Below are 113,023 nucleotides of genomic sequence, written 5' to 3'. Positions count from 1 at the left end.
GGCGGTCGTCCCTGTCGTCGGCATCGACCGTGAGTATCTGAGTACCAACGACGACAGGGACGAAGGCATGAGCGAGGTCATGGGTGACGAGATGAGCGGAACCCGGCCGCCGGTGGTCGTCCGGCGCCAGGAGCAGCCGTACGTGGCCATCGGCAGGTCCGTCCGGATGGGCGGCCTCGCGGAGGTCGCGCACCAGCTGCCGAAGGTCATCGGCTGGCTGCGCGACCAGGGCCTGGAACCGGCGGGGCCGGTGTTCTTCCGCTACCGGACCGTCGACATGGCGGCGGAGCTGGAGGTGGAGGCCGGCGTGCCGGTCGCCGTACTGCCCGAGCCGGACGGCGAGATCACCGCCGGCACCCTGCCCGCCGGCCACTACGCGACGCTGACCCACATCGGGTCGCCCGACGGGCTGGTGGGGGCGACCGGGCGGCTGCTGGACTGGGCAGCGGGCGAGGGCCTGGAGTGGGACATGACGGAGGAGGCCGGCGCGCAGCGCTGGGGCTGCCGGATGGAGTCGTACCTGACGGACCCGGCGGACGAGCCGGACACGGCCAAGTGGGAGACGGAGCTGGCGTTCCGGCTGGCGGACCTCGACCGGATCGGCGTCAACTGACGTACGGCGGCGCCGCCGCGCGGCGCTGTGTGCGAACGAACGGGCCCCCGATCCGCGTCCCGGCGGATCGGGGGCCCTGTCATGCGGGTGGTCGTCCCTCAGGTGCGGTTGCGACTACCAGCCGACGGCGACTTCGAGCCACTGCGGGTCGCCGTGCGAGACGAAGGACGACTGGCCGGCGTAGTCGTCGTACGGGAAGCCGTACGCGAGGTTGTTGATGGAGTGGTCGTGCCAGAACTTGGCGTAGTAGTTCGCCGGGGCGTCCTGGTAGTACAGCCCGGGCGTCGACCAGTCCGACTGGGGCAGCTGCGCGACATGGCGGTTGAGCGCCGAGCACATACCGGGGTCGTTGGCGAGCACGCCGGCGCAGCCGGTGATGTCGGAGGTCGGCGCGTTCACGCCGACCGACTGGGCGTAGCTGGTGAAGTAGTCGGCGTACTGGCCGCCGGCCCGGAAGTCGGGGGCGCTGCCGGGCGCGGGGATGCGGTACGGCGCCTCGACATCGGCAAGCCCCTTGAACTCGGTGGGCACCTCGTCCTTGAACTGCTGGAAGGTGGCTTCCCTCGACTGCTGGAAGGTCTGGTAGTCCTCGCCGACCTGGACGTCGTACCCGTCGCTGGCGTGCAGCCGCATGGCGAGCTTGAGCGCGAACGCGTCGACGCGGGTGGTGTTGCCGTTGAACACGTCGTCGCCGACGGTGAATTCGATGAAGTCGGAGTACTTGCTGTCGGGCGCGCCGAGGAAGAAGTACATCCGGCCGGCCGAGTTGGCCGGCATGTCGATGTAGGGCTGCTCGGCGATGGAGTGCACCTGGCCGTTGAAGCTCCAGTACACCTGGTCGTCCGGGTACTGGCCGTTGGTCTTGTTGAGGACCTTGACGGTGAGGACGTTCTGGGCCGGCGGGATGGTGCTGGTGTCGCCCCAGAACGAGTCCGGCGGCGGGTCACCCGCGGCCACACTCGCCTCGGCGGACCCGCCGGCGGACGCGCTGACCGCGTGCGCGGACGGGGCTGAGGTGGCGAAGGCGCACATCGCGAGGAGCGCCATGGCGATGGCGGCGATCAGATAGGTGGAGCGTCGGCGTGAATACGCGGACGTTGCTGTGGGGGGCATGTGTCCTCCCTGGCACGGATGGACGGCTGCGGACACTACGGGCCGCCGGCCAGGTGGCGACCACGTCCGACCTCGGGGAAGCACGTCACGCCCAGCCGGTGTGTGGGGACCGGACCCGGAACGTGAGAGCGCTCTCTTCGAGACTCACGCGTGTTACATGTCCTTGTCAATACACGCGCGCCGACCGATCCCCCGCAGGGGCACAACACGACGACGGCCCCCGCTCCGCGTCTCCGCGAACCGGGGGCCGTCGTTTTCCGTGTGGCGGCGCCAGGATTCGAACCTGGGAAGGCTAAGCCGGCGGATTTACAGTCCGCTCCCATTGGCCACTCGGGCACACCGCCATGGGATTTGCTGCCGGTTGGAGCGGCCCGCGTGGGCGGTGCTCCGTGGCAACGACGTAAACGATACCCGATGCCCGGGGGTGCTCCGCCACCCGATTGATCAGCGGTCGCAGGCCGCTCGGTTGACTAGGCTTGACGGCGGCGGCCGGCGGCGGCCGGCTCGTCGTTGGAGCACAGGACGATCACCCCACAAGCACCCGATACAAGGAGCCACAGGACATGGCCGACTCCAGTTTCGACATCGTCTCGAAGGTCGAGCGGCAGGAGGTCGACAACGCCCTCAACCAGGCCGCGAAGGAAATCCAGCAGCGCTACGACTTCAAGAACGTCGGAGCCTCGATCGGCTGGTCCGGCGACAAGATCCTGATGGAGGCGAACGGCGAGGAGCGGGTCAAGGCGATCCTCGACGTCTTCCAGTCCAAGCTGATCAAGCGCGGGATCTCGCTGAAGTCGCTCGACGTCGGTGAACCGCAGCTGTCCGGCAAGGAGTACAAGATCTTCGCCTCGATCGAGGAGGGCATCTCTCAGGACAACGCCAAGAAGGTCGCGAAGATCATCCGCGACGAGGGCCCGAAGGGGATCAAGGCGCAGGTGCAGGGCGACGAGCTGCGGGTCAGCTCGAAGAGCCGGGACGACCTGCAGACCGTGATCTCACTGCTCAAGGGCCAGGACTTCGACTTCGCGCTGCAGTTCGTCAACTACCGCTGACCGGTGCCTGAGCGCGGCACAGCGGGGGCGCAGCGCCGGGAAGTGACTTCTCGGTGGCCCTCGTTGTGCGGCTTCGGGCGGTTGGGCGGGGCTGAGGGGAGCCGGGTGTGAACGGGGAGCTTTTTCCTCGGCCTCGGGCCGTTCCCGCGCCCGGCGCCGTGCATGTGCCCGGGTGGCTGTCCGAGGCGCGGCAGCGGGAGTTGGTGGTGGCCTGCCGGGACTGGGCGCGTGGGCCCGTGCCGATCCGGCACACCGTGCTGCCGGGTGGCGGCGTCATGTCCGTACAGACCGTGTGTCTGGGCTGGCACTGGCAGCCGTACCGGTACACCCGCACGGCGGGGGACGTGAACGGTGCGCGGGTGGCTGAGCTGCCCGGGTGGCTCGTGGAGCTGGGCCGGGCCGCGCTGGCCGACGCGTACGGGGACCCCAAGGGCGAAGGTCCGCCCGCCGGCGCCTCGTACGACTCCGTCTACACGCCCGACACCGCCCTGATCAACTTCTACGAGGGCGGCGCCGCCATGGGGCTGCATCAGGACAAGGACGAGAAGTGCGGGGCGCCCGTGGTGTCGCTGAGCATCGGTGACAGCTGTGTCTTCCGCTTCGGCAACCCGGAGACCCGCGGGCGGCCCTACACGGACGTGGAGCTGGCGTCCGGGGACCTCTTCGTCTTCGGCGGGCCTTCGCGCTTCGCCTACCACGGCGTGCCGAAGGTCTACCCGGGGACGACGGGTCCCGGGACGGGTATGGCCGGCGGGCGGCTGAACATCACCCTGCGCGAGACGGGCCTCAGCGACGCGACGTCGAGTTCCCGAACAGCAGCCGGTAGATGATCAGCAGGACGAGCGCCCCGCCTATCGCGGCGAGCCAGGTCGGGCCGTCGAAGAAGTCCTTGCTGATCGGGTGGTCGAGCCACTTGGCCGAGATCCAGCCACCGACGAAGGCACCCAGGATGCCGACGACGATCGTGCCGAGCAGACCGCCCGGGTCCTTGCCCGGAAGCAGGATCTTGGCGATGGCCCCGGCGAGCAGTCCGAGGATGATCCAGCCGACAATGCCCATGGCATGACCTCATCTTTCGTCGCGTACTGATCGATGCGTCTTCCTGCTGCCCACAGAGACGTAGTTGAGTCATGCATCGGTTGCGTCTTCATCGTGGACCACGCCACTGACAACCGGCCCCGGTATCGCTCGGGCCCTGGTCGGCCTGATACTGGCTGTGAGCGGCGACGACGGATGTCATACACGGAAGGCGCGCGATCATGAAGCTCTTGGAGCTGATCCTCAATGTCCTGTGGCTGATCTTCTGCGGGATCTGGATGGCGATCGGATACGTGATCGCGGCGGTCATCTGCTTCGTGCTGATCGTGACGATCCCGTTCGGCATCGCGTCGCTGCGCATCGCGGGCTACGTGCTGTGGCCGTTCGGCCGCACCACCGTGGAGCGTCCCGACGCGGGCGACGCTTCGTTCATCGGGAACGTGATCTGGGTGGTCTTCGCCGGCTGGTGGCTGGCCCTCGGCCATCTGCTCACCAGCATCCCGCTCTTCATCTCGATCATCGGGATCCCGTTCGGCTGGGCGAACCTGAAGCTGATCCCGATCTCGCTGATGCCGCTGGGCCGCGAGGTCGTCCCGTCGGACGAGCGGTTCGCGGCCACCAGGACGACATCGGGCTGGTAGAAGCAGGTCAGCGCCGGTCCGGTCAGGGCCGGCCGCCCGCCATCTTTTCCAGCCGGGCGATACGTTCCGCCATGGGCGGGTGCGTGGAGAACAGCTTCGAAAAGCCCTGCCCCGGACGGAACGGGTTGGCGATCATCATGTGGCTCGCCGCCTCGATCCTCGGCTCCGGCGGCAGCGGCAGCTGCTTCGTACCCGCGTCGAGCTTGCGCAGGGCGCTGGCGAGCGCCAGCGGGTCGCCGGTGATCTGCGCGCCCGACGCGTCGGCCTCGTACTCGCGGGAGCGGCTGACGGCCAGCTGGATGACCGAGGCGGCGAGCGGGCCGAGGAGCATGACCAGCAGGAAGCCGAAGATGCCGGGGCCCTCGTCGTCGTCCGAGCGGCCGAAGGGGATCAGCCAGGCGAAGTTCACCAGGAACATCACGACCGAGGCGAGCGCTCCGGCGATCGACGAGATCAGGATGTCCCGGTTGTAGACATGGCTCAGCTCATGGCCGAGCACACCGCGCAGTTCGCGCTCGGTGAGGATCTGCAGGATGCCGTCCGTGCAGCAGACCGCCGCGTTCCGCGGGTTACGTCCCGTCGCGAACGCGTTCGGCGCCTGGGTCGGCGAGATGTACAGCCGGGGCATGGGCTGGCGCGCGGCCGTGGAGAGCTCGCGGACGATCCGGTAGAGGTCCGGCGCCTCGAACTCGCTGACGGGGCGGGCGCGCATGGCGCGCAGCGCGATCTTGTCGCTGTTCCAGTACGCGTACGCGTTCGTACCGAGCGCCACGACGACGGCGACGATCAGTCCTGTCCTGCCGAAGAGACCGCCGATGACGACGATCAGCGCGGACAGTCCGACGAGAAGTACGGCTGTTCTCAGCCCGTTGTGCCGGCGGTGCACGGTACGCCCTCCAATCTGCGGCAGGGGAACCCTTGCTCGGTGCTCCTCCACTCTTCAGTGGACCCTTCCGTACTGGTCAACGCCAGGCGGCGGGTACGGGTTCCCCTGCCCCCCGGCGGCCGTCGTACGCCGTACGGGTGGTGGGGAGCGCGGCCCGACTCTCAGAAAAGGCTGGTGTCGGCGAAGCGCAGGACGAGCTGGGGCGCACCGGACAGGGCGACGGCCACGGCCGCCGTCAGGGCGATGGTGGCCGTGACGGCCGCCGGGGCGCGCAGGACCGCCGACTGGAGGACCGCCTGCGGTCCTTCGGCGCCTGCGGCGGCCCCGCCCTCGCCCGGTACGGCCCCGCTCCCGCCCGGTACGGCCCCGCTCTCCTGCTCGGCCGCCGGGCGGAACAGGGTCGCCGTCCACCGGAGGTAGTAGTACAGCGCGACGACGACATTGACCGCCATGACGACGGCGAGCCAGCCGAGGCCCGCGTCGACCGCTGCGGCGAAGACCGTGACCTTGGCGAAGAGACCGATGATGCCCGGGGGCAGGCCGGCCAGGCAGAGCAGGAAGAAGCCCATGGCGACGGCGACGACGGGACGGCGGGCGTACAGGCCCTGGTAGTCGGCGATGCGGTTCAGCGGCTTCGTACGGGCCACCAGGGCCACGACCGCGAACGCGCCGAGGTTCACCACGGCGTACATCAGGGCGTACGCGACGGTGGAGCCGATCCGCCGCTCGCCCGCGTATCCGGCGGCGGCGATCGGGACGAGCAGATACCCGGCCTGGGCCACCGACGACCACGCCAGCAGCCGGACCGCGCTCCACGCGCGCGTGGCCGACTGGCGCAGCGCGGCGACGTTCCCGACGGTCATGGTGAGCGCGGCCAGTACGGCCAGTACGGGGCCCCACTCGTCGGCGTACGAGGGGAAGGCGACGACGGTCACCAGGATGAGCCCGGAGAAGCCGACGGCCTTGCTGACGACCGACAGATAGGCGGCGATGGGCAGCGGCGCGCCGACGTAGGTGTCGGGAACCCAGAAGTGGAAGGGCGCTGCGGCCGTCTTGAAGGCGAAGCCGACGAGGGTGAGGGCGACGCCGGCCTGGGCGAGGGTCTGGAACTGGGCGGGTACGTGGTCCAGTTCGGCGGCGATCCGGGTGAGGTGCAGGGAGCCGGTCGTGACGTAGACGAAGCTGACGCCGAGCAGCATCACGGCCGTCGCGGCGACCGACGAGAGGAAGAACTTGAGCGCCGCCTCGGCCGAGCGCCCGTCGCCGCGCTTGATGCCGACGAGCGCGAAGGCGGGCAGTGAGGCCACTTCGAGGGCGACGACGAGCGTCGCGAGGTCACGCGCGGCGGGCAGCAGCGCGGCGCCCGCGGCCGACGACAGCAGCAGGAACCAGTACTCGCCCAGCGGCGGCTTTCCGGCGAGGTCGGGATCGGCCGGGTCGGTGGAGTCGGTGAGCGAGAGCAGCGCGGTGAGCAGCGCCCCGCCCAGGACGAGCAGCTGGATGACGAGGGCGAAGTGGTCGGCGGTGTAGCTGCAGGTGTGGGCGTCGTCGGCGAGGCAGAAGGTGGAGCGGTCGCCGGCGCGCAGCGGCAGCAGCATGACGAGCGCGGCGACGAGCCCGGCGACGGTGATGCCGCCGAGGAGCCGCTTGCGGTGTTCGGGGACGAACAGGTCGGCGACGAGGACGATCAGCGCGGCCAGCGCGGCGATGGTGGGTGGCGCGACGGCCAGCCAGTCGACGGACTGGACGAGCCCGGCGGCCTGGGTGAGCCCGGCGGCGCTCCCTGCGGTCTCTGCGGCCACGGTCACGACTTGCCTCCTGCGAGGAGCTTCTGCACGGCCGGATCGGTGAGGCCGAGGAGGACCGCGGGCCACAGACCGCCGAGGACGGTGAGGGCGACGAGCGGGGTCCAGGCGGCGAACTCGTAGCCGCGTACGTCGGGGAGGTGCGGCACCTGCGGGGCGCGCTGGGATTGCGCGCCCTGCGCGGTCGCTCCGGGGGCGGCGCCCATGCACACGCGCCGTACGACGACCAGCAGGTACGCGGCGGTGAGCAGGGTGCCGATCCCCGCGACGGCCATGAAGGTGAGGAAGGCGGGGCGGCTGAGCCCGTCTGCGGGGTCGAAGGCGCCGAACATGGTGAGCATCTCGCCCCAGAATCCGGCGAGTCCCGGCAGTCCGAGGGACGCGACGGCGGCGAAGGCGAGGAGGCCGCCGAGCCGGGGGGCCCGGCCGTAGAGGGCCGCGCCGGTGGCGCCGGCGAGCGTGTCGAGGTCGGCGGTGCCGTAGCGGTCCTTGAGCGCACCGACGAGGAAGAACAGCAGGCCGGTGATGAGGCCGTGGGCGATGTTCGCGAAGAGCGCGCCGTTGACCCCGGTGGGGGTCATGGTCGCGATGCCGAGCAGGACGAAGCCCATGTGGCCGACGGAGGAGTACGCGATCAGCCGCTTGAGGTCGCCGCCCGCGCCCTGCCGGGCGAGGGCGAGGCAGGCGAGGGACCCGTAGATGATGCCGGCGACGGCGAGCGCGGCGAGATACGGCGCGAAGGTGTGCATCCCGTGCGGGGCGACGGGCAGGACGATCCGGACGAATCCGTACGTGCCCATCTTGAGCAGGACCCCGGCGAGGAGGACCGAGCCGACGGTCGGGGCGGCGGTGTGGGCGTCCGGGAGCCAGCTGTGCAGCGGCCACATCGGGGTCTTGACCGCGAGCCCGATCCCGATCGCGAGAACGGCGATGACCTGCACGGATGTGCTCAGCCCACGGCCGTTGTCAGTGGCGAGTGCCACCATGTCGAAGGTGCCGGCCTTGATCCCGATCAGGAGCAGGCCGAGCAGCATGACCACGGAACCGAGCAGCGTGTAGAGGATGAATTTCCAGGCAGCGGCCTCCCGGCCGCCCGCCACGCCTTCCGAGCCGCCCCAGCGGGCGATGAGGAAGTACATCGGGACGAGCACCATCTCGAACGCCAGGAAGAACAGGATCAGGTCGAGGACGGCGAAGGTCGCCAGCGTGCCGGATTCGAGGAGGAGCAGCAGGGCGACGAACGCCTTGGGCGAGGGGCCCTGCGGCATTTTGAAGTAGCTGTAGAGCGCGCAGAGGAAGGTCAGCAGCGCGGTCAGGACGAGGAGGGGGAGCGAAATGCCGTCGATGCCGAGATGGATCCGCACGTCCAGTGCCGCGATCCAGCTGATGTCCGTGGTGGCCTGCATCTTCGACGCGTGGCCGTGGCCGCGGTCGAAGCCCAGGGCCAGCACGATCGCGGCGGCGAGGATCACGCCGGTGACGACGACGCCGTGCCGGAGCACGGCCTGGTCGGGGCTCTTGCCGCGCAGCCCGGGGGGTGCGGGGAGCAGGGCGGCGAGTGCGCCGACGAGCGGCCCGGCGACGATCAACGCCAGAAGGGCCTGCATCACGGACTCACTGATATCGATCACGGCTCACGCTCCGGCGGCGACGAGTACGGCGGCGATCGCCAGGACGAGCGAGCCGGCGAGCAGGGCGCTCAGGTAGGACTGCACGTTGCCGGTCTGCGCCCGGCGTACGGCGGCACCGAGCCAGCGGGTGCCGGTGCCCGCTCCGCGTACGTACGTGTCGACGACCTCGCGGTCGAGGAAGCGGACCAGCCGGGCCGCCGCGAGGACGGGGCGTACGAAGAGGGCGCCGTACAGGGCGTCGAGGTGGAAGCCCGCCGCCGCGTGCCGGTGCAGCCGTCCCAGCAGCAGCCGGCCGGGGTCGGCGGGGTCGTACGAGCCGGCGATGTCGCCGTAGACGGCCCGGTGGCTCTCGATGGCCTCTTCCTCGGAGAGCGCCGGCTCGGCGTCGGGGTGGGCGGAGACCGCGCCCATCGGACTGCTCGCCGCCAGGGCCGAGGTGTGCTTCCAACTGCCGTAGGTGGTCAGCCCGCCGACGAGCGCGACTCCCGTGCCCAGGACGGAGGTGGTGAGGGTGGGGGCGAGGCTGTGTCCGTCGAACCAGTCCGTGAGGTAACCGATCGTCAGGCCGAGCCCGACGGTGGGGATCGCGAGCACCCACAGGACGGCGCTCATGGCGACGGGCTGTCTGCCGTGGGCCACGGCCTCGGGGCCGTGGCCGTGGAAGGCCAGCAGCCACAGCCGGGTGGCGTAGGCGGCGGTGAGCAGGGCGGTGACCAGACCGGCGACGAGCACGGTCCAGCCCGCCGCCCCGGGGGCGAGCGCGGAGTCGCCGAGGGCGGCGTGTTCGGCGGCGCCGAGCACGGACTCCTTGGAGAAGAAGCCGGCGAAGGGAGGGATCGCGGCGAGCGCGAGCAGGGCGACGGTCATCGTCCAGTACGCGTCGGGGATGCGTTTGGCCAGACCGCCCATGCGGGACATGGCGGCGAGCGAGTTGGTGCCGGCGGCGTGGATGACCACACCGGCGCCGAGGAAGAGCAGGGCCTTGAAAGCGCCGTGCGCGAGGAGGTGGAAGACGGCGGCGCCGCGGTCGCCGACGGCCAGCGCGCCGGTCATGTAGCCGAGTTGGCCGAGGGTCGAGTAGGCGAGGACGCGTTTGATGTCGTCCTGGGCGAGCGCGGCGAGCGCCGAGCCGACCATCGTCACCGCGGCCATGACGGCGAGGACGACCAGGGCCGCCCGTGAGGCGGCGAAGACGGGGAGGAGCCGGGCGACGAAGTAGACACCGGCGGCGACCATGGTCGCCGCGTGGATCAGCGCGGAGACGGGCGTGGGGCCCGCCATCGCGTCCGGCAGCCAGGTGTGCAGCGGGAACTGCGCCGACTTGCCCGCGACACCGGCGAGCAGCAGCAGCGCGATCAGCGTCGGATGGTCGAGTTCGCCGTTGCCGACGGCCGTCAGCACGCCGGTGACGCGGAACGTCCCGGTGTCGGCGGCGAGCGCGAACAGACCGATCAGGAAGGGGACATCGCCGAGCTTGGTGACCAGGAACGCCTTGAGGGAGGCGGCGCGCGCCTCGGGCGTCTCCCAGTAGTGGCCGACGAGGAAGTACGAGCAGATGCCCATGATCTCCCAGCCGACCAGCAGCACCATCAGGTCGCCCGAGTAGACGACGAGCAGCATCGCGGCGGTGAACAGCGAGACCAGGGCGGCGTAGGAGGGGTAGCGGGCGTCGTCGCGCAGATAGGCCGTCGAGTAGATCTGCACGCACGAGGCGACGACGGCGACGAGGACGGCGACGAGCGCGGCGAAGCCGTCGATGTGCAGGGCCAGGTCGACGGGGACCGAGCCGGTCGGGGTGAGCTGGGTCGCCGCGTCCAGCGGTGCCTTGCCGCCACCGGCTCCGCCGCCCTGCCGTACGGCCACGAGCACGGCCAGCACGGCGGAGACGAGCGGCGGCAGGACGGCCAGCGGGCGGACGAATTCGGGTGCGGTACGGCCGAGCAGCAGCCCGGCCGCCGCGCCCAGGAACGGAAGGAGCGGGACGAGCACGGCGAGGGTCGTGGTGTTCACGCGCTGGCCTCGGCATTCTCGGCGGGTCCGTCGGGCGTGCCCGCCTCGGCGGTGTCCCGGAGCCGGTCGATGTCCGAGGTGCCGCGGTTGCGGTACACGGCGAGGACGATCGCCAGGCCGATGCCGATCTCGGCGGCTGCGACGGCGATGACGAACAGGGTGAGCGCCTGGCCGGCGTGCAGGGTGTCGCGGAGCCAGGCGTCGAAGGCGACCAGATTGAGGTTGACGGCGTTGAGCATCAGCTCGACCGACATCAGCACGAGGATCGAGTTGCGGCGCGCGAGCAGCCCGTAGACGCCCGTGCAGAAGAGGAGGGCCGCCAGCACGGCGGGATAGACGAGATGCATCAGCGCTGCTGCTCCTCACCGCTGGCGGCACGGCTCTTCTTGCGGGACAGGACGATCGCGCCGACGAGCGCGGCCAGCAGCAGCACGGACAGCGCCTCGAACGGCAGCACCCAGTGCCGGAACAGGATCTGCCCCGACACCTTCGTGGAGCCCTGCGCCGGTCCGTCCAGATCGATCCAGGTCGTGCGGAACGCGTCGACGACGACCCAGACCAGGGCCGCCGCTGCGAGGACGGCGACCGCGAGGGCCGCGGCCCTGTTGCCCGAATCGGCGTCCGGCGAGCGGCCGATGGGGGCTCTGGTGAGCATCAGACCGAAGAGCAGGAGGACCACCACGGAACCGACGTAGATCAGGACCTGCACCCAGGCGATGAACTCCGCCGTCAGCAGCAGGTATTCGACGGCCAGGCCGCCGAGCGCCACGATCAGCCAGAGCGCGGCGTGCACGAGCTGCTTGGTGGTGACGGTGACGAGCGCGGCGCCGAAGGTGACCAGGCCCACCAGCAGGAAGGTGATCTCGACGCCCGTCGGGGACAGGAAGCCGGGTCCGGTGGTGGCAGCCGCTGCGGTCGCGGTCGCGGCGAGGGTCACTCGCCCGCCCCCGCTTCCCGCTGCTCTCCCGGCTGCTCGTCCCGCTGCTCCGCCAACTGCCGGGCGGCCTCGGCCTTGTCGACGGCCTTGCGCGCGGCGCCGATCTCCTTGGGCTCCTCGGCGCCGGGGTCGAGCGCGGGCGGCGCGGGGACCGTCCACATCCATTCGCGGAGCTTGTCGCGTTCATGGGTCAGCTCGTGGATGTCGGTCTCCGCGTACTCGAACTCCGGTGACCAGAACAGCGCGTCGAAAGGACAGACCTCGATGCAGATACCGCAGTACATGCAGAGCGCGAAGTCGATGGCGAACCGGTCGAGGACGTTACGGCTGCGCTCACGCCCGCCGGGGGCGGCGGCCGGGACCGTCTCCTTGTGGGAGTCGATGTAGATGCACCAGTCGGGGCACTCCCTGGCGCAGAGCATGCAGACCGTGCAGTTCTCCTCGAACAGGCCGATCACCCCACGGCTGCGGGGCGGGAGTTCGGGCTGGGCTTCCGGGTACTGCGCGGTGACGGTCTTCTTCGTCATCGTGCGCAGGGTGACGGCCAGGCCCTTGGCGAGGCCGCTGCCGGGGATCGGAGGAGCCACTAGGTGATCACCACCTTGACGATGCCGGTGAGGGCGATCTGAGCGAGGGCGAGCGGGATGAGGACGGTCCAGGCGAGCTTCTGCAACTGGTCCTCGCGCAGCCGCGGATAGCTCACCCGCAGCCAGATGACGACGAAGGCGAGCACGGCGGTCTTGAGCAGGGTCCAGACCCAGCCGAGCCCTTCGGCGCCGAAGGGACCGTGCCAGCCGCCCAGGAACAGGACGGCGGTCAGCCCGGACAGGACGACGATGCCCGCGTACTCGGCGAGCAGGAAGAGGGCGAAGCGCAGCCCGGTGTACTCGGTGTAGGCACCGAAGATGATCTCGGAGTCGGCGACCGGCATGTCGAAGGGCGGGCGCTGGAGTTCGGCGAGCCCGGCGACGAAGAAGACGACACCGCCGACGATCTGCCACGGCACCCACCACCACGCGAAGGCGTCGAGGATGCCGGGCAGCGAGACCGTGCCGGCGGCCATCGCGACGGAGGCGGCGGCGAGCAGCATCGGCAGCTCGTAGGCGAGCAGTTGGGCGGCGGTGCGCAGCCCGCCGAGGAGGGAGAACTTGTTGGCCGAGGCCCAGCCCGCCATGAGCGAGCCGAGCACCCCGACGCCGAGTACGGCGAGGACGAAGAAGATGCCCGCGTCGACGGCCTGGCCGACGGCGCTCCCGGACGGTCCGACGGGGATCGCGATCAGCACGATCAGATACGGCAGCAGGGCCACGGCGGGGGCGAGTTGGAAGACGCGGCGGTCGGCGGCAGCGGGGACGATGTCCTCCTTCTGCGCGAACTTCACCCCGTCGGCGACGAGCTGGGCCCAGCCGTGGAAGCCGCCCGCGTGCATAGGGCCGAGCCGGCCCTGCATATGGGCCATCACCTTGTGCTCGGTCTGCCCGACGACAAGGGGGAGGACCAGGAACGCGACGAAGACGACGACCAGCCGCAGGACGACGTCGAGCACGTCATTCACGCGTCTCCTCCGGGGCGGTCGGTCTCGGGGCGGTCCGTGTCCGGGCGGTCGGTGTCCGGGCGGTCGGTGTCCGGGCGGTCGGTGTCCGGGCGGTCACCGGATTCCGGCTTCGGCTCCGGCTTGGATTCCGGCTTCGGCTCCGCCTTCGGCTCGCGCCACGGTGCGTCGGCGGCCGGGGCCTGCTGGCTCGCCGAGCCCTCCGACACGCTGCGGGCGCGGCGTACGGGCCGCTCGGGCCGTTCCCCCGTCGCGGTGTCGGCCGCACCGGCCGCGCGGCCGGTGCGGGCGCCGCGTGCGGGCCGCGCGGGGGCCGGCGGGAGCTGGCCCTTCAGCGGGCCCCATTCGTTCGGGTCGGGCACGCCGGGCGGCAGCATCTGCCGCCTGCGCGGGCCGCCGCCCTCGGACTCCCCCGGTTCCTTAGCCCCCGGCCACGCCTTGGCGACCCGGGCCGCGAGGACGAAGTCCTTGCGCAGCGGGTGGCCTTCGAAGGTCTCGGGGAGCAGCAGGTGGACGAGGTTCGGGTGGTCGGTGAAGGAGACGCCGAACATCTCGTACGTCTCCCGCTCGTGCCAGCCGGCGCCCGCGTACACGCCGAGCGCGGTCGGCAGGACGGGCGCCTCGTGCGGGACGGTCGTACGGAGCAGCAGTTTGCGGACCGTGCCGCCGCCCAGCGCGACGACATGCGCGCAGACACGGAAGCCGGTGCCCGGTTCGTCCACGGCGCTGAGCCAGTCGAAGAAGCCGCAGCCCAACTGGTCGCGTGCCGCTTCGAGTGCGCTGATCCAGGAGGCCGCCGGGACATCGACGGTGAGGAGTTCGTACGCCCGCTCCGCCGTCGCGCCCTCGCCGAAGACCTCGGCCACGGCCGCCGGGTCGGGCAGCCGGTCGTACGCGTTCACGACGCTCCCTCACCAGGGGCAGCAGGAGCGGCAGGCGTGGCACCCGGCGCCGGAGGTGCGACCAGATCGCTGCGCAGCGCGGCGGTCGACGGCCTGGCCGCCGACGCGTACCGGTCGCCGAGCGTCTCGCGGGCGATCTTCTCCTGGAGTTTGAGGATGCCCTGGAGGAGCGCCTCGGGCCGGGGCGGACAGCCCGGTACGTACACGTCGACGGGGATGATCTGGTCGACGCCCTTCGTGACCGAGTACGAGTCCCAGTACGGGCCGCCGCAGTTGGAGCAGGCGCCGAAGGAGATCACGTACTTGGGCTCGGGCATCTGCTCGTACAGCCGCTTCACGGCGGGTGCCATCTTGTCCGTGACCGTGCCGGACACCACCATCAGGTCGGCCTGGCGCGGCCCGGGGGCGAAGGGGATCACTCCGAGCCGGATGAAGTCGTGCCTGGCCATCGAGGCGGCGATGAACTCGATGGCGCAGCAGGCGAGTCCGAAGTTGAAGACCCACAGGCTGTAGCGGCGGCCCCAGTTGAGGACGACCTTCATCGGTTCGGGTGCCAGCCGCGAGAGCACGCCGAGACGCCTCGGCTCGGGCAGCAGCTCGGGCTCGGGAGGCAGCGCGGGCTCGGCGGCAGGGGCGGGGGTCACGTCCATTCCAGGACGCCCTTCTTCCATGCGTAGAGCAGTCCCACGGCCAGGAAGCCGAGGAAGACGAACATCTCGACCAGCGTCGTGGCGCCGTAGCCCGGGGCGGCGAAGACCGTGGCCCACGGGAACAGGAAGACCGAGTCGACGGCGAAGATCACATAGAGGAACGCGTAGACGTAGTAACGGACCTGGGTGTGTGCCCAGCCCTCGCCCACCGGGTCGACGCCGCACTCGTAGGTGAGCATCTTCTCCTGGGTGGGGACCACGGGGCGCAGCAGCTGTCCCGCCCCGAAGGCCACCGCGACGAACAGCACACCGATGACGGCGAGCAGCCCGACCACCGTGTAGCCGTGGAAGTAGTCCCCCGCGAGAACGGTCGGTTCCGACACGTCCGCCCCTCGCTCCCTGACCTCGTAGCAGCCTCTTCGACGATCTGTACGGACGGGAGTCTAGGCCCTGTTAAAGATTGGGTAAGCAGCCGCGTCCGGCAAGGGTGGGGTTATCCCCAGTTCCCTCCTCCCAGCTTCCCCATGGCGCCGGCGACTCCGGCCCGGCAGGCTGGGGGGTTATGACCGCCAGTGCCAGCCCCGCCTCGTCCGATCTGCCGCCGCCCGCGCGCTTCGCCTACAACCGGCACACGTGGAAGGAGATCTCCTACCTCCTGGCGAACCTGCCCGTTTCCGTGGTCGCGTTCGTGCTCATCGTGTTCGCCATCACCACCGGTGTGGGTCTGTCCGTGACGGTGATCGGTCTGCCGTGGCTGGCGCTCGGCCTCGCCGGTGCGCGGCTGTACGGCAAGGGCGAACGGGCCCGCGCGCGGGGGCTGCTGGGGCTGCGGATCGACGAGCCGAGTCCGCTGTTCCGCAAGGGCAGGCGCGAGCCGGGCACGGACGGCTTCTTCGGCCGGCTCTGGACGGGGCTCAAGGACACGGTGGCCTGGCGGACGGCGCTGTACGCGTTCATCCGGCTGCCCTGGGGCGTTCTGACGTTCGCCGTGACGCTCGTCGGGCTCATCGTGCTGTGGCCGGTGCTGCCGTTCGTGGTGCGCGGGCTGACCAACGTCGACCGGGCGATGGTGCGGGGCCTGCTGTCGCCGTCCGACGGCCTTGAGCGGCGGATCGCCGAGCTGGAGTCGGACCGGGGCGTGGTCGTGGACACGGCAGCCGCCGACCTGCGCCGGATCGAGCGCGATCTGCACGACGGGGCACAGGCCCGGCTCGTCGCCCTCGCCATGGGGCTCGGTCTGGCGAAGGAGAAGCTGCTCGAAGATCCCGACGCGGCGGCCGTGATGGTCGACGAGGCGCACGGCGAGGTGAAGCTGGCGCTCCAGGAACTGCGGGACCTGGCGCGCGGCATCCACCCCGCCGTCCTCACCGACCGGGGCCTGGACGCCGCGCTGTCCTCCGTCGCCTCCCGCTGCACGGTCCCGGTGAAGGTGACCGTCGATCTGGCCGACCGGCCGGCGCAGGCCATCGAGGGCATCGCGTACTTCACCGTCTCGGAGCTGCTGCAGAACGTCAGCAAGCACAGCGGGGCGCGGATGGCCTCCGTCGACCTGTGGCGTGCCGAGGACCGGCTGCTCATCCAGGTCGGCGACGACGGCCACGGCGGTGCGCGGCTCGACGGCGGTACGGGGATGGCGGGGCTCGCCGAGCGGCTCGGCGCCGTGGACGGGCTGCTCGTCCTCGACTCGCCCGAGGGCGGTCCGACGACGATCACGGCCGAGCTGCCCTGGTGGGAGCGCGGCACGGCCTGACCACCGCCGCCCGGCCGGCGAAGAGGGTGGGGAAAACCCCCGGTCAAGTAGGAGACGGACCTCATGGTGCGCAGGACTCGGCCCGGGGAGCATGGAGTACATGGAGACCTACATCAACAGCGGCTCGCAGCCCCGGCGCCATGTCCTGCCCCCGGTGCTGCGCGCTCCGGTCGAGGCCCGCACCTGGCGCGAGTTCGGCTATCTGCTGCTCAGTTTCCCGATCAGTGTGACCGCGTTCTGCTTCGCGCTCACGATGACGGTGCTCGGCTCGGGGCTGCTGATCACCTTCCTCGGGGTGCCGGTGCTGGCTGCCGCGCTGGCGGCCTGCCGTGGCCTCGGTGTGCTGGAGCGGGCCAGGGCCAGGACCCTGCTGCGGGTGGAGGTGGCGAACCCGGAGCCGGTGCGGAGCAAGAAGGGCGGACCGCTGGCCTGGATGGGGGCGGTGCTGAAGAGCGGGGTGTCCTGGCGGCATCTGCTCTACGCGCTGCTGCACTTCCCGTGGGCGACGTTCGCCTTCACGGTCTCCCTGACCTTCTGGACGACGGCCTGGGCGCTGTTCACCTATCCGCTGTGGCAGTGGATCTCCCCCGACTCCGGTGACGCGCGCATCCAGCTGTTCAGCGACGCGCAGGGCAACGTGGTGGTGCTGGACAGTCCGTTCGAGATCGCGGCGGTCAGCGCGGTCGGTCTGGTGCTCGTGCTCGCCTCCCCCTGGCTGATCCGGGGGCTCACCAGCGTGGACCGGCTGTGGATAACGGGTCTGCTCGGTCCGTCCAGGCTCGCGACCCGCGTCACGGAGCTGGAGTCGGACCGGGGCGTGGTCGTGGACACGGCAGCCGCCGACCTGCGCCGGATCGAGCGTGACCTGCACGACGGGGCACAGGCCCGGCTCGTCGCCCTGGCGATGGATCTGGGGCTGGCGAAGGAGAAGCTGACGGAGGACCCGCAGGCCGCGGCGCGCATGGTCGGTGAGGCGCACGGCGAGGTGAAGACGGCGCTCCAGGAGCTGCGGGACCTGGCGCGCGGCATCCACCCGGCGGTCCTCACCGACCGGGGCCTGGACGCGGCGCTCTCCTCCGTGGCCTCGCGCTGCACCGCGCCCGTGGAGGTCACGGTCGATCTGCCCGCCAGGCCGGCCGCGGCCATCGAGGGCATCGCGTACTTCACCGTCTCGGAGCTGCTGCAGAACGTCAGCAAGCACGCCAGGGCCCGGCGCGCCACGGTCGACGTGTGGCGTACGGCGGACCGGCTGATGCTCCAGGTGACGGACGACGGGCAGGGCGGCGCCGACATGACGGCGGGCAGCGGTCTCGCGGGGCTCACGGAGCGCCTCGGCGCCGTGGACGGCATCCTCGTCGTGGACTCCCCCGCCGGTGGTCCCACGGTGGTGACGGCCGAGCTGCCCTGGCGCGGCTGACCCGTCTCTTCCCCGCCCGCTGTTCGTCCGTTCCTCCGCCGGCCCCCGGATCTCCCTAGATTCGCCGCAGGTGCGGGCGGAGCGATCGGAACCCTGGGATGCTGGGGGCACCTGGATTTTCACGGGTGCGGACGGAAAAGCGACATGGGGGCTGCGGGGACGTGGAGGACAGAGTGCGGGTGGTCATCGCCGAGGACTCGGTGCTGCTTCGGGAGGGCCTGACCCGCCTGTTGACCGACCGCGGGCACGACGTGGTCGCGGGCGTCGGGGACGCGGAAGCACTGATCAAGACGGTGGGGGACCTCGCGGCGCAGGACACGCTGCCGGACGTGGTCGTCGCGGACGTACGGATGCCGCCGACGCACACCGACGAAGGCGTACGGGCCGCCGTGCGGCTGCGCAAGGACTACCCCGGCATCGGGGTGCTGGTCCTGTCGCAGTACGTCGAGGAGCAGTACGCGACCGAGCTGCTGGCCGGATCCAGCCGGGGTGTGGGCTATCTGCTCAAGGACCGGGTGGCTGAGGTCAGGGAGTTCGTGGACGCGGTGGTCCGGGTGGCGCGGGGCGGTACGGCCCTCGACCCGGAGGTGGTGGCCCAGTTGCTGGGCCGCAGCCGTAAGCAGGACGTGCTGGCCGGGCTGACCCCCCGGGAGCGCGAAGTGCTCGGTCTGATGGCCGAGGGACGGACGAATTCGGCCATCGCCAAGGCCCTGGTGGTGAGCGACGGAGCGGTGGAGAAGCACGTCAGCAACATCTTCCTGAAGCTCGGCCTCTCCCCCAGTGACGGAGATCACCGGCGGGTCCTCGCCGTCCTCACCTACCTGAAGACATGAGCCGCTCAGGACACGATCCGCCGGACCGGGCGTGGCGGCGGCCGCCGCCGCCGCGCCGCCGCTGTGCCGTAGCTCCGCCGGATGGTCCTGCGGGACCTAGACCCAAAGGATGAGTACGGCTCAGCCGGTACCGAAGCCCCCCAATGTGGGGCACATCACCCCAAAACATGGTGGGGAGATGTCTCACCATGCGACCCAGCACGCAAGCGGTCCAAGGTAGGCCACCCTTACCGACGTAGGGTGGCTTCCGGGACTGCCGGGTGGCCGGCCGGTCCCGAGCCGCCGCCTCGAGGGAGGTCCAGTTCAGTGACCAGCCAGGTCAGTAGCCCAGCCGATGAGGCCAACGACGCCGATGAGGCAGTCGTCGGGGAACAGCGTGCCCATCTGTCCGGACAGGGGGGTGCGGGCGAGAAAGAGGTCCGCCGTCTCGACCGGGTGATCATCCGGTTCGCGGGTGACTCCGGGGACGGTATGCAGCTGACGGGTGACCGGTTCACTTCGGAGACGGCGTCGTTCGGCAACGACCTGTCGACGCTGCCGAACTTCCCGGCCGAGATCAGGGCGCCTGCCGGGACCCTGCCGGGTGTCTCCTCGTTCCAGCTGCACTTCGCGGACCACGACATCCTGACCCCCGGTGACGCGCCGAACGTGCTGGTCGCGATGAACCCGGCGGCGCTGAAGGCGAACATCGCCGACGTACCGCGCGGTGCGGAGATCATCGTCAACACGGACGAGTTCACGAAGCGTCCGATGGCGAAGGTCGGCTACGACGTCTCGCCGCTGGAGGACGGGTCGCTGGAGGGCTACCAGGTCCACCCGGTGCCCCTGACGACGCTGACGATCGAGGCGCTCAAGGAGTTCGGTCTCTCCCGCAAGGAGGCCGAGCGCAGCAAGAACATGTTCGCGCTGGGTCTGCTGTCGTGGATGTACCACCGCCCGACGGAGAACACCGAGAAGTTCCTGCGGACGAAGTTCGCGAAGAAGCCGCAGATCGCCGAGGCGAACGTGGCCGCCTTCCGGGCCGGCTGGAACTTCGGCGAGACGACGGAGGACTTCGCGGTCTCCTACGAGGTCGCCCCGGCCGACGCCGCTTTCCCCACCGGCACCTACCGCAACATCTCCGGGAACCTGGCCCTGTCGTACGGGCTGATCGCCGCCGCCGAGCAGGCCCAACTGCCGCTGTACCTCGGGTCGTACCCGATCACCCCGGCCTCCGACATCCTGCACGAGCTGTCCCGGCACAAGAACTTCGGCGTACGCACCTTCCAGGCGGAGGACGAGATCGCGGCGATCGGCGCCGCGCTGGGCGCCGCGTTCGGCGGGTCCCTCGCCGTGACCACGACATCGGGCCCCGGCGTCGCGCTGAAGTCCGAGACGATCGGGCTCGCGGTCTCCCTGGAACTGCCGCTGCTGGTGGTGGCGATCCAGCGCGGCGGCCCCTCGACGGGGCTGCCGACCAAGACGGAGCAGGCAGACCTGCTGCAGGCCATGTACGGCCGCAACGGCGAGGCCCCCGTCCCGGTGGTCGCGGCCCGCACCCCCGCCGACTGCTTCGACGCCGCCCTGGAGGCGGCGCGGATCGCGGTCACCTACCGCACCCCCGTCTTCCTGCTCTCCGACGGCTACCTCGCCAACGGCTCCGAGCCGTGGCGGATCCCGGAGATCGACGAACTGCCCGATCTGCGCGTCCAGTTCGCCAGTGGCCCGAACCACGAGCTGGCCGACGGCACCGAGGTGTTCTGGCCGTACAAGCGCGACCCGCAGACGCTGGCCCGCCCCTGGGCCGTGCCGGGTACGCCGGGGCTCGAACACCGGATCGGCGGGATCGAGAAGCAGGACGGCACGGGCAACATCTCGTACGACCCGGCCAACCACGACTTCATGGTCCGCACCCGGCAGGCCAAGATCGACGGCATCACCGTGCCCGACCTGCACGTGGACGACCCGGACCACGCCCGCACCCTCGTCCTCGGCTGGGGCTCCACGTACGGCCCGATCACTGCGGCGGTACGCCGGCTGCGCAAGGACAGCGTGCCCATCGCGCAGGCCCATCTGACCCACCTCAACCCCTTCCCCGCCAACCTCGGGGACGTGCTGAGGTCGTACGACAAGGTCGTGGTGCCGGAGATGAACCTCGGCCAGCTCGCCACCCTGATCCGCGCCAAGTACCTGATCGACGCGCACAGTTACAACCAGGTCAACGGGATGCCGTTCAAGGCCGAACAGCTCGCCACGGCCCTCAAGGAGGCCATCGATGTCTGAGATCACCAACGAGCTGCTGACGCTGGTACCCAAGGCCGAAGCCAAGCAGTCGATGAAGGACTTCAAGTCGGACCAGGAGGTGCGCTGGTGCCCCGGCTGCGGCGACTACGCCGTCCTGGCCGCCGTGCAGGGCTTCATGCCCGAACTCGGCCTGGCGAAGGAGAACATCGTCTTCGTCTCCGGCATCGGCTGCTCCTCCCGCTTCCCGTACTACATGAACACGTACGGGATGCACTCGATCCACGGCCGCGCCCCGGCCATCGCCACCGGTCTGGCCACCTCGCGCCGTGACCTGTCGGTCTGGGTCGTCACCGGTGACGGCGACGCCCTGTCCATCGGCGGCAACCACCTCATCCACGCGCTGCGCCGCAATGTGAATCTGAAGATCCTGCTGTTCAACAACCGGATCTACGGGCTCACCAAGGGCCAGTACTCACCGACCTCCGAGCTGGGGAAGATCACCAAGTCCACCCCGATGGGCTCCCTGGACTCCCCGTTCAACCCGGTGTCGCTGGCCATCGGCGCCGAGGCCTCGTTCGTCGCGCGCACCGTCGACTCCGACCGCAAGCACCTCACCCAGGTGCTGCGCGAGGCGGCCGAGCACCCGGGCACTGCGCTGGTGGAGATCTACCAGAACTGCAACATCTTCAACGACGGCGCCTTCGAGGTCCTGAAGGACAAGGACCAGGCGCAGGAGGCGGTGATCCGGCTGGAGCACGGGCAGCCCATCCGCTTCGGCGCCCCGCTGGAGAACGGCCTGGGCAGCAAGGGGGTCGTGCGCGACCTGGCCACGGGCGATCTGGAGGTCGTCGCCGTGACGCCCGAGAACGAGTCGCGGGTCCTGACCCACGACGCGCACTCGGCCTCGCCGACCAACGCGTTCGCGCTGTCCCGGCTCGCCGACGCCGACACCCTGCACCACACCCCCATCGGGGTCTTCCGCAGCGTCGACCGGCCCGTCTACGACACCCTCATGTCCGACCAGCTCGACACGGCCGTCGAGAAGCAGGGCAAGGGCGACCTCGCGGGCATGCTCGCGGGCAACGACACCTGGACCGTCGCGGGCTGACGCTCAGCCGCGTACGCGCGCGGCCACGTACGCGCGCTCAGGCACGCACACGCGGGGCCCGGATCTCCTCGGTGGAGGTCCGGGCCTCGTCGTACTCCTCGCGCGCCGTCAGCACGGCCGCCACCCGGCTCTCGGTCCAGCGGGCGAGCGCCCAGACCTGCTCGGCCGCCTCGCGCCCCAGCTCGGTCAGCGCGTAGTCGACGCGCGGCGGGATGACGGGCTTGGCGTCGCGGTCCACGAATCCGTCCCGCTCCAGCGTCTGGAGCGTCTGCGCCAGCATCTTCTCGCTGACCCCGCCGATCAGCCGCCGCAGCTCGCTGAAGCGGTACGAGCGCTCCAGCAGCGCCGCCAGGACGAGGACGCCCCAGCGGCTGGTCACATGCTCAAGGATCAGCCGGGATTCGCACATCGGCTGATTGACGTCCGGCCGCGCGAGCTGCGGATACACCTCACTTACCGTCATGTCTGTACCTTACTTCAAGGTGGGTACTTACTGATAGTTAGTGCGCGCCGTAGGGTGGTGAGCGAGCAATACGAACCAGACAAATTTGGAGATATGGCATGAGCGTCGTCGTCACAGGAGCCACCGGCCACCTCGGCAAGCTCGTCATCGCGTCCCTGCTGGACTCGGGGGTGCCGGCCGCCGGTATCGCCGCCGTCGCCCGCAGCAAGGAGAAGGCCGCCGAGTTCGAGGCGCGCGGTGTCGAGGTGCGGATCGCGGACTACGACGACCCGCAGAGCCTGGCCGCCGCGTTCCGGCCGGGCGACCGGGTCGTGCTGATCTCGGGGAGCGAGGTCGGCCGCCGCGTACCGCAGCACGGCGCGGTCGTCGATGCGGCCAAGGCGGCGGGGGTGGCGCAGCTCGCGTACACCGGTGCGCTGGGCGGGCCCGAAGCGGACTTCGCGCTGGCCGACGAGCACAAGGTGACCGAGCAGCTGATCCTCGACTCGGGGCTGCCGTACACGTTCCTGCGCAACGGCTGGTACTCCGAGGTCTACACGGAGAATCTGGCTCCGGTGCTGGCGTCGGGCGAGGTCGTCACCAACGCGGGCGACGGCCGGGTGTCCTCGGCCGCCCGCGCCGACTACGCGGCGGCCGTCGCCGCCGTACTGACCGGCGAGGGCCATCTGAACACGGTGTACGAGCTGAGCGGCGACTCGGCGTGGTCCTTCGACGAGTACGCGGCCGAGCTGTCCCGGCAGACCGGCTCCACCATCGTCCACCGGTCCGTCAGCGAGGCCGAGCACACCGCCATCTTCGTCGGGATCGGGCTGCCCCAGCCGTTCGCCGAGATCCTGGCCGGCGTCGACACCGCGATCAGCCGTGGCCTCATCGCGGGCACGAGCGGCGACCTGGCGCGGCTGATCGGCCGGCCGACGACCCCGCTGGCCGACTCGATCGCCGCGGCGCTCGCGTCCTGACGTCAGCCCTCCGGTCATGACCGTATTCCGATACGCACATGACATCCCTGCCCGTGCCGCACTACCTTTCCTCGGGAGGCTCCGCCAGGACGGCGGGGGACGGCGGCGCGGGGCGGGGAGGGCCAGTGAAGGCAGAGGGTGAACAGCGGGCCGGACTCGAACAGCGGGCCGGACTGCTGTACGGAATCGCCGCGTACGGAATGTGGGGCCTCGTCCCGCTCTTCTGGCCGCTGCTCAAGCCCACCGGGGCGATGGAGATCCTCGCCCACCGGATGGTCTGGTCGCTCGCCTTCGTCGGCGTCGCCCTGCTGGCGCTGCGCCGCTGGGGCTGGATCAAGGACCTGGTCCGGCAGCCGGCCAAGCTCGGACTGCTGGTCGTCGCCGCGGCCGTGATCACCGTCAACTGGGGTGTCTACATCTGGGCGGTCAACGCCGACCATGTCGTCGAGGCGTCCCTGGGCTACTTCATCAACCCGCTCGTCACGATCACGATGGGCGTCCTGCTGCTGAAGGAGCGGCTGCGGCCGGCGCAGTGGACGGCGGTCCTGATCGGCTTCGTCGCCGTGCTCGTGCTCGCGATCGGCTACGGGCAGCCGCCGTGGATCTCGCTGGTCCTGGCCTTCTCGTTCGGCACGTACGGGCTGGTCAAGAAGAAGATCAACCTCGGCGGAATCGAATCGCTCGCCGCCGAGACCGCGATCCAGTTCCTGCCCGCCCTCGGCTACCTGCTGTGGCTCGGCGCCTCCGGCGACGGGACGTTCACCACCCACGGCCCCGGGCATGCCGCGCTCCTCGCCTCGACCGGCATCGTCACCGCCGTACCGCTCGTCTGCTTCGGCGCGGCCGCGATCCGGGTGCCGCTGTCGGTCCTCGGCCTGCTCCAGTACCTGGCGCCGGTCTTCCAGCTCATCCTGGGGGTCACCTACTTCCACGAGGAGATGCCGCCCGAGCGGCTGGCGGGCTTCGCGCTGGTGTGGGTCGCGCTGGCCGTACTGACCTGGGACGCGCTGCGGACGGCGCACCGTACGAAGGCGCGTGCGCAACGGCTGGCGGCGGAGCTGGAAAGCCGCCAGGACCCGCCGCCCGCCGCCGCACCCGCGCCCCGGCCGACCGACGACCGGGACGGCCGGCAGGCCGAGGCGCCCCGGCTCCCGCAGGCGCCCTGACCGACCGCCGTCACCGCACCGGTTCGGCGCTGCGCGCCGCAGGCAGCGCGTCAGCTGTCCGGCCGGACTTCCCGCCGGGCTTCCGGCCGAGCAGCCCCGACACCGTGATCAGCGCACCCAGCACCACCATCACGAGCGGCACCGTCAGCGCCGTACGGAACGCGGCCATCCGCGCCTCGGCCGAGCCGTCCGTACCGCTGACGGCGATGCCGTACACCGCGGCGACGGCGGAGATACCGACCGCCGAGCCGAACTGGATCGCGGTGTTCAGCAGCCCGCCCGCCAGGCCCTGTTCCTCCGCCGCCACCCCGTCCGTCGCCGCGATGGTCAGCGGCCCGTACGCCAGCGCGAACGCGACACCGGTCAGGATCAGGGTCGGGAACATCGCCGCGTACGACCAGTCGAGGCCGACCGGCAGGAACAGCCCGTACGAGACGATCCCGAGCAGGAAACCGCCGAGTATCACCCGGGCGTTGCCGAAGCGGTTCACCAGACGCGGCGTCAGGGTCGGGGCGAGGACCGCGTCACAGCCCATGATCACCAGGGCGAGCGCGGTCTCCAGGGACGACCAGCCGCGCAGTTCCTGGAGGTAGAGCGTCACGACGAACTGGAAGCCGAAGAACGAGCCGACGAAGAGCAGCGCTCCGAGATCGGCCCTGACCATCGCCGCCCTGCGGAAGATCCCGAGCCGTACGAGCGGGGCGGCGGCGCGGCGCTCGATCACGACGAAGAGCCCGAGCAGCAGCAGCCCCGCGGCGAAGACACCGGCGGTGCGGAGCCAGTCCTCCGTGCCGTGCTCCAGCCGCACGATCCCGTACGCCAGCAGCAGCATCGCCCCGGCCGCAGCGGTGGCGCCGGGCAGATCGAAGCCGCGCTTCCCGGTCTCCTCCCCCGTGGGCGCCGGGGGCTCCTCGCGTGGCAGTACGCGGAAGGCCGCGACGAGCAGCGCGCCCGCCAGCAGTACCGGGGCGAAGAAGACCCAGCGCCAGCCGAGTTCGGTCAACAGCCCGCCGATGACGAGGCCGAGCGAGAACCCGCCGGCGCCCGTGCCCGCGAAGACCAGCAGGGCCTTGTTGCGCTGCGGTCCCTCCGCGTAGGAGGTGGTGATGATCGACAGCGCCGCCGGGGTCATGAAGGCGGCGGCGACACCGGTGGCGAAGCGGGCGACGACCAGCATCCAGCCCTCGCCCGCGAAGCCGCCGAGGCCCGAGAAGAGCAGGAAGACCGTCAGCGCGACGAGGAACGTCCGGCGCCGGCCGAGCAGATCGGCGGTACGGCCGCCGAGCAGGGTGAACCCGGCGTAGCCGAGCACGTACCCGCTCATCACCCAGGCGGCCGTGTCGGTCGTCAGGGCCAGGTCGGACCTGATCGAGGGGATCGCCACGGCGAGCATCGCGATGTCGATGCCCTCCAGGAAGATCGTCCCGCAGAGGACGAGTAACAGCGCCCAGGCACGTGCGGACATGACGGGCGGCGCTGCGGACACGGACGGCATGGCGGTCTCCTCGCAGGCGGTTACCGGACCGACTGTCGGTTCCTTCTTGTAACCACTGGAATCCTGCGGCACCATGACGTGTCATGGAAGAAGGCACTTTGAAGTCACCGAGTAACTGCGCGAGCACCGCCCAGTCCGACGGCTACGGAGACACCGATCCCTTCCAGTGGGACGCCCGGGAGGACTGCGAGGTACGGCAGATCCTGGACCGGGTGGCCGACAAGTGGTCGCTGTTGGTCATCGCGCTGCTCGAACACCGGAGGCTGCGCTTCACCGAGCTGCGGCGGGAGATCGACGGCATCAGCCAGCGCATGCTGACCGTCACCCTGCGCCAGCTGGAGCGCGACGGCCTGGTCGAGCGGACGGTCCACCCGGTGGTGCCGCCGCGGGTGGAGTACGAGCTGACGGCGCTCGGCGGGACGCTGCACACGACCATCCGCGCGCTGGTCAGCTGGACCGAGGAGCACCAGTCGGAGATCGCGGCGGCGCGGGCCGCCTACGACACGCGGGCGGCCGAGGCCGCGGCCGAAGCCGCCGCCCCGGCGCGCACCACGCCCTGACTACGCGGTCGGGGCCGCGAAGTAGTGCCCCTTGTCGAGGTCGGCGATGAGCCCGGGCCGCGTCGGCTGCCAGCCGAGCAGTTCCCGGGTCAGCTCGTTCGACGCCGGGCTGTCGAGCCCGACGAAGCCGGCCATCCAGCTGAAGTGCCCGGCCGCGTCCTCGTCGGAGACCTGGGCCACCGGCAGGTCGAGGTGGCGGCCGATGACCTCGGCGATGTCGCGCATCCGCACGCCCTCGTCGGCCGCTCCGTGCAGCGCGGACCCGGCGGGGGCCTTCTCCAGCGCCAGCCGGAAGAGCACCGCTGCGTCGAGCCTCGGCACCGCTGACCAGCGGCTGGATCCGTCGCCGAGGTAACCGGCGACGCCCTTGTCGCGCGCGATGCCGATCAGGCTCGGCAGGAAGCCGTTGTCGCCCTCGCCGTGCACCGTCGGGGACAGCCGTACGACGGACGAGCGGACGCCCCGTGCGGCGAGACCCCGGGTGAGCTGCGCGTTGGCCGAACGGCCCGACGTGGGGGACGAGTCGACGACCGGCTCGTCCCGCTCGGTCGCCACCCGGCCGGGTGCGAGACCGAGGAGCCCGCCGGCGATGACGAAGGGCTTGTCGGAACCCTCCAGCGCGTCGCCGAACGTCTCGATGGCGGCGCGGTCCGCGTCGGTGGCGCCCTTGAAGTCGCCGGTGAAGGCGATGTCGTGCTTGAACGCGAGGTGGATCACGCCGTCGGAAGCGGCGGCCCCGTCGCGCAGGACGTCGAGATCGTCGATGGTGCCGCGGCGCACCTCGGCGCCGGCGGCGGCGAGAGCGTCGGCCGAGGCGTCCGAGCGGGCGAGCCCGACGACCTGATGGCCGGCGCCGATGAGTTCGGGTACGACGGCGGAACCGATCCAGCCGGACGCGCCGGTGACGAAAACACGCATGGGAAACCTCCAGATAGCTCGGCCGCCTTGCCGTGAGGCTCACGCCAGGACCACCGATGTCAGTCGCTGTCATCAACCGTAACACCCGATGTCAGTGACTGCCATCGCGTAGGATCAACACATGAGTCGATGGGAGCCCAACGCGAGCAAGCGGCTCGGGGAAGCCGCGATGGAGCTCTACAGCGAGCGCGGATTCGAGCAGACCACCGTGGCCGAGATCGCCAAGCGGGCCGGTCTCACGGAGCGGACGTTCTTCCGGTACTTCGCCGACAAGCGCGAGGTGCTGTTCGCGGGCGCCGGAGAGCTGCAGGACCTGTTCGTCAGCACGCTCGCGGGCGCACCGGACACCGCGACGCCCGTCGAGGCGATGACCGAGGCGCTCGAAGCGGCCGGTGCGCGGTTCCAGGACCACCGGCCGTTCTCCCAGCAGCGCCAGGCGATCGTCGCCGCCAACGCGGAACTCCAGGAACGCGAGCTGATCAAGCTCGCCCGGCTGTCCAGGGCGCTCGCCGACACCTACCGCGCACGCGGCCTCGCCGAACCGGAGGCGAGCCTGGCGGCGGAAGCGTGCGTCGCCGTCTTCAAGATCGCCTTCGAACGCTGGGTCGACGAGACCAACGAGCGTGGTCTGACGGAGCTGATGCGGGAGTCGCTCGACGCGCTGAAGGCCGTCACATCGGCCGCGGACTCGCCCGCATCGCCCGTGACGCCCGTGACGTCGGCGAACTGACCGTATGTCCGTTGAGCGAACAGGCGTGACCGGTTTGCGCTCTTGACGGTCGTGGGGGCCGTCATCGACCATTCAGCACGCACAACCCGCTCACAGCTCACGCACAGCGCAGCACCAACTCCAGCGCCTCACGCCGCAAACGGTGTGGGGCGCCTCGCACGTTCCGTTCCCATCCCCCGTTCGGAATCCGGAGCCCCCACATGAAGCGTTCCGTGCGCAACAGCGCCGTGGCAGCGGCGGCAGCCCTCGCCGGGCTGCTCGCCTTCACCGTCCCCGCAGCCTCCGCCGCCCCCGTCGCGGCACCCGCCCCCGTCGTACTGGCCGCCCCCGACATACCCCTGGCCAACGTCAAGGCGCACCTCTCCCAGTTCCAGTCGATCGCCACCGCCAACGGCGGCAACCGCGCCCATGGCCGCGCCGGTTACCAGGCCTCCGTCACCTACGTGCAGGGCAAGCTGAACGCGGCCGGATTCACCACGTCCGTCCAGCAGTTCACCTCGGGCGGCGCCACCGGCTACAACCTGATAGCCGACTGGCCGGGCGGCGACACGAATCAGGTTGTCATGGCCGGGTCACACCTCGACTCCGTGGCCGCGGGACCCGGCATCAACGACAACGGTTCCGGCTCCGCCGCCGTGCTGGAGACCGCGCTCGCCGTCTCCCGGGCGCAGCTCCAGCCCACAAAACATCTGAGATTCGCCTGGTGGGGCGCCGAGGAGCTGGGGCTCGTCGGGTCGCAGTACTACGTCAGCCATCTCGCCGCCGCCGACCGGACGAAGATCAGCGGCTATCTGAACTTCGACATGATCGGCTCGCCCAACCCGGGCTATTTCGTCTACGACGACGACCCCGTCATCGAGCAGACCTTCAAGGACTACTACGCGGGTCTCGGCATAGCGACGGAGATCGAGACCGAGGGGGACGGCCGCTCCGACCACTCGCCGTTCAAGAACGCGGGCGTCCCGGTCGGCGGCCTGTTCAGCGGCGCCGACTACATCAAGACGGCGGCGCAGACGCAGAAGTGGGGCGGTACGACGGGCCGGGCCTTCGACGCCTGCTACCACCGCTCGTGCGACACCCTGACGAACGTGGACGACACGGCGCTCGACCGCAACAGCGACGCCATCGCCTACGCGGTCTGGACGCTCTCGGCCGGCGGCACCGTCCCCTCGGGCACCGTCTTCGAGAACCTGGCCGACGTCACCGTGCCGGACAACGGTGCGGCCGTCACGTCGTCGGTCACCGTCTCGGGCCGTACGGGCAACGCGCCCTCCGCGCTCAAGGTGGGCGTCGACATCAAGCACACCTTCCGGGGCGACCTGGTGGTGGACCTGGTCGCACCCGACGGGACCGCCTACCGGCTGAAGAGTTCCAGCAGCAGCGACTCGGCGGACAACGTCACCACCACGTACACGGTGAACGCGTCGAGCGAGGTCGCCAACGGCGTCTGGAAGCTGCGGGTCCAGGATGTCGCGGCGCAGGACACGGGCTACATCAACAGCTGGCGGCTCACCTTCTGAGCGAGCGTTGACGCGTCGAGGACATCACGGCCCGGCCAGGGTCTCGGCCAGGCCTCAGGCCGTGATGTCCTTCGTCGTGAAGCGGGCCCAGGCCGCCGAGCCGAAGACCGCCGCGTACACCGCCTGGATGCCGAGGTTCTTGCCGATGTCGGTCCAGTAGACCGGCTCGCGCAGCACGTCCGAGAACGACAGCCAGTAGTGCGAGAAGAGATACGGCTGGATCCCGTGCAGCTGCGGGATGGTGTCGAGGATCTGGACGGTGATGACCAGGCCGACCGTCGTGGCCATCGCAGCGATACCGCTGTTGGTGACGGTCGAGACGAACAGGCCGAGCGCCGCGAGCCCGATCAGCGAGGCGGTGACCAGCACGGCGATGAACAGGGCGCGGGCCAGCCCTTCGCCGAAGGAGATCCGGGTGCCCGAGATCGTGGTGACCTCGCCCAGCGGGAACAGCAGCGCCCCGACCACCAGGGCGGAGACCGCCACGATCAGGGTCGCCACCAGACAGAACGTCAGCGTCGTGGCGTACTTGGCGAGCAGCAGTCTGGTGCGGCCCGCGGGGGCGACCAGCAGGTAGCGCAGGGTGCCCGCGCTCGCCTCGCCCGCGATCGAGTCACCCGCCACCACCCCGATCGTCATGGGCAGGAAGACCGGCAGGGTCACCGCGAGCGCGGCGAAGACCAGGAACAGCCCGTTGTTGGTGATCTGGGTGAGGAAGGCGGGCCCGTCACCACCGCCGCCCGCCGTGCCGCCGTCGTCCGTCTGGATCTTCACGGCGATCCCGATGAGGACCGGTACGGCGCCCAGCACCGCCAGCAGCGCGAGCGTGCGCCAGCGCCGGAAGGTCGTGGTCAGCTCGGAGCGGAACAGCCCCAGGGTCCAGCGCAGCCGGGGCGCACCGCCCGCAGGACGCGCGGCAGGTACGTCCTTGTCAGCCACGTCCGCTCCGGACACGTCCGTACCGACCGTCTCAGCCCGCGACATCGAAGCCCTCCCCGGTCAGCGCCATGAAGGCGTCCTCGAGCGAGGCCCGTTCGACGCCGAACGACCTGACCCGCACCCCGGCCCGTACGAGCGCGGCGTTGAGGTCCGCCAGCTCCACATCGGCCGGGGGCAGTTCGCCGGTCACCCGGTCGTCCGTCACCGTGACATCGGTGACGCCCTGCTCCTTGAGCAGCCGCGCCGCGTCGGCGGGGTCGGGCGTACTCACGACGAGCCGGCCGCGCGTGCCTGCCGCGAGGTCGGCCACCGGGCCCTGGGTGATCAGCCGCCCCTGCGCCATCACGGCCGCGTGCGTGCAGACCTGCTCGATCTCGTCCAGCAGGTGCGAGGAGAGGAAGACGGTCGTGCTGTCGGCCGCCAGCTCCCGTACCAATGTCCTGATCTCGCGCATGCCCTGCGGGTCGAGACCGTTCGTCGGTTCGTCCAGGACGAGCAGCCTGCGCGGCTGGAGCAGGGCGGCGGCGATACCGAGCCGCTGCTTCATGCCCAGCGAGTACGCCTTGGCCTTCTTGGCCGCGGCGGCCGTCAGCCCGACCCGGTCCAGCGCCGCGTCGACCCGGGCACGCCGGGTGCGGGGGTCGGCGGTCGGGTCGGCCGAGTCGTACCGTACGAGATTGTCGCGGCCGCTCAGGAAGCCGTACGGGGCGGGGCCCTCGATCAGCGCGCCCACCTGCGGCAGGACGCCACGGGCGGCGCGCGGCATGGGGCGGCCGAGCAGCGTCGCCGAGCCCGCTGTCGGCTCGATCAGGCCGAGCAGCATCCGGATGGTGGTGGTCTTGCCCGAGCCGTTGGGGCCGAGGAAGCCGAAGACGCTGCCCGCGGGGACCGCCAGGTCGAGCTGGTCGACGGCGAGCTGGCCGCCGCGGTAGCGCTTGGTGAGCCCGCTCGTCTCGATGACGGATGCCATCTCGCTCCCCCGTTCTGTCGGTCGGCGGACGCGGGGTGGGGTGCCGGGTCCCGCGCAGGGTGCCGATTCAGGAACGGACGCGGGCCGCTCAGCGTTCCGCCCCGCCGTAGGACCACTACGGCGGGGCGGCGCCACTGTCCTGCTACTTGGCGCTGTCGGCCGCCTTGACCAGCGCGTCCTTCGTCACCGCTCCGACGTAGACCCTGCCGTCTTCCGTCATCAGCGCGTTGACGACGCGGGTGTGGAACACGGTGCCGGAACCGAACTTCCCCGACACCTTGTCGCCCAGCGAGTCCAGGAAGCCCTGGGCTTCCTTGGGCAGGTCCTTCGAGCCCGCCGCCGGAGCGCCCTCGCCCGCCGGCAGCTTCAGCTCGGCGATCGACGTCCAGCCCTTGCCGATGACCTTCACGCCACCACCCGAGGGGACCCCGGGCACGGCCGGCTTCGGCTGGTCCTTGCGCGGACCGCTCTCCGTCACCTTCGCGCCCTTCGGCGCCTTGAAGTCGAACGTCGAAGCGGCCGGCTTGCCGAAGTCGACCTTCGTGAAGCCGACGTCGAGGACGGCCTTGCCGCCGCCGCTCGGGGCGAGCGTGAACTTGAGCGGGGTGCCGGTCTTCGCGTCGACGGCGACCTTCACCGAATCGACCGTGGAACCGGCCTGCTTGGGCTTGATGACCAGCGTGTACGCGTCGCGCCCCGCGATCTGCGCCGTGTCCCCGACACTGACCGACGTCGTGCCGGCCGACGCCTTGAGCGCCTGCTCGGCGAACTCCTTCGGCGTCGTCGGCAGCTCGGTGCCCTTCGGCAGCTGCGGCGCCTTGCCCTTGGGGGCGTCGCCCTTCGGCGCCTGCCTGGTGGCGTGGAACGCCTGGTTGGTCGCGCTGTCGTAGCCCCACACCTGGTCGCCGTTGTGGATCAGGCTGTACTCGGCGGCGTTCTCCAGGATCGAGACGCGCTGCTTGTCGGGGCCGTCGGCGGCGACCCGCAGGGTGTGGGTGCCGGAGCTGAGCTCCAGCGCCTTGGTGCTCGGGTCGGCCGACGAGCCCTTGGCGTCGTCACCGCCGCCCCTGGGGGCCAACGCCCCGCCCGCCGCACCACCGAGGCCGGCCAGTGACGGCAGACCCAGATCCGTGGTGATCTTCACCGAGCCCGAGAGCTGCTGGGTGTCGGATGCGGCGATCTTCTCGATGAGTTCCTGAGCGGTGGTCTTCGGCAGATCCGGACTGCCGTTGGCCGCGAGAGCCGGGACCAGTCCGATGGTCGCGGCAGCCACGCCGGCGACCGCGACCGGAACCACGTACCGCACCGTCTTGCTCCGGCGGTGCGAGACGAAGGCTCCGGCCTCGTCGGTGGTCTGTGCGCTGTCGTTCGGTGCCATGTGTTGCCCTACCTCCGTGGTCGGCGGCCTTCCGTGCACTGCACTCGTCCACTCCCCGCCGCCATTCTCACCCGAATTGGTCAGGAGTGCTGTTGTTCATCTGACCAAATCGGCCACGGTGAAGCGTCAGACCGCAGGCGCAACTTCCCGTACCCCGCTGGGATGAGACAGGGACATGACGGGGCCCCCGTCCAGTAGGGGACGGGGTGCGGGACGCTGCCAAGGAATCCACCGGGAGAGTGAGGCGGATCACAGGATTCCGCCGACCGGGCGAAGCCGGCCGCCGGCCGGCCCGACGGAGCGTCAGCCGGCCCGACAGGTCGTCAGCCTGCGCGGTGGACGACCACGTCGCACAGCTCGACGAGCGCCGACTTGGCGTACCCCTCGGGCAGCGGGGCGAGCGCACCGCGGGCCGCCTCCGCGTACCGGACGGTGTCCCGGCGCGCCTGTTCCAGGGCGGGGTGGGCACGCAGCCTGCGCAGCGCCTCTGCGAGGCCCGCGTCGTCCGACAGATCGCCGTCGAGCAGCCGGACCAGCTCCAGGTCGGCGGGCCTGCCGTGCTTCTCGGCCTCGGCGCGCAGCAGCAGGACGGGCAGCGTCGGGATGCCCTCGCGCAGGTCCGTGCCCGGGGTCTTGCCGGACTCGTGGCTGTCGCTGGCGATGTCGAGGACGTCGTCGGCGAGCTGGAAGGCGACACCGAGCCGCTCGCCGTACTGGGTGAGGATGTCGACCACGGTCTCGTCGGCGCCCGACATCAGCGCGCCGAACCGCCCGGAGACGGCGAACAGCGCGCCGGTCTTGCCCGAGAGCACGTCCAGGTAGTGGCCGACCGGGTCGCGCCCGTCGCGCGGTCCCGCCGTCTCCAGGATCTGTCCGGTGACCAGCCGCTCGAACGCCTCGGCCTGGATCCGGACGGCCTCGGGGCCGAGGTCGGCCAGGATGTGCGAGGCGCGGGCGAAGAGGAAGTCGCCGGTCAGCACGGCGACGGAGTTGCCCCAGCGGGTGTTGGCGCTGTCCACGCCGCGCCGCACGTCGGCCTCGTCCATCACGTCGTCGTGGTACAGCGTCGCGAGGTGGGTCAGCTCGACGACGACGGCTGACGGCACGACACCCGGCGCGTAGGGGTCGCCGAACTGCGCGGCGAGCATCACCAGCAACGGCCGGAATCGTTTGCCGCCGGCCCGCACCAGGTGCTGGGCCGCCTCGGTGATGAAGGGCACCTCGCTCTTGGTGGCATCGAGCAGCCCCGCCTCGACGGCCGACAATCCGGTCTGGACATCGGCCTCAAGAGCCTGGTCCCGCACGCTCAGCCCGAACGGCCCGACGACGGTCACGAGGGGTACTCCTGTCTGCTGACGATCAAACGAAATGTCGATGTGTCGGTGTCTTCACTCAAGTCAGCGTATCCGGTCGCCTTTCGATCACCATGGGCGGCTTCCCGGCGCCCCCCGGATGCTCGTGATCAGTCGTACGACGCGAAGTAGCTCTTTTGTCCGTAGCTCTTTTGTCCGAAGCCATGGCCTACACCGAAGGGTACGGAGAAAAGCCGCCCCCACGCGACGATCATGCCCTCTCCGGCCGCCCAGGAGAACTCCTGACGCAGCCGGACCCCGCCGGGGCCGCCGCGCGCTTTGCCCGCCGCTCCAGGAAGGTGAGCGGTATGTCCCCCACGATCCGCACCGACTTCCCGTACGACACGGTCCACGAGGACGTGCGTGTCCCGCTGCCCGACGGCACACGGCTGTACGCGCGGATCTGGCGTCCGGTCACCGAGCGGCCCGTGCCCGCGCTGCTGGAGTACCTGCCCTGCCGGCTGAGCGACTGGACGGCGCCGGTCGACCGGCAGCGGCACCCCTGGTACGCGGGCCACGGCTACGCGTCCGTACGCGTCGACGTACGCGGGCACGGCAACAGTGAGGGGATGCCGGGCGACGAGTACGACGCGACGGAGCTGGCCGACGGGGTCGCGGTCGTCAACTGGCTCGCCGCCCAGGACTGGTGCACCGGACGGGTCGGCATGTTCGGGATCTCCTGGGGCGGCTTCAACTCGCTCCAGCTCGCCGCCCTCGCGCCCGAGCCGCTGAAGGCCGTCGTCACGGTCTGCTCGTCCGACGACCGCTACGACAACGACGTCCACTACCTGGGCGGCTCGGTCCTCGCCGTCGACATGCACGCCTGGGCGGCGACGACGCTGGCCTTCGTCTGCCGGCCGCCGGACCCGGCCGGGGCGGGCGACGACTGGCGGGAGATGTGGCTCAAACGCCTCGAAGCCGTCGAGCCGGGCGTCCACACCTGGCTGGCCCACCAGACCAGGGACAGCTACTGGAAGCACGGCAGCGTCTGCGAGGACTACGGCGCCGTCGAGGCGGCCGTGCTCGCCGTCGGCGGCTGGCACGACCCGTACCGGGACACCGTGCTGCGGCTGGTCGAGCACCTCGACCAGGACCGGGTACGGGGCATCATCGGACCCTGGTCGCACCAGTACCCGGACCAGGGGCTGCCGCCGGGGCCGGCGATCGGCTTCCTCCAGGAGACGCTGCGCTGGTGGGACCACCATCTGAAGGGCGTCGACAACGGGGTCATGGCCGAGCCGCTGCTGCGCACCTGGATCAGCGCCTCGCACCCGCCGGCGACGCTCTACCCCGAGCTGCCGGGGTACTGGGCCGCCGAGACCAGCTGGCCGTCGCCGAACGTCGTGCCGGTGCCGTACGCCTTCCAGGGCGAGCCCGTCGTGGTGGACTCCCCGCACCAGACGGGCCTGGACGCCGGGCGCTTCGCCCCTTCGGGCAACGACGCCGACCTGCCGCCGGACCAACGCGACGAGGACGCCAAGTCGGCCTGCTTCGAGTTCCCCGTCACCGGCGGCTCCATCGAGGTGCTGGGCAGGCCGCGCGCGACGCTGCGGCTGCGGATGGACGCCCCGGCGGGCCAGGCCGTCGCCCGGCTCTGCGACGTCGCGCCGGACGGCTCGTCCACCCTGGTCACCCGGGGCGCCCTCAACCTCTCCGCCAGGCACGGCAGGGACCGGGTCGAACCGTGGCCGGAGGGCGCCACCGAGGACGTCACCTTCGAACTGGGCGGCATCGGCCACACCTTCCCGCCGGGCCACCGCATCCGGCTCGCCGTCTCGTCCGCGTACTGGCCGTGGATCTGGCCGCAGGCGAACTCGGCGGGCTTCACCCTCGATCCGGTGGGCTCCTCGCTCCACCTGCCCGTACGCAGGCCGGCACCGCAGGACCCGGTCAGCTTCGAACCGGCCGAGCAGGCCGAGCCGCTCGGCGTCGTGCGTCCGGTCACGCTCGACGAACAGCGCCCGGAACGGCTGGTGATCAGGGACGTGGCCCAGGGCACCTGGCGGCTGGAGACGGACCCGCGCCCCGGCGGCACCCGGGTCTACCCCGACGGCCTGGAGCTCACCGAGGAGGCGCTGGAGACGTACACGATCCAGGAGAGCGACCCGCTGTCCGCACATGCCGAGTCCGAGTGGACGGTACGGCTGCACCGGCCCGACATCGGCTGGGACGCGCTGGTCGAGACGCACTCCGAGATCAGCTGCGACGCCGACGACTTCATCACGTCGGACGAGGTGATCTGCCGCGACGGTGACGAGATCGTCTTCCACCGCACCTGGGAGAAACGCGTCCCGCGCACTGCGGGCTGACCGAACGGGCAGCGCCGCAGCAGCCGCCACTTTCCGGTCATTACGGGCACGTATTTCGCTGCCGCCGCGCGTCGGCGGACACGTAACGTGTCCTGCATCGACAGGAAGCGAGGCGGCACCATGCCCGAGCACAGCCCGCTCGAACCTGCCGAAGGCGATCCCTTCGGCCCGCACAATCTGCCGTACGGCGTGTTCTCCACCCCCGACGACCCGGGCCACCGCCGGGTCGGGGTCCGTATCGGCGATGCGGTGCTCGACGCGGGAGCCGCCGCTCAGGCCCTGGGCTCCCCGTACGCCGCGCTGCTCGCGAGGCCCAGCCTCAACCCGCTGATGGCGGCGGGGCGTACGGCCTGGCGCGACGTCCGCAGGGCCCTCACCGCGTGGGTGACGGTCCCCGCGCACCGCCCCGACATAGAGCCGCTGCTGCACCCGCTCGGCTCGGTGACGCTGCACCTGCCGTACGAGGTCGCCGACTACGTCGACTTCTACGCCAGCGAGGAGCACGCCACCAACGTCGGCAAGATCTTCCGCCCGGACGGGCTCGCGCTGCCGGTCAACTGGAAGCACCTGCCGATCGGTTACCACGGCAGGGCCGGCACGGTCGTCGTCTCGGGCACCGACGTGAAGCGGCCCTCCGGCCAGCGCAAGGCGCCCGCCGACCCGGCGCCGGTCTTCGGGCCCTCCGTGAAGCTGGACATCGAGGCGGAGGTCGCCTTCGTCGTCGGCGTGCCGTCCGAGCAGGGCGGCCCGGTCGATCTCGCCTCCTTCCGCGACCATGTCTTCGGGCTCTCGCTCCTCAACGACTGGTCGGCGCGCGACATCCAGGCGTGGGAGTACGTACCGCTCGGCCCGTTCCTCGGGAAGTCGTTCGCGACCTCCGTCTCCGCGTGGGTGACGCCGCTGGAGGCCCTCGACGCGGCCCGGGTGGCGCCCGCGCCCCGTACGGAGCCGCTGCTGCCGTATCTCGACGACACGGACGAGGAGGAGCCGGGCGGCTTCGACCTGCGGATGTCCGTGGCGCTCAACGGGCAGCTGATCTCCGAGCCGCCGTTCTCCGCCATGTACTGGACGGCGGCGCAGCAGTTGGCGCATATGACGGTCAACGGCGCCTCGCTGCGCACCGGCGACGTCTTCGCCTCGGGCACGGTCAGCGGCAGCGGCCGTGCGCAGCGCGGCTCGCTGCTGGAGCTGACCTGGAACGGCGGTGAGCCGCTCGAACTGCCCGGCGGCAGGCGCACGTTCCTGGAGGACGGCGACGAGGTCACGATCACGGCCTGGGCGCCGGGACCCGACGGGACACGGGTGGGTCTGGGCGAGGTGACCGGACGGATCGTCTGAGCGCCCCCGTTCGTCCGCACACCCCTGTACGGACATGACGAAGGCCCGGCTCCCCCAGGGCGAATTCCAGGGGGCGCCGGGCCTTCGACGTACGCGCCGCGAGGCGCGCTGTGCGGCGCTACCGCACGAACGTCCCCGCCTGGCCGGCCAGATCCAGGAAGTACTGCGGTGCGATGCCCAGTACGACCGTGACGGCGACGCCGAACGCGATCGTGGTCATCGTCAGCGGTGAGGGAACGGCGACCGTCGGGCCGTCGGCCTTCGGCTCGCTGAAGAACATCACCACGATGACCCGGATGTAGAAGAACGCGGCGATCGCCGAGGAGATCACACCGACCACGACGAGGCCGGAGGCCCCGCCGTCGGCCGCCGCCTTGAACACCGCGAACTTCCCCGAGAACCCGGAGGTCAGCGGGATACCGGCGAAGGCCAGCAGGAAGACGGCGAAGACCGCGGCCACCAGGGGTGAACGCCTGCCGAGCCCGGCCCACTTCGACAGATGCGTCGCCTCGCCCCCCGCGTCCCGTACGAGCGTCACGACGGCGAAAGCGCCGACCGTCACGAACGAGTAGGCGCCGAGGTAGAAGAGGACCGACGAGACACCGTCGGGCGTCGAGGCGATCACACCGGCCAGGATGAAGCCGGCGTGCGCGATCGAGGAGTACGCCAGCAGCCGCTTGATGTCGGTCTGGGTGATGGCGACGATCGCACCGCCCAGCATCGTGACGATGGCGATGGCCCACATGACCGGGCGCCAGTCCCAGCGCAGCCCCGGCAGGACCACGTAGAGCAGCCGCAGCAGCGCGCCGAAGGCGGCCACCTTGGTCGCGGCGGCCATGAAGCCGGTGACCGGCGTCGGGGCGCCCTGGTAGACGTCGGGGGTCCACATGTGGAACGGGACGGCGCCGACCTTGAAGAGCAGCCCCATCAGGATCATCGCGCCGCCGATGAGCAGCAGCGCGTCGTTGCCCATCGTGCTCGCCAGCGCCGGGTCGACGTTGGTGACCGTGCCGTCCACGACCTCCGCGATGCGGGAGTACGAGACGGAGCCCGCGTACCCGTACAGCAGGGCGATGCCGAACAGCAGGAACGCCGAGGAGAAGGCGCCCAGCAGGAAGTACTTGACGGCCGCTTCCTGCGACATCAGCCGCTTGCGGCGGGCCAGGGCGCAGAGCAGGTACAGCGGGAGGGAGAAGACCTCCAGCGCGACGAAGAGCGTCAGCAGGTCGTTGGCCGCGGGGAAGACCAGCATGCCGGCCACGGCGAACAGGACCAGCGGGAACACCTCGGTGGTGGTGAACCCGGCCTTGACCGCGGCCTTCTCGCTGTCGCTGCCCGGGGTCGAGGCGGCCTGGGCGACGAAGGAGTCGGTGCGGTTGCCGTGCGCCTCGGGGTCGAGCTTGCGCTCGGCGAAGGTGAACACGGCGGCGATGGCCGTCAGCAGGATCGTGCCCTGCAGGAACAGCGCCGGGCCGTCCACGGCGATGGCGCCCATGGCCGCGATGTGCGCCTTCGTCGTGCCGTAATGGCCGGCCGCGAGCGCGACCACGGCGGCGAAGGCGGCCGCCAGGGCGACCACGGTGAGGAAGACCTGCGCGTAGTAGCGCGCCTTCCGCGGCAGGAACGCCTCGAAGAGGATGCCCACCAGCGCGGCGCCCAGGACGATCAGCACCGGGGTCAGCTGCGTGTACTCAATGGTCGGGGCCGGGATCTTGTCGATCGAGTCGGCCGCCGTCGTTGTCCACAGGCTGTGGACAGCTGTCGCACTCACGGAGCGGCCTCCACCTCGGGCTTGGGATCGGTCTTGTGAACGTCGGACATGGTGTGGTTCACCGCCGGGTTGATGATCTCGGTCAGCGGCTTCGGGTAGACGCCCAGGAAGAGCAGCAGGGCGATCAGCGGGGTCACCACGACGAGTTCGCGGATCTTCAGGTCCGCCATGCCCTGGACCGACGCCTTCACCGGGCCCGTCATCGTGCGCTGGTAGAGCACGAGCACGTAGAGCGCGGCGAGCACGATGCCGATGGTGGCGATGATGCCGATCACCGGATACCTGCTGAACGTGCCGACCAGGACCAGGAATTCACTGACGAACGGGGAGAGCCCCGGCAGCGAGAGGGTGGCGAGACCGCCGATCAGGAAGGTGCCGGCCAGGACCGGGGCGACCTTCTGCACCCCCCCGTAGTCCGCGATGAGCCGCGAGCCGCGCCGCGAGATCAGGAAGCCGGCCACCAGCATCAGCGCGGCCGTCGAGATCCCGTGGTTGACCATGTAGAGCGTGGCGCCCGACTGGCCCTGACTGGTCATCGCGAAGATGCCCATGATGATGAAGCCGAAGTGCGAGATCGAGGCGTAGGCGATCAGCCGCTTGATGTCCCGCTGGCCGACGGCGAGCAGCGCGCCGTAGACGATGCTGATCAGCGCGAGCACCAGGATCACCGGGGTCGCCCACTTGGACGCCTCGGGGAACAGCCCCAGGCAGTAGCGCAGCATCGCGAACGTGCCGACCTTGTCGACCACGGCGGTGATCAGGACGGCGACGGGCGCCGTCGACTCCCCCATGGCGTTGGGCAGCCAGGTGTGCAGCGGCCACAGCGGCGCCTTCACGGCGAAGGCGAAGAAGAAGCCGAGGAACAGCCAGCGCTCGGTGCTGGTCGCCATGGACAGACTGCCGTTGGCCCGCGCCTCGACGATCTCGGAGAGCGAGAACGTACCGGCGACGACGTAGACGCCGATGACGGCGGCCAGCATGAGCAGCCCGCCGACCAGGTTGTAGAGGAGGAACTTCACTGCCGCGTACGACCGCTGGGTCGCCGCCGCCTCGTCCCCGCCCGCGTGCGCCCGGTCGCCGAAGCCCCCGATGAGGAAGTACATCGGGATGAGCATCGCTTCGAAGAGGATGTAGAAGAGGAAGACGTCGGTGGCCTCGAAGGAGAGGATCACCATCGCCTCGACCATCAGGATCAGCGCGAAGAAGCCCTGGGTGGGTCGCCAGCGGCGGTTGGGCGCCGCGTCCTCCAGCGGGTCGGCGTCATGCCAGCCGGCCAGTATCACGAACGGGATCAGCAGCGCGGTGAGCGCCATGAGCGCCACCCCGATGCCGTCCACGCCCAGTTCGTACCGGACGCCGAAGTCCTTGATCCAGGCGTGCGACTCGACCAGCTGGTAGCGGTCGCCGCCCGGCTCGAACCGGACGAGCACGACGGCCGCCAGGGCGAGCGTGGCGAGCGAGAAGAGCAGCGCCAGCCACTTGGCCGCGGTGCGCCGGGCGGCCGGGACGGCTGCCGTGGCGATGGCGCCGACCGCGGGAAGCGCGGCCGTCACCGTGAGAAAGGGGAACGACATGTCCGTCACACCGCCCTCATCAGCAGGGTCGCGGCGATGATCACTGCCGTACCTCCGAACATCGAGACCGCATAGGAGCGGGCGTAGCCGTTCTGCAGCTTGCGCAGCCGGCCGGAGAGCCCGCCGAACGACGCCGCGGTGCCGTTGACCACCCCGTCGACCAGCGTGTGGTCGACGTACACCAGCGAGCGGGTGAGGTGCTCGCCGCCGCGGACCAGGACCACATGGTTGAAGTCGTCCTGGAGGAGATCGCGGCGGGCGGCGCGGGTGACGAGCGAGCCGCGCGGCGCGAGCGCCGGTACGGGCCTGCGCCCGTACATCAGCCAGGCGATACCGGCGCCGACGACCAGCAGCACGAGCGTCGCCGTGGTGACGGCGGCCGCGCTGACCGGGGAGTCGCCCTCGCTGTGCCCGGTGACGGGCTCCAGCCAGTGCAGGAACCGGCTGCCGATGGAGAAGAAGGCACCGGCGCCGACCGAGCCGATCGCGAGGACGATCATGGGGATCGTCATCGACCTGGGCGACTCGTGCGGGTGCGGCTCGTGGCCCTCGGCGTCGGGCTGCCAGCGCTTCTCGCCGAAGAACGTCATCAGCATCACGCGCGTCATGTAGAAGGCGGTGATCCCGGCGCCCAGCAGGGTGACGGCGCCGAGGATCCAGCCCTCGGTGCCACCCTTGGCGAAGGCCGCTTCGATGATCTTGTCCTTGGAGAAGAAGCCGGAGAGTCCGGGGAAGCCGATGATCGCCAGATAGCCGAGGCCGAAGGTGACGAAGGTGATCGGCATCTTGCGCCACAGGCCCCCGTACTTCCTCATGTCGACCTCGTCGTTCATGCCGTGCATGACCGATCCGGCGCCGAGGAAGAGTCCGGCCTTGAAGAAGCCGTGCGTCACCAGGTGCATGATCGCGAAGACGTAGCCGATCGGGCCGAGCCCGGCCGCCAGGATCATGTAGCCGATCTGCGACATCGTCGAACCCGCGAGGGCCTTCTTGATGTCGTCCTTCGCGCAACCGACGATCGCACCGAAGAGGAGCGTCACGGCGCCGACGACCACGACCACCACCTGGGCGTTCGGGGCCGCGTTGAAGATGACTCCGGAGCGGGTGATCAGGTAGACGCCCGCCGTCACCATCGTCGCCGCGTGGATCAGGGCCGAGACCGGGGTCGGGCCCTCCATCGCGTCACCGAGCCAGGACTGCAGCGGCACCTGGGCCGACTTGCCGCAGGCGGCCAGCAGCAGCATCAGGCCGATCGCCGTCAGCTTGCCCTCGGTCGCGTTGTCGGCGGCGGCGAAGACCGGGCCGAAGGCGAAGGTGCCGAAGGTGGTGAACATCAGCATGATCGCGATCGACAGGCCCATGTCGCCGACCCTGTTGACCAGGAACGCCTTCTTGGCCGCCGTGGCCGCGCTGGGCTTGTGCTGCCAGAAACCGATCAGCAGGTACGAGGCGAGACCGACGCCCTCCCAGCCGACGTACAGCAGCAGGAAGTTGTCCGCGAGGACGAGGATCAGCATCGCCGCGAGGAACAGGTTCAGATAGCCGAAGAAGCGGCGGCGCCGCTCGTCGTGCTCCATGTACCCGACGGAGTAGATGTGGATCAGGGTGCCCACACCCGTGATCAGCAGCACGAACGTCATCGACAGCTGGTCGAGCTGGAAGCCGACGTCCGCCTGGAAGCCGTCGACCGGGATCCAGCTGAACAGGTGCTGGTGCAGGGCCCGGTCGTCCGCGTTCTTGCCGAGCATGTCCGTGAACAGCACGGCGCCGATCACGAAGGAGGCGGCTGCCAGCACCGTACCGAGCCAGTGGCCAAGACGGTCGAACCGGCGGCCGCCGACCAGCAGGACGGCAGCTCCGAGCAGGGGCGCCGCGACGAGCAGCGCAATCAAGTTCTCCACGATTCAGCGACCCCTCAGAGCTTCATCAGGCTGGCGTCGTCGACCGAGGCCGAGTGGCGGGAACGGAACAGCGACACGATGATCGCGAGCCCGACCACGACCTCCGCGGCGGCGACGACCATCGTGAAGAAGGCGATGATCTGGCCGTCCAGATTGCCGTGCAGCCGGGAGAACGCGACGAACGCGAGGTTGCAGGCGTTGAGCATCAGCTCCACGCACATGAACACCACGATCGCGTTCCGCCGGATCAGCACACCCGCCGCACCGATGGTGAACAACAGGGACGCGAGATAGAGGTAGTAGACCGGACTCATCGCGTGACCTCCTCCTCGTCGTGGTTGTCACGGCCGAGCCGCTCCTTCGAGCGCTGCTCCAGCGCCTTCAGGTCGGCGATGGCCTCGTTGGACACGTCGCGGATCTGGCCGCGGCCCCTGAGCGTCTTGTTGACGGTCAGCTCGGACGGTGTGCCGTCTGGCAGCAGCCCGGCGATGTCCACCGCGTTGTGCCGGGCGTAGACACCGGGCGCCGGCAGCGGCGGGAGCTGCTTGCTGCGGATGCGGTCCTCGGACATCTCCCGCTGCGTCTTGGCCCGTTCGGTGCGCTCCTTGTGCGTGAGCACCATCGCGCCGACGGCCGCGGTGATCAGCAGCGCGCCGGTGATCTCGAAGGCGAAGACGTACTTGGTGAAGATCAGCCGGGCCAGCCCCTGCACGTTCCCGCCGGCGTTCGCGCCGCCGGTGCCCGCCCAGGTCTTCAGCGAGGCGTTGGCGATGCCGACGATCAGCAGGATGCCGAAACCGAGCCCGCAGACCACGGCCCACACGCGCTGGCCCTTGATGGTCTCGGTCAGCGAGTCGGCCGCTGTCACACCGACCAGCATCACGACGAAGAGGAACAGCATCATGATCGCGCCGGTGTAGACGACGATCTGCACGATGCCGAGGAAGTAAGCCCCGTTGGCCATGTAGAAGACCGCGAGGATGATCATCGTCCCCGCCAGGCACAGCGCGCTGTGCACGGCCTTGCGCATCAGCACCGTACAGAGCGCGCCGATCACGGCGACGATGCCGAGGATCCAGAACTGGACCGCCTCGCCGGTCGAGGTGGTGGAGGCGGCAGCGGCGATGGTGGCGTTCATGAGCGGGCCTCCTCACCGGAAGCCGACTCGCCCTTGCTCACGGCGACCTGACGGACCGTGTCGGGCGCGGCCTCCGTCACCAGACCCCGGTAGTAGTCCTGCTCGTCGGTGCCGGGGAAGATCGAGTGCGGCGACTCGACCATGCCCTCCTCAAGACCCGAGAGCAGCTGCTCCTTGGTGTAGATCAGGTTCTCGCGCGAACTGTCGGCCAGCTCGAACTCGTTGGTCATCGTGAGCGCCCGGGTGGGGCACGCCTCGATGCACAGCCCGCAGAGAATGCAGCGCGCGTAGTTGATCTGGTAGACGCGGCCGTACCGCTCGCCCGGGGAGTAGCGCTCCTCCTCGGTGTTGTCGGCGCCCTCCACATAGATCGCGTCCGCCGGGCACGCCCAGGCGCACAGCTCACAGCCGATGCACTTCTCCAGGCCGTCCGGATGCCGGTTGAGCTGGTGACGGCCGTGGAAGCGCGGCGCTGTCACCTTCTGCTGCTCGGGATACTGCTCCGTCAGCCGCTTCTTGAACATGGCCTTGAAGGTCACGCCGAAGCCGGCCACAGGATTCCGGGGGGCGCTCGGGGTCCCCCCCTGCGAAGACTCGTCAGACACCGCCATCCTCCTTTCCGTCACTCTCAGTTCCGTCACTCACAGTATTGGCCCCGCCACTGACAATCAGCTCGCGCTCACGGCGCGGGGTCCTGCGCGGCACGGGCGGCAGCGCCTGTCCCGGCAGCGGTGGCACGGGGAAACCGCCGGCCATCGGGTCGAAGGCGGGAGCTTCGGGCTCTCTCGCCGCCGCCTCCTTCTCCTGTTTGTTGCGGAACATGTCCACGACGAAGGAGAGCAGCAGGATCACGATGATCGCGCCCGCGACGTACAACAGGATCGAGGTGAAGCCGTAGTTCTCGTTACGCAGCGCACGCACCGTCGCGACGAGCATCAGCCAGACCACCGAGACCGGGATCAGGACCTTCCAGCCGAGCTTCATCAACTGGTCGTAGCGCACGCGTGGCAGCGTGCCGCGCAGCCAGATGAAGCCGAACAGCAGCAGCTGCACCTTGAGGACGAACCAGAGGATCGGCCACCAGCCGTGGTTGGCCCCCTCCCAGAAGGTGGAGATCGGCCACGGCGCGCGCCAGCCGCCCAGGAAGAGCGTGGCGGAGACGGCCGAGACGGTGATCATGTTGACGTACTCGGCGAGCATGAACATCGCGAACTTGATGGACGAGTACTCGGTGTTGAAGCCGCCGACCAGGTCGCCCTCGGACTCCGGCATGTCGAACGGGGCGCGGTTGGTCTCGCCCACCATCGTGATGATGTAGATGATGAAGGAGACCGGCAGCAGCAGGATGTACCAGCGGTCCTGCTGGGCGTCCACGATCGCCGAGGTCGACATCGACCCGGAGTAGAGGAACACCGAGGCGAAGGCCGCGCCCATCGCGATCTCGTACGAGATCATCTGCGCGCAGGAGCGGAGTCCGCCGAGCAGCGGGTACGTCGAGCCCGACGACCAGCCGGCCAGGACGATGCCGTAGATACCGACCGAGGCGACGGCGAGGATGTACAGCATCGCGATCGGCAGGTCGGTGAGCTGCATCGTCGTGCGGTGGCCGAAGATCGAGACCTCGTTGCCCGAAGGGCCGAACGGGATCACGGCGATCGCCATGAAGGCCGGGATCGCGGCGATGACCGGCGCGATGATGTAGACGACCTTGTCGGCGCGCTTGACGATGATGTCTTCCTTGAACATCAGCTTGGCGCCGTCGGCGAGCGACTGGAGCATGCCCCAGGGGCCGTGCCGGTTCGGGCCGATGCGCAGCTGCATCCAGGCGACGACCTTGCGCTCCCAGACGATGGCGAACAGCACGTTCACCATCAGGAAGGCGAAGCAGAAGACGGCCTTGACGACGACGAGCCACCACGGGTCGCGGCCGAACAGCGACAGGTCCTCCGCGGCGAGCACGGTCTGCGGTGCCGTCGCGAGTTGGGCGAAGGCGGTCATGCGCGCACCTCCGGTGCGGGGGTGGCCGCTTCCTGCGCGGCCGGGCCGATACGGACCAGCGTTCCCGGGCGGGACCCGGTGTCGGCGAGGACACCGCCGCCCGTGGAGTTCAGCGGCAGCCAGACGACCCGGTCGGGCATCGCGGTCACCCGCAGCGGCAGCGTCACGGCGCCGGCCGGGCCGGTCACCGTCAGCGCGTCGCCGTCCTTGACGCCGGTCTCGGCGGCCGTCGTCGCGGAGAGCCGCGCGACCGCCTCGTGCCGGGTGCCGGCCAGGGCCTCGTCGCCCTCCTGGAGCTTGCCCTGGTCGAGCAGCAGCCGGTGGCCGGCGAGGACCGCCTCGCCGTCGCCGGGGCGCGGCACGGGAACGGCCGACTCGACCGGCGTACCGGCCCGGGGTCCTTCCCAGCCGCCCAGCCGGTCCAGCTCGGCCCGTACGGACCGCAGGTCGGGCAGGGCGAAGTGCACGTCGAGGGTGTCGGCGAGCATGTGCAGCACCCGCGCGTCGCTCGGCGCGAGCTGCCTGGTCATCTGCTCGGGCTTGAGCGCCGCCTCGAACAGCCGCGCCCTGCCTTCCCAGTTGAGGAACGTGCCGGGCTTCTCCGGTACGGCCGCGACGGGGAAGACGACGTCGGCGCGGTCGGTGACCTCGCTGGGCCGCAGTTCGAGCGAGACGAGGAATCCGACGGCGTCCAGCGCGGCCAGCGCGCCCGCCGGGTCCGGCAGGTCGGCCACCTCGACGCCCGCGACGACCAGCGCGCCGAGTTCGCCGGTCCTGGCGGCCTCGACGATCTGGCCGGTGTCGCGGCCGTAGCTGTGCGGCAGTTCGCGTACGCCCCAGACGGCCGCGGTCTCCTCGCGGGCCCGCGGGTCGGTGGCGGGACGGCCGCCGGGCAGCAGCGACGGCAGCGCGCCCGCCTCAACGGCGCCACGCTCACCGGCCCTGCGCGGGATCCAGACGAGATAGGCGCCGGCCGCCGTCGCCGCCTTGGCGGCTGCGGTCAGACCGCCGGGTACCGCGGCCAGCCGCTCGCCGACGACGATCACGGCGCCGGGCGCGCGCAGCGCCTCGGACGCCGTCGCGCCGTCGCCGTCCAGCCCGGTGCCGGAGGCGAGCGCGTCCAGCCACTCGGTCTCGGTGCCGGGGGCGGCGGGCAGCAGCGTGCCGCCCGCCTTCGCCAGGCCGGGCGTCGCGTGCGTGGCGAGCGAGAAGGTGCGCTGGCCGTGCTTGCGGTACGCCTTGCGCAGCCGCAGGAAGACGCCGGGCGCCTCCTCCTCGGACTCGAACCCGACGAGCAGGACGGCCGGGGCCTTCTCCAGCTTGGCGTTGGTGACGCCCGTGCCGTCCAGGTCGTGGCCGTGGCCCGCGACCTGGGACGCCAGGAAGTCGGCCTCCTCGCTGCTGTGCACGCGCGCGCGGAAGTCGATGTCGTTGGTTTCGAGGGCGACCCGCGCGAACTTCGCGTACGCGTAGGCGTCCTCGACGGTGAGCCGGCCGCCGGTCAGCACCCCGGCCCTGCCGCGCGCCGCCGCGAGGCCGCGGGCGGCGGCCTCCAGCGCCTCGGGCCAGCTGGCGGGTGCCAGGATGCCGTCGTCGCCGCGTACCAGCGGGGTGGTGAGCCGGTCGGGCTTCTGCGCGTAACGGAAGCCGAACCGCCCCTTGTCGCAGATCCACTCCTCGTTGACCTCGGGGTCGTCGGCGGCCAGCCGCCGCATGACCTTGCCGCGCCGGTGGTCGGTACGGGTCGCGCAACCGCCCGCGCAGTGCTCGCAGACGCTCGGCGACGACACCAGGTCGAAGGGGCGGGAGCGGAACCGGTACGCCGCCGAGGTCAGCGCGCCGACCGGGCAGATCTGGATGGTGTTGCCGGAGAAGTACGAGGCGAACGGGTCGCCCTCGCCGGTGCCGACCTGCTCCAGCGCGCCGCGCTCGATCAGCTCGATCATCGGGTCGCCGGCGACCTGGTTGGAGAACCGGGTGCAGCGGGCGCACAGCACGCAGCGCTCACGGTCGAGCAGCACCTGGGTCGAGATCGGGACCGGCTTCTCGTAGGTGCGCTTGCGGCCTTCGAACCGGGTGTCCGGGTCGCCGACCTGCATGGCCTGGTTCTGCAGCGGGCACTCGCCGCCCTTGTCGCAGACCGGGCAGTCCAGCGGGTGGTTGATGAGCAGCAGCTCCATCACCCCGCGCTGGGCCTTCTCGGCGACGGGCGACGACAGCTGCGACTTGACGACCATGCCGTCGGTGCAGGTGATCGTGCAGGAGGCCATCGGCTTGCGCTGGCCCTCGACCTCCACGATGCACTGCCGGCAGGCGCCGACCGGGTCGAGCAGCGGATGGTCGCAGAAGCGCGGGATCTCGATGCCGAGCAGTTCGGCGGCGCGGATCACCAGGGTCCCCTTGGGGACGGAGATCTCGATGCCGTCGATCGTCAGCGAGACGAGATCTTCCGGCGGGACCGCCGCCTCGCCGCCGCCGGAGGGAGCGGACGTGGTGACTGTCATGCGTTCACCTCCAGGTGCGGGTTGTGCTGGTCTGCCCACACGGTGGACTTCGCGGGGTCGAGGGGGCAGCCCTTGCCCGTGATGTGCTGCTCGTACTCCTCGCGGAAGTACTTGAGCGAGGAGAAGATCGGGGCGGCGGCGCCGTCGCCGAGCGCGCAGAACGACTTGCCGTTGATCGTGTCGGCGATGTCGTTCAGCTTGTCCAGGTCGGACATCTGGCCCTTGCCCGCCTCGATGTCGCGCAGCAACTGGACGAGCCAGTAGGTGCCTTCACGGCACGGCGTGCACTTGCCGCAGGACTCGTGGGCGTAGAACTCGGTCCAGCGGGTGACGGCCCGTACGACACAGGTCGTCTCGTCGAAGCACTGGAGCGCCTTGGTGCCGAGCATGGAGCCGGCCGCGCCGACGCCCTCGTAGTCCAGGGCGACGTCGAGGTGCTCCTCGGTGAACATCGGCGTCGAAGAGCCGCCGGGCGTCCAGAACTTGAGCCGGTGGCCCGCCCTGATGCCGCCGCCCATGTCGAGCAGCTGGCGCAGGGTGAGCCCGAGCGGGCCCTCGTACTGGCCGGGGTTGGCGACGTGGCCGCTGAGCGAGTAGAGCGTGAAGCCCGGGGACTTCTCGCTGCCCATCGATTTGAACCAGTCCTTGCCGCGCTGCAGGATCGCGGGAACGGACGCGATGGACTCCACGTTGTTCACCACAGTGGGGCATGCGTAGAGCCCCGCGACCGCGGGGAAGGGAGGACGCAGCCTGGGCTGTCCGCGACGGCCCTCCAGGGAGTCGAGCAGCGCGGTTTCCTCACCGCAGATGTACGCGCCGGCGCCCGCGTGCACGACGATGTCGAGGTCGAGTCCGCTGCCCAGGATGTCCTTGCCGAGGTAGCCGGCCTCGTACGCCTCGCGCACGGCTTCGTGCAGCCTGCGCAGGACCGGCACGACCTCGCCGCGTACGTAGATGAAGGCGAGCGAGGAGCGGATCGCGTAACAGGCGATCACGATGCCCTCGATGAGGGAGTGCGGGTTGGCGAAGAGGAGCGGCATGTCCTTGCAGGTGCCGGGCTCCGACTCGTCGGCGTTGACGACGAGATAGTGCGGCTTGCCGTCGCCCTGCGGGATGAACTGCCACTTCATCCCGGTCGGGAAGCCGGCGCCGCCACGGCCGCGCAGACCCGCGTCCTTGACGTAAGCGATGAGGTCGTCGGGCGACATCGCGAGGGCCTTCTTCAGTCCCTCGTAGCCGTCGTGCCGCTGGTAGGTGTCCAGCGTCCAGGACTCCGGCTGGTCCCAGAACGCGGACAGGACCGGTGCCAGGAGTTTCTCCGGGCTGGTGCCGTGCTCGTCGACTTCGGTCGGCATGGTCGTCATCACTCCCCCTCCTCGGCTGCGGGCCCGGCGGGGTGCGCGGGGTCGGAGGCCGAGGTGTCCTGCGGTGCGTCGTGCGAGCTGAGGTGCTGGGAGCCGGGCTGCGGTGCGTCCTTGGGAGCGGCCGCGTCGTCCCCGCCGCGCGGCGACACCACACGCTGGGTGCTCTCGCCCCTGGCGAGCCGCAGACCGATCAGCGAGGCGGGTCCCGCGCCGCCGGTCGCCTCGACGGCACCGGGGCGCTCGTCGGGGAACCCGGCGAGGATCCTGGCCGTCTCCTTGTACGTGCACAGCGGTGCGCCACGGGTGGGCGCGACGGGACGGCCCTCCCGCAGGTCGTCGACGAGCTGCTTGGCGCTGTCCGGCGTCTGGTTGTCGAAGAACTCCCAGTTGACCATCACCACGGGGGCGAAGTCGCAGGCCGCGTTGCACTCGATGTGTTCGAGGGTGACCTTGCCGTCCTCGGTGGTCTCGTCGTTGCCGACCCCGAGGTGCTGCTTCAGTTCGTCGAAGATGGCGTCGCCGCCCATCACCGCGCAGAGCGTGTTGGTGCAGACGCCGACCTGGTAGTCACCGCTCGGCTTGCGCCGGTACATGGTGTAGAAGGTCGCGACGGCCGTGACCTCGGCGGTCGTCAGGCCGAGTTGGTCGGCGCAGAACGCCATGCCCGTACGGGAGACGTAGCCCTCCTCCGACTGCACGAGGTGCAGCAGCGGCAGCAGCGCCGACCTGGAGCCCGGGTAGCGCGCGATGATCTCCTTCGCGTCGGTCTCCAGCCTGGCCCGCACATCGGCCGGGAAGTCCGGGGCGGGCAGCTGGGGCATCCCCAGGCTGACCTCGGAGTTGGCGGGTGTGGTCGTCACCGGTCGACGCCTCCCATCACGGGGTCGATGGACGCGACAGCGACGATGACGTCGGCGACCTGGCCGCCCTCACACATCGCGGCCATGGCCTGGAGATTGGTGAAGGACGGGTCCCTGAAGTGGACCCGGTACGGGCGCGTGCCCCCGTCGGAGACGACGTGCGCGCCGAGTTCGCCCTTGGGCGACTCGACCGCCGCGTACGCCTGTCCCGCCGGGACGCGGAAGCCCTCCGTCACCAGTTTGAAGTGATGGATCAGAGCCTCCATGGACGTGCCCATGATGTTCTTGATGTGGTCGAGCGAGTTGCCGAGTCCGTCCGGGCCGAGCGCGAGCTGCGCGGGCCAGGCGATCTTCTTGTCCGCGACCATGACCGGGCCGGGTTCGAGCCGGTCCAGGATCTGCTCGACGATCCGCAGCGACTGCCGCATCTCCTCAAGCCGGATCAGGAAGCGGCCGTAGGAGTCGCAGGTCTCCGCGGTCGGGATCTCGAAGTCGTAGTTCTCGTAGCCGCAGTACGGGTCGGACTTGCGCAGGTCGTGCGGGAGTCCGGCGGCCCGCAGGATCGGCCCCGTAGCGCCGAGCGCCATGCAGCCCGCCAGGTCGAGGTAACCGACGTCCTGCATACGGGCCTTGAAGATGGGGTTGCCGGTGGCGAGCTTGTCGTACTCCGGCAGGTTCTTGCGGAGCGTCTTGAGCATCCCGCGCAGATGGTCGACGGCGCCGGCCGGCAGGTCCTGGGCGAGGCCGCCGGGGCGGATGAACGCGTGGTTCATGCGCAGCCCGGTGATCAGCTCGTAGGCGTCGAGAATCAGTTCACGATCGCGGAAGCCGTAGATCATGATCGTGGTCGCGCCGAGCTCCATACCGCCGGTGGCGATGGCGACCAGGTGCGAGGAGAGCCGGTTCAGCTCCATCAGCAGGACGCGGATGGCGGTGGCCCGGTCCGGGATCTGGTCCTCGATGCCGAGCAGCTTCTCCACGCCGAGGCAGTACGCCGTCTCGTTGAAGAACGACGTCAGGTAGTCCATGCGCGTGACGAACGTGGTGCCCTGCGTCCACGTGCGGTATTCGAGGTTCTTCTCGATGCCGGTGTGCAGGTAACCGATGCCGCAGCGGGCCTCGGTGACGGTCTCGCCGTCGATCTCCAGGATCAGCCGCAGCACGCCGTGCGTGGACGGGTGCTGCGGGCCCATGTTGACGACGATGCGCTCGTCGTCGCTCTTGACCGCCGATTCGACGACCTCGTCCCAGTCGCCGCCGGTGACCGTGTAGACGGTGCCCTCGGTCGTGGCGCGGGGAGTCGCGTGCGGGGCTTGGGGAGTTGACATCAGGAGTACGACCTCCGCTGGTCCGGAGCCGGGATCTGGGCGCCCTTGTACTCGACGGCGATACCGCCGAGCGGATAGTCCTTGCGCTGCGGGAAGCCCTGCCAGTCGTCCGGCATCATGATCCGGGTCAGGGCCGGGTGACCGTCGAAGATCAGGCCGAAGAAGTCGTACGTCTCGCGCTCGTGCCAGTCGTTGGTCGGATAGATCTCGACCAGGGACGGCACGTGCGGGTCGGCGTCGGGGGCCGACACCTCCAGGCGGATCAGCCGGCTGTGGGTGATCGAGCGCAGGTGGTAGACGGCGTGCAGCTCGCGGCCCTTGTCACCGAGGTAGTGGACGCCCGACACCCCCGTACACAGCTCGAAGCGCAGCGCCGGGTCGTCACGCAGGGTGCGCGCGACCTGGACCAGATGCTCACGGGCGATGTGGAAGGTCATCTCGCCGCGGTCGACGACCGTCTTCTCGATCGCGTTCTCGGGCAGGAGTCCCTGCTCGTCGAGGGCGCCTTCGAGTTCGTCGGCGATCTCGTCGAAGACGCCGTCCCGGCCGCCGTACGGACGTGACGAGGCGCCCGGGAGGGCCACGGGCCTGACGAGTCCGCCGTAGCCGGAGGTGTCGCCGCCGTTCTCGGCGCCGAACATCCCCCGCTTGACCCGGATGACCTCGGCGGCCTGGTTCCGCTCGGAGGGAACGTTCTTGCCGGATCCGTTCTGCCCGGACCCGTTCGCCGCTTCGGCGGATCGCTGCTCGTCGGTCACCGCAGCAGCCCCTTCATCTCGATGGTGGGGAGCGCCTTGAGGGCCGCTTCCTCCGCCTCGCGGGCGGCTTCCTCCGCGTTGACGCCGAGCTTGCCGTCCTTGATCTTCGCGTGGAGCTTGAGGATCGCGTCCATCAGCATCTCGGGCCGCGGCGGGCAGCCGGGCAGATAGATGTCGACGGGGACGACGTGGTCGACACCCTGGACGATGGCGTAGTTGTTGAACATCCCGCCCGACGAGGCGCAGACCCCCATGGAGATCACCCACTTGGGGTTGGGCATCTGGTCGTAGACCTGCCGCAGCACGGGCGCCATCTTCTGGCTCACCCGGCCTGCGACGATCATCAGGTCGGCCTGGCGCGGTGAACCGCGGAAGACCTCCATCCCGAACCGTGCCAGGTCGTACCGTCCGGCACCCGTCGTCATCATCTCGATGGCACAGCAGGCAAGGCCGAAGGTCGCGGGGAACATGGACGAACTCCGCACCCAGCCCTGCGCCTGTTCGACGGTGGTCAGCAGGAAACCGCTCGGCAGCTTCTCTTCGAGTCCCATTGGTGGCCCCTCAGCCCCTCTAGTCCCATTCCAGACCGCCCCGCCGCCACACATACGCGTAGGCGACGAAGACGGTGAGCACGAAGAGCAGCATCTCCACGAGCCCGAAAATCCCCAGGGAGTCGAAAGTGACCGCCCAGGGGTAAAGGAAGACGATCTCGATGTCGAAGACGATGAAGAGCATCGCCGTCAGGTAGTACTTGATGGGGAAGCGACCGCCCCCGGCGGGTGTCGGCGTCGGTTCGATCCCGCACTCGTACGCTTCAAGTTTCGCCCTGTTGTACCGTTTTGGGCCGATAAGCGTGGCCATCACCACGGAGAAGATCGCAAACCCAGCTCCGAGGGCGCCGAGCACGAGGATGGGCGCGTAGGCATTCACGCTCCTCAGCTCCTTCCAGTCGTCCTTGACCGATGGACCGCAGCGGGCTTTTCGCTCGCCACCCCACGAAGATCGCTTACATGTGAGGCAGTTCACAAGCCCGGCTGCCCCGCATCCTATGCCTGGTGGTCTGTGATCTGCGACACGGGGTGCGACAAGGGCTTTGTGATCTCCACCACCCGGCCGAGGATCATGAAGTCGGATGAGCGGAAGCCGTCCCACGTGAGGCGCCCGAACGGTCACCCGACGTCACAACGGCGGGCGTTGCCGCTGGTCGTGGCCGCCCGCCTCTATCAAGCGGTGCTCGATACAGGCAAATTGGCGATGGACGGCTTTTGGGTGATAAGGCGCTCGCGCTCACCCGGTCGAGGGGGTCGCGCGGAGCGAGGTGGACACGTGCGCGCATTCACGAGCGACGGGTCCGGACAATTCCCACCCGCGCGTGCCGACGGTGTGACCTGTGCCACGTCGCGAAGATGGCGGAAAAGCGGGGCTTGGCCAACCGTGTGAAGGGATGGTAGGCGGCGGGCAATTCGGGCGTTTAGCTGAAAGGCCGTGATCATGCCCGTGATCGCGACTGCCCGTTTTGCCCGTTACGGCGTCAATAAAGGCCCCGAATAAGCGGATTCACAGATTCCGAACGTAACTGTGGCGCAACACACCTTGCTTGACGGCAACCCGGGAACCCCTGATACGGGTTGTCCCATGTCCCACACCGCTCTCATACGAAGCCACCGGAAGCCCCGCCAGAGTGCGTCGAGAACCGCGCTCCGTGCCGGAGTTGCCGGTGGCGTCCTCAGCACCATCGCGGTGGCAGGTGCTGCCGGCCCGGCGAACGCCGAGCCGGTGACCCAGACCATCGAGATCCCCACGCTCACCACCGGGTTGGCGGGCAGCGCGGCACAGTCCGCCGAAGCCACCCAGCAGATCGCGCTCACCCTGGAACTTCAGGCCCAGGAAGACGCGGCAGCCACCAAGGCGGCACACGCCGCCAAGAAGGCGCACGCCGAGGCCGAGCGCAAGGCCGAAGCGAAGAAGAAGGCGGAGAGGGCGGAGAAGGCCGCCCGCGCGAAGGCCGCCGAGCGCGCCTCTCGCACCACGGAACGCACCACCCTCACCGCGACCACCACCGCGGCCTCCACGTCCGACTCGGGCTCGTACAGCGCCTCCACAGCCTCCGGCTCGGCCGGCGCCGTGGTCGCCTTCGCGAAGGCGCAGCTCGGCGACGCGTACGTGATGGGCTCCACGGGCCCCAACGCCTGGGACTGCTCGGGCCTGGTCCAGGCGGCCTACCGCTCGGTCGGCGTCGACCTCCCCCGGGTCTCCGGCTCGCAGTCGACGGCCGGCACCCAGGTCTCCCTGAGCAACCTCCAGCCGGGCGACATCCTCTACTGGGGCGGCGCGGGCAGCGCGTACCACACGGGGATCTACGTGGGCGACGGCCAGTTCGTCGGCGCGCAGAACCCGAGCACGGGAGTGGTGGAGAAGTCCCTGGACTGGGACCCGCCGTCGGGCGCGGTCCGCGTCCTCTGACGCACCACACACCGGACACACGCGAAAGGCCCGCACCCGACGGGGGGTGCGGGCCTTTCGCGTACGACGTCAGGCCTTCGGGGCTACCTTTGTCAGGCCGTTGATGATGCGGTCCATCGCGTCGCCGCCCGTCGGGTCCGTCAGGTTCGCCAGCATCTTCAGGGTGAAGCGCATCAGCATCGGGTGGGTCAGGCCGCGTTGGGCCGCGATCTTCATGATCTTGGGGTTGCCGATGAGCTTCACGAAGGCGCGGCCCAGGGTGTAGTAGCCGCCGTAGGTGTCCTTGAGGACCTTCGGGTAGCGCTGGAGGGCCAGTTCGCGCTGGGCCGGGGTCGCGCGGGAGACCGCCTGGACCATCACGTCGGCGGCGATCTGGCCCGACTCCATCGCGTAGGCGATGCCCTCGCCGTTGAACGGGTTGATCAGGCCGCCCGCGTCGCCGACGAGCAACAGGCCCTTCGTGTAGTGCGGCTGGCGGTTGAAGGCCATCGGGAGGGCGGCGCCGCGGATCGGCATCGTCATGTTCTCCGGGACGTAGCCCCAGTCCGCCGGCATCGAGGCGCACCAGGCCTTCAGCACCTCGCGCCAGTCCAGCTCGCGGAAGGCGGCGGAGGAGTCGAGGATGCCGAGGCCCACGTTGGACGTGCCGTCGCCCATGCCGAAGATCCAGCCGTAGCCGGGCAGCAGCCGGTCCTGCGGGCCGCGCCTGTCCCACAGCTCCAGCCAGGACTCCAGGTAGTCGTCGTCGTGGCGCGGCGAGGTGAAGTACGTGCGGACGGCGACGCCCATCGGGCGGTCCTCGCGGCGGTGCAGGCCCATCGCGAGCGACAGCCGGGTGGAGTTGCCGTCGGCGGCGACCACGAGCGGCGCGTGGAAGGTGACCGGGGTCTTCTCCTCACCGAGCTTCGCGTTGACGCCGGTGATGTGGCCCGTGCGCTCGTCGAGGATCGGCGCGCCCACGTTGCAGCGCTCGTACAGCCGGGCGCCGGCCTTCTGCGCCTGCCGGGCCAGCTGCTCGTCGAAGTCGTCGCGCTTGCGGACGAGTCCGTAGTCCGGGTACGTGGCGAGGTCCGGCCAGTCGAGCTGGAGCCGCACACCGCCGCCGATGATCCGCAGGCCCTTGTTGCGCAGCCAGCCCGCCTCTTCGGAGATGTCGATGCCCATGGACACCAACTGCTTCGTGGCGCGCGGGGTGAGCCCGTCGCCACAGACCTTCTCGCGCGGGAACGCCGTCTTCTCCAGCAGCAGGACGTCGAGTCCCGCCTTGGCGAGGTAGTACGCGGTGGTCGAGCCGGCCGGGCCCGCACCGACGACGATCACATCTGCGGTGTTCTCGGAGAGGGGCTCGGTCACAGCGGGTTCTCCCGAAGACTGGAAATGACGTACCGGACGGCACTGGACGTGTGCAGTCTATGGGTGCGTACTGATCCAACAGTTGAAGGGCCGCCATCGTGAACGACATGACAGGACAGGTGCCCGCCGTACGGCTGCGCGTCCCCACCGAGGAGGACGCCCTCGTCTGGCACCGGATCTTCGCCGACCCCGACGTGATGGAGTTCCACGGCGGCGCCCCCGCCGAGCTGTCGGTGTACGAGGAGCTCACGGCGCGCCAGCGGCGGCACGACGCCGAACGCGGCTTCTGCCTCTGGAGCGTGCTGGACGACAGCGGTGAGGTGATCGGCTTCACCGGCGCCCAGCCGTGGCCGCACGAGACCCAGGGCCCGGTCGGCGAGATCGAGATCGGCTGGCGGCTGGCCAGGGCCGCCTGGGGCCACGGCTACGTCACGGCCGCCGCCCGGCAGACCCTGGACCGGGTACGGGCCGCCGGGGTCGGCGAGGTCGTGGCGATGGTCAACTCCCGCAACGAGCGCTCCATAGCGGTGACCCGGCGGCTGGGGATGGACCTCGCCGAGACCTACCCGTTCAGCAGGGAGCGGCAGGGCGGCGGGACCGAGGAGCTGCTGGCGCTGTGTTTCCGGCTGAAGCTGTGAGGCACCGGCCGGGTCAGACGCGTACGCCCCTGTGCAGTGCCACCACTCCGCCCGTCAGGTTCCGCCACGCCACCTTCGACCAGCCGGCCCGCTGGAGCTTCGCCGCCAGCGCCGGCTGGTCGGGCCAGTCGCGGATCGACTCGGCGAGATAGACGTACGCGTCGGGGTTGGAGGACACGGCGCGCGCCGTCGGCGGCAGCGCGCGCATCAGGTACTCCTCGTAGACGGTCCTGAACGGCGCCCACGTCGGATGGGAGAACTCACAGATGACGACACGGCCGCCGGGCTTCGTCACCCGGAACAGCTCGCTCAGCGCCCGATCCGTGTCCTGGACGTTGCGCAGTCCGAAGGAGATCGTCACCGCGTCGAAGACCTCGTCGGCGAAGGGCAGTTTTGTCGCGTCCCCGGCCGTGAACGGCATCCAGGGGTGGCGGTTCTTGCCCTCGCGCAGCATGCCCTGCGAGAAGTCGCACGGCACCACGTAGGCGCCGGTCGCGGCGAAGGGCTGCGAGGAGGTGGCGGTGCCCGCGGCCAGGTCGAGGACCTTCTCGGCGGGGCGCGCGTCGACCGCCTTCGCGACCTCCTTGCGCCACAGCCGGGCCTGGCCGAGCGAGAGCACGTCGTTGGTGAGGTCGTACTTGGCCGCCACGTCGTCGAACATCGAGGCGACTTCGTGCGGCTGCTTGTCCAGGGATGCTCGGGTCACCCGCCCATTCAAGCAGCCCCGGCCCCACGCGCACGGCGCGCCCTAGGCGCGGCGGAACACCAGCCGGCCGCCGAGTGCCGTCACCAGACAGCCGCCGTCGTCGGCGAGGACCGCGAAGTCGGCGTCGACGTCGACGGCCAGCGGCCTGGCGGCGGCGCGCAGGCCGGAGCGTTCCACCGCCGTGCGGACCGAGGCGCGGGCGAACGGGCCCGCGAGCGCCGTCACCCCGCGCGCCAGCAGCCGCTGCACGCCACGGCGCGCGCTCGCGCCCCAGCGGGTGTCCGTCAGGTCCAGCGCGGCGAGCGCGGCGCCGGTCAGCGGCTCCGTGCCGAGGTCGGCCGCCTCGCGCGGGTCGGGCCAGTAGGCCGCCTCCAGCAGGGCGGCGCCGTCGGGCTCGTACCGCCCGGGGCCGAGCACGCCGTGCCACTCACGGACCCGGGCCCGCTCCCCGTACCGGGCGAGCAGTTCTTCGTACGGCCCGAGCGCCGCGACGCGTCCGCCGTCGACGGCGACCGCCTGTCCCGGGGTGACGGGCCCGTCCCACTCGGCACGCAGCCCGCCCCACGGGTGATGGATCGTCAGCACGCCCGGCTCAGTTGGCGCTGAGCAGCTTCAGCTCGGGGTGCGCCGTACCGCCCTCGATCGCCGTGGACGAGATGTGCGAGACCACCCGGGCGTCGACCGGGTCGTTCGCCGGGTCGTCGTGCACGACGATGTGCTCGTACGTCGTGGCGCGCTGCGCCGGCACCCGGCCCGCCTTGCGGATCAGGTCGATGATCTCCAGACGGTTGGAGCGGTGCTTGGCGCCCGCCGACGAGACGACGTTCTCCTCCAGCATGATCGAGCCGAGGTCGTCGGCACCGTAGTGCAGGGAGAGCTGGCCGACCTCCTTGCCCGTGGTCAGCCAGGAGCCCTGGATATGGGCCACGTTGTCGAGGAAGATCCGGGCGATGGCGATCATCCGCAGGTACTCGAAGAGCGTGGCCTGCGTCTGGCCCTTCAGGTGGTTGTTCTCGGGCTGGTAGGTGTACGGGATGAAGGCGCGGAAGCCGCCCGTCCGGTCCTGCACGTCGCGGATCATCCGCAGGTGCTCGATCCGCTCGGCGTTGGTCTCGCCCGTGCCCATCAGCATCGTGGACGTCGACTCGACACCGAGACCGTGCGCGGTCTCCATGATCTCCAGCCAGCGCTCGCCGGACTCCTTGAGCGGCGCGATCGCCGTGCGAGGCCGCGCGGGCAGCAGCTCGGCGCCGGCGCCCGCGAAGGAGTCGAGGCCGGCCGCGTGGATCCGGCTGATCGCCTCTTCGGCGGAGACACCCGAGATGCGGGCCATGTGCTCGATCTCGGAGGCGCCGAGGGAGTGGATGACCAGCTGCGGGAACGCCTTCTTGATCGCGGAGAAGTGCTCCTCGTAGTACTCGACACCGAAGTCCGGGTGGTGGCCGCCCTGGAACATGATCTGCGTGCCGCCGAGTTCGACGGTCTCCGCGCAGCGGCGCAGGATGTCGTCGAGGTCGCGGGTCCAGCCCTTCTCGGTGTCCTTGGGCGCGGCGTAGAACGCGCAGAACTTGCACGCCGTCACACACAGGTTGGTGTAGTTGATGTTGCGCTCGATGATGTACGTCGCGATGTGCTCCGTACCGGCGTAGCGGCGGCGGCGCACGGCGTCGGCGGCCGAGCCCAGCGCGTGCAGCGGGGCCGAGCGGTAGAGGTCGAGCGCTTCCTCGGGGGTGATGCGCCCGCCTGCGGCGGCGCGGTCGAGGACTCCAGTGACTTCCACGGGCGTGAGGGCGGCCTTCTCGGTCACTGGCGCGGGTCCTTCCCAAGGGGGGTTGCGAGGTCCGATCCAGCGTACGCCAGGGTGCCCCGGCGGCCGGGGCACGGGGCTCACTGCCTGGTCAACGTGCCGGTCGGGTCGCCCGCCGCGTCCTCCTGCGACTCGTAGCGCAGGCTGTCGGCGCGGGTGAGGGTGAAGGTGAGCGGGGCGGCGTCCGAGCTGGTGCACAGGTCGGCGGTGCCGGGACGGTCCGGGTCGGGGCGCTCGTCGACCCGCAGCCGCTTGTCGGTCGCGGAGACGAGCCTGCCGATGCCGTAGCAGTGCACGGTCGTGCCGAGCAGGGAGAAGCTGCTGGTCGTGCGGACCACATCCGTACCGACGGCTCCCTTGCTGAACTCGACGAGGTAGTCGCCGTGCGGCAGTCCGCCGCTTTCGACGGTGGGGCCCGACCAGGTGCCGACGAACGACTTGGGCAGTTCGGACAGGGCCGAGGGCGCGGGCGGGCCGCCCGGATCAGGTGTGCCGCCCGGCTCGGGTGTGCCGGTCGGGTCGGGGGAGGTCGACGGGCCGGAGGACGCCGAAGGGGCCGAGCCGCCCGGCGTGGCCGCCGGGTCCGACGTCTTCGGTGTGCCGCCGACGCTGCCGTGGTCCGCCGTGGTGTCCCGGTCGTCGCCCTGGCCCGGCATGAGCCCGGCCAGGTAACCGCCGCCGATCATGACCGCGGCCAGCGCGCCCGCGACGGCGAGCGCCACCGTGCAACTGACCTTGCGGCGGGGCCCGGCGGTACCCGCGGCGGTCGAAGCGCCCTGCGGGCCGTGGCCGTTGAGGCGGGTGCCCGCCCCGGCACCGGCCTCGAAGGAGAACGACACCGCCCGGTCGGGCCGCCGCGGATCCGGCACCGGCTCGACGGGGTCACCGAACACCCCGAGCGGCGGCGCCGTACCGAGCGGCCCCGCCCCGTTGCCCGTTCCGTTCCCCGTTCCGTTGCCCGTTCCCTGGCCGGGGCCCTGGAGCGAGTCGTTGGTGAACGGTACGAGCCCGGTCGGCGCTGGCGCCGACGGCTCCAGGTCCAGCAGTTGGACGACCGCGCGGCTGACCTCCTCGACCAGCGGCCCCGGCAGCCAGCCGGCCGCCACGGCGCCCGCCGCGCCCTGCGGGGCCAGCAGCGCCGCGACCTCCTGGGGCGCCGGGCGGGCCGCCGGGTCCTTGGCGAGGCAGCGTGCGACGGTCTCCCGCAGTCCGGCCAGTTCGTCGCCGGCCAGACCGCTCAGATCCGGCTCCTCGTGGACCACCCGGTACAGCAGCGCCGCCGACGAGTCGCCGGGGAACGGGCTCGCGCCCGTCGCCCCGTACGCGAGCACGGCGCCCAGCGAGAACACGTCGGCCGCTCCGGTGACGCCCTTGCCGAGTATCTGCTCGGGCGACATGTAGCCGGGTGAGCCGACGGAGACGCCGGTCGAGGTGAGCGAAGCGGTGCCGTCGGTGGCGCGCGCGATGCCGAAGTCGATCAGCCGGGGGCCGTCGAGGGCGAGCAGGACGTTCGAGGGTTTGACGTCCCGGTGCACCAGGCCCAGCGCGTGGACGGCGGCCAGGGCCTCGGCGAGCCCGGCGCCGAGGGCCCGTACGGTACGGCCCGGCAGCGGCCCGTGACCCTGCACGGCCTGGGTCAGCGAGGGACCTGCGACATAGCCGGTGGCCACCCACGGCACGGCGGCCTCCGGGTCGGCGTCGAGCACCGGCGCCGACCAGCGGTGGCCACCGGGGCCCGTACCGACCCGGCGCGCGGAGTCCACCTCGCGCCGGAAGCGGGCGCGGAACTCCTCGTCCGTCGCGAAGTGCGGATGGACGACCTTCACCGCGACCGTGCGGCCCCCCTCGGAGCGCGCCAGATAGACGCGTCCCATCCCGCCGGCCCCGAGCCTGCCGAGCAGCCGGTAGGGACCGATGGTCCGTGGCTCGCCCGCATCCAACGGCTGCATGGCCCCCGACCCCCCGGTGTCACCGCGATACTGCGTCCACGCAGCAGCCTAACGGGCTCGTCGTGACACGGAGGGGTTCATTCAGGGTCTGTGCGGAGTCCTGTGCCGGCTCCGGCCGGTGTCCCGCTCAGCCTCCGAGCAGTTCGATGTGCACGTCGGACGGGTAACCCGTCGTCGCTCCCGTCCTGCGGGCGAACTCCCGTACGCCCGCGAGCTGGTCGGCGCCGAAGCGGAAGTCCAGCGTCCGGAAGTACCGCTCCAGCAGCTCCGCGTCGAACGCCTCCCAGCGCGCCGCCTGCTTGGCCACCTGGTCGACCTCCCGCAGGGAGACGTCACGCGAGTTGAGGAACGCCTCGTGCACCTGCCGCGTGACCCTGGGCTCGCGGGCCAGGAAGTCCTTGCGCGCGGCCCACACGGCGAAGACGAACGGCAGTCCCGTCCAGTCCTTCCACATCTGCCCGAGGTCATGGACCTGCAGGCCGAGCCGCGGGGCGTCGTGCAGGGACGCCCGCAGCGCCGCGTCGCCGATCAGCACGGCGGCCTCGGCCTCCTGCATCATCAGGCCCAGGTCCGGCGGGCACCGGTAGTAGTCGGGGGTCACGTGGTGCTGCTCGGCGAGCAGCAGCTGGGCGAGGCGTACGGCCGTACGGGACGTGGAGCCGAGCGCGACCCGGGAGCCGTCGAGCTGGTCGAGCGGCACCTGCGAGACGATCACGCAGGACATCACGGGGCCGTCGCAGCCGACCGCCACATCGGGGAAAGCGACGAGGTCGTCCGCATTGCGGAGGAATTCCACAAGGCTGATCGGCGAGATATCGAGGTCGCCGCGTACGAGCTGGTCGTTGAGCTTCTCAGGGGTGTCCTTCGTCAGCTCCAGATCAAGAAGGGTTCCGGTCCTGGCAAGCCCCCAATAGATGGGCATGCAGTTCAGGAACTGGATATGACCGACACGCGGCCGGTTTCGACTGTGGTCGGCTCCGGCGGTCCCGACGGCTTCCGGCGCTGCTTGTGACGCCGCTTCTCCTGCTGCGTTTTCTACTGGACTGTCCACATCGTGAGGCTAAACCCGCGACCGGGCGCGGGCAGCCCCGGGGGGCGGTTCGTGAGCACGTCAGGAGCGCGTCAAACCTCCGGGTGACACCTCGCGGAGAGGTGATCTTTCCCTCTACCGCTGTGCGTGGAGTGCGTGCTAGGCTCGCCGCAAGTTGCAGTTTGGTTTCCCTTGCAGTACAGAGCCTGCGGAGCATGTAACCGCAGGCTTTTGTAGTATTCAGACTTCTTTGCAGGTTCTGGAGCAGGGCAACCCTTTGGCCCAAGGAGGGCTTATGGCTACCGGAACCGTCAAGTGGTTCAACGCTGAAAAGGGCTTCGGCTTCATCGCCCAGGACGGCGGCGGCCCGGATGTCTTCGTCCACTACTCCGCGATCAACGCGACCGGCTTCCGCTCCCTCGAGGAGAACCAGGTCGTGAACTTCGACGTCACACAGGGCCCGAAGGGCCCCCAGGCGGAGAACGTCACCCCGGCCTAGGTGCCCGGGTCGGCGATCGCAGATCACTGAGCAGTACCCAAGGGGCCCTGTTTCCTCCACTCGGGTGGGGAAGCGGGGCCCCTGCCTTGTGGCCGCGCCCGTCCTACGGCTCGTACAGGGCCTTGATGTCCGACGCGAAGTCCGTCTCGATCTGGGCGCGCCTGAGTTTGAGCGAAGGCGTCAGATGCCCGCTCTCCTCGGTGAAGTCGACGGTCAGGATGCGGAAGCGGCGGATCGACTCCGCCCTGGACACCAGCCGGTTGGCCTCCACCACCGCGCGCTGGAGGATGCCGCGCAGTTCGTCGTCGTCGGCCAGCACCTCGCGTGAGATGTTCGGCTTGCGCGTCATCTGGCCCCAGTGGGCGAGCCCTTCGGGCTCCAGCGTGACCAGCGCCGTCACGAAGGGGCGGTTGTCGCCCACCACCAGACACTGACTGATCAGCGGATGCGCGCGCAGCCAGTCCTCCAGCGGGGCGGGCGCCACGGTCTTGCCGCCGAGGGTGATGATGACGTCCTTCTTGCGGCCGGTGATCGTCAGATAGCCGTCGGGGTCCAGCGCGCCCAGGTCACCCGTCGCGAACCAGGACCGTCCGTTCTCGTCCCGCTCCGTCGCGGGCACGGCCTCGCCCAGTTCGGCGTCCCAGTAGCCGGCGAACAGGTTGCCGCCGCTCAGCAGTACTTCGCCGTCGTCGGCGATCCGTACGGCGGTGCCCGGCAGCGGCCAGCCGACGGTGCCCATCCGGGGGTTGCGCGGCGGGGTGACGGTCGCGGCGGCCGTGGTCTCCGTGAGCCCGTAGCCCTCGAAGATCTCGATGCCGACGCCCGCGTAGAACGAGGCGAGCCGGCGGCCGAGCGGGGAGCCGCCGCAGATCGCGTACTTCACCTTGCCGCCGAGCGCAGCGCGGATCCGCCGGTACACCAGCGGGTCGTACAGCGTGCGGGCCGCGCGCAGGGCGGTCGAGGGGCCGGGGCCCGTGCCGTTCTCCGCCGCCTCCAGGTCCTCGCCGTAGCGCCGTGCGATGCGCGCCGCGCGGTCGAAGGACGAGGCGCGGCCCATCCGTTCCGCCGTGGCGCGTGCGGTGTTGTAGACCTTCTCCAGCACGTACGGGATGGCCAGCAGGAAGGTCGGCCGGAAACCGGCCAGGTCGGCGAGCAGGTCGTCGGACTTGATGGACGGCGCGTGGCCGAGCCGTACCCGGGCCCGCAGACAGCCGATCGAGACCATCCGCCCGAAGACGTGCGAGAGCGGCAGGAACAGCAGGATCGACGCGGGCTCCTTGCTGACCGTCTTGAAGACGGGGTGCAGCAGCTCGATGGCGTTGTCCACCTCGGCGAAGAAGTTGCCGTGGGTCAGGGCGCAGCCCTTGGGGCGGCCCGTGGTCCCCGAGGTGTAGCTGAGGGTGGCGACGGACGACGGGCTCAGCGCGGCGCGGCGTTCGGTGACGGCCTCGTCCGGCAGGTGCGCGCCGGCCTGGCGCAGGGTCTCGACGGCGCCGGTGTCCAGCTGCCACCAGTGCTTGAGCCGGGCTATCTGCTGGCCCTCCTGGCGGATCAGCCAGGCCTGCTGGCCGTCCTCGACGACGCAGCCCGCGGCTCCGGAGTCCTGGAGGATCCAGCGGGCCTGGAAGGCGGACGCGGTCGGGTAGATGGGTACGGTGACCAGCCCTGCGGCGAGCGCGGCGAAGTCGAGGAGCGTCCACTCGTACGTCGTACGCGCCATGATCGCGAGCCGGTCGCCCGGCTGGAGCCCTTCGGCGATCAGCCCCTTGGCGACGGCGCGCACCTCGTCGGCGAACGCGGCCGACGTGACGTCACGCCACCTGCCGTCGGGGCCTTTCCTGCTGAGGACCGGCTGGTCCGGGGCGGCCTCGGCGTTGTCGAAGGGGATGTCGGCGAGCGAACCGCCCGGCGAGAGCGGGACGAGCGCGGGTACGGACACCTCCCGTACCTCCCCGTCCTCGTCCCGCAGCTTCTGGGGCCCTGCCTGGGGTACGGACAGGGCGTCGGCGGACGCGGCGAAGGACACGGGCGGCTCCTCGTGTGGGGGGTGAGGTCGGACGTGGGGGCCATGGGACCGGAACAGCCTGCCCCGGGTCAACTCCCCATGGCCACGGGGCTCAAAGACGTTCGAGATCACCACAGAAGGCGCACGCGCTTCGCCGTCCGGCGCGGGCTTGGGTGACGGGACTTGGTTGCGCTCTCGCCTTCGGGTGCTGGTCCGTTGCCGGTCTTGGCTCCGGTGGCGCGGTCGGGCGCGGGCTTGCGGGTGCGGGTCTTGGTTGCAGGTCTTGGTTGCGGTCTCGCCCTCCGGCGCGGGCTTGGGGGTGCGGGTCCGTTGCGGTCTCAACGTCCCGCGCGGCGTCCGGGGCCTTCGGAGGGGGGTGTCCGGACTGCTCGTCGCATGCGCTCCAGTGCTTTACGTCCGGACACCCCCCTCCTGCGGCCCCGGCCCCCTCCCCCCGGCGGTCGGCTGCTGCGACGCCGACCAGCGTTCGCCGTTCAGCAGGCGGCCGAGCCCCGCCCAGGCGAAGTTCATCAGCGTCGACGCCGCCTCTTTCGCCGTCACCTCCGGCGTCTCGTTGGCCCAGGCGGCGAGCGATTCCGCGGCGCCCACGAGCGCTTGGGCGAGCCCGGCGATGTCCCGCTCGCCGAAGTCGTCGGGGCCGTGCGTGTCGCGGGCCGCCTCGCCGAGCAGGCCGGCGACGTACGCGGCCAGTTCGTCCCGGGTCTTTCCGGCCTCGGCGGCGAACGGCTCCCCGTTGGTGCGGGCCTGACGGTGCAGTACGGCCCAGCCCTCGGGATGCTCGGCGGTGTAGCCGAAGAACGCGGTGAGCCCCGCCCAGAGCTGCCGGTCGGCGGGCCAGCCCGGCTCGACGGCCGCCTCCACCGCGCCGAGCAGCGCCCGCGCCTCGCGCCGGATGCAGGCGATGAACAGGTCTTCCTTCGAGTTCAGATACAGGTACACCAGCGGTTTCGAGACCCCGGCCAGCTCGGCTATGCCGTCCATCGAAGCGGCCCGGTACCCGTGCCGCCCGAACGTCACCACGGCGGCGTCCATCATCTGCCGCTCCCGCACGGCCCGCGGCAACCTCTTGCTCCGACCGTCCCCCGCAGCCATGACGCGACTAAGCGGGAAGGGGCGCCATCAGGGCCGGCTCCGGCAATTCTGGATTTACGCCGAGAAGCCAGTCGATACAGTCCGCGGTCTCTTCCCAGCCGGTGACCGAAATGCACGACACACCCATCGCGCGCACCGGGAAGTCATTTCCGCCCTCGTCGAGGCGATCGCCGACGAAGAGCACGTCCTGGATTTCCAGGCCGAGATGTGCCATCAGCTTCCGCATTCCGTACGACTTGTCGATTCCTTTTCGTGTCACATCGATCGACGTACTGCCGCCGCTGCGCACCTCCAGCTCCGGGAGCCGCGCGGCGGCGTACGCGCGCAGGCTCTCCTTGCGCGAACCGTCCGGGTCCCAGGCGGCTTTCGCGTCCGGCGGCGCCTGCTGGCCGAGGGCCGAGAAGGTGACCTGACTTCCGCGGTCCTCGATCACGTCTCCCCAGGTCTCCGACTCCCACAGCCCCAGCGAGCGGGCGCCCTCGGACAGGACGGAGACGGCGAGTTCCGTCTGTTCGGGCTTGAGGTTCTCGGCGTAGATGTCCTGCCAGCCGCCCGATTCCCAGCGGAGGTAGCGCGTTCCGCAGGTGGGCATCAGATGCAGCCGGCCGGCCAGTTCGGGCGTGAGCGGCAGCTCGTCCAGGACCTGGTTCCGGAACTGTTCGTACCGGCCGCCGGAAATGATGCAGACTTCTTTTTCCGAGAGAAGCGCTTCGAGGCACTTGGCTATCCGGGGCGTGATCTTCGTCTTCGAAAGAGCGAGAGTGTCGTCCAGGTCGAAAGCGACGACGCGCGGAGCAAGTCCCACGATTCACCTCATGTGATTGCGTGCATCCGTCCGATGCGGGGCCCCACGATATCGTGCCCCCCGAGCACGGGCTCGGGGGGCACTTGCGGCGCGGGGCGCCTCGGACGGGCCGTACGGTCAGGCGGCGACCGGGACGCGGTGCCGGTCCTCGGCCACGTTCTCGTCGGGGTTCTCGTCCGGGTTCAGGGACGTCGCCGAGTCGTAGGCGTCGCGGTCGAGGATGTTCTCGCCCGCGGCCACGATCAGCGGGGCGACGATCTGGCCCGCGACGTTCGTCGCGGTCCTCATCATGTCCAGAATCGGGTCGATCGCCAGCAGCAGGCCGACACCCTCCAGCGGGAGGCCCAGCGTGGAGAGGGTCAGCGTCAGCATGACGGTCGCGCCGGTGAGACCGGCCGTCGCCGCCGAGCCGACGACCGAGACGAACGCGATGAGCAGGTAGTCCTGGATGCCCAGGTGCACGTCGAAGATCTGCGCGATGAAGATCGCGGCGAGCGCCGGGTAGATCGCGGCGCAGCCGTCCATCTTGGTCGTCGCGCCGAACGGCACGGCGAAGGAGGTGTACTCCTTCGGCACGCCCAGGCGCTCGGTGACCTTCTGGGTGACCGGCATCGTGCCGACGGACGAGCGGGAGACGAAGGCCAGCTGGATCGCCGGCCAGGCGCCCTTGTAGAACTGGATCGGGTTGACCTTGGCGACGGTGGCGAGCAGCAGCGGGTAGACGCCGAAGAGCACCAGCGCGCAGCCGACGTAGACGTCGGCGGTGAAGGTCGCGTACTGGCTGATCAGGTCCCAGCCGTAGTCGGCGATGGCGAAGCCGATCAGCCCGATGGTGCCGAGCGGGGCGAGCCGGATGACCCACCACAGGGCCTTCTGGAGCAGTTCGAGCACGGCCTCGCTGATGGTGAGGATCGGCTTGGCCCGCTCGCCGAGCTTGAGCGCGGCGATGCCCGCGATGGCCGCCATGAAGACGATCTGCAGGACGTTCAGCTCGGTGAACGGCGTGACGACGTCGGTCGGCACGATGCCGGTGAGGAAGTCGATCCAGGAGCCCGTGTGCTGCGGGAGCTTGCCGTCCTTCGGGGTGAGCCCCGTGCCCGAGCCCGGGTTGGTGATCAGACCGATCGCGAGGCCGATGGCGACGGCGATCAGTGAGGTGATCATGAACCAGAGCAGGGTGCGGGTGGCCAGCCTGGCCGCGTTGTTGACCTTGCGGAGGTTGGTGATCGAGATCAGGATCGCGAAGAACACCAGTGGGCCGACGGCCAGCTTCAGCAGCTGGACGAAGAGACTGCCGATCTCGTCCAGCGTGGTGTACAGCCAGTGGATGTGCTGGCTGCGGGCGAGCCAGCCGAGCAGCACACCGAGCACGAGGCCGGCGACGATCTGGACCCAGAACGGGACCTTGGGTATGCGGAAGCCGGTGGACCCGGTGGATCCGGCGGGGGCCGGGGATTCGGCCGGCGCCGGGGATCCGGTGGGCGCGGGATTCGCGGACACGGACACACTCCAGTCGTGGCGCGTCCCGGCAGGGCGGGACACGGTTTTCCGAGAGGGACGGGGTGCGGCGCCCGCGCGCTGCTGAGCGTGGCTGAGCTGTCCGGGAAGGCGCCGCTGCTGATGCCGGGTCAGACGGCGCGGCAACAGACCGCGGACATGCAGCGGCAGAGATCGACATGCAGGCGCGCCACGAGCGGGACGCTCATGTCGTGGCGGAGGCGCACTGCTGTCTTCATGTCGAGGACGTTAACACTCGCGCTTTGAGCTGCTCAAAGCGTTTCTTTGGGGCCGCGGCGGTCCGGCGGGCCGGGAACGGGCCTCTTGATCGCCCAACTCCCCCCGCACACAAGACAACACCCCGGCTCCAGGGGGAACGGCCCCGGAGCCGGGGTGCTGCGCTGATGTGAGGAAGCTTACGCGGCGCTTACTCGGCGACGCCGTCCTCCTGCGTCCTGTTGGCCTCCAGCTTGGCCTTCACGCTCTCCACCCGGCCCGACAGCTGTACGGACATCTCGTCGCGCTGCTTGCGCAGCAGGACGAAGCTCAGGGGGGCCGAGAGGACGAGCGCGAGCAGCAGCACCCAGATGAAGTTGGAGTCCCCGAGGCCCTTGGGCAGCACCCCGACGTGGACCAGAGCGGCCGAGAGGACCAGGCAGCCCATGAAGATGGCGATGCGCATGCCGGTGTAGCGGACGGTGGCGCTTGGCTTCGCTAGGGACACGACGGGCCTTCTCTCATTCTCCGGTTCCTCCTGAACAGTGAAGCACGGCCGGTTCAGCCCCGGTTCAGGGGGAGCAGCATCGTAATGTCGTCCCTGTCGTCACCTGGGGCGACGCGGATCGCGCCGGGCACCCGGCCCATTTCCTTGTAACCGCAGGACGCGTAGAAGCGGTCGACGCCCGTGCCGCCGCGGCAGGTGAGCCGGATCGCCTCGATGCCGTCGAACCCGCTCGCCGCGTCCGCGGCGGCGGCCATCAGCTCGCGGCCGTACCCCTTGCCCTGATGGTCCGGGTGCACCATCACGGTGTAGAGCCATATCCAGTGCCGCATCAGCCGGTGCGTGTTGTACGTGAGGAAGACGGCGGCGGCGACGGCGCCCTCCTCGTCGAACCCGACGAGGAGGCGGGCGCGGCCCTCCGCCATCGCCACGAAGTGCCTGACCAGCTCGGGCCGGACGTCCTCGGTGGTGACCGGCGGTACGAAGCCGACGGCCCCGCCGGCGTTCGAGACGTCGGCCCACAGGTCCAGCAGGCCGTCCCTGAGGTGGGCGTCGACCCCGGGGTCGAGACGGAAGGTGAGCGCCACTGCCGTACCGGTCCTCACACCCGCATGGGCTGCGGGGACTCGCGCCGGTCCGGGTCGGGGCCGGGGAACTCGCGCACGGTCTCGTAGCGGGTGTTCCGCTCGACCGGGCGGAAGCCGGCGTCCCTGATCAGCTCCAGCAGATCCTCGCGGCCCAGCTTGTTCGGCGTGCCGAAGTTGTCCGCGTCGTGCGTGATCTTGTACTCGACGACCGAGCCGTCCATGTCGTCAGCGCCGTGCTGGAGGGCGAGCTGCGCCGTCTGCACGCCGTGCATCGGCCAGAACACCTTGACGTGCGGGACGTTGTCGAAGAGCAGCCGGGAGACGGCGAAGGTCTTCAGCGCCTCGGCGCCGGTCGCCATCGTCGTCCGCACCTGGAGCTTGTTGCGGACCTTGCCGTCCTTCATGTCCACGAAGTCGTGCTGGTAGCGCAGCGGGATGAAGACCTGGAAGCCGTTGGTCTCGTCCTGCATCTCGCGCAGCCGCAGGACGTGGTCCACCCGGTGCCGGGGCTCCTCGATGTGCCCGTACAGCATCGTCGCCGGGGTCTTGAGACCCTTCTCGTGGGCGAGGCGGTGGATACGCGACCAGTCTTCCCAGTGGGTGTTGTGGTCAACGATGTGCTGCCTGACCTCCCAGTCGAAGATCTCGGCGCCGCCGCCGGTCAGCGATTCAAGGCCGGCCTCGATCAGCTCGTCCAGGATCTCGCTCGCGGTCAGCCCCGAGATGGTCTCGAAGTGGTGGATCTCGGTGGCGGTGAACGCCTTGAGCGAGACCTCGGGGAGCGCTTCCTTGAGGGCCTTCAGCGAGCGCGGGTAGTACCGCCACGGCAGCGTGGGGTGCAGGCCGTTGACGATGTGCAGCTCGGTCAGGTTCTCGCCCTGCATCGCCTTGGCGAGCCGGACGGCCTCCTCGATGCGCATCGTGTACGCGTCCTTCTCGCCCGGCTTGCGCTGGAACGAGCAGTACGCGCAGGACGCGGTGCACACGTTCGTCATGTTCAGGTGGCGGTTGACGTTGAAGTGCACCACGTCACCGTTCTTACGGGTCCGCACCTCGTGGGCGAGGCCGCCGAGCCAGGCCAGGTCGTCGGTCTCGTACAGGGCGACGCCGTCCTCACGGGACAGCCGCTCCCCGGCGTGGACCTTCTCCTCCAGCTCGCGCTTGAAGCCCACATCCTGGATCGATGCAGTCATCCCGCCGCCTCCCATACGTCTACCAATCGGGCCAGTCGAGCCTACGCCCCCGCGCCGACATGACCGCAGCGGCCCTCCGTGCCGGGCCGCGCGCGCCGTCTCGCGGCGGTCACACCTCTTCGGGCAGCTCGCCGACCCTGTTCTCCCACTTCGTGGAGAGAACGATGGTGGTGCGGGTCCGGGAGACGCCCTTGGTCTTGCTGAGCCGGCCGATGGTCTTCTCCAGACCGTCCACGTTGTCGGCGCGCACCTTGAGCATGTACGAGTCGTCGCCCGCGATGAACCAGCAGTCCTCGATCTCGCCGAGGTCGCGCATCCGGCGCGCCACGTCCTCGTGGTCGGCGGCGTCGGAGAGCGAGATCCCGATCAGCGCGGTGACGCCGAGACCGAGGGAGGCCGAGTCGACCGTGGCGCGGTAGCCGGTGATGACGCCCGCGGTCTCCAGGCGGTTGATGCGGTCGGTGACGCTGGGCCCGGAGAGGCCGACGAGCCGGCCCAGCTCCGCGTACGAGGCTCTGCCGTTCTCTCTGAGGGCCTGGATGAGCTGCCTGTCCACGGCGTCCATATACCTGAAGCCTTCCATTATTCAGCGATCGCGCAAGATTACACTCAGAAACAAAGGACAGAATCGGGCCGCGCCTCAGTCTCCGCGAGATCCGCCGAGGTCTCCGTCACGAGATCCGCCGAGGTCCCCCGTCCACCTGCGGTACAGCCCGTGCGGCACGCCCGCCGCGTCCAGCACCCGGCCCGCCACGAAGTCCACCAGGTCCTGGATGTGCGTCGCCCCCGCGTAGAAGCCGGGGGACGCCGGCAGCACCACGGCGCCCGCCTCGTCCAGCGCGACCAGCTGCTTCAGCGTCTGCCCGCCGAGCGGGGTCTCCCTGACGGCGACCACCAGCCGCCTGCGCTCCTTCAGCGTCACACTCGCCGCGCGCTGCAACAGGTCCTTCGACAGGCCCAGCGCCACCCCCGCGACGGAGGCGGTGGAGGCGGGCACGATCAGCATCCCCTTGGCCGGGTACGACCCGGAGGACGGGCCCGCCGCCAGATCGCCGGCACTCCAGTGGCGCACACCGGACAGGTCGGGCGCGAACGTACCGGGCTTGCCGTCGGCGCCGCGCGCCAGCCAGGCCGCCAGGTCCTCGCGCCAGTGCGCGTCCCGGAAGGCGATGCCCGTCTCGTCCAGCAGCGTCAGCCGGGAGGCCCGGCTGACCACGAGGTCGACGCTCTCCCCCGCGTCCAGCAGACCGCGCAGCACGGCGGCGGCGTACGGGGTGCCCGAGGCGCCGGACACGCCGACGACCCAGGGCCGCCGGGGGCCTTCCCGGCCGGGCCTGCCGTGCTGGTCCTGCTGGTTCGCGGGCTGTCCGGGCTTCACCCGACCGAGCCTATCCGGCCGCCGGTGGCGGGAACCCGCGCAGGGCTGGAACCGCGGACGGTGCCCCGCGCGTTGCAGAGACGGCAGGGCCGGGGATGTGTCCCGGCCCGCTCAGGACCGCAGGGGGCTGCGATGCCGTATCCGAACCTCGACACCACCTCACCGCGCAGGCCGGGCAGGACCGGCCGGGTGAAGGCCGCGGGCGCCGTGATGGCCGCCTGGGTCGCGCTGCTCTGGGTGCTGGAGATCGTGGACGCCACGACGGGCGGCTCCCTGGACACCTTCGGGCTGAGCCCGCGCAGCGCGGGTGAGCTGCGTGACGTGATCCCGATGGCCTTCCTGCACCACGGCTTCGAGCACCTCGCGTCGAACACCGTCCCGCTGCTGGTCCTCGGCTTCCTCGCGGCCCTCGGCGGGCTGCGCCGGTTCGCCGCGGTCGTCCTGACGATCATGGTGGTCGGCGGCCTCGGGGTCTGGCTCACCGCGGCCGACCACACCAACACCGTCGGCGCTTCCGGGGTGATCTTCGGCCTGCTGGGTTTCCTGCTGATACGCGGCTTCGTCGACCGCAGCGCGGTCGACATCGTGATCGGTCTTGTGGTGCTGGTGGTCTACGGCTCGGTGCTGTGGGGCGTGCTGCCCGGTGACCCGTCGATCAGCTGGCAGGGCCATCTGTTCGGGCTGCTGGGCGGCGTGCTCGCGGCGTTCCTGTTCCGCAAGGAACGCCGCGAGCAGGCTCCCCTGTTCACACCGTGAGGCCGCGCACCAGCAGGTCGAGCAGCGCGAAGAAGAACAGGCTTATCCCGACGAAGCCGTTGACCGAGAAGAACGCCCTGTTCAGCCGGGACAGGTCGTGCGGCTTCACGATGGTGTGCTCGTAGAGGAACGCCCCGGCGACCACCACGAGACCGACCCAGAAGAACGCCCCGGCGTGGGTCGCCAGGCCGTACCAGACCAGCAGCACGGTCGTGACGGCGTGCGCCGCGCGCGCGCCGTACAGCGCCGCCGGGATCCCGAAGCGCGCCGGTACGGACTTCACGCCGTGCGCGCGGTCCGCCTGCACGTCCTGGCAGCCGAAGATCAGGTCGAAGCCGCCGATCCAGATCCCGACCGCGAGGCCGAGGATCACCGCGTCCCAGGACCACTCGCCGGTCACCGCGATCCAGGCGCCGACCGGGCCCATGGCCTGCGCGATCCCCAGGATGGCGTGCGGGAAGTTGGTGAACCGCTTGCCGTACGGATAGACCACCATCGGGACGACGGCGACCGGCGCGAGCGCCAGGCACAGCGGGTTGAGCAGCGCGGCGGCGCCCAGGAACACGACCACCGCGACCCCGGCCCCGGTCCACGCGGACCGTACGGACACCGCGCCTGTGACGATCTCCCGGCTCGCGGTACGCGGGTTACGGGCGTCGATCTCCCGGTCGATGATCCGGTTGCAGGCCATCGCGAACGTACGCAGACCGACCATCGCCACCGTGACGAGGAGCAGCCGGACCCAGTGGATGTTGCCGTCGAGCTGGAACATCGCGGTCAGTGCCGCGATGTAGGCGAACGGCAGGGCGAAGACCGAGTGCTCGATCATCACCAGCCGCAGGAACGCCTTGGTGTGGCTCGGCTGCCGCATGGGCGCCGCAGCGCTGGTCACAGGCCGTACTCCTTCCAACGGCGGTCGACCGTCGCCGCCGTCCGGGGATCGGACTCGACCATATGCGGCCAGCCGCCGTCCCGCGTGTACCCCTCCTCGGGGAGCTTCCTCGTCGCGTCGATACCCGCCTTGCCGCCCCAGAACTGCTGGTAGGAGGCATGGTCGAGATGGTCGACCGGGCCTTCCACGACGGTGAGGTCGCGGGCGTAGTCGGTGTTGCCCAGCGCCCGCCAGGCCACTTCGTGCAGATCGTGGACGTCGCAGTCGGCGTCCACGATCACGATCAGCTTCGTCAGCGACATCATGTGGGCACCCCAGACGGCGTGCATCACCTTCTGCGCGTGCTTCGGGTACTTCTTGTCGATCGACAGGATCGCGCAGTTGTGGAAACCGCCCGCCTCCGGCAGGTGGTAGTCCACGATGTCCGGCACGATGATCTTCAGCAGCGGCAGGAAGAACCGCTCCGTCGCCCGGCCCAGCGGCCCGTCCTCGGTGGGCGGCCTGCCGACCACGATCGACTGGAGCAGCGGCCGCTTGCGCATCGTCACACAGTCGATGGTGAGCGCGGGGAACTCCTCCTGCGGCGTGTAGAAGCCCGTGTGGTCGCCGAACGGGCCCTCCGGCAGCGTCTTGCCGGGCTCCAGCCAGCCCTCGACGACGACCTCCGCCTGCGCCGGCACCTGGAGCGGCACGGTCTTGCAGTCGACCATCTCGATCCGCCTGCCCTGCACGAACCCGGCGAAGAGGTACTCGTCGATGTCGCCGGGGAGCGGCGCCGTCGCCGCGTACGTCACGGACGGCGGGCAGCCGAAGGCGATGGCGACCGGCAGCCGCTCACCGCGCCTGGCGGCGACCTGGTAGTGGTTGCGGCTGTCCTTGTGGATCTGCCAGTGCATACCGATGGTGCGCCGGTCGTGGCGCTGGAGGCGGTAGAGCCCGAGGTTGCGGATGCCCGTCTCGGGGTCCTTGGTGTGCGTCAGACCGAGGTTGAAGAACGAGCCGCCGTCCTCGGGCCAGGTGAACAGCGCGGGCAGCTGGTCCAGGTCCACGTCGTCACCTGTCAGGACGACTTCCTGGACGGGCGCCTCCTTCACCTTCTTGGGTGGTACGTGCGCCATCGTGCCGAGCTTGCCGAACGCCTCGCGCACCCCCACGAAGCCGTGCGGCAGCTCGGGCTTGAGCAGCCCGCCGATCTTGTCGCTGATGTCGGCGTACGACTTCAGGCCGAGCGCCTTGAGGAGGCGGCGGTCCGTCCCGTACACGTTCATGGCCAGCGGCATCGACGAGCCCTTGACGTTCTCGAAGAGCAGCGCCGGCCCGCCGGCCTTGTTGACGCGGTCGGTGATCTCCCCGATCTCCAGATACGGGTCGACCTCGGCCTTCACGCGCTTGAGGTCGCCTTCGCGCTCCAGCGCCCTGAGCAGCGAGCGAAGATCGTCATAAGCCATGAGGTCAAGTATCGGTCACTCGCTACGCTGGTCCCGTCACGGGGCCGCGATCCGGTCCCGACCGCCACGCGCGGACCACGCGCAGAGGGGACCCGCCATGCTTCGGGTGCTGATGATTCTGGTGCCGCTGGGCCTCAGCATCTATGCCTTCATCGACTGTCTCACCAGTGACGAGAAGGAGATCCGCCATCTGCCCAAGCCCGTCTGGGCGATTCTCGTGCTGCTGTTCCCACTGGTCGGGTCCATTGCCTGGCTGGTCGTGGGGCGGGACAGGCGGGCGCCGCGCGCGGGGCGTGGCGGCGGCTGGGTCGCGCCGGACGACAACCCGGAGTTCCTGCGGTCCCTCAAGGACCGCGACGACGACACCCCGCCGAAGCAGTGACGCCGGACGGGGCCTTGGCCGGGCCGTTGGACGCGGCACAGGCCCGGGAGTGGCTGGCGACCGCTGTCGCCGAGGCGCGGGCCGGGCTCGCCGAGGGCGGCATCCCCATCGGCGCGGCGCTGTACGGCCCCGAAGGGGCGCTGCTGGGCCGGGGCCACAACCGCAGGGTCCAGGACGGCGACCCCTCGCTGCACGCAGAGACGGCGGCCTTCCGCGCCGCGGGCCGGCAGCGTTCGTACCGCGGCACGACGATGGTGACGACACTCTCACCGTGCTGGTACTGCAGCGGTCTGGTGCGGCAGTTCGGCATCTCGCGGGTGGTGATCGGCGAGGCGCGGACGTTCCACGGCGGGCACGACTGGCTCGCCGAGCACGGTGTGCGGATCGAGCTGGTGGACGACGCGGAGTGCGCGTCGATGATGCGTTCGTTCATCGAGGAGCGCCCCGAACTCTGGTACGAGGACATCGGCCGCGACTGAGCGCCACATCTGAGCGCTGCATCTGACCGTCGCATCTGACCGTTCGCCACACTCCAGGTGAATGCCCGGTGGCGGGCCGTGACGTACCCGCGCCGCGCGCCCGGCGCCGGTACGCCCCGGTGTCGCTGTCCGCCCGCCCCGAAAGCCGGCTGACGGCCGGTCGGTCCGGTCGCGCGACACCTGCCCGGACCAGGCAGCACGCACCGTACGGGCCGTTACGGCGAGCCCCGGCGCGCCATTGGTCGCACCACTGGCACACTTTGCGATCAATTGGCGCCTTTGCGATGCCTTGATGTGCCGTTCACGCAATCCCCCTCTTCCTCGGGTCCCGCGCCCCGGGAGAGTCGTCTGCGGTCGACCAACCCCCATGCGTCTCAAGGGAAGTGGGAATACCCATGCCCGAAATGACCCGTCGCAGACTTCTCGGTTCGACGGCCGGTGTGCTCGGTGGCGCCGCCGGTCTGAGTCTGCTTCCCCCCAGCATCCAGAAGGCCGTGGCAGCGGGCCCCGCGCGCGGCGGCTCGATCGACGACATCGAGCATGTCGTCCTGCTGATGCAGGAGAACCGCTCCTTCGACCACTACTTCGGCACGCTCAAGGGCGTGCGCGGCTTCGCCGACCCGCACGCGCGCAAGCTCTCCACCGGCAAGTCCGTGTTCTACCAGCCGGACACGGTCAACCCGCAGGGCTACACGCTGCCGTTCCACCTGGACACGCACACCACGAGCGCCCAGGCCATCCCGTCCACCAGCCACGCGTGGGCCGTGCAGCACCAGGCGTGGAACAACGGCGCGATGGACCAGTGGCTGCCCGCGCACCGCAAGGCGGACGGCGCCAACGGCCCGTACGTGATGGGCTACTACACGCGTGACGACATCCCCTTCCAGTTCGCGCTGGCCGAGGCGTTCACGATCTGCGACAACTACTTCTGCTCGGTGATGGGCCCGACCTGGCCGAACCGGCTCTACTGGATGACCGCGAGCATCGACCCGTCAGGCACCAAGGGCGGCCCGGTCATCTCGAACTCCGCGCCCAAGCCGTACAGCTGGACGACGTACGCCGAGCGCCTGCAGGCGGCGGGGGTCGACTGGAAGGTGTACCAGCAGACCGACAACTACGGCACGAACATGCTGTCGGAGTTCCAGCAGTTCCAGGACGCCAAGCCGGGCGATCCGCTGTACGACCGGGCGATGGTCGCGCAGCCCGAGGGCACCTTCGAGGACGACGCGCGCAACGACCGGCTGCCGGCCGTGTCATGGATCCTGCCGACGGCGGCGCAGTCGGAGCACCCCAACTACCTGCCCGCGGCGGGCGCGGACTTCGTGGCGTCGAAGATCGAGGCCATCGCGTCCAACCCGGCGGTGTGGCGCAAGACGGCGTTCATCCTCAACTACGACGAGAACGACGGCCTCTTCGACCATGTCGTGCCGCCGACCCCGAAGGCGGGGACGGTGGACGAGTTCGTCCAGGGCCTGCCCATCGGCGGCGGGTTCCGGGTGCCGTGCCTGGTGATCTCCCCGTGGACGGTGGGCGGGTGGGCCGCGGGTGAGGCGTTCGACCACACGTCGGTCCTGCAGTTCCTGGAGAGGTTCACCGGGGTCGAGGAGCCGAACATCACCGAGTGGCGCCGCCGTACCTTCGGCGACCTGACCTCGGCGTTCGGCTTCAGGTCCGCGGCACACCGGCCGCCGGCGCTGCCGACGGACACGGCCGAGCAGCTGGCGGAGGCCAAGGAAGAGGTCGCGACGCTGCCGAAACCGACGCTGCCGGGCGACGGCCAGACCCTGCCGAAGCAGGAGCCGGGCGTACGGCCGCGCCGCTGACACACACGTACCGCCTGCCCCGTACGGACGGGGCAGGCGGTACGGGGGCACGCGGTACGGGGCGGGCGGACCGCTCAGACGCCGGCGTACGAGTGCTTGCCGGTGACGAAGATGTTCACGCCGTAGTAGTTGAACAGCCAGCAGCCGAAGGCGATCAGCGCCAGGTAGGCGGCCTTGCGGCCCTTCCAGCCCGCGGTGGCGCGTGCGTGCAGGTAGCCGGCGTACGCGACCCAGGTGATGAACGACCAGGTCTCCTTCGGGTCCCAGCCCCAGTACCGGCCCCACGCGTCGCCCGCCCAGATCGCGCCCGCGATGATCGTGAACGTCCAGAGCGGGAAGACGGCGGCGTTGACGCGGTAGGCGAACTTGTCGAGCGTGGCCGACGCGGGCAGCCGCTCCATGACGGAGGTGGCGAAGGCGCCCGGCTGACGGCCCGCCGCCAGCTTGGACTCGTAGCGCTCCCGGAAGAGGTAGAGCAGCGTGGCGACCCCGCCGACGTAGAACACGGCGCCGCAGAAGATCGCGGTGGAGACGTGGATCCACAGCCAGTACGAGTGCAGGGCGGGAACCAGCTGGTCGCTGGCGGTGTACAGGACGGTGACGGCGAGGCCGAGGTCCAGGAGGACCGTGGTGACCAGGGGCAGCCCGAGCCAGCGGATGTTCTTCTTCAGCGCCAGGAAGGTGAGGTACACCCCGACGGCGACCGTGGAGAAGGTCAGGTTGAACTCGTACATGTTGCCCCACGGCGCCCGTTGTACGGACAGCGCGCGGGTGAGGACACCCCCGGCCTCGACGACGAAGGCGAGAATGGTGAGGGAGATGGCGATCCGGCCGTACATGTCGCCCTGCTCGTCACCGCCCGCGGCGCCGGGTCCGTCGGGGACGTCACGGGTGCCGGACGCGGTCCTGACGACGACCTTCGGCCGGTCGAGTACGGCGGTCCCCGCGCCCTTCCGGGCCACCTGCACCTTGACGGAGCCGGCCGCCGTGGACTCCTTCGCGTCGCCGGTCAGCGCTGCGGCGGTGCGGGCGATCTTGCTCCTGCTGCCGAACAGCCACTCCGCGATGTGCGCGAAGAAGGCGAACATATAGACGGCCATGGATGAATAGATCAGCACATTGCTGGTGTGCGCCAGGCTCTCGTTGGTTACCGCGGCGGCGAGATTCACTTCTCAGCCCCTTCGACAGTTTCGACGGTTTCGGCAGTCTCGGCGGGTTCGGCGGGTTCGTCGGGATCGGGCGCTGTGGGCGCCTGATTGTTGAGGGCCAGGGCCAGATCGCCCAGCTCCTCGGGGAGTTTGGCGGACTCGCTGCGGCCGAGCCCCGCCATCTCGACGACGGTGACGCCGTCCGCGCCCCGGGCGGCCCGGACCCAGATCCGGCGGCGCTGGATGAAGAGGGAACCGGCCAGCCCCAGGATGGCCGCGATGGCGCCGCCGAGGGCCCAGCCGGCGCCGGGCTGGTGGGTGATCTGGAAGCTCGCCCACTGCTTGACGTCCCTGTCCATCGTGATCGAACCGGCCCCGTCGGGCAGGGTCAGGGTCTCGCCCGGCAGCAGCGTCTTCTTCAGGATCTTGCCCTGGGCGTCCTTGAAGGGCTTCATCTTGCTGGTGTCCAGCTGGTACACGTTCTGCGGCACACCGGCGTTGACCCCCAGGTCCCCGTGGTACGCGCCGATGTTGAGCGCCGGGAAGTCGAGGTCCGGGAACTGCGAGAACATCTGCCCGGACGCCTTGCCGCCGTACGTGGGCACGAAGAGCGCGGCGAAACCGAGCTGGTCCTTCTTGCCGTTCTTGTCCCGGTACCCGTCCATCACCTTGATGGCGCCGCTGGACGAGAGGTTGGTGTCGAAGGGCAGCAGCGGCGTCGCGCCGGAGAAGACGACCTTGCCCTTGCCGTCCTTGACGGTGACGGTCGGCGCGTAGCCGTGGGAGATCAGGTAGACCTTCGAACCGTCGACCACGAGCGGCTTGTTGACCTTGATGAGTTTGGTGTGTTCCTTGTCGCCGGGCCCCGCCGTGTAGCGGACCTTCGCCTCGAAGGTCCTGGCCGTGCCGATCTCGGGCCCTTGCCGCTCCCACGTGCCGACGAACTTGTCGAGGGTGAAGCTGAACGGCGCGAGGTTGTCCGCGTCGAAGAGCGACCCCGACTTGAAGTCGTCGAACTGGGTGAGGGTGTTGGAGAAGGCGCCGCCCTCGACGATCAGCTTGCCGCCCTCGGACTTGAAGAGCTGGCCGCTGGCGAAGGAGACCAGCATCACGATCAGCGCGATATGGAAGATGAGGTTCCCGGCCTCGCGCAGATAGCCCTTCTCGGCCGCGACGGCGTCCCCGTCGGCGTCCGCGCGGAAGCGGTGCTTCTTGAGCAGCGCGAGCGCCGCCGTGCGTGCCTCTTCGGGTTCGGCCGTGGTGCGCCAGGTGGTGTACGCGGGCAGCCGGGTCAGCCGCTTGGGCGCGGCGGGCGGCCGGCCGCGCAGCTGGCCGACGAACTGCCAGGTGCGCGGGACGATGCAGCCGATGAGGGAGATGAACAGCAGGATGTAGATCGCGGAGAACCACACCGAGCTGTAGACGTGGAACAGCTGGAGCTTCTCGTAGATCGGCGAGACCGTCGGATGCTGCTTCTGGAACGTCTCGACCTTGAGCTGGTCGCTGCCGCTCTGCGGGATCAGCGAGCCGGGGATGGCGCCGAGGGAGAGCAGGAACAGCAGGAGCAGCGCGATCCGCATGGAGGTGAGCTGCCGCCAGAACCAGCGCGCCCAGCCGACCACCCCCAGCACCGGGCCGCCGATGAGGGATTCCTCGCGGGGGGCGGTGGAGAGCTGGGATCCTGCGGCGCCGAGTTCCCTGGCGTCCTGGACCTCGGCCCGGACCTCCGCCTGGGCCGCGCCGTCCGTCGTCCGTGCTGTGTCGTCGACCCGTGCTGTGTCGTCGGCCCGTGCTGTGCTGTCGGGCTCTGTCTTGCTCATGGAACTAGATCCCCACCGTGAAGCCGTTGGACCAGGACTGCGTCTGTTGCACGATGCTGTCCCACGCGCCGGTCAGCAGCAGCAGCCCCGTCACGATCATCATCGCGCCGCCGATCCGCATCACCCACGCGTAGTGCCGCTTGACCCAGCCGAAGGCGCCGAGTGCCTTGCGGAACGCCACGGCGGCGAGCAGGAACGGCACGCCGAGACCGAGGCAGTAGGCGACGGTCAGTATCGCGCCCCGGCCGGCGCTCGCCTGGTTCATCGCCAGGAAGCTGACGGACGAGAGGGTGGGGCCGAGGCAGGGCGTCCAGCCGACGCCGAAGAGCGCGCCGAGCAGCGGTGCGCCCACCAGACCCGTCACCGGCCGCTTGTGGAAGCGGAATTCGCGCTGGGTGAGCCAGGGCATCATGCCCATGAAGAACGCGCCCATCACGACCAGCAGGACACCGAGGACCTTGGAGATCACTTCCCGGTTCTCCTGGAGCCGCTCCCCGAAGAAGCCGAAGAGCGCGCCGCCGGAGACGAAGACCGCGGTGAAGCCGATGACGAACAGCGCGGCGCCCGCGACCATCCGGCCGCGTCGGGCGTCCGCCAGATCCGTACCGGCGACGCCGGTCACGTACGAGAGGTAGCCGGGTACGAGCGGCAGCACACAGGGCGAGAAGAACGAGACGAGGCCGCCGAGCAGCGCGATCGGCAGCGCCGCGAGGAGCGCGCCGTCCATGATCGTGCCGTTCTGGAGGGATGCCTCGGCGAGAGCCAGCACGGGATCACTTCTCCGCGATCAGCGGGTCGATCATCTTGTGCAGCGAGTCCGTGTTGACCCCGCCCAGCGACCGGGCCGCGATCTTCCCCTGCCGGTCGAGCACGATCGTGGAGGGGATGCCCTGCGGGTTGAGGGTGCCCTTGGGGAAGCTGTTGAGGATGAGCTTGCCCGCCGGGTCGTAGAAGCTCGGGTAGGTCAGACCGCTGTCCTTCTCGAACGCGATGGCCGGACCCTTCGACTCGTCACGGGTGTTGATCCCGACGAACGCCACGCCCTTGGGCCCCAGGTCCTCGGCTCCGCGCACCAGATAGGGCGCCTCTTCACGGCAGGGCGAGCACCACGAACCCCAGACGTTCAGGACGACGACCTTGCCCTTGAGGCTGGCGATGTCGAGCTGCTTGCCGGTGAGCGTGTCGCCCGACATCTTGACGGCCGAGCCGCGGTCGCCCTTCGCGACGGTGTCTATGCCGCCGCTCGTCGACACGAAGTTGGTGTTGCCGCCGCCGCCGGACTTGCCGCCACCGCCGCACGCCGTCAGCGCCAGCGCCGCCGCCACGCCGATGACCGGCAGGGCGACGGCGCGGAGTCGACGGCTGGAGCGGCGTCGGGGGGCGCTGCCAAAGTTCATGTGAAAAGTTTCGCATGGGCGTTTCGGGGGATCTTGCGCACCCCCCTCTGTGCCGGCGGCGCCCGCGAATCCCGCTGCGGGCGGCTGTGCGGGGACTGTCAGACGGCTTTGAGGAAGGTGTTCCAGCCGCCGGCCGGGTTCTGTCCGACCTCAAGTGTGCGCAACTTGGCGAGTACGGCGGGGTCCTGGACGTCGAGCCAGTCGGTGAACTGCCGGAACGACACCATTCGGACGTCTTTGGTGCCTGCGATCTCCTTCATCGCGTCTTCGACGGCATCCATGTAGATTCCGCCGTTCCACTCCTCGAAGTGGTTGCCGACGAAGAACGGCGCCCGGTTCGTTTCGTACGCCCGCCGGAAACCGGCGATATACGACTGGGTCGCCTGCTGGCGCCAGGCCGGGTAGTTGGAGGTCATGCCGTGGGTCGAATTCTTCGACTGGTTGGCGAGGATGTTGTAGTCCATGGAGAGGACTTCGAAGCTGTGCCCCGGGAACGGGATGCCCTGGAGCGGGAAATCCCAGATGCCCTGTTTCTTGTCGGGCCAGACCTGATTTCCGCCGGGGGAACTCGCGTCGTAGCGCCAGCCGAGTTCGGCCGCCGCGGGCAGCAGCCGCTCCTGGCCGAGCAGACACGGGGTGCGGCTGCCGACGAGTTCCTTGGCGTAGTCGAAGGGGAGCGGGTCGGCGTCGGGCAGGGCGCAGTTCGTGCGCCACTGGGTGACGAAGGACACGGCCTGGTCGATCTCGTCACGCCACTGGGCCGGGGTCCAGTTGTTCACGGAGCCTGAGCCCGCGCAGAAGTGGCCGTTGAAGTGGGTGCCGATCTCGTGACCGTCGAGCCACGCCTGGCGGACGCCGGTGAGGGTCGACCTGATGTGCTCGTCGGTGAGGTAGCCGATGTCCGACGCACCGGTCGGGTTGTTCGGCGGCCGGTACATGTCCTTCTTGGATTCCGGCAGCAGATACAGCCCGGAGAGGAAGAACGTCATCCCCGCGTTGTGTTCCTTGGCGAGTTGCAGGAAGCGCGGGAAGAGTCCGTTGCCGACTTCACCCGCTCCGTCCCAGGAGAAGATGACGAACTGTGGCGGGGTCTGGCCCGGTTCCAGCGGAATGGGCGCCTCGGGCTGGTTGGGCTGTTTTCCGGTGTCGGCGGTGGAACCGTCACCGATGAGTTTGACGTCCTTGTGCGGAGGCCCCGCCGCTTTTCCGTGTCCACCGGGGGCGACGCTGCTGTTGCCTGTCGGTTTGTTATGTGATTCGGTCCGGCCGGTGCCGCAGCCCGCGATTCCGATCGCGGCTGCGGCGCCGATTCCGGCTCCGAGCAGACCCCTCCTGCTGATGTCGCGCATATTGTCCCCATCCGCGTTGGTACATGCGTTGGCCCCTCTCTTTTACAAGCGGCAACACGTGAGATGTCGTAGCAAACGCGGAGGTTCTTGTAATTGTCATATCTTTACTTTTGTATGACTAACATCACTACGCTCCGTAAGCCTTACCCGCACCCTTCACGGGCTTGGCTCCGGCCAGCAGATGGGCGGGGACGAGGTCCCTGGCGGGCTCCGAGTAGCCCACGGACACGATCCTGTTCCCCTGGTACGTGACGCTCGTCAGCGAGGCGAGGGTGCACTGCCGCTTGCGCGGGTCGTGCCAGAGCCTGCGCCGCTCCAGGAAGCTGCGCACGATCCAGATCGGCAGCTGGTGGCTGACGCACACCGCCTCGTGCCCGCGCGCCGCGTCCCTCGCGCTGGTCAGCGCGCCCATCATCCGGACGACCTGGTCGACGTACGGCTCGCCCCACGACGGCCGGAGCGGGTTGGTGAGGTACTTCCAGTTCGCGGGCTTGCGCAGGGCGCCGTCACCGACCCCGAAGGTCTTGCCCTCGAAGATGTTCATGGCCTCGATCAGCCGCTCGTCCGTCTCCAGCGTCAGACCATGGCTCTTGACGAGGGGTGCGGCCGTCTCCTGGGCGCGCTCCAGCGGGGAGGCGACGACGTGAGTGATGTCACGCCCCGCCAGATGCTCGGCGACCCGGTCGGCCATCTGTCGGCCGAGCTCCGAGAGGTGATATCCGGCGCGGCGGCCGTAGAGGACACCGTCGGGGTTGTGGACCTCACCGTGCCGCATGAGATGGACGACGGTGAACTCTTCCCCGCCGTCCAGGGCGCCCCTGCTGTCGGTGCTGTCGGTGCTGGTCATTCGGCATTCTCCGTGGCTTGGGCTGCGGCGCGCGCGGCGGCCGGCAACGCGGCGGCGATCCGCTCGACGGCGCGCTCGTCATGGGCGGTCGAGACGAACCAGGACTCGAAGGACGACGGCGGCAGATAGACACCGTCGGCGAGCATCGAGTGGAAGAAGGGGGTGAAGCGGAACGACTCCTGCTTCTTGGCGCTCTCGAAGTCGTGGACGTCGTCCGGCGTGAAGAACACGGAGAACATGTTGCTCGCCGACTGCACGCTGTGCGCCACGCCCTCCTTGTCCAGGGCGGCCGTCAGCAGATCCTGGATCTCCAGCGAGACGGCGTCGAGCTTCGCGTACGCCGCGTCGTCGAGGAGCCGCAGCTGCGCGAGGCCGGCCGCGGTGGCGACGGGGTTACCCGACAGCGTGCCCGCCTGGTAGACGGGGCCGACCGGGGCGAGCCGCCCCATGATGTCGGCGCGCCCGCCGAACGCGGCGGCGGGGAAGCCGCCGCCCATGACCTTGCCGAAGGTCATCAGGTCGGGCTCGACGCCGTCGATCCCGTACCAGCCGGCCTTCGACGTACGGAACCCGGTCATCACCTCGTCGGAGATGTACAGCGCGCCGTTGGCCGCGCACAGCTCCTTGAGCCCGGCGTTGAACCCGGGGCGCGGCGGCACGACGCCCATGTTTCCCGGCGACGCCTCCGTGATCACACAGGCGATCTCGCCGGCGTTCGCCGCGAAGGCCTTTTGTACGGCCCCGAGGTCGTTGTACGGCAGGACGATGGTGTCGCCGGCCTGCGCTCCGGTGACCCCCGGTGTGTCCGGCAGCCCGAACGTCGCCACCCCGGACCCGGCCGACGCGAGCAGCGCGTCGACATGTCCGTGGTAGCAGCCGGCGAATTTCACGATTTTCGCGCGGCCCGTGAAACCACGGGCGAGCCGGATCGCGGACATGGTCGCCTCGGTGCCCGAGGACACCAGCCGCACCTGTTCGAGGGGTCCGATTCGGGCCACCATCTCCTCGGCGAGCGCGACCTCGCCCTCCCCGGGCGTCCCGAAGGACGTGCCGCGGGCCACGGCGGCCTGGACCGCTTCGACAACCTCTGGCCGGGAATGACCGAGAATCATCGGCCCCCAAGAACATACGAGGTCGACATATTCGCGGCCGTCCGCATCGATCAGATATGGACCGGTACCGGACACCATGAAACGGGGCGTACCGCCCACGGCCCGAAAGGCACGGACAGGAGAGTTCACGCCGCCAGGTGTCACAAGGGCGGCGCGGTCGAAGAGGATCTGTGAAACTGGGGCGTCATAGGGGAAGCTCACGGAATCCATGGTGTCAGAGGCTCGGATGTTCTTGCGGACAGGTGTTTCACCGCACGTTCGTTGGGGAGGTCACTGTCACGATGATCGGGTTGCGCGGCCGGGGCTGCGAGTGGTCGGGTGGAGATATGCATCGCGGTGGCGGACTGGGCGAGGGGACCGACGGCCTGGGTCCCGAGCCTGCCCGGCGTGGGAAACACCGGCGCCACGAGCGGGAAGCACGTGACGAGCCTCCCCCTCCGACGAGCAGGAGCGGGGGCCGCGTGGGGGTGACCTACAAATACTTCGGCGCACCCGACGGAGCCACGGCGGCACGCGTCCCGATCTCGATGCGCCCCGAGGAGCTGGGCGGCGACGAGCTGGGCATGGGCGGCATGTTCAGCAAGGTCAAGCCCGAGACGATAGCCGCGATGGTCCTGACCGGCATCCAGGGCATGCCCCTGCACAAGGTCCCCCCGCTGGAACTGGTCGTCCTGCACCCGGACTACGCGGTGGTCAAACTCCCGATGACGGTGGTCGACCCGCTGCGCGACATAGGCGAGGAGTCCGTGGGCGCTGCGGCCTTCATCTGGTCCACGGTCCCGGACCGCGGCGGCCCGCGCGACGCGTTCAACGTCTACCAGATGCTCCACGAATGGCAGGACTTCAGCCACCGCCTCCACGAGGCAGGCCACCAGCCGTACTGCCTTGTGTGGCCGTGACGCGGTTGACGTGCGGGTAACCAGCGGGGTCCCCCGCCGATTGTCCTGACCTCAGACACCGATCGACGCGGCCTCTCCGCACTCGGACGGTGGCCGTTGAGGACGGTGAAGCAGGACATGGTCCAGGGCGACCCCCTGTAGGCAGGCGGCCAGGTCCTGCGGGCCTAGTGTCGCCAGCGCCCACAGCGCGCTGAGCTTTCGGCCGGAGGACCAGATGGTGGTCGTGGGCGGCTGGAACGGCAGGACGGCGATGCCCGCAGCGGCGAACGGTGCTGGGTCGAGGTAGGACATGCCGCCGGTACCGCACACATAGGCGCGGGCACCGGTCACGGCAGCGAGGTCGGCGAGCCGCTGGGAGCGGCCCGGCCGGGAGGGCAAATCGCTGCTGGTGAGGATCTGGCCCTGCCAGCCGAGCAGGCCCAGCAGCAGACGAGTGGAAGCTGTGGCGACGGCAGCGGTTCTGCCGGTGTCGAAACCGTCCAGCACCGGGTCCAGGAGCCGGGCGAGGGTCGGCCAGTGCGGACTCGCTGTGTAGTGCTGCCGCAGCATCCCGGCGGTCTTCCGGCGGGCCCGGTCCGGATCAACGATCCACGCGTCCCTGATGAGGGTCGACCGTCCGTGGGGAAGGCGGGTGGGGATGGTGAGCCACTGCGAAGGGTTCGCTTCGTCCAGGGCACCGAGTCGCGCTCGGTGCTGGTAGTCGCGGCGGGTGAACTGCACGTCGTCCAGGACGATCCAGTAGTCCGCCGCGAACAGCTTGGCCAGCGTGGTCAGTCTCGGGAACAGGTTGGGCTGGTGAATTGCGCACAGTCCGCCCGGCTCTGGTAAATCAGGAAGCGATGAGACGGCTGGTGAAGCCGTCATGGATGAGGGATTCGTACGCGCCATGCACGTCCTCCGGGACCTCCTGCTTGATGGCGAATCCGAGCTTCGGATACTCGATGACCCGCTGGAGATCGCCGACGAGCATGTCCAGGACGAGCTTCTCGTCGCCGATGGACTTCACGTAGTCGTCGAACTCCAGTGGTTCCGACGCGCAGAGGATCTCGACGTCGGGCCACAGCTTGCGAGCGGTCGCGAACGACCGCCGTTCCATATAGGGCTTGGAGACCAGAAGCACCGTCGCCGGCACGATGCCGGCGGCGGCGAGGACTTCACGGGAGAGGGTGATGTTCTGCCCGGTGTTGCCTGCGTCGGGTTCCAGCAGGATCGACTCGGCAGGGACGCCGAGGTTGATGGCGTGCTCGCGAAAGTGGACGGCCTCGCCGCGCGGGAAGACCTTGGCGGTGGTGGGGCTGTTGCCGCCGGTGAAGACCAGGGTGGGGAACAGCCCTGCGCGATACAGCTCGGCGGAGTGGGTGGCGACGCCGAGGTCGTGGCTGCCCAGGCCGATCGCCACGTCGACGGGCCGCAGCTGATGGCGCATCTGGTGGTAGTCCCAGATCAGCGCGGCCCGACGCCACTGGTCCTCGGTGATGGCCTGCTGGTTGTCGCTCACGCGTCTCTCCTGGTCATCGTCGCCGGGGACCGGTCGGCCCCTCACTCGTGGCCTTGATGCCCTCGATACTGCGCAGTTGGTGCACGAGCCCGTACTGCGCGGCCGTACGGGCAGCCTGATCAAGGACGAGGAGTCCATCATCCCGGGTCGCCGCGTCGGAGAGCAGGATGTGGCCATGGGCGGTGTCCAGCCGTACGCGTTGCATCGGGGAGTCGACGGCCCCGCTGCAGCGGGCGATGTCGATGAAGCGCAGGGCCTCGGTGAGGTCGCCGGCGCCACGGCGGGCGAGAGCGAGTTTCTGGTGGGCCACCGACCAGTCATCGGGTTCGGTGAGGTCCTCGAAGTCGCGGGTCGCGGCCTGCATGACGCGGGTTGCGTAATCGTGCCGGCCGTTTTTGCTCAGCGCGGTGCCCACCCACAGACGGGCCCTCGCGCGGTCCCGACGGGAGAGGCGGTCGTCGATGGCGAGGGTTTCGTAGTGGCGGGCGGCGATCTCCAATTTGCCGGACATTTCCGTGACCACCGCGAGAGAAAGGTCGAGCTGGGCGACGCGACGCGGAATGTCGAGCTGGGCGAAGACGGCGCGAGCGCCGGCGTAGGAATGCTGGGCGGACAGAGGGCCGAGCACAGCGCCTTGGTCGCGTTTGAGGTCACCGAGCAGCGCGGTCGAGCGGGCGAAAAGGTACAGGCCCTTTTCATCCAGTTCCGGAGCGTTGAACCGCACTAACCAGCGGCTGAGCAGGCTGTCGGCGAAGGTAAAATTCTGCCGGGAGAGCGCGACGACGACGCGTTCCAGGTCCTCGGCCCACGACTCGTACTCCCAGGCTCGGGGACCGGCGGCGGTGACGCGCCGTCCAGCGTTCTGCACGGTGCCGGCCATCTCGGACAGGAGCGTCTCGAAGCGCAAGTGGGCGGGGGCGTCCGCGCGTCCGAGGGCGGTGTCGAGGATGGCCTGGGTGTCGGGTCTGGGCTCGGTTCCGGCGCGCTTGCTCTCCCACTTCGAGACCGTCGCTACGGCCACGCCGAGGTGCTCGGCAAAGGCCCGCACACTCATGCGCAGGGCGAGACGCAGCGCCCTGGCCTCCAACCCGGTCCAGTGGTGCACCGTTGCCACGCTCACTCCCTTCCGACGTCATCGAAGCAGAGGTACGCGGCCGGCGGGACAAAAGTGGAACGGAAGTAGAACGGCGGGTGATTGGTCAGAAGTCCGGCGACATCCATGCTGAGGTTCGTCACCACTTGTCGACCCTTTGGGCGGTCCCCACATGACACCCCTTACGGAACATCGCCTGGTCAGTGGACCTGTCGTCTACGGCTTCCTGCGGCTGGTGCGGGTCTCCGGAGCGCGCCACGAGGCGCTCGTCGCCTCACTCGCCGAGTACTGCCGCAGCCACGAGCTGGAGCTGTCCGGCGTCTTCACCGATCGCGAGGCGAGCACTGGCCCCGATTCGGTGGCCTTCACCGGTCTGCTGGACGTGTTGGCCCTGCCGGATGTCTACGGCGTACTCGCCCCGGCCGCGTCCCACCTCGGCCCGAAAGCGACAGCCGCTGAACGCGGTCGGCGGATTGAGGCGGCCGGGTCCCGGCTGCTTCTGGTCCGCCGGTCCCGCCCCGCGTGTTCGCCGACTGCCCCCAGCACGACGGCCCGCCACCACAGCACGGGAACCACCCGCCTCCTGGACGCCGAGTCATGAGGGCAGCGTTGACGGAAACTGTGCAGCGCTTCTTCGCGGCCCACCCCGAATCTGTGCGACAGGCAAGGGAATTCGCTTGCGAGACCCTGTCCGGATGGGACCTTGCAGGACGGATCGACGACATCCGCCTGTGCGTCTCCGAGCTGGCGACGAACGCATTGGTCCACGGCACTGTCTCCGACCACGGATTCCTGGTCCGCCTCGACGCCGGGACCGACGTCGTACGCCTTGAGGTGCACGACAGCCGCCGCCTGCGCCCCGAGAGCCGCCAGGCCGCCGACACCGACGTGTCCGGACGCGGTCTGGTCTTGTTGGCCGCGCTTGCCGACGGCTGGGGAGTGCAGGACCGCGCTCCGCTCGGAAAGATCGTTTGGTCCTGCTTCAAGACCGCAGGAGGGACGACCACGTGAGCGCCATCCGCACTCCGCCCGACCCCAAGCTTCGGTGACTGGCCTCGCTCGCCGCCCGGGGCTGGCCAGATGCCGGTCCGAACGGCCGTGGCCTCGTCCGAATCCTGCTTACCCCCAGTCCCACCTCCGCCTACCCGGGCGCTACGGATGAGAGGCAACTGCCGTGGAAACCTTCGAACGCGCCAAGCTGGACGCATACTTCGCCCGGATCGCCGTCCAATTCGCCCCCGCCGAGCAGACCTCGTCGTTCCTGATCACCCACCTACTGGCCGAGCGCCCCGCATTCGTCCGCGCCGTTGCCGCGATGACGCGGCTCACGGCGGTGCTGCCCAAGCCGAAGTCCGTCCACCCGGCTGCCCAGCGCGAGACCGAGCGGACCGTCGCCGTCGATACCCTGACCCGCGAACTGTTCACCGACCCGGACACCGCGCTGGACTACTTCGAATCCCGGGCCGCCGGGGAACCCGTGTCCCTCCTCGATGTCGGCGGCTATTTCGCGCCCACCCTCACCGACATCCACAGTCGCTTCACCGGTCGCCTGGTCGGCGTCGTCGAGGACACCGAGAACGGCCACCGCCGCTACGAATCCCTCGACAAACTGCCTTGCCCTGTCATCTCGGTGGCCCGCTCCCCGCTCAAGGATCCCGAGGACTACCTCGTCGGCCAGTCCGTCGTGTTTTCCACAGAGGCCGTCATGCGCGGGCGTGGCGACATCCTCCACGGCCGCCCCGCCCTCGTGATCGGCTTCGGCAAGCTCGGCTCCTCCATAGCCCGGCTCCTGCACGCCAAGGGCGTCCAGGTCACTGTCTTCGACATCGACCCCGTACGCCGCACCCAGGCCCTGTCTCAGGGCTTCACCGTCGCGCGCGATCGCGAGACCGCGCTCACCGGCGCCGGCCTGGTGCTCTGTGCGACCGGTGCGGTCTCCCTGCGCCGCGAGGACTTCTCCCACCTGCGCAACGGCGCCTACGTCGCCACCGTCACCTCCAGCGAGGACGAACTCGACCTCGCCGGTCTGTCGGACGTCTACACACGCACTGTCGTCGGCGACCATGTCACCCGCTACCAGACCACCGGCCATTACTTCTATCTGGCGAACGGCGGCAATGCCGTCAACTTCATCCACGGCGCGAGCGTTGGGCCATTCATCTTCCTGATCCAGGCCGAGATCCTCGCCGCAATCAGGATGCTTACCCGCGGAGATCTCGCCCCTGGCATCCACGAGGTCCCCGCACCTGACCGCGAGGCCATCGCGGCGACCTGGCTCTCCTACTTCAACAGGTGATCACCATGCCCATCACGGCCAACCACATCCGCACCACTATCACCGCGTACCTCGATCAGTACCCCGAGGACAAGCGCGAGATCGGCATCGTCCAGTGCCTCCTCGACGACGGCGACGACCTCACCAGCCGCAAATCCCTGCCCGGCCACGTCACCGCGGGCGCCATCCTCGTCGGCCGCGACGGCCGTGTCCTGCACATCCTCCACAACGCCACCGGCAAATGGCTGCTGCCCGGCGGCCACATCGAGCCCTCCGACGACACGCTCCTGCAAGCCGCCGGCCGTGAACTCGCCGAGGAGACGGGCGTCCCGCCCCACGTCGTCACTCCACACAGCGAGATCCCGCTCCACGTCGACATCCACCTCATCGACGCCAACCCCGCCAAGGCCGAACCCGCCCACCAGCACTTCGACTTCCGCTTCCTCTTCCGTACCAGCGCCGACATCGGCGAACTGCAAACCGAGGAGGTCACCGACGCGGCGTGGCGCACGGTGGAGAGCCTCGCCGACGAGCGGCTGAGGCAACGGGTCGCCAGGGCGCTTCTCTGAGCGCCGAGGGTCGACGGCTCCGGAGCACGGGTACGTTGCGCGGCCCTACCGCTCCGCGTAGCGCAGGAACTGCCAGCCCAGTACGGCCAGGGCAGCTGTCTGTGCGAGGGAGACGATCACGAGTAATGGCTCGACGGCCGGAGAGCGCCAGAAGGCGGTGACGCAGATCATCGGCAAGGCCACATGCGTGAGCAGATCCACAGCGGTCTGGAGTCGCTTGCGCGTGGTGTGGGTCGCGTCGGTGCGGTGGTACGTCTCCCAGCCGAACACCGCGCCGGGGGCATCGCTGAGTTCGGCCAGGCGCGGTCCCAACTGGTCGCGGATGTAGCAGCCGACCGCCGAGATCTTCTCGTCGTTGACCAGGTAGGTCCAGCCCAGGATCATGCAGATCACGGGGACGGCGAGCAACAGTTGAGACTTGCCGCTCTGGACGGCGATCGCCACGACCGCGGTGGACGCGGCGAGTGTGAAGTAGAGCAGGTTGTCGCGGAATCCTATGCGGGTCTTCTGCTCCTCCTTGATGCGGTCGTACTCGGCCAGCAGCAGTCTGCTCTCGGTGACGTCTTGGGTGTCGGCCACGGCCATTCCTCAGCTCGGGTTCCGGCTGCGCTGATGCGTGGGCGGGCAGGGCTCCGGCGCTCCGGCCCCTGCCCGCCCTGAAGGCCCGGACGAGTCAGTCGGCTGCTCGGAAGGACGGAAGATTGTTGGGGTTGTTTCGCTCGATCCAGCCCTTTCCGTCCGCCGCGATTCCTTCCAGGAGGCGGAAGGTGTGGATGAAGCCAGCCGCGTTGAGGTTGATCTCGGCGATGTCCTGGGCGTTTTCGTCCGGCGCCAGTTGATGGGTGTCGGCGTCTTTGACGCGAATGTTCCTGGCCGGCCCGTTGGTGAGGACGAGCTCCAGGTCGTAGCCGGTACGGGTGCGTTCCGTGACCTGTACGGAGGACAGCGCGTCGAACCGGTAGTTGCTTCGCTGCTCGTCCCCACGCTTCGCGTCGGTGAAATCGAATTCTGTGCTGATTTCACGCACGCCGTCCTGTGTGACCAGGAAAAGACGGATGCTGTAGCGCGAGTACCGCCAAGGACCGCCCTTTACCCGCCCTCGCTTGTAGGGGCGCGCGGGCGTCAGCAGGATGGTGTGGGTGATCAGGTCGCGCCAGGTGAGCTGGTAGTGGCGGAGTGCTTCGTCGACGAACAGCGTCTTGTCGCAGGTGAGCCAGGTCTCCATCTCCAGCTCACTGGGTCGCGTGGCGTCCAGGAACGACTTCCAGTTCTGGTACGCGACTTGCCGCCCGTACAGCCGCTCTTGGTACAGATGTGTTTCCTCGGCCGTTCGACGCTCCTCACCCCAGGCCTCCAGCCACAGGGACGCGGCCTCGCGTCCCGACCAGACCGCACCGACCACCGCCAGGATGGCCAGCAGCACCCGCGACGCGTCCGCGCCTGCGGCCACTGTCGCGAGCAGGGCAAGGGTCGAGATGCCGAGAATGATGACGGCGACCACACACAGGACCTTCGTGACCACCGGCGTCTTGTTCTGGTGGCGTTGATCGAACAGAGTGCCTTTGTTGAACCGGTCGCGGGCGTCCTCGGCGAGATGGCGGATCAGCCAGTTGACCCGGTCCACGCTGATTCGGCTCTCGCGGTACAGATACGCGATCTCGGTGGCGAGGCCATTGCGGACGTGGAAGGTGTGACCGAGCCATTCGTGCGAGGCGAACCCGTAAGGCGTGCGGATGGCGAAGTAATGATCGAACGAATGACGGACGCGCTTGGTGAACCCGTCGCCGGCAGCGGCGGGATCACCTGTCTGTGCGACGTAGAGTTCACGATTTGCGGCCTTCAGCTGCCGGTCCTGGTACCACCACGGGCGGCCGAAGTGAGCCACGGTCAGGCCCGCGCCGAGCGCCACCAGCAACTCGATCACCGCCGCGGCCGGATCTGCGGCCAGCGCCAGAAGCCAGAGGACTGCGGTGACGACGACAAACAGCCCGGCTCGGAGGGGGAGGGCTGCCCGCGCGGCGGGAGCGGTGCTCGGACGGGGCTGTTCCTCTTTCAGCACCGCGTTCAGGGTGCGGCGGCCGATCTTGGCCATCAGGGGGTTGTCCGCCGAGTGGGTCAGGAAAACCAGGGCCAGTGCCAGGGCCCAGCCGCAGGCCCGGTTCCAGGTGTTGTCGTCGGCTCGGGCGGAGGCGCGGCGGCCGTCCCATGCGGGCGCGGCGAGGGCGTCGTGCCACACCTGTTGCGCGGCGGACCGTTCTGCGGGGGTGGGCCAGGTGGGTCAGTTGGGACGTCGTGCCGGCGGCGACGAGGTCGGCGGCCAGGGCGCGTCGGGGCGCGCGTACCAGGTGGTCGCCGCCGAGCCGGCGGACCAAGTTGTCCCAGCCGTTGGCCGGCACCGTGATGTCGGGCCCGGCATGTCGATGACGTCCACCGGACGATCCCAGGTTTGTGTGGTGACAGCTGTGACAGGCTTGCTGACGACGTGGTGGAAGCCGACTGCCGAGGAGGGCCTCGATCATGACTGACCCATGGTCTTCGGACGATCTGCGACTCCTGAGCGAGGCCGGGGAGCTGGAGATCGCGGTCAGACGCTCCGACGACACGCTGCGGCAGTGGGTGCCGATCTGGGTCGTCTGCGCGGGTGGGCAGACGTACGTGCGGACCTGGTACCGGCGGGACACCGGCTGGTTCGGTGCCGCTCTGCGGTCGCGCCGGGCCCGTGTCCGCGTGCCGGGTCTGGAGGCCGACGTCACCGTCGAGGACATCGGCGACGCGTCGGCCGAGGTCACGGGCGAGGTCGACGCCGCGTACCGCGCCAAGTACGGCGGTGGTGACGACGGTTCGATGGTGACGGCCACGGCTGCGGCGTCCACCCTGCGGCTCGACCGCGCGTAGGCGGAACCCTAGGTCGTGTCCGGTACGAGTACGGCCGCGCCGTTGACGCGGTCGGCCGCCAGGTCGGTCAGCGCCTGGTCCGCGCGGCTCATCGGGTACGGGGTGACGGTGACCTGAATCCCGATGCGACCGGCGAGGGCCAGGAACTCCCGGCCGTCCTGGCGGGTGTTGGAGGTGACGCTGCGCAGGTCGCGCTCCTGGAAGAGATGGCGCTGATAGTTCAGCGAGGGGATGTCGGAGAGGTGGATGCCGGCGACCGCGAGCGTGCCGGAGCGGTCCAGTGCCTCCAGGGCCACCGGGACCAGGTCGCCGACGGGGGCGAACAGGACGGCCGAGTCCAGCAGTTCGGGCGGCCGGTCGTACGCGTCGCCCGCCGACGCGGCGCCGAGGCTGAGCGCCAGTTCACGTGCCCGCGCCGACCTGGTCAGCACATGGACGGTGGCGCCCTCGGCCAGGGCCACCTGCGCCGCCAGATGCGCCGAGGCGCCGAAGCCGTAGATGCCGAGCCGCCCACCCTCGGGCAGTGCGCTGCGGCGCAGCGCGCGGTAGCCGATGATCCCGGCGCACAGCAGCGGCGCGAGCGAGGCGGCGTCCTGGTCCTGCGGCAGCGGGTAGGCGAAGGCGGCCGGAACCAGCGCCAGGTCGGCGAAGCCGCCGTCCTCGTCCCAGCCCGTGTAGACGGACCGGGGGCAGAGGTTCTCCTGCCCCGCCCGGCAGTAGCGGCACGTCCCGCAGGTGCCCCGCAGCCAGGCACCCCCGGCGCGGTCGCCGACACCGAATGTCGTCACCCCTTCACCCACGGCGATCACACGCCCGACGATCTCGTGGCCGGGGACGGTCGAGGGGTGCCGGGGCGCGAGATCCCCCTCGGCCAGATGCAGATCCGTACGGCAGACGCCGCACGCCTCGACGCGTAGCGACAACTCCCCCGGGCCCGGCGCGGCCGGTCGCCGCCGGACCCGTACCAGCGGGCCGGTGTCCATGGGGCCCGGCCGCTCGACGGCCCAGCTGTGCGGTGTCTCCGGGACGGAACCGGCAGTGGTCATGATTCCAGCGTGCGGCGGCCGCCCCGCAGGGGCAACCGGGTCCGCGCCCCCGCCAGAGCGGCTAGGAGGGCTAAGACGGCCGGAGCGCCTAGGAGGCCTGGCTCAGCGCCGGGTCGGTGCGCCAGATCGCGGCGAGGTCGGACAGCGGTACGCCAAGTACCTCGCTGAGCCGGACGACGGTGCCGAACGCGGGCGTGGGCAGCCGGCCGGTCTCGATCTTGCGCAGCGTCTCGGGCGAGATCTCCGCAGCCAGGGCCACTTCGGCGGGGCTGCGTCCGGCTCGGGCGGTCCGCAGCGCGGCCCCGAGGCGTCGGCCCGCCTCGATCTGTTCGGGGGCGAGCGGATGGCGAACCATGCCCACATGCTAGAGGCGTGGGTGTACGGCGGCAACCATCGCACCCTCCGCCCCTCTGGTATAAATATACCTGTCGGCCGCCCCGGGAATCGAGGATCGCAGTGATCGTGCACAAAACTCCGCAGGACATCGAGCGTATGCACGTCACCGGCCAGTTCGTCGGCGAGGTGCTGGCCGAGCTGGGCGACCTGGCGGCGGTCGGAGTCAACCTGATGGACCTGGAGCACCACGCGCGCCGCCGGATCAAGGAGCGCGGCGCGGAGTCGTGCTACTGGGACTACGCGCCCTCCTTCGGCAGGGGCCCGTTCCGCAACGTCGTATGCCTCTCGGTGAACGACGCCGTGCTGCACGGCCTGCCGCACAGCTACAAGCTGCGCGACGGCGACCTGCTGACGATGGACATGGCGGTGACCGTCGACGGCTGGGCCGCCGACTCGGCCCACTCCGTCGTCGTCGGCACCCCGGCCGAGGAGGACCTGCGGCTGATCGAGGCCACCGAGGTCGCCCTGGAGGCCGCGATCAAGGTCGCCGTGCCGGACAACAGGCTCGGCGACATCTCGGCGGCCATCGGTGGCGTCGCCGCCGAGTACGGCTACCCGGTCAACCTGGAGTTCGGCGGCCACGGGATCGGCCGCACGATGCACGAAGACCTGCACATCCCCAACGACGGCCGCCCCGGCCGAGGCTGGAAGCTGCGCCCGGGCCTGACGATCGCGATCGAGCCCTGGTTCGCCGCCGGCACCAACAAGATCGTCTTCGACCCGGACGGCTGGACGATCCGCTCGGCCGACGGCTCACGCACCGCTCACTCCGAACACACGGTCGCGGTGACGGAGTCCGGCCCGCTGGTCCTCACCCGACGCCCTCAGAAGAACGAGCAGAGCAGCAAGGGCCGGGAACCCCGGAAGAAGTCGTCGACACCCGGCCACTGACGAGGACTTCGCCGGGGGCGGCGCCCATCCGGTCGGCGTCCGCCTTGACGACGTAGACCTCCCAGGGCTCCCTGCCGGGGCCGTGGACCCACACCTTGTCCTGGACGGCGTAGCAGCAGGACGTGTCGTTCTCCTCGAACGTGGCGAGCCCGGCGTCCTTGAGGCGGGTGGTGGCGGCGGTGACCTGCTCTGCGGTCTCGACCTCGACGCCGAGGTGGTCCAGCCGGGTCTCCTGACCCGGTTCGCCCTCGATGAGGACGAGTTTGAGCGGCGGGGTGCTGATCGCGAAGTTCGCGTAGCCGGGCCGGCGCTTGGCCGGTTCGACGCCGAACAGCTTGGAGTAGAAGGCGACCGACGCTTCGAGGTCGCCCACGTTGAGGGCGAGTTGGGCACGGGACATGGCTGTCTCCCCGGATCTCTCTGACATCCTGCATCGATGACTGTCGATGACCGTCGATGCAAGCTTGCGTCTTGTATCGACAGCCGTCAACATAGACGCATGTCGAAACAAGAGCTGGTGGTCCTCGGCCAGGACGACGACGGTGACGGCTGCTGCCCCACCCTCCTCACCGCGCCGCTGGACGAGGAGCAGGCCGCCGATCTGGCCAAGGTGTTCAAGGCCCTGGGTGACCCGGTGCGGCTGCGGCTGCTGTCGATGATCGCCTCCCGCGCGGGCGGTGAGGTCTGCGTCTGTGACCTGACCCCGGCCTTCGACGTCTCCCAGCCGACCATCTCCCACCACCTCAAGCTGCTGAAGCAGGCCGGGCTCATCGACTCCGAGCGGCGCGGGACGTGGGTCTACTACCGGCTGCTGCCGCAGATGACGGACCGGCTCGCCGCGATCCTCACCCGCCCCGCCGGGCAGCAGCCGGCCGGGACCGCGTGGTGAGCGACACCGCCACAGCGACGCCGGCAGCGCCGGCAACGCCGGCAACGATCACGGCCGGTCGTCAACTCCCGTTCCTCGACCGGTTCCTCACCGTCTGGATCCTGCTCGCGATGGCCACCGGCCTGGGTCTGGGCCGCCTCGTCCCCGGCCTGGGGAACGCACTCGCGAAGGTCACCGTCACCGGGGTCTCACTGCCGATCGCGGTCGGCCTGCTCGTCATGATGTACCCGGTCCTCGCGAAGGTCCGCTACGACCGCCTGGACACCGTCACCCGCGACCGCCGCCTGCTCGTCCCCTCCCTCGTCCTGAACTGGCTCGTCGGCCCGGCCCTGATGTTCGCCCTCGCCTGGGCCTTCCTGCCGGACCTGCCCGCGTACCGCACCGGCCTGATCATCGTCGGCCTCGCCCGCTGCATCGCCATGGTCATCATCTGGAACGACCTCGCCTGCGGCGACCGCGAGGCCGCCGCCGTGCTCGTCGCGCTGAACTCGGTGTTCCAGGTCGTCGCGTTCGCCGCGCTGGGCTGGTTCTACCTGACCGTGCTCCCCGGCTGGCTCGGTCTCGAACAGACCGCCCTGAACGTGTCGGTCTGGGAGATCGCCCGCTCCGTCCTCGTCTTCCTCGGCATCCCGCTGCTCGCCGGATTCCTCACCCGCCGCCTGGGCGAGAAGGCCAAGGGCCGCGGCTGGTACGAGACGAGGCTCGTCCCGCGCATCGGGCCCTTCGCCCTGTACGGGCTGCTGTTCACCGTCGTCGTCCTCTTCGCCCTCCAGGGCGACGCCGTCACCTCCCGGCCGCTGGACGTCGTACGGATCGCCCTGCCGCTGCTGGTGTACTTCGCCGTGATGTGGGCCGGTTCCATGGCCACCGGCCGCGCGGTCGGGCTGGGTTACCCGAAGGCGACGACCCTGGCGTTCACGGCGGCGGGCAACAACTTCGAACTCGCCATCGCGGTCGCGATCGCCACCTTCGGCGCCACCTCGGGCCAGGCGCTCGCCGGAGTCGTCGGCCCGCTCGTCGAGGTTCCCGTCCTCATCGGCCTGGTCCACGTGGCCCTGGCCGCCCGCCGCTTCTTCCCGGAAGGCACCGGTCCCGCCCATGCCTGACCCGAACCCGCCCGCGTCCGGGACCAAGCCGTCCGTCCTGTTCGTGTGCGTCCACAACGCCGGCCGCTCGCAGATGGCCGCGGCCTTCCTCACCCGCCTCGCCGAGGGCCGGATCGAGGTCCGCTCCGCCGGATCCGTACCAGCCGATACCGTGAACCCGGCAGCCGTGCGGGCCATGGCCGAGGTCGGCATCGACCTGTCCGCCGAGACGCCGAAGGTGCTGACGGCGGCGGCCGTTCAGGCGTCCGACGTGGTCATCACCATGGGCTGCGGCGACACCTGCCCCGTCTTCCCCGGCAAGCGGTACCTCGACTGGCAACTCGACGACCCCGCAGGCCAGGGCATCGAAGCGGTACGGCCCATCCGCGACGAGATCGAGCGACGCGTCCACACCCTGCTCGCCGAACTCCCGTAACTCCGCCAATTCTGCCGAGCCAGGACGGGGTCTCCACACCATTCGCAGCGCCGCTCGCCGCGCTCGCTTCAGAGCACCTGCGCGGAGCCGAACTCGACGAACCGGCGGAGCTCTTCGCGGACCCGCACACCTCGAACGCGCAGATCTTCGTCGTCCGCCGCGTGATGGAGATCCGCAGTGATGTCCAGCACCCTCGTCGCGGCATCGACCAGTCGCGGGTCGTCGGACAGAAAATCGACCTGGTAGAGACAATGCCAGGCCGATGCCCGAATGCGGTAGCACTCTGCCTTAGCCTCTAGGCGGGCAGCCTCGGGGAGTTGGCGATGCGCGGAGTCCCAACGCACGAACTCCGCCCTCCGATAAGTCATGATCACCTTTGCGAACTCACCATATACAGCCAGTCGCTGCTCTCTCAGCCGCTCGGACCGCGCGAACATCTCGGACCGGGACGTCGAGCGACTCTGCAGCATGTGGTTCACCACAGATCCGGACAAGGTCCCTAAGATCGCTATCGCCGCCGCCACATAAGAGTCCACCCAGGAAGTCAAGCACGCGGCTCGGGAACCACGCACCTCAACTGAACGCAGCACTAACTCCGGTCCAACAGCTCGGCTGACACGCACTCAGATCGTGCGTATGGTGGAAACCCTGGCTCGCTTACCAAAGCCTTACCTTCGTGCACGCGTGGTACGGAGTGTGGCAACTGTGACCAGAGGGGGATGTGTTGCAGATTGTCGGCCACCATACGCATCTGTCCGCCGGCGACATTAGACGCCTCATCGGAAGTGTCCCGGCGCTCTCCGATGCGACATCTGCGGGTGAGCCGCTGATACGTCTGCTTCCGGGCGGTTATACCGGTTCGCTCGTCGCACTGATCTGGACAGCCCACTTGGACCCCGTCGTACTCAAAGCTGGTCCGGGCGAACAGATCACGGCGGAGCACGATCACAGAGCGGTCTTCACAGGGGGCGACCCCTGGCTGACCGAATACGGCGTTGACGGGATCTACGGACCGGTGGAGGTAGAGATCGACGGCCGGCCGGACCTCTGGTCGGCGTTGGTATACCGGTACATCGGCGGAAAGACCTTCGAGGAGATTGACAACTACGGTGACTTCGAGGCGCTCATCCGGTCTTATCTGTGGAACACGAATCGCGACGAATCCCCGTCCGAAGCGACGCTGCGCGAGTGTTTCCGCACCATCGCCCTAAACCTCGCGGACAACAAGAGCGTCCGTGAATCGAACGTCGCCCAGCCTCTGCTCAAGTACATCCCGCCTCTCCGATGGGACGCGGGGATTATGGCAGCTATCAACACTGCGCGGTCTTTCTGTCCCGACCTCCCCGAACTGGTGGGCTTCCGGGAATGGTGGGAGGAGGGCATCGCCTCCATCCGCGTGGCACCTGTGCACGACGACCGCCTGTTGCACGGCGATGTACGGTTCGCCAACATTCTGGTGGACTCAGTTCATTCAGAAGTCCATCTGATCGACTTCGGGAACGGCCGCCGGGGACACATCTTCGAGGACTTTGCTCGATTCGAGACAGATCTGCTCTTCCGTACCACTCCTCGGATCGAAGGCAGTGAAGGACTGGACCAGTCGAAGCTTTTCGAGGCGGTCCAGTATCTGCTGCGGGACGAGGTCAGTCTGGGGGAAGGGAACAGGAACGACAGCAGTCGGCAGGTCAAATGCATCAGCCAATGGCGTCAGGTCATGTATCAAGCCCTCCCCAAGATGACCCTCCCGGGGGCCCTGATGATGTACCGATGGTTCCTACTGCGGGAATGCCTCAAGAGAACGCGGTGGACGGCCGGGATCTCATTGGGCCACGACGAGCCGGATTCGGCATCACTGATCTACACCATCTGCGCCCTGCGCCGCCGGCTGTCCGGAGCGGGTGAGGTCGGCACCCGGATCTCCACCGCCCCCCAAGTTCTCGCCGCCTCCCTGCGCTGCCGGGCCGCGTTCGTCCCGACACGTGGATCGGAACGCGTGGTGAACCAGCAGCGGAACGCCGCGAAGAAGGCGGCACTCGAAGAAGCGGCGACCAGAATCTCGACGGTCCGCCTCCTTGCCGAGACGGGACAGTCATATCTCTCGGCGAGAGGGCAGTTCATCGGCGAAATCCGCGACGTACTGAGTGCCGGGGGCGGCGTGCAGGTAGCAATTTGCAGTCCCTACGTACCCGAGTACTTCGGACTCTCCAAATCCTACGAAGAACATGACGAGCGTTCCTACACGCTCAACGCCGATCTACTCAGGAAAACGGACGAGAGCATCGGCGGCTTCGAAATCCTGCACCGGGAGTTCGGACCCCTGATCGAAGTCAGACTGTGCAGATTCGGCGTCGGTGCGACCGTCCTCATCACCGACGAGACATCATTTTACGAGCCGTACTTCAGGACGCAGCGCGCCAAGCGGCAGAGGCTCCTCTTCGATTCGTTCGAGCTCCAATTCGATAGCTCGGGACTGCACAGCAGAAGCCTGATGGAGGAGACGTTCGCCTTCCATTGGAGGAATTCCGACCCGGTACTGGAGGCCAAGAACAGGTTGAGCGGGTACGAAGCCCTCCGCGAAGCGTTTCTGGACCTCTGGCCGTGACCGCCGAGACGAGTGCGGCCCAGCACTTACCCCCGCTGATAGCGGAGCATGACACCTGGATAAGCGTCGATCCGGTGACAGGCTGCCCTGCGGACTGCGCATACTGCTACCTCGGCCCTCTCGGTCTGCGCGCCACCAGGCCGGTCCCGCGCATCACACCGCGCCGCACGGCTGAAGAAGTGCACAAGTTTCTGCACGGCCGACGGGCCGAACTGATTGACCCACTCGAAGACCCCACACCACTGTGTCTCGGAAACTACACCGATATGCTGATGACTCCGGAGAACAGACGGGCGACGGTCGAGACACTGCGGGAAATATCCCGGACCATACGGCCGAGAACCACCATACTCATCACCAAATCAATACTGCGAGAGGAAACCGTCGCCGAGATCGATGAGCTCGAATGGCCTGTGGTGTGGTTCTTCAGCCAATCTTTCGCTCGAAATGCCGGAATACCCCTGGAACGGGGCAGGATCTCCCACTTCGAAGACACTCTTGCGAATGCACGCCTGATCAGCGCCTCGAAGAATCAGCAGGCTGTTCATTTTTGGCGCCCTTTTGTCCAGGAGCTGACGCCGGCGCCCGCCGACATGCCTTTCTGGGTCGCATCCCTGAAAAATTCCGGCATGCGCTGCTCCGTACTGACGGGCTTACGGCTCGGCCCCGGGGTTCCCGACGACGATCCTCGGCTGCACACCCATTTACCCGATTCGATGCGAGCGGGACTGCGAACGACGCAGATGTTCGATCAGGAGAGCTGGAAAGAGGCAACCCGGGCCGGACGGCACGTCGGCTACCCCGTCTACCGGAACAGCTCGTGCGCCTTGGCGCTGGTCAGTGAGGCCAGGGAGCAGCTCGGCACGTGGAACCCGGCCGTGTTCGCCGACCGCTGCACTCCCTGTTTCTGTCCTGCGGACCAGCGCCGTAGATGCTTACCCATTCGCCCTCCGAATCATGAAGAAGGGCACAATCCAACTGAACTGTGTGAGAGACTGGGGCGCTTCTTGAAGATAAACAGCGATCGCATCTCCATCAATGAAGTCAAGAAATACCTATATATTGAGGCTGCCGTGTCAGAGTTTGATTACAACACGATTATGCACGCCATGCGCGGGCGCTACGTACCGGTCGTACAGTCGACCGAGTGGCGCAGGGCATGGAAAAGCGCATGGTCGACAGAGGCCAGGCGGCGCGCGGGCGACGACCCGACGGCGCCCTTCCGAAGTGTGATGCCCTGATGAGTGAGCTCCTACCGAGCAGTACCGCCACCGCCCCGCCCGCGGAGTACAGCGCGCGCATCGATCGATTGCGCCAGATCACCGGTTTCGTCACGGTGTACGGGGAGGAAACTGATCCCCGCGTTTCGGTATTCGCACGGCTGTGGCATGTCGAGCGGGTGGCACTGGTCACCAAAATGATGTCCGGCATCACCGATGCCGGAAAGGTCGAGCGGGTCGACAAGCTCGTCTGGCTTCATGATCTCAACAGATGGCCGTTCGCGCACAACGCCGAGCGAGGTTTTTTCGATCAGGCCGACAATGTGGCGGAGTATTTCTCCGCCGACACGGACCTGACTGCTGAGGATGTGCTCGATCTTCGAAGAATTCACGAGAAAGACCCTGCGGCCCTCTCGCACGAGGGCAGGATTGTTCTTTTCGCCGACGCTCTCACAGGCGCGATCGAGGACATTCTCCTGGCGGTGACTGGTCTGAATCTGCATCCACGTGTCATCCCCCGCGAAGTGGAAGATCTTCTGGGTTTCTCGCTGCGACAGGGCCAGTGGTACACCCAATGCGCGCAACTGACACGCACCCTGCATACCGCCGGCGACCCACAAATTTCCGACTTCCAGGAAGAGTTCAAGTACGTCTTCAGCTCACTGATCAAAATCTTCCTCGACCGGCACAACCTCAACGAACTGCACTCAGGGTGCCAGGAGCTCTTCTCTATCACCGGCTACATCAAGAAAAAATTCATCCGGCCGGTGATTTTCCCGGTGAACAACGAGCAGGTATGTCACTCCTCGTGGATCCGGCACCAGGTAATGCCCTGGTATCTCACCCACGTAAAGGACGCGAGGACGCGGCTGCTCAAAATCGGGGAAGCTGAGTTCGTCGCTGATGTCTTAGCTCTTGATTCGCCATTCAAAGCTGACCAGTTCCTGGCGGACATGGAGTATGTATCCCGTGAGACACCTGCGCGGGCTTTCGTCAGATGAACGACATCAACGGAATTGCGAACATCCCCGTCGGGCGGACCGTAGTTGCGCCAGGCCGCCCGCTCGCGGCGCCGGTACGGGCGGCTCGTGGCGACGGTACGGGCGGCTCGTAGTGTCGGTGCGCCGGTCGCGCCGCTCAGAACGTGGCTATCGGGTTGACCGGGGCTCCCGTCATGCCGTGGATGCGGGGCGGGGCGACCGTCAGCATGAAGCTGTAGCGGTTCAGCTCCGCGCACAGTGCCGCCAGGTCGTCCAGTTCGGCCACGTCGATCAGGGGCATCGCCAGCCGCCCCAGCGCGACGCCGTGCAGCGGGGACGGTCCGCCGGGGTCCAGGGGCGGATACGCGTCTCCGCGGTCGCCGGCGAAGACCGAGACGCCCCGGCTGTGCATCCAGCGCACCGCGTCGACGCTGATTCCCGGCGTCGGACGGTCGGCGAGCAGGGGGTGGGCCGGCCAGCCGAAGCGGACCACCAGCGCGTCTCCCGACCGTACTTCGACGCTCTGACGCTTCTCGGCCGCCTCGAAATCGGTGGACGACACGGGGTGTCCGGACGGAAGGGGCTCTTCGGGGGCCAGGTCGAGCAGCACTCCCCGCGTGACGATGCCGGCGGCGAAGGCCGTGGTCGACGCCGCCGTGACACCTCCGGCCGTCACGACCTCGGCCCTCGGCCGGCCGGGGTAGACCTCGTCGTCGCTCGACCAGTGCGCGAGCGCGTCGATGTGCGTGGACTTGCCGTGGTGGTTCGCGACCAGCATCACATCGGCCGCGACGCCCACCCCGGTGTAGGCCATCATGTGCTGGACGGGCGAGGTCTCCACCGTCGTGGGCGAGAACGGGGTGCTGAGCATCGGCTGGGGAATGATCGGCTGCGCCAGCGAGGCCCATCGCCCGGTCCGTACCTCAGCTGCGGCCGCCGCGCGTACGTCGTCGGTGATCAGGTTGAGCGTGCCCAGTTCGTCCTCGGCCCCCCACCGCCCCCAGTTGTCCGGCAGGTCCGGCAGGTCCGGCAGGTCCGGCATGGCGGGCTGGGTCGGGTCGGTCTGATCGGCCATGTGGTCGGCGCCCTCTCGTCACTGTCCGCCGCGGCCGGCGGCTCCACGTCGGGGCGACGCTACTCCACCGCGTCACAGGGCGATGAGGCCCGCCTCCGTGGGGCGGAAGCCGCAGGCTTCGAAGTAGAACGGGCGGAGGTGTTCCTCGAAGTCGACGTGCAGCCATTCGCAGCCCGCCGCGCGGGCGCCCTCGGCCGCTGCCTTGATCAGGGCCGCGCCGATGCCCTGGGAGCGGGCCACGGTGGAGACGACCGTGTCCAGGACGAAGGCGTGGGAGCCGCCGTCCCAGGCGACGTTGACGAAGCCGACGAGGGTGTCGTGCCGGCGGGCGCAGACCCAGCCGAGGCTGTGGCGGGTCAGTTGGGTGCGCCAGTCGGTGAACTCGGCCGGGTGGCCGAAGCCTTCCGCGTGGAGGTCGTTGAGGGCCTTGTTCTCGAACTCGCCCCGCCAGGTGTACGTGTACGTGTCGGTGTCCGGCGCCTTCGGGGTCAACAGGTCCAGCGCCTCCGTCCAGTTGAAGACGCCCGGCGTCGTGACGTGTGGTTCGTACGTGCCGATGCGGACGTTCATCTCCCGCAGGCGGGTGAGGCTTTGGCGGTAGGCCGGGTGGGCTGCCTGCGCCGCGTTCACGCACGGGAGGGCCGCCGTGGGGACGCGCAGGCCGTGGGCCTCGCAGAGGATGCCGAGGGCCAGGGTGTCGGAGATGCCCGCCGCCCACTTGTTGATCGTGTTGAACGTGGCGGGGGCGACCGCGATGGCGTCCGGGTCCGGCAGGGGGCGTGGGTCGCCGGGGCGGCGCCAGGCCGAGCGGATCGGGTAGCCCGTCTGCGCCTCGATCGCCTTCGCGTCGATGAAGCCCAGGCCCTGCGGGGTCGCCACCACGCCCACGTCCCAGCCCTGTCGCTGGGCGGCGGTGATGAGTTCGCCGACGCCGCCGGCGATCCCGGACGCGCAGACGACCACGTACAGGAAGGGTCTCGTCCCGGGGCCGGCCTCGGATGTGTTCGCGGTCATTCCGGTCAGCCTAGACCGGCCGGCCCCGGGACCGCTCGCGCGTTTCCCGGGGCCGGCGTGCAGGTCGTACGCGGTCAGCGGCGCGGCGCCAGGACCTCCGACAGCACGTCGTGCACGTACGTGTTCGGGTGCTTGCCCGAGAAGCGGTCCGAGAGCGGGCCGCTCGCCGTCACCGCGACGTCCACGCTCGTGTGGCCCGACGTCGTCCAGTCGAGGTAGAACTTCTTCTCGCTGCCCCGGATCGAGAACGGCCCGTCCTCGGCCGAGATCCCGTCGCCCGACTCGTCGGCCGTGTCGGTCTCCTCGACCGCCAGGCCGCCCGTCTCGTGGTCGGCGGTGACGACGAGCAGGGTGTCCGGGTGCGTCGCCACGTACGCGCGGGCGACCGCGACCGTCTTCTCCAGCTGCCGCATCGACTGCAGCAGCTTGGCACCGTTGTTGGAGTGCGCGAACTCGTCGGTGCCCTCCTCCTCGACCATGAGGAAGAAGCCCTTCTTGTTCTTCTCCAGGCTGCCCAGGGCCTTGGTCGTCATGGTCGGCAGGTCGACGACCGGGTCGTAGATGTCGCCCTGGCCCTCGGGGCGCTGCTGGAACATCTCCTCGTTGCTGAACAGGCCCAGGATCTTGCCGTTCTTGGCCTTGTCGAGCTGCTTGGCGCTGGAGACGTACGAGTAACCGGCCTTCTTGGCCTTGTTGATGAGGTTGCCCTGGGTGCCGACGCTGCCCTCGGCCGGGTCCTCGGCGGGCTTGTCCTTGAACGCGCCCGGGGTGCCCTTCGGCAGCCACCAGTCCTCGCCGCCGCCCAGGATCACGTCGGGCTTGCTGACGTCGAGGTACTGGCGCGCGATGTCGTCCTGCTTGCTGCGGTCCGCGCTGTTGGCGAAGAAGGCGGCGGGCGAGGCGTCGGTGACCTGCGCCGTGGTGACGAGACCTGTTGCCTTGCCCGCCGACTTGGCCTGCTGGCCGAGCGTGGCGAGACGGTTGCCGTCGACGTCGACGCTGATCGCGCCGTTGTACGTCTTCTCGCCCGTCGCCCAGGCGGTGGCGACGGCGGCCGAGTCCGTGATGACGGCCTTCGGGTCGTCCGGAGTGGTGGTCAGCTGGCCGGAGTTGGTCAGCTTGTCCATGTTGAGCTGACCGTACAGACCGGTCAGGTTCAGCCGGGCGGCCTCGCGTGCGGCGGCGCCCATGCCGTCGCCGTTGATGAAGATGACGTTCTTCGCCTTCGGGGCCTTGGCCTTCGCCGCGACCTGCGGGGCGCTCGCCGAGGCTCCGAACGTCGGGCTGATCACCATGGTCGCCACGACCGCGGCCGCCGCTGCCGCCCCCGACGCACCCCACATCCGTGTATTACGCACGCGTGTGTTCACAACAGCTCCTAGTGAGTCTTTACCCGGCTTTGCCAAGGCATCGGCAAGGCATCGCCAGGACCATAGGCGCGCATGAAGTACCGCACGGTGAACGTGGGGTGGCCGGTGGCTGACGGGGTGGCGGAGCCGTTATGCGTCCCCGCCCCCCGACGAGCCTTCTAAGACCCCTCCTAGGACCCCTCCGCCGAGCCCTCCGACGAGCCCTCCAACTCCCCCTCGGTCTCCAGGAACGCCGCCCGCAGCGCGTCCAGCACCGCCGGGTCCGGCTTCGCCCACATCCCGCGCGACTCCGCCTCCAGCAGCCGCTCCGCGATGCCGTGCAGCGCCCAGGGGTTGGCCTCTTGCAGGAACTCCCGGTTCTCCGGGTCCAGTACGTACGTCTCGGTGAGCTTGTCGTACATCCAGTCGGCCACGACGCCCGTCGTCGCGTCGTACCCGAAGAGGTAGTCGACGGTCGCCGCCAGTTCGAAGGCGCCCTTGTAGCCGTGCCGCCGCATCGCCGCGATCCAGCGGGGGTTGACCACCCGGGCGCGGAAGACCCGCGACGTCTCCTCGACCAGGGTGCGGGTGCGGACCGTCTCGGGCCGGGTCGAGTCGCCGATGTACGCCTCGGGCGCCGTGCCCTTGAGCGCGCGCACGGTCGCGACCATGCCGCCGTGGTACTGGAAGTAGTCGTCGGAGTCCGCGATGTCGTGCTCGCGGGTGTCGGTGTTCTTCGCGGCGACGGCGATGCGCTTGTACGCCGTCTCCATCTCCCCGCGCGCGGGCCGCCCGTCGAGTTCGCGGCCGTACGCGTACCCGCCCCACACCGTGTAGACCTCGGCCAGGTCGGCGTCGGTGCGCCAGTCCCGGCTGTCGATGAGCTGGAGGATGCCCGCGCCGTACGTGCCTGGCCGGGAGCCGAAGATACGGGTCGTGGCGCGGCGTTCGTCGCCGTGCTCCGCGAGGTCGGCCTGGGCGTGCGCGCGGATGTAGTTGGCGTCGGCGGGCTCGTCCAGTGAGGCGGCGAGCCGTACGGCGTCGTCCAGCAGCCCGATGGCGTGCGGGAAGGCGTCGCGGAAGAAGCCGCTGATGCGCAGCGTGACGTCGATGCGGGGGCGGCCCAACTCGGTTGCGGAGACCGGCTCAAGGCCTGTCACGCGCCGCGAAGCGTCGTCCCAGACCGGCCGGATCCCCAGCAGCGCCAGCGCCTCGGCGATGTCGTCGCCCGAGGTGCGCATCGCGCTCGTGCCCCACAGCGAGAGCCCGACCGAGGTCGGCCAGTCGCCGTTGTCGGTGCGGTAGCGCTCCAGGAGGGATTCGGCGAGCGCCTGGCCGGTCTCCCAGGCGAGCCTGGACGGTACGGCCTTGGGGTCGACGGAGTAGAAGTTGCGGCCCGTCGGCAGGACGTTGACCAGGCCGCGCAGCGGCGATCCGGAGGGACCCGACGGTACGAAGCCGCCGTTCAGCGCGAGGACGGCGTGGTCGATCTCGTCCGTCGTCGCGGCGAGCCGCGGCACGACCTCGCGGGCCGCGAACTCCAGGATGTCGGCAACGGCCTTGCCGTGCCCGGCCGTTACGCCGGCGACGGCGGCCGGGTCCCAGTCCGCGTCCTCCATCGCCTGGACGAGCGCACGCGCCCGCTCCTCCGCCTCGTCGGCCGTGGTGCGGGTCGCCGCCGACTCGTCCAGGCCGAGCGCCTCGCGCAGTCCGGGCAGCGAGGTCGTACCGCCCCAGATCTGCCGGGCGCGCAGGATCGCCAGGACGAGACTGACGCGCGCGTCGCCGGCCGGGGCGCCGCCCAGGACGTGCAGCCCGTCGCGGATCTGCGCGTCCTTGATCTCGCAGAGCCAGCCGTCGACATGGAGGATGAACTCGTCGAAGCCGTCGTCGTCGGGCCGGTCCTCAAGGCCGAGGTCGTGGTCGAGCTTGGCCGCCTGGATCAGCGTCCAGATCTGGGCGCGGATCGCGGGCAGCTTCGCCGGGTCCATCGACGCGATGGCCGCGTGCTCGTCGAGCAGTTGCTCAAGGCGCGCGATGTCGCCGTACGACTCGGCGCGGGCCATCGGCGGTACGAGGTGGTCCACGAGCGTCGCGTGCACCCGGCGCTTGGCCTGGGTGCCCTCGCCCGGGTCGTTGACGAGGAACGGGTAGATCAGCGGCAGATCGCCGAGGGCCGCGTCCGGCGCGCAGGCGGCGGACAGGCCGGCGTTCTTGCCGGGCAGCCATTCCAGGTTGCCGTGCTTGCCGAGGTGGATCATCGCGTCGGCGCCGAAACCGCCGTCCTCGCGCGCCGCCTGGATCCACCGGTAGGCGGCCAAGTAGTGGTGCGAAGGCGGCAGATCGGGGTCGTGGTAGATCGCGATGGGGTTCTCGCCGAAGCCGCGCGGCGGCTGGATGAGGATCAGCAGATTGCCCCGGCGCAGCGCGGCCAGGACGATGTCGCCGTCCGGGTCACCGCCGTTGGCGGTCCGGCTGCGGTCCAGGAACATCTCGCCCGGCGGCGGCCCCCAGTGCCGCTCGACCGACTCCCGCAGCACGGCGGGCAGTTGCCCGTACCAGCGCCGGTAGTCGGCGGCCGGTATCCGCACCGGGTTACGGGCCAGCTGCTCCTCGGTGAGCCATTCCTGGTCGTGCCCGCCGGCCTCGATCAGGGCGTAGATCAGCTCGTCACCGTCGCCGGACTCAAGGCCGGGTACGGGCTCGTCGCCGAAGTCGTAGCCCTCGGCGGCCAGTCGGCGCAGCAGCGCGACCGCGCTCGCCGGGGTGTCGAGCCCGACGGCGTTGCCGATCCGCGAGTGCTTCGTCGGGTACGCGGAGAGGACGAGCGCCAACCGCTTGTCGGGGTTGGGGATATGGCGCAGCCGCGCGTGCCGTACGGCGATCCCGGCCACCCGCGCGGCCCGCTCCGGGTCGGCGACGTAGGCGGGCAGCCCGTCCTCGTCGATCTCCTTGAAGGAGAACGGCACGGTGATCAGCCGCCCGTCGAACTCCGGTACGGCGACCTGCCCGGCCGCGTCCAGCGGCGAAAGGCCCTCGTCGCTCTCCTCCCACGCGGCGCGCGACCCGGTCAGGCACAGCGCCTGGAGGATCGGCACGCCGAGCGCGGCGAGCGCGCCCGCGTCCCACGACTCGTCGTCCTCGCCCGCCGACGCCTGCGCGGGCTTCGTACCGCCCGCGGCGAGCACGGTCGTGACGAGCGCGTCGGCGGCGCCCAGCGCGGCCAGCAGCTCGGGTTCGGGGGCGCGCAGGGACGCCACGTACAGCGGCAGGGCCCGGCCGCCCGCGTTCTCGATCGCGGAGCAGAGGGTGTCGACGAAGGCGGTGTTGCCGCTCATGTGGTGGGCGCGGTAGTAGAGCACCGCGATCAGCGGCCCTTCAGCGGAGGGCGACGCGGTGCGCTCCAGCTCGCCCCAGGTCGGAGCGGGGGCCGGCGGCTCGAAGCCGTGCCCGGTCAGCAGGACCGTGTCGGAGAGGAACCGCGCGAGCTGGTCCAGGTTGGCCGGGCCGCCGTGCGCGAGATACGCGTGCGCCTCGGCCGCGATCCCGATCGGGACGGTCGACGCCTCCATCAACTGCGCGTCGGGCGCCTGCTCGCCTGTGAGGACCACCACAGGCAGGTCGCGCGCGAGGAGCAGGTCGATGCCGTCCTGCCAGGCGCGCAGACCGCCGAGGAGCCGTACGACGACGAGGTCCGCGCCGTCGAGCAGCGCGGGCAGCTCGTCGAGCGGCAGCCGCGCCGGGTTGGCGAAGCGGTACGGCACGGGGCTCTCCGCCGCGTTGGCGGCGCGCGCGCTGAGCAGGTCGGTGTCGGACGTGGACAGGAGCAGGATCATGAGCCGGCTGGCCTTCCTCGGGGTCCGCGCCCCGGGCGGTAGGTCGGACGGCGGGAGTTCCTGGCTCGCCCGGCTTTCGCCCGGCTCACAGTGGCGGGACCGCGCCGGCTTCGCACCGGGCTTCCTCCCTGATCGCCGTCCTGGCGATGGCGGGCCCGGGATCCGGCGGCCCGCCGCTCTGCATAGTAGGTGGTGCAGGTCATCGGCCGGGAGAGCGCCTGAAGGGGCCCCGGCGTCCGGCAGGGGAGCGAAGAGGCGCACGTGGGTATGCTCGCCGCCATGCCGCCGACCTCGCCAACACCCGTGAACCGGGACGAAGCTCCC

Annotated in this window: 107 protein-coding genes, 1 tRNA gene, 2 pseudogenes and 1 riboswitch (1 of these 111 running past the window's edge); of the genes and pseudogenes, 37 read left to right on the top strand and 73 right to left on the bottom strand. The window is 69.7% G+C overall.

Annotation, left to right across the window (positions count from 1 at the left end; all coding sequences use genetic code 11):
• Positions 1–67 precede the first annotated feature (67 nt).
• Positions 68–613 (top strand): GyrI-like domain-containing protein, encoded by a 546-nt coding sequence (locus tag OHS57_RS22830; RefSeq protein ID WP_328583186.1) that lies wholly within the window; start codon positions 68–70, stop codon positions 611–613.
• Between the two features lie 114 nt (positions 614–727).
• Here OHS57_RS22830 and OHS57_RS22825 read toward each other — a convergent pair whose 3' ends face one another.
• Both OHS57_RS22825 and OHS57_RS22820 read right to left on the bottom strand, forming a co-directional pair.
• On the bottom strand, positions 728–1,726 hold the full coding sequence (locus tag OHS57_RS22825; RefSeq protein WP_041985824.1) for a glycoside hydrolase family 64 protein: 999 nt from the start codon (positions 1,724–1,726) through the stop codon (positions 728–730).
• Positions 1,727–1,988: 262 nt separating this feature from the next.
• A tRNA-Tyr gene (locus tag OHS57_RS22820) sits at positions 1,989–2,070 on the bottom strand.
• Between the two features lie 219 nt (positions 2,071–2,289).
• Here OHS57_RS22820 and OHS57_RS22815 point away from each other — a divergent pair.
• Together OHS57_RS22815 and OHS57_RS22810 are read left to right on the top strand one after the other, a co-directional pair.
• Positions 2,290–2,778 carry a YajQ family cyclic di-GMP-binding protein gene (locus OHS57_RS22815; RefSeq protein ID WP_041985827.1) on the top strand — a complete coding sequence of 163 codons (489 nt, stop codon included), beginning with the start codon at positions 2,290–2,292 and terminating at the stop codon, positions 2,776–2,778.
• 107 nt (positions 2,779–2,885) lie between these two features.
• Positions 2,886–3,608 (top strand): alpha-ketoglutarate-dependent dioxygenase AlkB family protein, encoded by a 723-nt coding sequence (locus OHS57_RS22810; RefSeq protein ID WP_328583185.1) that lies wholly within the window; start codon positions 2,886–2,888, stop codon positions 3,606–3,608.
• Here the strand turns inward: OHS57_RS22810 and OHS57_RS22805 are convergent.
• A complete protein-coding gene (locus OHS57_RS22805) occupies positions 3,565–3,837 on the bottom strand; it encodes a GlsB/YeaQ/YmgE family stress response membrane protein (RefSeq protein ID WP_041985836.1) in 273 nt (90 codons plus the stop codon). The two genes, OHS57_RS22810 and OHS57_RS22805, sit on opposite strands and share 44 nt — an antisense overlap.
• Positions 3,838–4,037: 200 nt before the next feature.
• Between OHS57_RS22805 and OHS57_RS22800 the strand changes: the two genes are divergently transcribed.
• Positions 4,038–4,457 carry a YccF domain-containing protein gene (locus OHS57_RS22800; RefSeq protein WP_041985839.1) on the top strand — a complete coding sequence of 140 codons (420 nt, stop codon included), beginning with the start codon at positions 4,038–4,040 and terminating at the stop codon, positions 4,455–4,457.
• Positions 4,458–4,479: 22 nt separating this feature from the next.
• Here the strand turns inward: OHS57_RS22800 and htpX are convergent, their stop codons facing one another.
• From htpX to OHS57_RS22745, 11 genes are all read right to left on the bottom strand, one after another.
• The gene (htpX, locus tag OHS57_RS22795) at positions 4,480–5,343 is read right to left on the bottom strand and encodes a zinc metalloprotease HtpX (protein WP_328583184.1); all 864 of its coding nucleotides are present in this window, start codon (positions 5,341–5,343) and stop codon (positions 4,480–4,482) included.
• Between the two features lie 161 nt (positions 5,344–5,504).
• Positions 5,505–7,151, bottom strand: coding sequence for an NADH-quinone oxidoreductase subunit N (locus tag OHS57_RS22790; protein ID WP_328583183.1), 1,647 nt, complete (start codon positions 7,149–7,151; stop codon positions 5,505–5,507).
• Positions 7,148–8,755, bottom strand: a complete 1,608-nt coding sequence (locus tag OHS57_RS22785; protein ID WP_328585139.1) for a complex I subunit 4 family protein — start codon at positions 8,753–8,755, stop codon at positions 7,148–7,150. Before OHS57_RS22785 ends, OHS57_RS22790 begins: the two co-directional genes overlap by 4 nt.
• A 27-nt stretch (positions 8,756–8,782) precedes the next feature.
• The gene (locus OHS57_RS22780) at positions 8,783–10,789 is read right to left on the bottom strand and encodes an NADH-quinone oxidoreductase subunit 5 family protein (RefSeq protein ID WP_328583182.1); all 2,007 of its coding nucleotides are present in this window, start codon (positions 10,787–10,789) and stop codon (positions 8,783–8,785) included.
• Positions 10,786–11,136: an NADH-quinone oxidoreductase subunit NuoK gene (nuoK, locus tag OHS57_RS22775; protein WP_041985850.1), complete on the bottom strand. Its 351-nt coding sequence runs from the start codon at positions 11,134–11,136 to the stop codon at positions 10,786–10,788. Before nuoK (OHS57_RS22775) ends, OHS57_RS22780 begins: the two co-directional genes overlap by 4 nt.
• Positions 11,136–11,726: an NADH-quinone oxidoreductase subunit J family protein gene (locus OHS57_RS22770; protein WP_041985853.1), complete on the bottom strand. Its 591-nt coding sequence runs from the start codon at positions 11,724–11,726 to the stop codon at positions 11,136–11,138. The genes nuoK (OHS57_RS22775) and OHS57_RS22770 overlap by 1 nt, the downstream gene beginning before the upstream one ends.
• Positions 11,723–12,253 (bottom strand): 4Fe-4S binding protein, encoded by a 531-nt coding sequence (locus OHS57_RS22765; RefSeq protein ID WP_041995359.1) that lies wholly within the window; start codon positions 12,251–12,253, stop codon positions 11,723–11,725. Before OHS57_RS22765 ends, OHS57_RS22770 begins: the two co-directional genes overlap by 4 nt.
• A gap of 59 nt (positions 12,254–12,312) precedes the next feature.
• Complete coding sequence (locus OHS57_RS22760; protein WP_041985856.1) at positions 12,313–13,281, bottom strand: complex I subunit 1/NuoH family protein; 969 nt, start codon at positions 13,279–13,281, stop codon at positions 12,313–12,315.
• Entirely contained in the window at positions 13,278–14,180 is a 903-nt protein-coding gene (locus tag OHS57_RS22755) for an NADH-quinone oxidoreductase subunit C (protein ID WP_328583181.1), read from the bottom strand. The genes OHS57_RS22760 and OHS57_RS22755 overlap by 4 nt, the downstream gene beginning before the upstream one ends.
• Complete coding sequence (locus OHS57_RS22750) at positions 14,177–14,830, bottom strand: NADH-quinone oxidoreductase subunit B (protein WP_328583180.1); 654 nt, start codon at positions 14,828–14,830, stop codon at positions 14,177–14,179. Before OHS57_RS22750 ends, OHS57_RS22755 begins: the two co-directional genes overlap by 4 nt.
• Positions 14,821–15,213: an NADH-quinone oxidoreductase subunit A gene (locus OHS57_RS22745; RefSeq protein ID WP_041985867.1), complete on the bottom strand. Its 393-nt coding sequence runs from the start codon at positions 15,211–15,213 to the stop codon at positions 14,821–14,823. Before OHS57_RS22745 ends, OHS57_RS22750 begins: the two co-directional genes overlap by 10 nt.
• Positions 15,214–15,392: 179 nt before the next feature.
• On the opposite strand from OHS57_RS22745, the gene OHS57_RS22740 reads away from it, so the two are divergent.
• From OHS57_RS22740 to OHS57_RS22720, 5 genes are all read left to right on the top strand, one after another.
• Positions 15,393–16,580 (top strand): sensor histidine kinase, encoded by a 1,188-nt coding sequence (locus OHS57_RS22740; RefSeq protein WP_328583179.1) that lies wholly within the window; start codon positions 15,393–15,395, stop codon positions 16,578–16,580.
• A gap of 91 nt (positions 16,581–16,671) precedes the next feature.
• The gene (locus OHS57_RS22735) at positions 16,672–17,997 is read left to right on the top strand and encodes a sensor histidine kinase (RefSeq protein ID WP_041985870.1); all 1,326 of its coding nucleotides are present in this window, start codon (positions 16,672–16,674) and stop codon (positions 17,995–17,997) included.
• 173 nt (positions 17,998–18,170) lie between these two features.
• Positions 18,171–18,830 carry a response regulator transcription factor gene (locus OHS57_RS22730; protein WP_041995361.1) on the top strand — a complete coding sequence of 220 codons (660 nt, stop codon included), beginning with the start codon at positions 18,171–18,173 and terminating at the stop codon, positions 18,828–18,830.
• Between the two features lie 306 nt (positions 18,831–19,136).
• Entirely contained in the window at positions 19,137–21,092 is a 1,956-nt protein-coding gene (locus OHS57_RS22725) for a 2-oxoacid:acceptor oxidoreductase subunit alpha (RefSeq protein ID WP_328583177.1), read from the top strand.
• A complete protein-coding gene (locus tag OHS57_RS22720; protein WP_041985876.1) occupies positions 21,085–22,161 on the top strand; it encodes a 2-oxoacid:ferredoxin oxidoreductase subunit beta in 1,077 nt (358 codons plus the stop codon). The genes OHS57_RS22725 and OHS57_RS22720 overlap by 8 nt, the downstream gene beginning before the upstream one ends.
• A gap of 37 nt (positions 22,162–22,198) precedes the next feature.
• On the opposite strand, the gene OHS57_RS22715 is transcribed toward OHS57_RS22720, so the two are convergent.
• A complete protein-coding gene (locus OHS57_RS22715; protein ID WP_041985879.1) occupies positions 22,199–22,624 on the bottom strand; it encodes a winged helix-turn-helix transcriptional regulator in 426 nt (141 codons plus the stop codon).
• 98 nt (positions 22,625–22,722) lie between these two features.
• Between OHS57_RS22715 and OHS57_RS22710 the strand changes: the two genes are divergently transcribed.
• Positions 22,723–23,583, top strand: coding sequence for an SDR family oxidoreductase (locus OHS57_RS22710; RefSeq protein ID WP_328583176.1), 861 nt, complete (start codon positions 22,723–22,725; stop codon positions 23,581–23,583).
• Positions 23,584–23,783: 200 nt separating this feature from the next.
• A complete protein-coding gene (gene rarD, locus OHS57_RS22705; protein WP_328585138.1) occupies positions 23,784–24,749 on the top strand; it encodes an EamA family transporter RarD in 966 nt (321 codons plus the stop codon).
• Between the two features lie 10 nt (positions 24,750–24,759).
• On the opposite strand, the gene OHS57_RS22700 is transcribed toward rarD, so the two are convergent.
• The gene (locus OHS57_RS22700) at positions 24,760–26,214 is read right to left on the bottom strand and encodes an MFS transporter (RefSeq protein ID WP_328585137.1); all 1,455 of its coding nucleotides are present in this window, start codon (positions 26,212–26,214) and stop codon (positions 24,760–24,762) included.
• A 113-nt stretch (positions 26,215–26,327) separates the two neighbouring features.
• Between OHS57_RS22700 and OHS57_RS22695 the strand changes: the two genes are divergently transcribed.
• Positions 26,328–26,804 (top strand): winged helix-turn-helix transcriptional regulator, encoded by a 477-nt coding sequence (locus tag OHS57_RS22695; RefSeq protein WP_041985885.1) that lies wholly within the window; start codon positions 26,328–26,330, stop codon positions 26,802–26,804.
• Here OHS57_RS22695 and OHS57_RS22690 read toward each other — a convergent pair whose 3' ends face one another.
• Positions 26,805–27,722, bottom strand: coding sequence for an SDR family oxidoreductase (locus tag OHS57_RS22690; protein ID WP_328583175.1), 918 nt, complete (start codon positions 27,720–27,722; stop codon positions 26,805–26,807).
• A 121-nt stretch (positions 27,723–27,843) separates the two neighbouring features.
• On the opposite strand from OHS57_RS22690, the gene OHS57_RS22685 reads away from it, so the two are divergent.
• Positions 27,844–28,452 carry a TetR family transcriptional regulator gene (locus tag OHS57_RS22685; RefSeq protein WP_041985891.1) on the top strand — a complete coding sequence of 203 codons (609 nt, stop codon included), beginning with the start codon at positions 27,844–27,846 and terminating at the stop codon, positions 28,450–28,452.
• A 200-nt stretch (positions 28,453–28,652) separates the two neighbouring features.
• The gene (locus OHS57_RS22680; protein ID WP_041985894.1) at positions 28,653–29,972 is read left to right on the top strand and encodes a M28 family peptidase; all 1,320 of its coding nucleotides are present in this window, start codon (positions 28,653–28,655) and stop codon (positions 29,970–29,972) included.
• Positions 29,973–30,026: 54 nt separating this feature from the next.
• On the opposite strand, the gene OHS57_RS22675 is transcribed toward OHS57_RS22680, so the two are convergent.
• From OHS57_RS22675 to OHS57_RS22660, 4 genes are all read right to left on the bottom strand, one after another.
• Positions 30,027–30,956, bottom strand: a complete 930-nt coding sequence (locus OHS57_RS22675; RefSeq protein WP_328583174.1) for an ABC transporter permease — start codon at positions 30,954–30,956, stop codon at positions 30,027–30,029.
• The gene (locus OHS57_RS22670; protein WP_328583173.1) at positions 30,943–31,881 is read right to left on the bottom strand and encodes an ABC transporter ATP-binding protein; all 939 of its coding nucleotides are present in this window, start codon (positions 31,879–31,881) and stop codon (positions 30,943–30,945) included. The genes OHS57_RS22675 and OHS57_RS22670 overlap by 14 nt, the downstream gene beginning before the upstream one ends.
• A gap of 142 nt (positions 31,882–32,023) precedes the next feature.
• On the bottom strand, positions 32,024–33,259 hold the full coding sequence (locus tag OHS57_RS22665; RefSeq protein ID WP_328583172.1) for a LolA family protein: 1,236 nt from the start codon (positions 33,257–33,259) through the stop codon (positions 32,024–32,026).
• Positions 33,260–33,582: 323 nt separating this feature from the next.
• The gene (locus OHS57_RS22660) at positions 33,583–34,593 is read right to left on the bottom strand and encodes a polyprenyl synthetase family protein (RefSeq protein WP_041985903.1); all 1,011 of its coding nucleotides are present in this window, start codon (positions 34,591–34,593) and stop codon (positions 33,583–33,585) included.
• A gap of 326 nt (positions 34,594–34,919) precedes the next feature.
• Between OHS57_RS22660 and OHS57_RS22655 the strand changes: the two genes are divergently transcribed.
• A complete protein-coding gene (locus tag OHS57_RS22655) occupies positions 34,920–36,920 on the top strand; it encodes a CocE/NonD family hydrolase (protein ID WP_328583171.1) in 2,001 nt (666 codons plus the stop codon).
• A 120-nt stretch (positions 36,921–37,040) separates the two neighbouring features.
• Complete coding sequence (gene fahA, locus OHS57_RS22650; protein WP_328583170.1) at positions 37,041–38,258, top strand: fumarylacetoacetase; 1,218 nt, start codon at positions 37,041–37,043, stop codon at positions 38,256–38,258.
• Between the two features lie 118 nt (positions 38,259–38,376).
• On the opposite strand, the gene nuoN is transcribed toward fahA, so the two are convergent.
• From nuoN to OHS57_RS22580, 14 genes are read right to left on the bottom strand one after another with little or no spacing between them, the layout of a single operon-like run.
• A complete protein-coding gene (gene nuoN, locus OHS57_RS22645; protein WP_041985911.1) occupies positions 38,377–40,029 on the bottom strand; it encodes an NADH-quinone oxidoreductase subunit NuoN in 1,653 nt (550 codons plus the stop codon).
• Positions 40,026–41,603: an NADH-quinone oxidoreductase subunit M gene (locus OHS57_RS22640; RefSeq protein ID WP_041995369.1), complete on the bottom strand. Its 1,578-nt coding sequence runs from the start codon at positions 41,601–41,603 to the stop codon at positions 40,026–40,028. Before OHS57_RS22640 ends, nuoN begins: the two co-directional genes overlap by 4 nt.
• Positions 41,604–41,608: 5 nt before the next feature.
• Positions 41,609–43,504, bottom strand: coding sequence for an NADH-quinone oxidoreductase subunit L (gene nuoL / locus OHS57_RS22635; RefSeq protein ID WP_328583169.1), 1,896 nt, complete (start codon positions 43,502–43,504; stop codon positions 41,609–41,611).
• 14 nt (positions 43,505–43,518) lie between these two features.
• Complete coding sequence (gene nuoK / locus OHS57_RS22630; protein WP_041985918.1) at positions 43,519–43,818, bottom strand: NADH-quinone oxidoreductase subunit NuoK; 300 nt, start codon at positions 43,816–43,818, stop codon at positions 43,519–43,521.
• A complete protein-coding gene (locus tag OHS57_RS22625) occupies positions 43,815–44,642 on the bottom strand; it encodes an NADH-quinone oxidoreductase subunit J (protein WP_041985921.1) in 828 nt (275 codons plus the stop codon). The genes nuoK (OHS57_RS22630) and OHS57_RS22625 overlap by 4 nt, the downstream gene beginning before the upstream one ends.
• Complete coding sequence (gene nuoI, locus OHS57_RS22620) at positions 44,639–45,253, bottom strand: NADH-quinone oxidoreductase subunit NuoI (protein WP_041985924.1); 615 nt, start codon at positions 45,251–45,253, stop codon at positions 44,639–44,641. The genes OHS57_RS22625 and nuoI overlap by 4 nt, the downstream gene beginning before the upstream one ends.
• Complete coding sequence (gene nuoH / locus OHS57_RS22615) at positions 45,240–46,640, bottom strand: NADH-quinone oxidoreductase subunit NuoH (protein ID WP_328583168.1); 1,401 nt, start codon at positions 46,638–46,640, stop codon at positions 45,240–45,242. Before nuoH ends, nuoI begins: the two co-directional genes overlap by 14 nt.
• Positions 46,637–49,144: an NADH-quinone oxidoreductase subunit G gene (locus tag OHS57_RS22610; protein ID WP_328583167.1), complete on the bottom strand. Its 2,508-nt coding sequence runs from the start codon at positions 49,142–49,144 to the stop codon at positions 46,637–46,639. Before OHS57_RS22610 ends, nuoH begins: the two co-directional genes overlap by 4 nt.
• Positions 49,141–50,508, bottom strand: coding sequence for an NADH-quinone oxidoreductase subunit NuoF (gene nuoF, locus OHS57_RS22605; protein WP_041985936.1), 1,368 nt, complete (start codon positions 50,506–50,508; stop codon positions 49,141–49,143). Before nuoF ends, OHS57_RS22610 begins: the two co-directional genes overlap by 4 nt.
• Complete coding sequence (gene nuoE, locus OHS57_RS22600) at positions 50,508–51,329, bottom strand: NADH-quinone oxidoreductase subunit NuoE (RefSeq protein ID WP_443043089.1); 822 nt, start codon at positions 51,327–51,329, stop codon at positions 50,508–50,510. Before nuoE ends, nuoF begins: the two co-directional genes overlap by 1 nt.
• A 35-nt stretch (positions 51,330–51,364) precedes the next feature.
• Complete coding sequence (locus OHS57_RS22595) at positions 51,365–52,696, bottom strand: NADH-quinone oxidoreductase subunit D (RefSeq protein WP_041985941.1); 1,332 nt, start codon at positions 52,694–52,696, stop codon at positions 51,365–51,367.
• Positions 52,696–53,454: an NADH-quinone oxidoreductase subunit C gene (locus OHS57_RS22590; RefSeq protein ID WP_041985943.1), complete on the bottom strand. Its 759-nt coding sequence runs from the start codon at positions 53,452–53,454 to the stop codon at positions 52,696–52,698. The genes OHS57_RS22595 and OHS57_RS22590 overlap by 1 nt, the downstream gene beginning before the upstream one ends.
• On the bottom strand, positions 53,451–54,005 hold the full coding sequence (locus tag OHS57_RS22585) for a NuoB/complex I 20 kDa subunit family protein (RefSeq protein ID WP_041985945.1): 555 nt from the start codon (positions 54,003–54,005) through the stop codon (positions 53,451–53,453). Before OHS57_RS22585 ends, OHS57_RS22590 begins: the two co-directional genes overlap by 4 nt.
• 19 nt (positions 54,006–54,024) lie before the next feature.
• Positions 54,025–54,384 (bottom strand): NADH-quinone oxidoreductase subunit A, encoded by a 360-nt coding sequence (locus tag OHS57_RS22580; RefSeq protein ID WP_030379754.1) that lies wholly within the window; start codon positions 54,382–54,384, stop codon positions 54,025–54,027.
• Positions 54,385–55,089: 705 nt separating this feature from the next.
• Here OHS57_RS22580 and OHS57_RS22575 point away from each other — a divergent pair.
• Positions 55,090–55,917 (top strand): C40 family peptidase, encoded by an 828-nt coding sequence (locus OHS57_RS22575; RefSeq protein WP_041985949.1) that lies wholly within the window; start codon positions 55,090–55,092, stop codon positions 55,915–55,917.
• Between the two features lie 69 nt (positions 55,918–55,986).
• On the opposite strand, the gene OHS57_RS22570 is transcribed toward OHS57_RS22575, so the two are convergent.
• Positions 55,987–57,270, bottom strand: a complete 1,284-nt coding sequence (locus OHS57_RS22570) for a geranylgeranyl reductase family protein (protein ID WP_041985955.1) — start codon at positions 57,268–57,270, stop codon at positions 55,987–55,989.
• Positions 57,271–57,377: 107 nt separating this feature from the next.
• On the opposite strand from OHS57_RS22570, the gene OHS57_RS22565 reads away from it, so the two are divergent.
• Positions 57,378–57,908: a GNAT family N-acetyltransferase gene (locus OHS57_RS22565; RefSeq protein WP_328583166.1), complete on the top strand. Its 531-nt coding sequence runs from the start codon at positions 57,378–57,380 to the stop codon at positions 57,906–57,908.
• Between the two features lie 13 nt (positions 57,909–57,921).
• On the opposite strand, the gene OHS57_RS22560 is transcribed toward OHS57_RS22565, so the two are convergent.
• The 5 genes from OHS57_RS22560 to OHS57_RS22540 form a co-directional block, all read right to left on the bottom strand.
• Positions 57,922–58,614, bottom strand: a complete 693-nt coding sequence (locus OHS57_RS22560; RefSeq protein WP_078863472.1) for a demethylmenaquinone methyltransferase — start codon at positions 58,612–58,614, stop codon at positions 57,922–57,924.
• A 42-nt stretch (positions 58,615–58,656) separates the two neighbouring features.
• Positions 58,657–59,199, bottom strand: a complete 543-nt coding sequence (locus OHS57_RS22555) for an imidazolonepropionase-like domain-containing protein (RefSeq protein ID WP_443042942.1) — start codon at positions 59,197–59,199, stop codon at positions 58,657–58,659.
• Positions 59,200–59,206: 7 nt separating this feature from the next.
• Positions 59,207–60,421, bottom strand: a complete 1,215-nt coding sequence (gene mqnC, locus OHS57_RS22550; protein WP_041985958.1) for a cyclic dehypoxanthinyl futalosine synthase — start codon at positions 60,419–60,421, stop codon at positions 59,207–59,209.
• An 80-nt stretch (positions 60,422–60,501) separates the two neighbouring features.
• Positions 60,502–62,370, bottom strand: coding sequence for a serine/threonine-protein kinase (locus OHS57_RS22545; RefSeq protein ID WP_328583165.1), 1,869 nt, complete (start codon positions 62,368–62,370; stop codon positions 60,502–60,504).
• Positions 62,371–62,497: 127 nt separating this feature from the next.
• Positions 62,498–63,310, bottom strand: coding sequence for a menaquinone biosynthetic enzyme MqnA/MqnD family protein (locus tag OHS57_RS22540; protein WP_277816776.1), 813 nt, complete (start codon positions 63,308–63,310; stop codon positions 62,498–62,500).
• 385 nt (positions 63,311–63,695) lie between these two features.
• Here OHS57_RS22540 and OHS57_RS22535 point away from each other — a divergent pair, with 385 nt between their 5' ends.
• Complete coding sequence (locus OHS57_RS22535) at positions 63,696–63,899, top strand: cold-shock protein (RefSeq protein ID WP_017948713.1); 204 nt, start codon at positions 63,696–63,698, stop codon at positions 63,897–63,899.
• Between the two features lie 103 nt (positions 63,900–64,002).
• Here the strand turns inward: OHS57_RS22535 and OHS57_RS22530 are convergent, their stop codons facing one another.
• From OHS57_RS22530 to OHS57_RS22490, 9 genes are all read right to left on the bottom strand, one after another.
• A complete protein-coding gene (locus OHS57_RS22530; RefSeq protein ID WP_443042941.1) occupies positions 64,003–65,925 on the bottom strand; it encodes an AMP-dependent synthetase/ligase in 1,923 nt (640 codons plus the stop codon).
• 390 nt (positions 65,926–66,315) lie between these two features.
• Positions 66,316–67,017, bottom strand: coding sequence for a TetR/AcrR family transcriptional regulator (locus tag OHS57_RS22525; protein ID WP_078863473.1), 702 nt, complete (start codon positions 67,015–67,017; stop codon positions 66,316–66,318).
• A gap of 7 nt (positions 67,018–67,024) precedes the next feature.
• On the bottom strand, positions 67,025–67,822 hold the full coding sequence (locus OHS57_RS22520; protein ID WP_328583164.1) for an HAD-IIB family hydrolase: 798 nt from the start codon (positions 67,820–67,822) through the stop codon (positions 67,025–67,027).
• A gap of 117 nt (positions 67,823–67,939) precedes the next feature.
• Positions 67,940–69,322 carry a dicarboxylate/amino acid:cation symporter gene (locus OHS57_RS22515; protein WP_328583163.1) on the bottom strand — a complete coding sequence of 461 codons (1,383 nt, stop codon included), beginning with the start codon at positions 69,320–69,322 and terminating at the stop codon, positions 67,940–67,942.
• Positions 69,323–69,746: 424 nt separating this feature from the next.
• Positions 69,747–70,043 carry a DUF4229 domain-containing protein gene (locus OHS57_RS22510; protein ID WP_107070061.1) on the bottom strand — a complete coding sequence of 99 codons (297 nt, stop codon included), beginning with the start codon at positions 70,041–70,043 and terminating at the stop codon, positions 69,747–69,749.
• Between the two features lie 53 nt (positions 70,044–70,096).
• Complete coding sequence (locus OHS57_RS22505; protein ID WP_041985973.1) at positions 70,097–70,627, bottom strand: GNAT family N-acetyltransferase; 531 nt, start codon at positions 70,625–70,627, stop codon at positions 70,097–70,099.
• Positions 70,628–70,641: 14 nt separating this feature from the next.
• Positions 70,642–71,820 carry an aminofutalosine synthase MqnE gene (mqnE, locus tag OHS57_RS22500; RefSeq protein WP_443042940.1) on the bottom strand — a complete coding sequence of 393 codons (1,179 nt, stop codon included), beginning with the start codon at positions 71,818–71,820 and terminating at the stop codon, positions 70,642–70,644.
• Positions 71,821–71,929: 109 nt separating this feature from the next.
• Positions 71,930–72,385, bottom strand: a complete 456-nt coding sequence (locus OHS57_RS22495) for an Lrp/AsnC family transcriptional regulator (protein WP_041985979.1) — start codon at positions 72,383–72,385, stop codon at positions 71,930–71,932.
• A gap of 75 nt (positions 72,386–72,460) precedes the next feature.
• Positions 72,461–73,114, bottom strand: a complete 654-nt coding sequence (locus OHS57_RS22490) for a UbiX family flavin prenyltransferase (protein WP_041995383.1) — start codon at positions 73,112–73,114, stop codon at positions 72,461–72,463.
• Between the two features lie 216 nt (positions 73,115–73,330).
• Between OHS57_RS22490 and OHS57_RS22485 the strand changes: the two genes are divergently transcribed.
• Entirely contained in the window at positions 73,331–73,954 is a 624-nt protein-coding gene (locus OHS57_RS22485; RefSeq protein WP_328583162.1) for a rhomboid family intramembrane serine protease, read from the top strand.
• Here OHS57_RS22485 and mqnP read toward each other — a convergent pair.
• Entirely contained in the window at positions 73,944–74,846 is a 903-nt protein-coding gene (gene mqnP, locus OHS57_RS22480; protein ID WP_328583161.1) for a menaquinone biosynthesis prenyltransferase MqnP, read from the bottom strand. The two genes, OHS57_RS22485 and mqnP, sit on opposite strands and share 11 nt — an antisense overlap.
• Complete coding sequence (locus OHS57_RS22475) at positions 74,843–76,294, bottom strand: menaquinone biosynthesis decarboxylase (RefSeq protein WP_041985984.1); 1,452 nt, start codon at positions 76,292–76,294, stop codon at positions 74,843–74,845. Before OHS57_RS22475 ends, mqnP begins: the two co-directional genes overlap by 4 nt.
• A 97-nt stretch (positions 76,295–76,391) precedes the next feature.
• Between OHS57_RS22475 and OHS57_RS22470 the strand changes: the two genes are divergently transcribed.
• From OHS57_RS22470 to OHS57_RS22460, 3 genes are all read left to right on the top strand, one after another.
• Positions 76,392–76,676 carry a PLD nuclease N-terminal domain-containing protein gene (locus OHS57_RS22470; protein WP_041985985.1) on the top strand — a complete coding sequence of 95 codons (285 nt, stop codon included), beginning with the start codon at positions 76,392–76,394 and terminating at the stop codon, positions 76,674–76,676.
• Positions 76,677–76,702: 26 nt separating this feature from the next.
• Positions 76,703–77,155 carry a nucleoside deaminase gene (locus tag OHS57_RS22465; protein ID WP_198533395.1) on the top strand — a complete coding sequence of 151 codons (453 nt, stop codon included), beginning with the start codon at positions 76,703–76,705 and terminating at the stop codon, positions 77,153–77,155.
• 395 nt (positions 77,156–77,550) lie between these two features.
• Positions 77,551–78,978: an alkaline phosphatase family protein gene (locus OHS57_RS22460; protein WP_328583160.1), complete on the top strand. Its 1,428-nt coding sequence runs from the start codon at positions 77,551–77,553 to the stop codon at positions 78,976–78,978.
• A gap of 74 nt (positions 78,979–79,052) precedes the next feature.
• Here OHS57_RS22460 and ccsB read toward each other — a convergent pair whose 3' ends face one another.
• From ccsB to hemL, 7 genes are all read right to left on the bottom strand, one after another.
• Positions 79,053–80,147, bottom strand: coding sequence for a c-type cytochrome biogenesis protein CcsB (ccsB, locus tag OHS57_RS22455; RefSeq protein WP_041985986.1), 1,095 nt, complete (start codon positions 80,145–80,147; stop codon positions 79,053–79,055).
• Positions 80,144–81,946 carry a cytochrome c biogenesis protein ResB gene (gene resB, locus OHS57_RS22450; RefSeq protein WP_328583159.1) on the bottom strand — a complete coding sequence of 601 codons (1,803 nt, stop codon included), beginning with the start codon at positions 81,944–81,946 and terminating at the stop codon, positions 80,144–80,146. Before resB ends, ccsB begins: the two co-directional genes overlap by 4 nt.
• Positions 81,947–81,950: 4 nt before the next feature.
• Positions 81,951–82,673 carry a cytochrome c biogenesis CcdA family protein gene (locus OHS57_RS22445; RefSeq protein WP_078863898.1) on the bottom strand — a complete coding sequence of 241 codons (723 nt, stop codon included), beginning with the start codon at positions 82,671–82,673 and terminating at the stop codon, positions 81,951–81,953.
• A 46-nt stretch (positions 82,674–82,719) separates the two neighbouring features.
• The gene (locus OHS57_RS22440; protein ID WP_041985991.1) at positions 82,720–83,343 is read right to left on the bottom strand and encodes a TlpA family protein disulfide reductase; all 624 of its coding nucleotides are present in this window, start codon (positions 83,341–83,343) and stop codon (positions 82,720–82,722) included.
• Between the two features lie 98 nt (positions 83,344–83,441).
• A complete protein-coding gene (locus tag OHS57_RS22435) occupies positions 83,442–84,692 on the bottom strand; it encodes a hypothetical protein (RefSeq protein ID WP_328583158.1) in 1,251 nt (416 codons plus the stop codon).
• 127 nt (positions 84,693–84,819) lie between these two features.
• Positions 84,820–85,539, bottom strand: a complete 720-nt coding sequence (locus OHS57_RS22430; protein WP_041986003.1) for a histidine phosphatase family protein — start codon at positions 85,537–85,539, stop codon at positions 84,820–84,822.
• Positions 85,536–86,861: a glutamate-1-semialdehyde 2,1-aminomutase gene (gene hemL / locus OHS57_RS22425; RefSeq protein WP_078863474.1), complete on the bottom strand. Its 1,326-nt coding sequence runs from the start codon at positions 86,859–86,861 to the stop codon at positions 85,536–85,538. Before hemL ends, OHS57_RS22430 begins: the two co-directional genes overlap by 4 nt.
• A 116-nt stretch (positions 86,862–86,977) precedes the next feature.
• Between hemL and OHS57_RS22420 the strand changes: the two genes are divergently transcribed.
• Positions 86,978–87,550: a hypothetical protein gene (locus OHS57_RS22420; protein ID WP_078863475.1), complete on the top strand. Its 573-nt coding sequence runs from the start codon at positions 86,978–86,980 to the stop codon at positions 87,548–87,550.
• A gap of 51 nt (positions 87,551–87,601) precedes the next feature.
• Here the strand turns inward: OHS57_RS22420 and OHS57_RS22415 are convergent, their stop codons facing one another.
• Genes OHS57_RS22415 through OHS57_RS22405 form a run of 3 tightly spaced genes read right to left on the bottom strand, consistent with a single transcriptional unit; the run spans position 87,602 to position 90,162 of the window.
• Positions 87,602–88,414 carry a WbqC family protein gene (locus OHS57_RS22415; protein ID WP_328583157.1) on the bottom strand — a complete coding sequence of 271 codons (813 nt, stop codon included), beginning with the start codon at positions 88,412–88,414 and terminating at the stop codon, positions 87,602–87,604.
• Positions 88,380–89,048: a YdcF family protein gene (locus tag OHS57_RS22410; protein ID WP_328583156.1), complete on the bottom strand. Its 669-nt coding sequence runs from the start codon at positions 89,046–89,048 to the stop codon at positions 88,380–88,382. The genes OHS57_RS22415 and OHS57_RS22410 overlap by 35 nt, the downstream gene beginning before the upstream one ends.
• A 13-nt stretch (positions 89,049–89,061) precedes the next feature.
• On the bottom strand, positions 89,062–90,162 hold the full coding sequence (locus tag OHS57_RS22405) for a helix-turn-helix domain-containing protein (RefSeq protein WP_328583155.1): 1,101 nt from the start codon (positions 90,160–90,162) through the stop codon (positions 89,062–89,064).
• A 151-nt stretch (positions 90,163–90,313) separates the two neighbouring features.
• Here OHS57_RS22405 and OHS57_RS22400 point away from each other — a divergent pair, with 151 nt between their 5' ends.
• From OHS57_RS22400 to OHS57_RS22385, 4 genes are all read left to right on the top strand, one after another.
• Positions 90,314–90,742, top strand: coding sequence for a hypothetical protein (locus OHS57_RS22400; RefSeq protein WP_328583154.1), 429 nt, complete (start codon positions 90,314–90,316; stop codon positions 90,740–90,742).
• An 8-nt stretch (positions 90,743–90,750) separates the two neighbouring features.
• Positions 90,751–91,152 (top strand): ATP-binding protein, encoded by a 402-nt coding sequence (locus OHS57_RS22395; RefSeq protein WP_328583153.1) that lies wholly within the window; start codon positions 90,751–90,753, stop codon positions 91,150–91,152.
• Positions 91,153–91,315: 163 nt separating this feature from the next.
• Positions 91,316–92,437 (top strand): adenosylhomocysteinase, encoded by a 1,122-nt coding sequence (locus tag OHS57_RS22390; RefSeq protein WP_328583152.1) that lies wholly within the window; start codon positions 91,316–91,318, stop codon positions 92,435–92,437.
• 5 nt (positions 92,438–92,442) lie between these two features.
• Entirely contained in the window at positions 92,443–92,985 is a 543-nt protein-coding gene (locus OHS57_RS22385; RefSeq protein ID WP_328583151.1) for an NUDIX hydrolase, read from the top strand.
• Positions 92,986–93,030: 45 nt separating this feature from the next.
• On the opposite strand, the gene OHS57_RS22380 is transcribed toward OHS57_RS22385, so the two are convergent.
• Complete coding sequence (locus OHS57_RS22380; RefSeq protein ID WP_328583150.1) at positions 93,031–93,570, bottom strand: hypothetical protein; 540 nt, start codon at positions 93,568–93,570, stop codon at positions 93,031–93,033.
• 88 nt (positions 93,571–93,658) lie between these two features.
• A complete protein-coding gene (locus OHS57_RS22375) occupies positions 93,659–95,221 on the bottom strand; it encodes a hypothetical protein (protein WP_328583149.1) in 1,563 nt (520 codons plus the stop codon).
• A gap of 281 nt (positions 95,222–95,502) precedes the next feature.
• Here OHS57_RS22375 and OHS57_RS22370 point away from each other — a divergent pair, with 281 nt between their 5' ends.
• On the top strand, positions 95,503–95,880 hold the full coding sequence (locus OHS57_RS22370; RefSeq protein ID WP_041986029.1) for a DUF2255 family protein: 378 nt from the start codon (positions 95,503–95,505) through the stop codon (positions 95,878–95,880).
• Positions 95,881–95,888: 8 nt separating this feature from the next.
• Here the strand turns inward: OHS57_RS22370 and OHS57_RS22365 are convergent, their stop codons facing one another.
• Positions 95,889–96,926: a zinc-binding alcohol dehydrogenase family protein gene (locus tag OHS57_RS22365; RefSeq protein ID WP_328583148.1), complete on the bottom strand. Its 1,038-nt coding sequence runs from the start codon at positions 96,924–96,926 to the stop codon at positions 95,889–95,891.
• A gap of 88 nt (positions 96,927–97,014) precedes the next feature.
• Positions 97,015–97,281: a helix-turn-helix transcriptional regulator gene (locus tag OHS57_RS22360; RefSeq protein WP_041986034.1), complete on the bottom strand. Its 267-nt coding sequence runs from the start codon at positions 97,279–97,281 to the stop codon at positions 97,015–97,017.
• A gap of 101 nt (positions 97,282–97,382) precedes the next feature.
• Here OHS57_RS22360 and map point away from each other — a divergent pair, with 101 nt between their 5' ends.
• On the top strand, positions 97,383–98,213 hold the full coding sequence (gene map / locus OHS57_RS22355) for a type I methionyl aminopeptidase (protein ID WP_328583147.1): 831 nt from the start codon (positions 97,383–97,385) through the stop codon (positions 98,211–98,213).
• On the opposite strand, the gene OHS57_RS22350 is transcribed toward map, so the two are convergent.
• Positions 98,134–98,613: an ArsI/CadI family heavy metal resistance metalloenzyme gene (locus tag OHS57_RS22350; protein ID WP_328583146.1), complete on the bottom strand. Its 480-nt coding sequence runs from the start codon at positions 98,611–98,613 to the stop codon at positions 98,134–98,136. The two genes, map and OHS57_RS22350, sit on opposite strands and share 80 nt — an antisense overlap.
• 99 nt (positions 98,614–98,712) lie before the next feature.
• On the opposite strand from OHS57_RS22350, the gene OHS57_RS22345 reads away from it, so the two are divergent.
• From OHS57_RS22345 to OHS57_RS22335, 3 genes are read left to right on the top strand one after another with little or no spacing between them, the layout of a single operon-like run.
• Positions 98,713–99,102 carry an ArsR/SmtB family transcription factor gene (locus tag OHS57_RS22345; RefSeq protein WP_328583145.1) on the top strand — a complete coding sequence of 130 codons (390 nt, stop codon included), beginning with the start codon at positions 98,713–98,715 and terminating at the stop codon, positions 99,100–99,102.
• The gene (gene arsB / locus OHS57_RS22340) at positions 99,096–100,208 is read left to right on the top strand and encodes an ACR3 family arsenite efflux transporter (protein ID WP_443042938.1); all 1,113 of its coding nucleotides are present in this window, start codon (positions 99,096–99,098) and stop codon (positions 100,206–100,208) included. The genes OHS57_RS22345 and arsB overlap by 7 nt, the downstream gene beginning before the upstream one ends.
• Positions 100,201–100,623: an arsenate reductase ArsC gene (locus OHS57_RS22335; RefSeq protein WP_328583144.1), complete on the top strand. Its 423-nt coding sequence runs from the start codon at positions 100,201–100,203 to the stop codon at positions 100,621–100,623. Before arsB ends, OHS57_RS22335 begins: the two co-directional genes overlap by 8 nt.
• A 68-nt stretch (positions 100,624–100,691) precedes the next feature.
• On the opposite strand, the gene OHS57_RS22330 is transcribed toward OHS57_RS22335, so the two are convergent.
• The gene (locus tag OHS57_RS22330) at positions 100,692–101,093 is read right to left on the bottom strand and encodes a hypothetical protein (protein WP_328583143.1); all 402 of its coding nucleotides are present in this window, start codon (positions 101,091–101,093) and stop codon (positions 100,692–100,694) included.
• Positions 101,094–101,347: 254 nt separating this feature from the next.
• On the opposite strand from OHS57_RS22330, the gene OHS57_RS22325 reads away from it, so the two are divergent.
• The 3 genes from OHS57_RS22325 to OHS57_RS22315 are packed head-to-tail and all read left to right on the top strand — an operon-like array spanning position 101,348 to position 105,446.
• Positions 101,348–103,225 (top strand): phosphotransferase, encoded by a 1,878-nt coding sequence (locus OHS57_RS22325; protein WP_328583142.1) that lies wholly within the window; start codon positions 101,348–101,350, stop codon positions 103,223–103,225.
• On the top strand, positions 103,222–104,466 hold the full coding sequence (locus OHS57_RS22320) for a hypothetical protein (protein ID WP_328583141.1): 1,245 nt from the start codon (positions 103,222–103,224) through the stop codon (positions 104,464–104,466). The genes OHS57_RS22325 and OHS57_RS22320 overlap by 4 nt, the downstream gene beginning before the upstream one ends.
• Complete coding sequence (locus OHS57_RS22315; RefSeq protein ID WP_328583140.1) at positions 104,373–105,446, top strand: hypothetical protein; 1,074 nt, start codon at positions 104,373–104,375, stop codon at positions 105,444–105,446. The genes OHS57_RS22320 and OHS57_RS22315 overlap by 94 nt, the downstream gene beginning before the upstream one ends.
• Positions 105,447–105,582: 136 nt before the next feature.
• On the opposite strand, the gene OHS57_RS22310 is transcribed toward OHS57_RS22315, so the two are convergent.
• The 5 genes and pseudogenes from OHS57_RS22310 to cobN all read right to left on the bottom strand — a co-directional run bounded on the left by OHS57_RS22310 (position 105,583) and on the right by cobN (position 112,699).
• Positions 105,583–106,500: a cyclase family protein gene (locus OHS57_RS22310; RefSeq protein ID WP_328583139.1), complete on the bottom strand. Its 918-nt coding sequence runs from the start codon at positions 106,498–106,500 to the stop codon at positions 105,583–105,585.
• A 72-nt stretch (positions 106,501–106,572) separates the two neighbouring features.
• Positions 106,573–106,893: pseudogene (locus OHS57_RS22305) on the bottom strand (GNAT family N-acetyltransferase); the annotation flags it as partial.
• A gap of 87 nt (positions 106,894–106,980) precedes the next feature.
• Positions 106,981–107,514: pseudogene (locus OHS57_RS22300) on the bottom strand (flavoprotein); the annotation flags it as partial.
• 74 nt (positions 107,515–107,588) lie between these two features.
• Positions 107,589–108,884: an alkaline phosphatase gene (locus tag OHS57_RS22295; protein ID WP_328583138.1), complete on the bottom strand. Its 1,296-nt coding sequence runs from the start codon at positions 108,882–108,884 to the stop codon at positions 107,589–107,591.
• A 170-nt stretch (positions 108,885–109,054) separates the two neighbouring features.
• Positions 109,055–112,699: a cobaltochelatase subunit CobN gene (gene cobN, locus OHS57_RS22290; protein ID WP_328583137.1), complete on the bottom strand. Its 3,645-nt coding sequence runs from the start codon at positions 112,697–112,699 to the stop codon at positions 109,055–109,057.
• A 54-nt stretch (positions 112,700–112,753) separates the two neighbouring features.
• A riboswitch (cobalamin riboswitch) is annotated at positions 112,754–112,846 on the bottom strand.
• 132 nt (positions 112,847–112,978) lie between these two features.
• Here cobN and OHS57_RS22285 point away from each other — a divergent pair.
• Positions 112,979–113,023 carry the beginning of a cobalamin biosynthesis protein CobG gene (locus tag OHS57_RS22285; RefSeq protein ID WP_443042937.1) on the top strand. The gene runs 1,605 nt beyond the window's last position, so 45 of the gene's 1,650 nt are visible here — the first part of the coding sequence; it begins with the start codon at positions 112,979–112,981; its stop codon lies off the right edge, out of view.

This window comes from Streptomyces sp. NBC_00370 (assembly GCF_036084755.1).
Taxonomy (GTDB): domain Bacteria; phylum Actinomycetota; class Actinomycetes; order Streptomycetales; family Streptomycetaceae; genus Streptomyces.
Note: the sequence above shows the minus strand (reverse complement) of the source record. Positions and strands in the feature narration are given on the sequence as shown.

Bases quoted from the DNA above. Each gene is read 5' to 3' on its own strand.
- OHS57_RS22585 (WP_041985945.1), bottom strand. From the start codon at position 54,005: ATGGGACTCGAAGAGAAGCTGCCGAGCGGTTTCCTGCTGACCACCGTC.
- OHS57_RS22385 (WP_328583151.1), top strand. From the start codon at position 92,443: ATGCCCATCACGGCCAACCACATCCGCACCACTATCACCGCGTACCTC.
- OHS57_RS22830 (WP_328583186.1), top strand. From the start codon at position 68: ATGAGCGAGGTCATGGGTGACGAGATGAGCGGAACCCGGCCGCCGGTG.
- OHS57_RS22700 (WP_328585137.1), bottom strand. From the start codon at position 26,214: ATGTCCGCACGTGCCTGGGCGCTGTTACTCGTCCTCTGCGGGACGATC.
- resB (WP_328583159.1), bottom strand. From the start codon at position 81,946: ATGAGCAAGACAGAGCCCGACAGCACAGCACGGGCCGACGACACAGCA.
- OHS57_RS22475 (WP_041985984.1), bottom strand. From the start codon at position 76,294: ATGGCTTATGACGATCTTCGCTCGCTGCTCAGGGCGCTGGAGCGCGAA.
- OHS57_RS22420 (WP_078863475.1), top strand. From the start codon at position 86,978: ATGCATCGCGGTGGCGGACTGGGCGAGGGGACCGACGGCCTGGGTCCC.
- nuoK (WP_041985918.1), bottom strand. From the start codon at position 43,818: ATGAGTCCGGTCTACTACCTCTATCTCGCGTCCCTGTTGTTCACCATC.
- fahA (WP_328583170.1), top strand. From the start codon at position 37,041: ATGCCCGAGCACAGCCCGCTCGAACCTGCCGAAGGCGATCCCTTCGGC.
- OHS57_RS22695 (WP_041985885.1), top strand. From the start codon at position 26,328: ATGGAAGAAGGCACTTTGAAGTCACCGAGTAACTGCGCGAGCACCGCC.
- mqnE (WP_443042940.1), bottom strand. From the start codon at position 71,820: ATGACTGCATCGATCCAGGATGTGGGCTTCAAGCGCGAGCTGGAGGAG.
- OHS57_RS22665 (WP_328583172.1), bottom strand. From the start codon at position 33,259: ATGGCACCGAACGACAGCGCACAGACCACCGACGAGGCCGGAGCCTTC.
- nuoI (WP_041985924.1), bottom strand. From the start codon at position 45,253: ATGGCGGTGTCTGACGAGTCTTCGCAGGGGGGGACCCCGAGCGCCCCC.
- OHS57_RS22400 (WP_328583154.1), top strand. From the start codon at position 90,314: ATGACACCCCTTACGGAACATCGCCTGGTCAGTGGACCTGTCGTCTAC.
- OHS57_RS22735 (WP_041985870.1), top strand. From the start codon at position 16,672: ATGGAGTACATGGAGACCTACATCAACAGCGGCTCGCAGCCCCGGCGC.
- OHS57_RS22350 (WP_328583146.1), bottom strand. From the start codon at position 98,613: ATGTCCCGTGCCCAACTCGCCCTCAACGTGGGCGACCTCGAAGCGTCG.
- nuoF (WP_041985936.1), bottom strand. From the start codon at position 50,508: ATGACGACCATGCCGACCGAAGTCGACGAGCACGGCACCAGCCCGGAG.
- OHS57_RS22815 (WP_041985827.1), top strand. From the start codon at position 2,290: ATGGCCGACTCCAGTTTCGACATCGTCTCGAAGGTCGAGCGGCAGGAG.
- OHS57_RS22675 (WP_328583174.1), bottom strand. From the start codon at position 30,956: ATGTCGCGGGCTGAGACGGTCGGTACGGACGTGTCCGGAGCGGACGTG.
- OHS57_RS22595 (WP_041985941.1), bottom strand. From the start codon at position 52,696: ATGTCAACTCCCCAAGCCCCGCACGCGACTCCCCGCGCCACGACCGAG.
- OHS57_RS22785 (WP_328585139.1), bottom strand. From the start codon at position 8,755: ATGCAGGCCCTTCTGGCGTTGATCGTCGCCGGGCCGCTCGTCGGCGCA.
- OHS57_RS22625 (WP_041985921.1), bottom strand. From the start codon at position 44,642: ATGAACGCCACCATCGCCGCTGCCGCCTCCACCACCTCGACCGGCGAG.
- OHS57_RS22360 (WP_041986034.1), bottom strand. From the start codon at position 97,281: ATGGTTCGCCATCCGCTCGCCCCCGAACAGATCGAGGCGGGCCGACGC.
- OHS57_RS22690 (WP_328583175.1), bottom strand. From the start codon at position 27,722: ATGCGTGTTTTCGTCACCGGCGCGTCCGGCTGGATCGGTTCCGCCGTC.
- OHS57_RS22610 (WP_328583167.1), bottom strand. From the start codon at position 49,144: ATGACAGTCACCACGTCCGCTCCCTCCGGCGGCGGCGAGGCGGCGGTC.
- cobN (WP_328583137.1), bottom strand. From the start codon at position 112,699: ATGATCCTGCTCCTGTCCACGTCCGACACCGACCTGCTCAGCGCGCGC.
- nuoK (WP_041985850.1), bottom strand. From the start codon at position 11,136: ATGCATCTCGTCTATCCCGCCGTGCTGGCGGCCCTCCTCTTCTGCACG.
- OHS57_RS22440 (WP_041985991.1), bottom strand. From the start codon at position 83,343: ATGAACTTTGGCAGCGCCCCCCGACGCCGCTCCAGCCGTCGACTCCGC.
- OHS57_RS22750 (WP_328583180.1), bottom strand. From the start codon at position 14,830: ATGGACGTGACCCCCGCCCCTGCCGCCGAGCCCGCGCTGCCTCCCGAG.
- OHS57_RS22525 (WP_078863473.1), bottom strand. From the start codon at position 67,017: ATGGCTGCGGGGGACGGTCGGAGCAAGAGGTTGCCGCGGGCCGTGCGG.
- OHS57_RS22535 (WP_017948713.1), top strand. From the start codon at position 63,696: ATGGCTACCGGAACCGTCAAGTGGTTCAACGCTGAAAAGGGCTTCGGC.
- OHS57_RS22485 (WP_328583162.1), top strand. From the start codon at position 73,331: ATGCCGTATCCGAACCTCGACACCACCTCACCGCGCAGGCCGGGCAGG.
- rarD (WP_328585138.1), top strand. From the start codon at position 23,784: ATGTGGGGCCTCGTCCCGCTCTTCTGGCCGCTGCTCAAGCCCACCGGG.
- OHS57_RS22685 (WP_041985891.1), top strand. From the start codon at position 27,844: ATGAGTCGATGGGAGCCCAACGCGAGCAAGCGGCTCGGGGAAGCCGCG.
- OHS57_RS22495 (WP_041985979.1), bottom strand. From the start codon at position 72,385: ATGGACGCCGTGGACAGGCAGCTCATCCAGGCCCTCAGAGAGAACGGC.
- OHS57_RS22680 (WP_041985894.1), top strand. From the start codon at position 28,653: ATGAAGCGTTCCGTGCGCAACAGCGCCGTGGCAGCGGCGGCAGCCCTC.
- OHS57_RS22380 (WP_328583150.1), bottom strand. From the start codon at position 93,570: ATGGCCGTGGCCGACACCCAAGACGTCACCGAGAGCAGACTGCTGCTG.
- OHS57_RS22430 (WP_041986003.1), bottom strand. From the start codon at position 85,539: ATGACCAGCACCGACAGCACCGACAGCAGGGGCGCCCTGGACGGCGGG.
- OHS57_RS22565 (WP_328583166.1), top strand. From the start codon at position 57,378: ATGACAGGACAGGTGCCCGCCGTACGGCTGCGCGTCCCCACCGAGGAG.
- OHS57_RS22365 (WP_328583148.1), bottom strand. From the start codon at position 96,926: ATGACCACTGCCGGTTCCGTCCCGGAGACACCGCACAGCTGGGCCGTC.
- OHS57_RS22415 (WP_328583157.1), bottom strand. From the start codon at position 88,414: ATGACGGCTTCACCAGCCGTCTCATCGCTTCCTGATTTACCAGAGCCG.
- hemL (WP_078863474.1), bottom strand. From the start codon at position 86,861: ATGGATTCCGTGAGCTTCCCCTATGACGCCCCAGTTTCACAGATCCTC.
- nuoE (WP_443043089.1), bottom strand. From the start codon at position 51,329: ATGCCCCAGCTGCCCGCCCCGGACTTCCCGGCCGATGTGCGGGCCAGG.
- OHS57_RS22640 (WP_041995369.1), bottom strand. From the start codon at position 41,603: ATGTCGTTCCCCTTTCTCACGGTGACGGCCGCGCTTCCCGCGGTCGGC.
- OHS57_RS22335 (WP_328583144.1), top strand. From the start codon at position 100,201: ATGCCTGACCCGAACCCGCCCGCGTCCGGGACCAAGCCGTCCGTCCTG.
- OHS57_RS22720 (WP_041985876.1), top strand. From the start codon at position 21,085: ATGTCTGAGATCACCAACGAGCTGCTGACGCTGGTACCCAAGGCCGAA.
- OHS57_RS22575 (WP_041985949.1), top strand. From the start codon at position 55,090: ATGTCCCACACCGCTCTCATACGAAGCCACCGGAAGCCCCGCCAGAGT.
- OHS57_RS22370 (WP_041986029.1), top strand. From the start codon at position 95,503: ATGACTGACCCATGGTCTTCGGACGATCTGCGACTCCTGAGCGAGGCC.
- OHS57_RS22435 (WP_328583158.1), bottom strand. From the start codon at position 84,692: ATGCGCGACATCAGCAGGAGGGGTCTGCTCGGAGCCGGAATCGGCGCC.
- OHS57_RS22330 (WP_328583143.1), bottom strand. From the start codon at position 101,093: ATGCTGCAGAGTCGCTCGACGTCCCGGTCCGAGATGTTCGCGCGGTCC.
- OHS57_RS22545 (WP_328583165.1), bottom strand. From the start codon at position 62,370: ATGCAGCCGTTGGATGCGGGCGAGCCACGGACCATCGGTCCCTACCGG.
- OHS57_RS22670 (WP_328583173.1), bottom strand. From the start codon at position 31,881: ATGGCATCCGTCATCGAGACGAGCGGGCTCACCAAGCGCTACCGCGGC.
- OHS57_RS22715 (WP_041985879.1), bottom strand. From the start codon at position 22,624: ATGACGGTAAGTGAGGTGTATCCGCAGCTCGCGCGGCCGGACGTCAAT.
- OHS57_RS22460 (WP_328583160.1), top strand. From the start codon at position 77,551: ATGCCCGAAATGACCCGTCGCAGACTTCTCGGTTCGACGGCCGGTGTG.
- OHS57_RS22800 (WP_041985839.1), top strand. From the start codon at position 4,038: ATGAAGCTCTTGGAGCTGATCCTCAATGTCCTGTGGCTGATCTTCTGC.
- OHS57_RS22470 (WP_041985985.1), top strand. From the start codon at position 76,392: ATGCTTCGGGTGCTGATGATTCTGGTGCCGCTGGGCCTCAGCATCTAT.
- OHS57_RS22740 (WP_328583179.1), top strand. From the start codon at position 15,393: ATGACCGCCAGTGCCAGCCCCGCCTCGTCCGATCTGCCGCCGCCCGCG.
- OHS57_RS22710 (WP_328583176.1), top strand. From the start codon at position 22,723: ATGAGCGTCGTCGTCACAGGAGCCACCGGCCACCTCGGCAAGCTCGTC.
- OHS57_RS22805 (WP_041985836.1), bottom strand. From the start codon at position 3,837: ATGGGCATTGTCGGCTGGATCATCCTCGGACTGCTCGCCGGGGCCATC.
- OHS57_RS22345 (WP_328583145.1), top strand. From the start codon at position 98,713: ATGTCGAAACAAGAGCTGGTGGTCCTCGGCCAGGACGACGACGGTGAC.
- OHS57_RS22655 (WP_328583171.1), top strand. From the start codon at position 34,920: ATGTCCCCCACGATCCGCACCGACTTCCCGTACGACACGGTCCACGAG.
- nuoH (WP_328583168.1), bottom strand. From the start codon at position 46,640: ATGACCGCCTTCGCCCAACTCGCGACGGCACCGCAGACCGTGCTCGCC.
- OHS57_RS22765 (WP_041995359.1), bottom strand. From the start codon at position 12,253: ATGACGAAGAAGACCGTCACCGCGCAGTACCCGGAAGCCCAGCCCGAA.
- OHS57_RS22825 (WP_041985824.1), bottom strand. From the start codon at position 1,726: ATGCCCCCCACAGCAACGTCCGCGTATTCACGCCGACGCTCCACCTAT.
- OHS57_RS22310 (WP_328583139.1), bottom strand. From the start codon at position 106,500: ATGGCCGATCAGACCGACCCGACCCAGCCCGCCATGCCGGACCTGCCG.
- OHS57_RS22445 (WP_078863898.1), bottom strand. From the start codon at position 82,673: ATGGACGGCGCGCTCCTCGCGGCGCTGCCGATCGCGCTGCTCGGCGGC.